82 protein-coding genes and 22 pseudogenes are annotated in these 115,343 nt (G+C 68.9%); 63 read left to right on the forward strand and 41 right to left on the reverse strand.

Annotated features, from left to right (window positions below):
• Positions 1-708: 708 nt before the first annotated feature.
• Entirely contained in the window at positions 709-1,458 is a 750-nt protein-coding gene (locus tag OHT61_RS31460; RefSeq protein WP_329042879.1) for a lysophospholipid acyltransferase family protein, read from the forward strand.
• 476 nt (positions 1,459-1,934) lie between these two features.
• Here the strand turns inward: OHT61_RS31460 and OHT61_RS31465 are convergent, their stop codons facing one another.
• The gene (locus OHT61_RS31465) at positions 1,935-2,804 is read right to left on the reverse strand and encodes an alpha/beta fold hydrolase (RefSeq protein ID WP_329042881.1); all 870 of its coding nucleotides are present in this window, start codon (positions 2,802-2,804) and stop codon (positions 1,935-1,937) included.
• An 82-nt stretch (positions 2,805-2,886) separates the two neighbouring features.
• On the reverse strand, positions 2,887-3,327 hold the full coding sequence (locus tag OHT61_RS31470; RefSeq protein ID WP_329042882.1) for an ATP-binding protein: 441 nt from the start codon (positions 3,325-3,327) through the stop codon (positions 2,887-2,889).
• Positions 3,328-3,713: 386 nt separating this feature from the next.
• Between OHT61_RS31470 and OHT61_RS31475 the strand changes: the two genes are divergently transcribed.
• From OHT61_RS31475 to OHT61_RS31485, 3 genes are all read left to right on the forward strand, one after another.
• Positions 3,714-4,358: a hypothetical protein gene (locus tag OHT61_RS31475; protein WP_329042883.1), complete on the forward strand. Its 645-nt coding sequence runs from the start codon at positions 3,714-3,716 to the stop codon at positions 4,356-4,358.
• Positions 4,359-4,675: 317 nt separating this feature from the next.
• Positions 4,676-6,778, forward strand: a complete 2,103-nt coding sequence (locus tag OHT61_RS31480; protein ID WP_329042884.1) for a PEP/pyruvate-binding domain-containing protein — start codon at positions 4,676-4,678, stop codon at positions 6,776-6,778.
• Complete coding sequence (locus OHT61_RS31485) at positions 6,775-7,659, forward strand: hypothetical protein (RefSeq protein ID WP_329042886.1); 885 nt, start codon at positions 6,775-6,777, stop codon at positions 7,657-7,659. Before OHT61_RS31480 ends, OHT61_RS31485 begins: the two co-directional genes overlap by 4 nt.
• Before the next feature lie 114 nt (positions 7,660-7,773).
• Here the strand turns inward: OHT61_RS31485 and OHT61_RS31490 are convergent, their stop codons facing one another.
• Positions 7,774-7,935, reverse strand: coding sequence for a hypothetical protein (locus tag OHT61_RS31490; protein WP_329042887.1), 162 nt, complete (start codon positions 7,933-7,935; stop codon positions 7,774-7,776).
• Positions 7,936-8,738: 803 nt separating this feature from the next.
• Between OHT61_RS31490 and OHT61_RS31495 the strand changes: the two genes are divergently transcribed.
• From OHT61_RS31495 to OHT61_RS31505, 3 genes are all read left to right on the forward strand, one after another.
• Positions 8,739-12,146, forward strand: coding sequence for a S8 family serine peptidase (locus OHT61_RS31495; RefSeq protein ID WP_329042888.1), 3,408 nt, complete (start codon positions 8,739-8,741; stop codon positions 12,144-12,146).
• Positions 12,147-12,281: 135 nt separating this feature from the next.
• Positions 12,282-12,701, forward strand: coding sequence for a cupin domain-containing protein (locus OHT61_RS31500; protein ID WP_329042889.1), 420 nt, complete (start codon positions 12,282-12,284; stop codon positions 12,699-12,701).
• A gap of 58 nt (positions 12,702-12,759) precedes the next feature.
• A complete protein-coding gene (locus tag OHT61_RS31505) occupies positions 12,760-13,860 on the forward strand; it encodes a mandelate racemase/muconate lactonizing enzyme family protein (RefSeq protein WP_329042890.1) in 1,101 nt (366 codons plus the stop codon).
• A gap of 69 nt (positions 13,861-13,929) precedes the next feature.
• Here OHT61_RS31505 and OHT61_RS31510 read toward each other — a convergent pair whose 3' ends face one another.
• The 4 genes from OHT61_RS31510 to OHT61_RS31525 form a co-directional block, all read right to left on the reverse strand.
• Complete coding sequence (locus OHT61_RS31510) at positions 13,930-14,652, reverse strand: dienelactone hydrolase family protein (protein WP_329042891.1); 723 nt, start codon at positions 14,650-14,652, stop codon at positions 13,930-13,932.
• Positions 14,653-15,196: 544 nt separating this feature from the next.
• Positions 15,197-15,721: an O-acetyl-ADP-ribose deacetylase gene (locus OHT61_RS31515; protein ID WP_329042892.1), complete on the reverse strand. Its 525-nt coding sequence runs from the start codon at positions 15,719-15,721 to the stop codon at positions 15,197-15,199.
• 239 nt (positions 15,722-15,960) lie between these two features.
• A complete protein-coding gene (locus OHT61_RS31520) occupies positions 15,961-18,375 on the reverse strand; it encodes a glycoside hydrolase family 32 protein (RefSeq protein WP_329042894.1) in 2,415 nt (804 codons plus the stop codon).
• A 135-nt stretch (positions 18,376-18,510) separates the two neighbouring features.
• Complete coding sequence (locus tag OHT61_RS31525; RefSeq protein WP_329042895.1) at positions 18,511-19,521, reverse strand: carbohydrate kinase family protein; 1,011 nt, start codon at positions 19,519-19,521, stop codon at positions 18,511-18,513.
• A gap of 267 nt (positions 19,522-19,788) precedes the next feature.
• Between OHT61_RS31525 and OHT61_RS31530 the strand changes: the two genes are divergently transcribed.
• The 10 genes from OHT61_RS31530 (at position 19,789) to folE (ending at position 30,106) form a co-directional block, all read left to right on the forward strand.
• A complete protein-coding gene (locus tag OHT61_RS31530) occupies positions 19,789-20,790 on the forward strand; it encodes a sugar ABC transporter substrate-binding protein (protein ID WP_329042896.1) in 1,002 nt (333 codons plus the stop codon).
• Between the two features lie 6 nt (positions 20,791-20,796).
• Positions 20,797-21,792 (forward strand): ABC transporter permease, encoded by a 996-nt coding sequence (locus OHT61_RS31535; protein ID WP_329042897.1) that lies wholly within the window; start codon positions 20,797-20,799, stop codon positions 21,790-21,792.
• The gene (locus tag OHT61_RS31540; RefSeq protein ID WP_329042898.1) at positions 21,789-22,691 is read left to right on the forward strand and encodes an ATP-binding cassette domain-containing protein; all 903 of its coding nucleotides are present in this window, start codon (positions 21,789-21,791) and stop codon (positions 22,689-22,691) included. Before OHT61_RS31535 ends, OHT61_RS31540 begins: the two co-directional genes overlap by 4 nt.
• A gap of 46 nt (positions 22,692-22,737) precedes the next feature.
• Positions 22,738-23,760: a LacI family DNA-binding transcriptional regulator gene (locus OHT61_RS31545; protein ID WP_329042899.1), complete on the forward strand. Its 1,023-nt coding sequence runs from the start codon at positions 22,738-22,740 to the stop codon at positions 23,758-23,760.
• Positions 23,761-25,302: 1,542 nt separating this feature from the next.
• Entirely contained in the window at positions 25,303-26,025 is a 723-nt protein-coding gene (locus OHT61_RS31550) for a 7-cyano-7-deazaguanine synthase (protein ID WP_329042901.1), read from the forward strand.
• 1 nt (position 26,026) lies between these two features.
• Positions 26,027-27,289 (forward strand): diaminobutyrate--2-oxoglutarate transaminase, encoded by a 1,263-nt coding sequence (ectB, locus tag OHT61_RS31555; protein WP_329042902.1) that lies wholly within the window; start codon positions 26,027-26,029, stop codon positions 27,287-27,289.
• A 27-nt stretch (positions 27,290-27,316) separates the two neighbouring features.
• Entirely contained in the window at positions 27,317-28,318 is a 1,002-nt protein-coding gene (locus OHT61_RS31560) for an isopenicillin N synthase family dioxygenase (protein ID WP_329042904.1), read from the forward strand.
• A 54-nt stretch (positions 28,319-28,372) separates the two neighbouring features.
• The gene (queD, locus tag OHT61_RS31565) at positions 28,373-28,735 is read left to right on the forward strand and encodes a 6-carboxytetrahydropterin synthase QueD (RefSeq protein ID WP_329042906.1); all 363 of its coding nucleotides are present in this window, start codon (positions 28,373-28,375) and stop codon (positions 28,733-28,735) included.
• Positions 28,736-28,842: 107 nt separating this feature from the next.
• On the forward strand, positions 28,843-29,520 hold the full coding sequence (locus OHT61_RS31570) for a 7-carboxy-7-deazaguanine synthase QueE (protein ID WP_329042907.1): 678 nt from the start codon (positions 28,843-28,845) through the stop codon (positions 29,518-29,520).
• A 7-nt stretch (positions 29,521-29,527) separates the two neighbouring features.
• Positions 29,528-30,106, forward strand: coding sequence for a GTP cyclohydrolase I (gene folE, locus OHT61_RS31575; RefSeq protein WP_329043448.1), 579 nt, complete (start codon positions 29,528-29,530; stop codon positions 30,104-30,106).
• A gap of 67 nt (positions 30,107-30,173) precedes the next feature.
• Here the strand turns inward: folE and OHT61_RS31580 are convergent, their stop codons facing one another.
• Positions 30,174-30,812 (reverse strand): helix-turn-helix transcriptional regulator, encoded by a 639-nt coding sequence (locus OHT61_RS31580; RefSeq protein WP_329042908.1) that lies wholly within the window; start codon positions 30,810-30,812, stop codon positions 30,174-30,176.
• 749 nt (positions 30,813-31,561) lie between these two features.
• Between OHT61_RS31580 and OHT61_RS31585 the strand changes: the two genes are divergently transcribed.
• From OHT61_RS31585 to OHT61_RS31610, 6 genes are all read left to right on the forward strand, one after another.
• Positions 31,562-32,836 carry an ATP-grasp domain-containing protein gene (locus OHT61_RS31585; RefSeq protein WP_329042910.1) on the forward strand — a complete coding sequence of 425 codons (1,275 nt, stop codon included), beginning with the start codon at positions 31,562-31,564 and terminating at the stop codon, positions 32,834-32,836.
• A gap of 1 nt (position 32,837) precedes the next feature.
• Entirely contained in the window at positions 32,838-34,079 is a 1,242-nt protein-coding gene (locus OHT61_RS31590) for an MFS transporter (protein ID WP_329042911.1), read from the forward strand.
• Between the two features lie 451 nt (positions 34,080-34,530).
• Positions 34,531-35,334, forward strand: a complete 804-nt coding sequence (locus tag OHT61_RS31595) for a S1 family peptidase (RefSeq protein WP_329042913.1) — start codon at positions 34,531-34,533, stop codon at positions 35,332-35,334.
• Between the two features lie 166 nt (positions 35,335-35,500).
• On the forward strand, positions 35,501-35,923 hold the full coding sequence (locus tag OHT61_RS31600; protein ID WP_329042914.1) for a GNAT family N-acetyltransferase: 423 nt from the start codon (positions 35,501-35,503) through the stop codon (positions 35,921-35,923).
• A gap of 371 nt (positions 35,924-36,294) precedes the next feature.
• Positions 36,295-36,774 (forward strand): hypothetical protein, encoded by a 480-nt coding sequence (locus OHT61_RS31605; protein WP_329042916.1) that lies wholly within the window; start codon positions 36,295-36,297, stop codon positions 36,772-36,774.
• 648 nt (positions 36,775-37,422) lie between these two features.
• Positions 37,423-38,106 (forward strand): peptide deformylase, encoded by a 684-nt coding sequence (locus tag OHT61_RS31610; RefSeq protein WP_329042917.1) that lies wholly within the window; start codon positions 37,423-37,425, stop codon positions 38,104-38,106.
• Between the two features lie 459 nt (positions 38,107-38,565).
• On the opposite strand, the gene OHT61_RS31615 is transcribed toward OHT61_RS31610, so the two are convergent.
• Positions 38,566-39,258: a DUF1062 domain-containing protein gene (locus tag OHT61_RS31615; RefSeq protein ID WP_329042918.1), complete on the reverse strand. Its 693-nt coding sequence runs from the start codon at positions 39,256-39,258 to the stop codon at positions 38,566-38,568.
• A 540-nt stretch (positions 39,259-39,798) separates the two neighbouring features.
• Here OHT61_RS31615 and OHT61_RS31620 point away from each other — a divergent pair.
• A complete protein-coding gene (locus OHT61_RS31620) occupies positions 39,799-40,599 on the forward strand; it encodes a maleylpyruvate isomerase family mycothiol-dependent enzyme (protein ID WP_329042920.1) in 801 nt (266 codons plus the stop codon).
• A gap of 562 nt (positions 40,600-41,161) precedes the next feature.
• Here the strand turns inward: OHT61_RS31620 and OHT61_RS31625 are convergent.
• Together OHT61_RS31625 and OHT61_RS31630 are read right to left on the reverse strand one after the other, a co-directional pair.
• Complete coding sequence (locus OHT61_RS31625) at positions 41,162-41,458, reverse strand: DUF5958 family protein (RefSeq protein WP_329042922.1); 297 nt, start codon at positions 41,456-41,458, stop codon at positions 41,162-41,164.
• 111 nt (positions 41,459-41,569) lie between these two features.
• Entirely contained in the window at positions 41,570-42,196 is a 627-nt protein-coding gene (locus OHT61_RS31630; RefSeq protein ID WP_329042923.1) for a DUF6000 family protein, read from the reverse strand.
• A 216-nt stretch (positions 42,197-42,412) separates the two neighbouring features.
• Between OHT61_RS31630 and OHT61_RS31635 the strand changes: the two genes are divergently transcribed.
• On the forward strand, positions 42,413-42,655 hold the full coding sequence (locus tag OHT61_RS31635; protein WP_329042924.1) for a hypothetical protein: 243 nt from the start codon (positions 42,413-42,415) through the stop codon (positions 42,653-42,655).
• Positions 42,656-43,201: a Clp protease N-terminal domain-containing protein gene (locus OHT61_RS31640; protein WP_329042925.1), complete on the forward strand. Its 546-nt coding sequence runs from the start codon at positions 42,656-42,658 to the stop codon at positions 43,199-43,201.
• Positions 43,202-43,968: 767 nt separating this feature from the next.
• On the opposite strand, the gene wrbA is transcribed toward OHT61_RS31640, so the two are convergent.
• Both wrbA and OHT61_RS31650 read right to left on the reverse strand, forming a co-directional pair.
• Positions 43,969-44,658 carry an NAD(P)H:quinone oxidoreductase gene (gene wrbA / locus OHT61_RS31645; RefSeq protein WP_329042927.1) on the reverse strand — a complete coding sequence of 230 codons (690 nt, stop codon included), beginning with the start codon at positions 44,656-44,658 and terminating at the stop codon, positions 43,969-43,971.
• A 334-nt stretch (positions 44,659-44,992) separates the two neighbouring features.
• Entirely contained in the window at positions 44,993-45,178 is a 186-nt protein-coding gene (locus OHT61_RS31650) for a DUF4265 domain-containing protein (RefSeq protein ID WP_329042928.1), read from the reverse strand.
• Positions 45,179-45,951: 773 nt separating this feature from the next.
• Between OHT61_RS31650 and OHT61_RS31655 the strand changes: the two genes are divergently transcribed.
• The 8 genes from OHT61_RS31655 (at position 45,952) to OHT61_RS31690 (ending at position 56,404) form a co-directional block, all read left to right on the forward strand.
• A complete protein-coding gene (locus OHT61_RS31655; protein ID WP_329042929.1) occupies positions 45,952-47,862 on the forward strand; it encodes a hypothetical protein in 1,911 nt (636 codons plus the stop codon).
• Positions 47,863-48,011: 149 nt separating this feature from the next.
• Positions 48,012-49,073, forward strand: a complete 1,062-nt coding sequence (locus OHT61_RS31660; protein WP_329042932.1) for a LacI family DNA-binding transcriptional regulator — start codon at positions 48,012-48,014, stop codon at positions 49,071-49,073.
• A 1,043-nt stretch (positions 49,074-50,116) separates the two neighbouring features.
• Positions 50,117-51,562, forward strand: a complete 1,446-nt coding sequence (locus OHT61_RS31665) for an L-fucose/L-arabinose isomerase family protein (RefSeq protein WP_329042934.1) — start codon at positions 50,117-50,119, stop codon at positions 51,560-51,562.
• Positions 51,563-51,646: 84 nt separating this feature from the next.
• Positions 51,647-53,794, forward strand: a complete 2,148-nt coding sequence (locus OHT61_RS31670; protein ID WP_329042936.1) for a family 43 glycosylhydrolase — start codon at positions 51,647-51,649, stop codon at positions 53,792-53,794.
• Positions 53,795-54,852: 1,058 nt separating this feature from the next.
• A complete protein-coding gene (locus tag OHT61_RS31675; protein ID WP_329042938.1) occupies positions 54,853-55,311 on the forward strand; it encodes a hypothetical protein in 459 nt (152 codons plus the stop codon).
• A 94-nt stretch (positions 55,312-55,405) separates the two neighbouring features.
• Positions 55,406-55,606 (forward strand): hypothetical protein, encoded by a 201-nt coding sequence (locus OHT61_RS31680; RefSeq protein ID WP_329042940.1) that lies wholly within the window; start codon positions 55,406-55,408, stop codon positions 55,604-55,606.
• An 89-nt stretch (positions 55,607-55,695) separates the two neighbouring features.
• Positions 55,696-56,007: a hypothetical protein gene (locus tag OHT61_RS31685; RefSeq protein ID WP_329042942.1), complete on the forward strand. Its 312-nt coding sequence runs from the start codon at positions 55,696-55,698 to the stop codon at positions 56,005-56,007.
• Positions 56,008-56,200: 193 nt separating this feature from the next.
• On the forward strand, positions 56,201-56,404 hold the full coding sequence (locus tag OHT61_RS31690) for a hypothetical protein (protein WP_329042944.1): 204 nt from the start codon (positions 56,201-56,203) through the stop codon (positions 56,402-56,404).
• A gap of 7 nt (positions 56,405-56,411) precedes the next feature.
• On the opposite strand, the gene OHT61_RS31695 is transcribed toward OHT61_RS31690, so the two are convergent.
• Together OHT61_RS31695 and OHT61_RS31700 are read right to left on the reverse strand one after the other, a co-directional pair.
• Entirely contained in the window at positions 56,412-57,587 is a 1,176-nt protein-coding gene (locus tag OHT61_RS31695) for an eCIS core domain-containing protein (RefSeq protein WP_329042946.1), read from the reverse strand.
• A 1,070-nt stretch (positions 57,588-58,657) separates the two neighbouring features.
• Positions 58,658-59,554 (reverse strand): helix-turn-helix transcriptional regulator, encoded by an 897-nt coding sequence (locus OHT61_RS31700; RefSeq protein WP_329042948.1) that lies wholly within the window; start codon positions 59,552-59,554, stop codon positions 58,658-58,660.
• A 215-nt stretch (positions 59,555-59,769) separates the two neighbouring features.
• Here OHT61_RS31700 and OHT61_RS31705 point away from each other — a divergent pair, with 215 nt between their 5' ends.
• From OHT61_RS31705 to OHT61_RS31735, 7 genes are all read left to right on the forward strand, one after another.
• Positions 59,770-60,747 carry an aldo/keto reductase gene (locus tag OHT61_RS31705; protein WP_329042949.1) on the forward strand — a complete coding sequence of 326 codons (978 nt, stop codon included), beginning with the start codon at positions 59,770-59,772 and terminating at the stop codon, positions 60,745-60,747.
• A gap of 42 nt (positions 60,748-60,789) precedes the next feature.
• Complete coding sequence (locus OHT61_RS31710) at positions 60,790-61,818, forward strand: zinc-binding dehydrogenase (protein ID WP_329042951.1); 1,029 nt, start codon at positions 60,790-60,792, stop codon at positions 61,816-61,818.
• A gap of 35 nt (positions 61,819-61,853) precedes the next feature.
• Entirely contained in the window at positions 61,854-62,705 is an 852-nt protein-coding gene (locus OHT61_RS31715) for an aldo/keto reductase (protein ID WP_329042953.1), read from the forward strand.
• Between the two features lie 98 nt (positions 62,706-62,803).
• The gene (locus OHT61_RS31720) at positions 62,804-63,502 is read left to right on the forward strand and encodes a flavodoxin (RefSeq protein WP_329042954.1); all 699 of its coding nucleotides are present in this window, start codon (positions 62,804-62,806) and stop codon (positions 63,500-63,502) included.
• Positions 63,503-63,568: 66 nt separating this feature from the next.
• The gene (locus tag OHT61_RS31725) at positions 63,569-64,927 is read left to right on the forward strand and encodes a hypothetical protein (RefSeq protein WP_329042956.1); all 1,359 of its coding nucleotides are present in this window, start codon (positions 63,569-63,571) and stop codon (positions 64,925-64,927) included.
• Positions 64,928-65,710: 783 nt separating this feature from the next.
• Positions 65,711-66,112 carry a hypothetical protein gene (locus tag OHT61_RS31730; protein WP_329042958.1) on the forward strand — a complete coding sequence of 134 codons (402 nt, stop codon included), beginning with the start codon at positions 65,711-65,713 and terminating at the stop codon, positions 66,110-66,112.
• Positions 66,113-66,153: 41 nt separating this feature from the next.
• Entirely contained in the window at positions 66,154-66,606 is a 453-nt protein-coding gene (locus tag OHT61_RS31735) for a hypothetical protein (protein WP_329042959.1), read from the forward strand.
• Between the two features lie 225 nt (positions 66,607-66,831).
• Here OHT61_RS31735 and OHT61_RS31740 read toward each other — a convergent pair whose 3' ends face one another.
• Entirely contained in the window at positions 66,832-67,380 is a 549-nt protein-coding gene (locus tag OHT61_RS31740) for a hypothetical protein (RefSeq protein WP_329042960.1), read from the reverse strand.
• Positions 67,381-67,664: 284 nt separating this feature from the next.
• Between OHT61_RS31740 and OHT61_RS31745 the strand changes: the two are divergent.
• A pseudogene (locus tag OHT61_RS31745) lies at positions 67,665-67,978 on the forward strand (transposase); the annotation flags it as partial.
• Positions 67,979-68,198: 220 nt separating this feature from the next.
• Here the strand turns inward: OHT61_RS31745 and OHT61_RS31750 are convergent.
• Positions 68,199-68,660: a GNAT family N-acetyltransferase gene (locus OHT61_RS31750; protein ID WP_329043449.1), complete on the reverse strand. Its 462-nt coding sequence runs from the start codon at positions 68,658-68,660 to the stop codon at positions 68,199-68,201.
• Positions 68,661-69,315: 655 nt separating this feature from the next.
• Here OHT61_RS31750 and OHT61_RS31755 point away from each other — a divergent pair.
• Positions 69,316-70,017 carry a pentapeptide repeat-containing protein gene (locus tag OHT61_RS31755; RefSeq protein ID WP_329042962.1) on the forward strand — a complete coding sequence of 234 codons (702 nt, stop codon included), beginning with the start codon at positions 69,316-69,318 and terminating at the stop codon, positions 70,015-70,017.
• Between the two features lie 975 nt (positions 70,018-70,992).
• Entirely contained in the window at positions 70,993-71,529 is a 537-nt protein-coding gene (locus OHT61_RS31760) for a hypothetical protein (RefSeq protein WP_329042963.1), read from the forward strand.
• 287 nt (positions 71,530-71,816) lie between these two features.
• Here OHT61_RS31760 and OHT61_RS31765 read toward each other — a convergent pair.
• Positions 71,817-72,136, reverse strand: a pseudogene (locus OHT61_RS31765) (helix-turn-helix domain-containing protein); the annotation flags it as partial.
• A gap of 163 nt (positions 72,137-72,299) precedes the next feature.
• Positions 72,300-72,899 carry a hypothetical protein gene (locus OHT61_RS31770; RefSeq protein ID WP_329042964.1) on the reverse strand — a complete coding sequence of 200 codons (600 nt, stop codon included), beginning with the start codon at positions 72,897-72,899 and terminating at the stop codon, positions 72,300-72,302.
• Between the two features lie 349 nt (positions 72,900-73,248).
• Between OHT61_RS31770 and OHT61_RS31775 the strand changes: the two genes are divergently transcribed.
• Positions 73,249-73,620, forward strand: coding sequence for a DUF6896 domain-containing protein (locus tag OHT61_RS31775; protein WP_329042965.1), 372 nt, complete (start codon positions 73,249-73,251; stop codon positions 73,618-73,620).
• 5 nt (positions 73,621-73,625) lie between these two features.
• Here OHT61_RS31775 and OHT61_RS31780 read toward each other — a convergent pair.
• Together OHT61_RS31780 and OHT61_RS31785 are read right to left on the reverse strand one after the other, a co-directional pair.
• Positions 73,626-74,421, reverse strand: a pseudogene (locus tag OHT61_RS31780) (IS5 family transposase).
• Between the two features lie 246 nt (positions 74,422-74,667).
• On the reverse strand, positions 74,668-75,273 hold the full coding sequence (locus OHT61_RS31785; protein ID WP_329042967.1) for a hypothetical protein: 606 nt from the start codon (positions 75,271-75,273) through the stop codon (positions 74,668-74,670).
• A gap of 167 nt (positions 75,274-75,440) precedes the next feature.
• Between OHT61_RS31785 and OHT61_RS31790 the strand changes: the two genes are divergently transcribed.
• Positions 75,441-76,658: a helix-turn-helix domain-containing protein gene (locus OHT61_RS31790; RefSeq protein ID WP_329042969.1), complete on the forward strand. Its 1,218-nt coding sequence runs from the start codon at positions 75,441-75,443 to the stop codon at positions 76,656-76,658.
• Positions 76,659-76,709: 51 nt separating this feature from the next.
• On the opposite strand, the pseudogene OHT61_RS31795 reads toward OHT61_RS31790, so the two are convergent.
• Positions 76,710-76,985 (reverse strand): annotated as a pseudogene (locus tag OHT61_RS31795) (transposase); the annotation flags it as partial.
• Positions 76,986-77,120: 135 nt separating this feature from the next.
• Between OHT61_RS31795 and OHT61_RS31800 the strand changes: the two are divergent.
• Positions 77,121-77,963 (forward strand): annotated as a pseudogene (locus OHT61_RS31800) (IS5 family transposase).
• A 45-nt stretch (positions 77,964-78,008) separates the two neighbouring features.
• Here OHT61_RS31800 and OHT61_RS31805 read toward each other — a convergent pair.
• A complete protein-coding gene (locus tag OHT61_RS31805) occupies positions 78,009-78,626 on the reverse strand; it encodes a hypothetical protein (protein WP_329042970.1) in 618 nt (205 codons plus the stop codon).
• Positions 78,627-79,012: 386 nt separating this feature from the next.
• On the opposite strand from OHT61_RS31805, the pseudogene OHT61_RS31810 reads away from it, so the two are divergent.
• Positions 79,013-79,243, forward strand: a pseudogene (locus OHT61_RS31810) (transposase); the annotation flags it as partial.
• A gap of 31 nt (positions 79,244-79,274) precedes the next feature.
• On the opposite strand, the gene OHT61_RS31815 reads toward OHT61_RS31810, so the two are convergent.
• Positions 79,275-79,994, reverse strand: coding sequence for a hypothetical protein (locus OHT61_RS31815; protein ID WP_329042971.1), 720 nt, complete (start codon positions 79,992-79,994; stop codon positions 79,275-79,277).
• A 641-nt stretch (positions 79,995-80,635) separates the two neighbouring features.
• Here OHT61_RS31815 and OHT61_RS31825 point away from each other — a divergent pair.
• A complete protein-coding gene (locus OHT61_RS31825; RefSeq protein ID WP_329042975.1) occupies positions 80,636-82,345 on the forward strand; it encodes a RecQ family ATP-dependent DNA helicase in 1,710 nt (569 codons plus the stop codon).
• A gap of 163 nt (positions 82,346-82,508) precedes the next feature.
• Here the strand turns inward: OHT61_RS31825 and OHT61_RS31830 are convergent.
• Positions 82,509-82,727: pseudogene (locus tag OHT61_RS31830) on the reverse strand (IS5/IS1182 family transposase); the annotation flags it as partial.
• A gap of 249 nt (positions 82,728-82,976) precedes the next feature.
• A complete protein-coding gene (locus OHT61_RS31835) occupies positions 82,977-83,741 on the reverse strand; it encodes an SDR family NAD(P)-dependent oxidoreductase (RefSeq protein WP_329042976.1) in 765 nt (254 codons plus the stop codon).
• Between the two features lie 225 nt (positions 83,742-83,966).
• Between OHT61_RS31835 and OHT61_RS31840 the strand changes: the two genes are divergently transcribed.
• Complete coding sequence (locus OHT61_RS31840) at positions 83,967-84,629, forward strand: TetR/AcrR family transcriptional regulator (RefSeq protein ID WP_329042977.1); 663 nt, start codon at positions 83,967-83,969, stop codon at positions 84,627-84,629.
• A gap of 193 nt (positions 84,630-84,822) precedes the next feature.
• Positions 84,823-85,098, forward strand: a complete 276-nt coding sequence (locus OHT61_RS31845; protein WP_329042978.1) for a helix-turn-helix domain-containing protein — start codon at positions 84,823-84,825, stop codon at positions 85,096-85,098.
• A 320-nt stretch (positions 85,099-85,418) separates the two neighbouring features.
• Here the strand turns inward: OHT61_RS31845 and OHT61_RS31850 are convergent.
• The 3 pseudogenes from OHT61_RS31850 to OHT61_RS31855 form a co-directional block, all read right to left on the reverse strand.
• Positions 85,419-85,624 (reverse strand): annotated as a pseudogene (locus OHT61_RS31850) (histidine kinase); the annotation flags it as partial.
• A 99-nt stretch (positions 85,625-85,723) separates the two neighbouring features.
• A pseudogene (locus OHT61_RS32610) lies at positions 85,724-86,141 on the reverse strand (Tn3 family transposase); the annotation flags it as partial.
• 129 nt (positions 86,142-86,270) lie between these two features.
• Positions 86,271-87,050: pseudogene (locus tag OHT61_RS31855) on the reverse strand (helix-turn-helix transcriptional regulator); the annotation flags it as partial.
• Positions 87,051-87,283: 233 nt separating this feature from the next.
• Here OHT61_RS31855 and OHT61_RS31860 point away from each other — a divergent pair.
• The 5 genes and pseudogenes from OHT61_RS31860 to OHT61_RS31880 form a co-directional block, all read left to right on the forward strand.
• A pseudogene (locus OHT61_RS31860) lies at positions 87,284-87,580 on the forward strand (SDR family NAD(P)-dependent oxidoreductase); the annotation flags it as partial.
• 49 nt (positions 87,581-87,629) lie between these two features.
• Positions 87,630-88,031, forward strand: a complete 402-nt coding sequence (locus OHT61_RS31865; RefSeq protein ID WP_329042980.1) for an SDR family oxidoreductase — start codon at positions 87,630-87,632, stop codon at positions 88,029-88,031.
• Positions 88,032-89,063: 1,032 nt separating this feature from the next.
• Entirely contained in the window at positions 89,064-89,393 is a 330-nt protein-coding gene (locus OHT61_RS31870) for a MerR family transcriptional regulator (RefSeq protein ID WP_329042981.1), read from the forward strand.
• 458 nt (positions 89,394-89,851) lie between these two features.
• Positions 89,852-90,118: a hypothetical protein gene (locus OHT61_RS31875; protein ID WP_329042982.1), complete on the forward strand. Its 267-nt coding sequence runs from the start codon at positions 89,852-89,854 to the stop codon at positions 90,116-90,118.
• Positions 90,119-90,166: 48 nt separating this feature from the next.
• Positions 90,167-91,294 (forward strand): annotated as a pseudogene (locus OHT61_RS31880) (IS630 family transposase).
• A gap of 472 nt (positions 91,295-91,766) precedes the next feature.
• Here the strand turns inward: OHT61_RS31880 and OHT61_RS31885 are convergent.
• Positions 91,767-92,513, reverse strand: a complete 747-nt coding sequence (locus tag OHT61_RS31885; RefSeq protein ID WP_329042983.1) for a hypothetical protein — start codon at positions 92,511-92,513, stop codon at positions 91,767-91,769.
• A gap of 320 nt (positions 92,514-92,833) precedes the next feature.
• Between OHT61_RS31885 and OHT61_RS31890 the strand changes: the two genes are divergently transcribed.
• Complete coding sequence (locus OHT61_RS31890) at positions 92,834-93,079, forward strand: hypothetical protein (RefSeq protein WP_329042985.1); 246 nt, start codon at positions 92,834-92,836, stop codon at positions 93,077-93,079.
• A 377-nt stretch (positions 93,080-93,456) separates the two neighbouring features.
• Here the strand turns inward: OHT61_RS31890 and OHT61_RS31895 are convergent.
• From OHT61_RS31895 to OHT61_RS31905, 3 genes and pseudogenes are all read right to left on the reverse strand, one after another.
• Positions 93,457-94,789: pseudogene (locus OHT61_RS31895) on the reverse strand (IS1380 family transposase).
• 569 nt (positions 94,790-95,358) lie between these two features.
• Positions 95,359-95,484, reverse strand: a pseudogene (locus OHT61_RS32615) (transposase); the annotation flags it as partial.
• Positions 95,485-95,534: 50 nt separating this feature from the next.
• A complete protein-coding gene (locus OHT61_RS31905) occupies positions 95,535-95,759 on the reverse strand; it encodes a hypothetical protein (protein ID WP_329042989.1) in 225 nt (74 codons plus the stop codon).
• A 43-nt stretch (positions 95,760-95,802) separates the two neighbouring features.
• Here OHT61_RS31905 and OHT61_RS32620 point away from each other — a divergent pair.
• Positions 95,803-95,997 (forward strand): annotated as a pseudogene (locus OHT61_RS32620) (IS256 family transposase); the annotation flags it as partial.
• 474 nt (positions 95,998-96,471) lie between these two features.
• Here OHT61_RS32620 and OHT61_RS31910 read toward each other — a convergent pair.
• From OHT61_RS31910 to OHT61_RS31915, 3 pseudogenes are all read right to left on the reverse strand, one after another.
• Positions 96,472-97,706 (reverse strand): annotated as a pseudogene (locus tag OHT61_RS31910) (RHS repeat-associated core domain-containing protein); the annotation flags it as partial.
• A pseudogene (locus OHT61_RS32625) lies at positions 97,697-97,848 on the reverse strand (IS630 family transposase); the annotation flags it as partial. The pseudogenes OHT61_RS31910 and OHT61_RS32625, both read right to left, overlap by 10 nt.
• Before the next feature lie 52 nt (positions 97,849-97,900).
• Positions 97,901-98,383 (reverse strand): annotated as a pseudogene (locus OHT61_RS31915) (IS110 family transposase); the annotation flags it as partial.
• Positions 98,384-99,680: 1,297 nt separating this feature from the next.
• Between OHT61_RS31915 and OHT61_RS31920 the strand changes: the two are divergent.
• Positions 99,681-99,806, forward strand: a complete 126-nt coding sequence (locus OHT61_RS31920) for a hypothetical protein (protein WP_329042991.1) — start codon at positions 99,681-99,683, stop codon at positions 99,804-99,806.
• A gap of 851 nt (positions 99,807-100,657) precedes the next feature.
• Here OHT61_RS31920 and OHT61_RS31925 read toward each other — a convergent pair.
• Positions 100,658-101,466 (reverse strand): IS5 family transposase gene (locus OHT61_RS31925; RefSeq protein ID WP_329042992.1). Its coding sequence is split into 2 segments (ribosomal slippage): positions 100,658-101,146 and positions 101,149-101,466, totalling 807 coding nucleotides; the frame shifts between segments, so codons are not numbered across the junction.
• 1,909 nt (positions 101,467-103,375) lie between these two features.
• Here OHT61_RS31925 and OHT61_RS31930 point away from each other — a divergent pair.
• Positions 103,376-103,967: pseudogene (locus OHT61_RS31930) on the forward strand (O-methyltransferase).
• 28 nt (positions 103,968-103,995) lie between these two features.
• On the opposite strand, the pseudogene OHT61_RS31935 reads toward OHT61_RS31930, so the two are convergent.
• Both OHT61_RS31935 and OHT61_RS31940 read right to left on the reverse strand, forming a co-directional pair.
• A pseudogene (locus OHT61_RS31935) lies at positions 103,996-105,112 on the reverse strand (IS630 family transposase); the annotation flags it as partial.
• An 83-nt stretch (positions 105,113-105,195) separates the two neighbouring features.
• Positions 105,196-106,986, reverse strand: coding sequence for an SMI1/KNR4 family protein (locus tag OHT61_RS31940; RefSeq protein WP_329042993.1), 1,791 nt, complete (start codon positions 106,984-106,986; stop codon positions 105,196-105,198).
• On the opposite strand from OHT61_RS31940, the gene OHT61_RS31945 reads away from it, so the two are divergent.
• Entirely contained in the window at positions 106,985-107,368 is a 384-nt protein-coding gene (locus OHT61_RS31945) for a hypothetical protein (RefSeq protein WP_329042994.1), read from the forward strand. The genes OHT61_RS31940 and OHT61_RS31945 overlap by 2 nt on opposite strands.
• A gap of 517 nt (positions 107,369-107,885) precedes the next feature.
• Positions 107,886-111,198 (forward strand): annotated as a pseudogene (gene dnaE / locus OHT61_RS31950) (DNA polymerase III subunit alpha); the annotation flags it as partial.
• Between the two features lie 44 nt (positions 111,199-111,242).
• On the opposite strand, the pseudogene OHT61_RS31955 reads toward dnaE, so the two are convergent.
• Positions 111,243-111,374: pseudogene (locus OHT61_RS31955) on the reverse strand (IS21-like element helper ATPase IstB); the annotation flags it as partial.
• A 630-nt stretch (positions 111,375-112,004) separates the two neighbouring features.
• On the opposite strand from OHT61_RS31955, the gene OHT61_RS31960 reads away from it, so the two are divergent.
• Positions 112,005-114,860 (forward strand): AfsR/SARP family transcriptional regulator, encoded by a 2,856-nt coding sequence (locus OHT61_RS31960; RefSeq protein WP_329042995.1) that lies wholly within the window; start codon positions 112,005-112,007, stop codon positions 114,858-114,860.
• A gap of 44 nt (positions 114,861-114,904) precedes the next feature.
• Here the strand turns inward: OHT61_RS31960 and OHT61_RS31965 are convergent, their stop codons facing one another.
• Entirely contained in the window at positions 114,905-115,216 is a 312-nt protein-coding gene (locus OHT61_RS31965; RefSeq protein ID WP_329042996.1) for a hypothetical protein, read from the reverse strand.
• Positions 115,217-115,343: the final 127 nt, after the last annotated feature.

Genomic DNA, 115,343 nt, shown 5'->3' on the forward strand with positions numbered 1-115,343 from the left:
GTGCGATGCGGACCTGAGGATGTGACGGTCCGACGGGAACCGGACCGGGCCGGCGTCACAGTGACCGACGAGCCATGAGGGCGATTCATCCCCGGACTCGGCCATATGTGAACCGCGGCCGCGCACCTCGCTGTAGCGAGGGGCCGCGATCCGCGGTCGTTCTCCGACTTCACACGTATCTTACGGGAGCCGCTTACTGCGGGTTGCACCCCCCTCGACGAGTTCTGCTGCGGGGGACGGTCGAAACCGGACGCAACGATGGCAGGTGTGACGTTCGGGACACCGGCGATCCAGTGGTGCAGCGAGGTCCGGGGAACGCCCGCTTTCCTGCGGGCCCCGCCATGGCCGACGGCTCCCACCGGTACTCGGCGGTCCGACCGGCCCCGACGGGGCCGGTGATGGTGCCGGCCCGCGGTGCGTGGCCGCCGTCCGGGGCGGGGCGACCGTTCTCCGGTACGCCGCCGGCCTCACCGTGAGACCTCGCCCGGGACCTCGCGTGACCGCCCGGCCGGCCGATCAATATACTTGATCGAGCAATATGAGTAGGCGTGACTGGACCAGCGCCCGGGCCGCGTGCGGCCGCCGTCGGACACCTCCAGGACGCCGCGGTCGCCCCGTGGTGTGACACACCGGGGACACCACCGCGGCGCCGGAGGTTCCGTCACGCCGGACCGGCCTGTCACGCCGCAAGGATCAAGGAGGGCCCGGGTGCCCCGCGACACCGACCACGCCTACACCATCTGGCTCCGACTGGCGGCGGCCATCGTGAAGCCTGTGCTGTTCCCCCTCGTGTCCCGCCGCTGGCGCGGGCTCGAACACATCCCCGCCACCGGCGGCTTCGTCACCGCCGTCAACCACATCTCGTACATCGACCCGCTCACCTACGGGCACTTCCAGTACAACACCGGCCGGCCGCCCCGGCTGCTCGCGAAGGCATCCCTCTTCACCATCCCCTTCGTCGGCATGATGCTGCGCAAGACCGGCCAGATCCCGGTGCACCGCGGGACCGCGGACGCGGCGACCGCGCTGCGGGACGCGGTGGAAGCGGTCAACAAGGGGGAGTGCGTGGCGATCTACCCCGAGGGGACCGTCACCCGTGATCCCGGGCTGTGGCCGATGACCGGGAAGTCCGGAGCCGCACGCATAGCCCTGACCACGGGTGCGCCCGTCATCCCGATCGCCCAGTGGGGCGCCCACCGCATCGCGCCGCCGTACGCGAGCGGAGGGCGCGGGAACCGGCGACTGAGCCTTGTCCCCCGCCGACGCGTCGACATCGTCGCAGGACCGCCCGTGGACCTCAGCAGGTACGCGGGCAAGCCGCTCACCCAGGAGGTGCTGCGAGAGGCGACCGAGGACATCATGGCCGCGATCACCGGGCTCCTCGCCGGAATCCGCGGCGAGGAGCCCCCTCAGGCACCACACCGCGCCCGTCGTTCCGTCTCCGAACAGGCGAGTTGAGCCCGCAGCCCGGCCCGGCCGCGGTCGGCCGGGCCGCGCCTCGAACGCGGCCGGGCCGACTGCGTCCGGCCTCGGCCCCGGTGTCCGCCCGGGCGGACACGGGTGGTCGGTGAAGCACCGATGCCCACCCGGCCCGCGCACCGCGATCAGCTGTCGTGCATGCGGTCCGCCGGCCCGCGGAGACGTCCCGGGGCGGACCGGCGAACCCAGGGCGCTGTGCGACTTGTCCACGTAGCGGTGCCCAGGACGGGAACCGGGCCGCGCGCGGTGCGCTGCGTGGCGCGCGACTGGCCCGTGCAGGCGGGGAGCCGGATCTTCGGGCCGTATCCGTCGGAGACGGTGTACGGCTCAAGTGGGTTGCCGGGCAACGGCGTTGGTTCGCCGGACCGGACCCGGCGGGCAGGGAGGGCGCCCCGGGTGCGAACTCCTCGGCCGACCGGTCGCGAGTCCACCTCGGTGGTGCGCCGTCGTCCGTCCTATGGGGCGTCCTCCAGCACCTCGCGCAGCCGCTGTGCGAATTCATCGGGCTTGCCCGGGTATCCGTGAGCTCCGTCGAGGAAACCGCCGTGATGACTCGGAAACGTCGTCACGCGCCGGCCGAGCAGCTCGGCCGTCGCGACGGAGGTGCGCCCCGTCTGCACGCCGGTGGACTCCTCGCCGACTGCGATCACCACGCGGGTCGACGCCGTGGCGACCGCGCCCGCGTCGGGCCGGTAGCCGCTGATCGCCCATGACCGGTCGGACAGCAGCGGATCATGGCGCGAGCCGTCGTCCTCGGCGGGCATACCGAACGCGGCGGGATCGGCATCGGGCTGTGCGAAGTACGCGTCGGTGAATTCGCCCTCCCATGAGGTCATGGCGATGAAGGCCGCCATTCCGGCCCCCCACCCCCGCTCCTCGTACGCGTCCCGCACCCGGGCCCGCGCCCGCACGGCTGCCGGGCCGTCTGGAGTCAGGGTGATGAGAGGCGGCTCGTGCGCGACCAGTGTGGTCACGTCCCCGGGGTGCCGGGCCACGAGGGCGAGCGCCGTGACCGCGCCGCCGCTGCTGGCGAACATCTCGACCGGCCCGGCACCAAGTGCCTCGATGACGGCGTGTACGTCCTCGGCCTGGACCTCGGGAGTGTGGTCGGTCCGCCCGTCCTTGCGGATGCTGCGACCGAGCCCGCGCGGATCGTAGGTGACGACGGTCCGGTCGGGGAAGCGCGCCGCGAGTGCGGCGAACCCCGAGGCGTCCATGGGCTGCCCGATCATGAGCAGCGGCGGCCGCCCGCCGTCGGCCGGCAGCGGCCCGCGCACGTCGTGGACGAGATCCGCGCCCGGTGTCTCCAGTGTGTAGGTCTTCATACCCGTGCAGACCCGGCCCGCACCGGGAACTCATCGGTGCGGCACCGCTTTCCCGCGACGCCGCTTGCCGCCGCCTGCTGTGTCAGCCGATGGTCCCGCTGTGCCGGGGTTCGGGGGCGCCCGGCGGGACGAAGCAGGCGGTGACGGTCTTGCCCGACGCCTGGGAGTGCGTGGACCATTCGTCCGCGAGTGCGTCGATGATGGCCATCCCGCGCCCGCCCGTCGTCGTGACGTCCTGGGGCCGCTGGGAGGGGGGCAGGGGATCGGCGTCGTGGACGCTCACGTGCAGACACCGGCTGTCCCAGGTGAGGACCAGCTGGGCGTCGCTGTGTGCGTGCACGTGGGCGTTGGTGATGAGCTCGGAGACGCTGAGCAGGATCGCGTCCACGGTCTCGGGGGCGTCCTTCGTCCACCCCAGGGACGCCAGGTGCTCCCGCGTCCAGTGGCGGCCAGCCCGCACCCCTTGCGAGATCGGGAACGACTGCGCCCATCCCACCGCCCGCAGTGACGTTTCCTTCGTCATCGGCCCCCTCCTCGTTCGGCTCTCCCTCCTCATGTACCCCCGCATTCGAAGCCCACCGCTCGCTCGCGCGAGGGGCGTCGAGGGCGGCCCGGCCGAGCTTCCGCGCGAGCGGAGCGGGCGTGCCGAGCCCGGGGACGTGACGGGCGTTCAGGCCGGGGGCCCGGGGCGGGCGGCCGGGCCGAGTCCGGGGGGGCCCGCCCCGCGAGTAGTTGCTTGACGCGTCAAGTACTGCTTATACTTGCGCAGTCAACAAAGTGAGGCGGTCACCCGTGGAAATCCAAGCTGTGATGACGTCGGGCGCCGCAGCTCAGACGTGCGTCCACCGGATCGGCGCCCGGCGCGGCACAGCCGTGCGCGAGGTGCGATTGCCCCGCATTCTGCGGCACTTGGCCACGGCGGCGGCGGTCACCGCCATGCTGCACGCGGCCGTCCTGGGAGTCTCCTCCCGCGGTGGGCCCCACCCCGAACTGTCATGGGTGGACCCGGCCGAGGTGGCGAAGTCCCTGTACATGCTCGGGCCCTGGCCGCTGACCGCGCTGGTCCTGCTCGCGCCGGCGAGCCGCCGGCCCGCCCTCTGCGTCCGCACGGCCCTCGCGCTGCTCCTGACCGGCGTCACCGGTCTCGCCTTCGCCTGCTGGGCGCCTCTCACGCACCTTCCTGCTCACGAGGGAAGCCTCTTCCGCGCGTACGGGGCACTTCCGGGGGCCCTCACCGGCTGGTACCTGCTGGCGATCCTCGCTACGGCGACCGCGGTCCTGTCGCACCGCGTGCGTGCGGTCCTCGTCACCGCGGGTCTGGGCATCGTGGTCATCTCGACCCTGATTTCCACCGACCCCGCACTCGCCGTCGTGTTCGCCGCCGGAGTGCCCCTGCTCGCCTGGTTCACCGCCGGCCGCATCGTGGTGGGGCGCGAGCGAGGGACGAAGGCCGCCGGCTCCCGGGCACCGCAGTCAGGAGAGGTGCCCGCCAGGACCCGCACCGGGCCCCGGACTCCCGTCCGGGGCCCGGTGCGGACGCGGCAGGCAGCCTGACGGCCACGATCGGCGCGCTTCTTCCGCACACCGCCCACCAGAGGGACGCTCCCGGCTGCACCTCTGCCGGACCGAACGCCACAGCGTGCGACCACGATCCGGGCCGCTCGGGTTCAGCGTGGACGCGCGCACAACCCGGTCGGTGTCGTCTCCCGCCCGCCATGCCCGCCCCGGCCCACGTGGTCGTGAGGGCCCGCGCCCGTCGCCGGGAGCGCGTCGTCCGGCCGGGTGCGCAGCCCCGGCCCCACGCTTCCCGCGGTATCCGCGACAGCGGAAACCCGTCCGACTCCACGCACACAGAGAGAGAAAGCGAAGCCATGCGATTCGAGACTGCGGAATGGGCCGTGGTGCCCCTGGGGACTCCCTCGGCCGTGGACGCGGCGATCACCGGGGCCAAGGCCGCCAACCTGGCCCGCGCCGCCGTAGCCGGTCTGCCGGTTCTGCCTGGATTCGTCCTGGTGCCTGCCGGGCGTGCACCCGACGCCCTGACCGGGGACGAGGCATTGCGCGGCGCCTGGCGGACCTTGGCCGGCGGGGATGGCCGACAGCCGCTGGTCGTACGGTCCTCGTCCCTCTACGAGGACACCGAGAACTCCTCCATGGCGGGACGCTTCGACTCCGTGCTGGACGTACAGGGCTGGGACTCCTTCGTCTCGGCCGTGAGGACGGTACTGGCCTCCGCCCGACGCGTCAGACCGCTGCGTCCGGCCGCACAGGACGTAACGGCCGACGGCATGGCGGTCCTGGTCCAGCCGATGCTCACGTCCGCCGTCGGCGGGGTGATGTTCGGCGCGGATCCCGTCGAGGGCCGTGCCGACCGCATCCTGGTGAGCGCCGTCCGGGGCGGCCCCGACCAGCTCGTCGACGGCAGCACACCCGGAGTGCGCTACCAACTGACGCGCCTGGCACGGCCGGTGGGCGGCGACCCCGCCGGCCGGCGCGGTGACCGCCTGCTTACGCGGGCACGGCGGCACCAGCTCGTCAACCTGGCCAAGTCGACCGAGCGCGTCTTCGGTGGTCCGCAGGACATGGAGTTCGGCTTCGACGGCGACGGGCGGCTCTGGCTCTTCCAGTCCCGCCCCATCACAGCCATGACCCCGCGGCCGCCGCGCGGCGCCCGTCTGTTCGGCGCCGGCCCTGTCGTGGAGACCCTGCCGGGCGTGCTCCAGCCGCTCGAGGAGGACCTGTGGGCGGTGCCCATGTCCCACGGCCTGACCGTGGCCCTCGACATCGCCGGGGCGGCCCCGCGGCGCCGCCTGCGCCGGCTCCCCGTGGTGACGACCGTACGCGGAAGAGCCGTCGCCGACCTGCGTCTGCTGGGCACTGTGCCTCCCGCCCATCCCTTCCTCGACCGGATCAACACCGCCAACGGCGCACGGCGAGCCGCGGCGGCGTGGCGGGTGGGCAGGCTGCGTTCCGCGCTGCCGCTGCTGGCCGTCGACCTGATGGCGGACGTGGACCGCGCCCTCGCCGGCTTCCCGCCCGCCGGTGACATGCTCAGCGGGCGGCTGCTCGACGCCGTCGCCTGGGGGCGGCAGGCGCTGTCCGCCCTCCATGCCCAGGAGTCCCTCGCAGGTGCGCTGCTCGGCACGGGAAGCGGTGCGACCGCCGCGGGCGAGGCGCTGGCGGAACTCGCCGAGGACCGCGACCGCGGGCTCGGCCACGAGGAGCTCATCGCCCTCCACCCCGTACTGCTCGCCCTGCTGCCACCCGCACTCTCCGGGCGGCGCTCGCTCCCCGACGCGGGCAACGTCACGTTCCTGCCCCGGGGTGTGGACTCCCTCCCCGTACGCGAAGGACTGCGGCTGCGCATCCGCTGGGTGCAGGAGATGCAGGTCAGGATGCTCGCGGAACTGGCCCGGCGGCTGTCGGCCGGGCAGGGGGCACTCTCCCTGTCCCGCCTGGCCCTGCTGCGCTGGGACGAACTCGTGCGGGCGGCCGGAGGTGAGGGACTGCCGGCCGACCTCGTCGAGCGGGTCCCACGTCCGGAATCCGGCGCTCTGCCCGCGGTGTTCCGTCTCGCCGACGGCGTGCCGGTGGCAGAGAAGCCGTCGGGCGCGTCGGTGCCGGGGCAGGGACAGGGCGCGGGCGGAGGCTTCGGCGTCGGCACGGCCTGGGACGGGCGGGGCGAGCGCCCCGAACGCCCGGTGCTGATCGTGGAGCACCTGGACCCCGCGCTGGCATCCCTGCTGCCCGGACTGGCCGGGCTCGTCGCGCAGACGGGAAGTCCGCTGTCGCACCTCGCCGTTCTCGCCCGTGAACACCAGGTGCCCACCGCCGTGGGCGTCGCGGAGGCGATCGAACGATTCCCCGTCGGCACGACCCTGGCCGTCGACGGCGGCACGGGAGCCGTGACCTCGCACGACCTGCCCGGGGCTCCCGCGGCACCGGCCGCTTCACGACAGGAGACCGCGGCATGAAGGCACTGAAGCTGTCCGCGTACGCCTTCGGCGGCCTGGCCGGTGTCTACGCCGGCTACTACACCGTCCTCTATCTGACCCGATGGGAATGGCAGCGGGCCCTGATCTCGGCCATGCTCTTCCTGATCACCGAGGTGCTCATGGCCACCCTCGTGCTCCTCACCCGGTTCGCCCGCCTGGAGAGCCGCATGGAGCAGTCCTTCGCGCGGATGGAGGACGTGCGCAGCCGGCTGGAGCAGACCAGGGCCCCGGCCCGGGGCCGATTCGCCTGGCTGGACACCGCCGACCTGGACGGAACGCAGCGCACCTTCGTCTTCGTGCCGGTGCTCATGGTCGCCGGCGCCGCCCTGTCCGGCCTCGCGACACTCCTCCAGAAGATCGCGGGCGCCAGCGCGGGGCGCGGTGCCGAGCGGCGGCTGGCCGGGCGGCTGACCGCCCTGACCGTCCCGGCGGTCGGGGACGCCGACTCCCTCGAAGACCATCCGGCCGTCACCCCGGTCCGTCCGGTGCGCAGGGCCCTCGCGGTGGCGTCGGTCGTGGGAGCGCTGCTCCTCGTCCCGCTCCTGTGGTCCGCCCTGGCCGATGCCACCCAGACCCGGCCGGAGCCGGCACCCCGAGCCGCGAGCACCAGCATGACCTTCGCGGTTGAGACACGCGGGAGCGGAGGTGCCGGCGAGGTCCGGCTGGCCGCGAACGACCTCTGGCAGACCTGCCGTCGTTCCACGGCGGCGTCCAACGGGGACGCCGGACTGAGGCAGCTGCACGACGGCGTCTACGTCGCCGTCATCCGGCCCGCCCTGCCCCCGCACGACGTGATGCGACTGCGAGGCTGCATCGAGGACGCCAACACCAACCGGACGAGCGCGGTCGTGCTGCGGTGAGTGCCGGACGACGGTGTGAATGCCGCCCCCACGCGGCGCCGTCCGACTCGAGGGGCGGAACGCCGGAGCCGCGGTCACGGCCGATCATGCGCGGATCCCGAGGAGTTCGAGCGCTCAGCGGCGCATGGCCCTCACCAGATCGTTGTGGGTGCGGCTGAGGAACTTCGCCGCAGGGCACATCCTCCCCTCGGCGCGGCAGGGCTTGCACACGGCGCGATGCGTCTCCAGCGACTCACGCGCTCGTGCGATGGGGTCGGACTCCGACTCCGCGTACATACAGGCACTTCTCCTTCTACGGTGACCCGCGGGTGTGAGCATGCGGCCCCGGACTCCGGGTGCGGACGGACACCTCACGGATGGCGACCATGAGGGGTGAGGTGTGTGAGCGCATCCGGGCGGCCACATCCTTGCCGTGCGCAGCACGAATGTGTTCCGTAGGCACACACATGATCAGTCATCGTGTGGGTTTCGTGCAACGTCGGTGCGCTCCTTCGACACCCTGTTCGCGGCGTCTCCACCTTCGCTCCCTCCTCCCGGCCCGACCTCATCCGCGGGCGCGGACCACGAGGAGGTGTGATCACCATCAGCGGCCCCGTGGTGCGCGCCGTTTCGCACCGCTCGACGAGCGCCACGACCGACTCCCGGGGTGTCGCCCCGTGCGGTCACGGTCCGGGTGCCGCGGCTGCCGTCGCTCTGCCGGACCGGGCCGGGCGTCGCTCGGTCCGGTGCCGCCCCCGACGGCGTGCCTGTACGTCGTGCCCCGTACGGACGTCGTGTCTGCGTACGGGGTGGACGACACCCCGCGGAAACACGCAGATCTCATGACATCTTTCCGCCAGGGAAACCGTTGAGTAGGCAAATGTCTTGCTGAAGTATGCCTACCTATGTTGTTTTCTGATCAAGTGTGATTTTCTCGCCCCTGTGACCAACGACCCGGCCGGCAGCCCGGGCTGACCGGGTATCCGACCGCATCCGCCACGCGGCTGCCCAAGCCGGCCCCCGGGTGTCCGGCAGCCGCCGGTACCTCACTTGTCCGCCGCCCGCTCACCGGTCTCCGGGCGGCCAGAAGGTACTCATACATGCGCATACGAGCGAGATGGGCCCTGCTGCCCGCAGTGGCCGGCCTGGTTGCGGGCGTGGTGCCCAACGCAGCCGGGGCTTCCCCCGGCTCCACCCCGGCCGTCGCCGCGCCGGCCCCCTCCGTCCCAGGTGCCCAGGGCGTCCGCACCCTCACCCTCATCACCGGCGACAAGGTCACCGTGACCCGCGGCTCCAGCGGCGCTCCCGCGGTGAGCGTGGAGCGCGGTCCCGGCCGCACCCACATCGGCTTCCAGACGTCGCACCAGTGGCACGGAACCGACCACCACATCTCGGTGGTCCCCTCCGACGCCCAGGCCCTGCTCGGCGCCGGCAGGCTGGACCCTCGGCTGTTCGATGTCACCGAGCAGCTCGACGCCGGCTACGACGATGCCGCGGACGGCTCACTGCCGCTGCTCTACTCCGGCCGCGACGGCGACTCCGTCGCCGCCCGCGCCGCGATCCAGCGGCACGGGGCACGAATCACCGGCACCCTGGACGTCCTGGGGGGCGGCAGCTTCGCCACCGCCAAGCGGGACGCCGCCTCGTTCTGGAAGTTCGTCACGGGCACGGAGGGACTCCGCGGCCCGCTGAACAAGCTGTGGCTCAACGGCCGCAGCCGTATCGCCCTCGCCGAGAGCACCGCCATCATCGGTGCGCCGAAGGTCTGGGACAGCGTCGACGCCGCCGGGGAGCACATCACCGGCAAGGGGGTCACCGTCGCGGACCTGGACACCGGCTACGACCCCACGCACCCGGATCTCGCGGGCAAGGCCGCCGGGGGCCGGGCCAAGGACTTCACCGGCTCCGGTTCCGCGGTGGACGGGCACGGCCACGGCACCCACACCGCCTCCGTCATCGCGGGCACCGGCGCCGCCTCGGGTGGCACGTACAAGGGAGTCGCCCCCGGCGCCCAGCTGCTCGTGGGCAAGGTCTGCGACGACGACGGGTTCTGCGCCGACGACGCCGTGATCAACGGAATGACCTGGGCGGCCGAGAGCGGCGCCACAGCGGTCAACCTCAGCCTCGGATCGCCTCCTTACGCCCAGTCGGACCCGCTCACCGAAGCGGTCGACCGGCTGACCGCCGATCACGGCACCCTGTTCGTGATCGCTGCCGGCAACGAAGGCGCACCGGCGGCCGACTACTTCGGCGGGACGGTCGGCAGCCCCGGGATCGCCGACTCCGCTCTCACCGTGGGCAGTTCCACGAAGCAGGACTCCCTCAGCGACTTCTCCAGCCGCGGCCCGCGGATCGGCGACTTCGCCGTCAAGCCGGACCTCCTCGCCCCCGGCCAGGACATCACCGCTGCCCGCGCCGCCGGCACCACCATGGGCGATCCGGCCGGCGCCTCGTACGTCACCGCCTCCGGCACCTCCATGGCGACCCCCCACGTGACCGGGGCCGTCGCGCTGCTCGCCCAGCAGCACCCGGCATGGAGGGCGGCCGACTTCAAGGCCGCCCTCACGAGCGCCGCGAAGGGACTCCCCGGCCTGACGTCCTACGACCAGGGCAGCGGCAGGCTCGACGTCGCCCGCGCCGCCACGCAGCATGTGCGCGCCACCTCCGGCAGCATCAGCCTCGGCAAGGCCGACTGGCCGCACCGGGACGTCACGAGAACCGGCACCGTCACCTACACCAACGACGGCGGCACCGACGTCGTACTCGACCTGTCCGTGGACGCGCACGGGCCGCGGGGCCAGGCCGCGCCCGTCCGGGCCTTCCGCCTGTCGGCCGACACCGTGACCGTCCCGGCCGGCGGCACCGCCTCCGTCGGTCTCACGGCCCTCGTCGACGACGCGATGGCGGGGGCCTACGGCGGATCCATCGTCGCCGCCACCAAGGACGGGACCACCACGGTCCGCGACGCCTTCGGCGTGTACGCCGAGCCGCTCACCCACGGTCTGTCGCTCACCGTCCTCGGCCTCGACGGCAAGCCCGTGGGCGCCGACACCTCCGTCTCTGCCTTCGACACCCGCACCGGCCTGCAGTACAGCGTGCCCACCGACGCCGACGGCAAGGTGTCGATGCAGCTGCCGGAGAGCGAGTACGACATCTCGGCGAACAAGTTCGACCCCGTGGCGCACACCTCGGTCCTGTTCTCGGAGCCGGGCCTGACCCTCACCGCCGACACCTCGCTCCTCCTCGACGGTACGACCGCCAAGGAGGTCAACCTCGTGGTGGACAAGGACCGGGCCACGAACGAGGGGATCTTCGCCACCACGACCTCCATCACCGCGGACGGGCGCTACGGCACCCAGAAGCTGGTGATGGGCTTCCCCGGTGACCGCATCTACGTCACGCCGACGGCGAAGGTCACCGGCCACCCGTACTGGTTCCTCGCCACCCAGCGCTGGAGCGGCACGGTCCCCAGCACCGCCACCGAATCCGCCCGGAGTTACACCTACAACCTCGCGCTCCACACCAAGGGCGGCGTCCCCGCCGATCTCACCCGCAGGATCCACGACGCGGAACTCGGCCGCGTCGAGGAGACCTACGCGGGCCAGGGCGGCAAACCGCTCGGCGTCCGCATCGACTCCGCGGTCCCGGCCTACGGCGCCGTCACCTTCGGCGACGGCAACGTGATCCCGGTCCCCGGCAGGCAGACCCGCTACTACAGTGACGACGCGGCGATCGTCTGGGACCGTTCGCTCGGCATGCGGGCCCAGGGCACCGCCGGCTTCGACGAGGTCCAGCTCGCGGGCGCCACGCGCTTCCGGCCCGGCGGAACCTACACCCGCCGCTGGAACCAGGCCCCCCTGCGCGCACGGTCCGTGCAGGCCACACGCGTCGAGGACACCCTCTTCCTCACGCCCGGACTGTTCTCCACGGCGTCCGAGAACACGGCCACCCACTCGGGAGAGGCCAGGGCCACCACGGGCTCGTCGACCCTGTACCGCGACGGGGTGAAGACGGCGTCCGTGAATTCCCTGGGCCGTCTCCAGACAGCCGTGCCCTACGAGAAGGGCACCTACACCCTGACGTCGACCGGCACCCGCAAGGTCGCCTGGTCCGCCCTGGGCAGCAGGGCTTCGGCGACCTGGACCTTCACCTCCGGGCGCCCTTCGGACTCCCGCCCCGCCGAGCTGCCGCTGATGAACGTGCGCCTCAACGGCCCCGTCGGCACCACCGGCGCCATCGACGGAGGACGCACGTACCGCTTCATCGTGGCGGCCGAGCGCGGAAACGCCAGGGCGGTCACCACCTCGCTGGGACTCAAGGTGTCGTTCGACGACGGCAGGACCTGGAAGACCGCCAAGGTCAGACGCTTGGGCGACCTCGGTTTCGTGGCCCTGCGGCTGCCTCCGGGCGGCGGATACGCCTCCATCCGTCTCACCGCGGCCGACGCGGCCGGTGACAAGGTCGACCAGACCGTCATCCGCTCCTTCCAGGTGATCCGGAAGCGCTGAGGCCCCGGCCTGAGCCGGCTCTCGGACAGCCCGCGTTCACACACCCGCCCGCCTGGCGTGGGCGGGTGTGTGAGAGCAATGTGGAATGTGCGAGCGAAATACGAACGGACTCCGCACGCCAGGAGGACGGCGAAGATGCGCACCCACCAGCCCGATCAGGACGTCTTCAGGTCCATCGCGTCGGAGGACATCGTCTGGAAACAGTTTCCGGCATTCCCGCCCGCGGCGCGTCTGGCCGTCGTCGTCGGTGATCCGGCGAAGCCCGGCCCGTACGTGGTCAGGGTCAAGCTGCCCGGCGGCCAGAAACTGATGCCGCACCGCCACGAGGAGGACCGGATCTACACGGTCATGTCCGGCGTCTTCTACATCGGTCACGGCGATACGTTCGACGAGGACAAACTGCAGGCGCACGCACCGGGGTCCGTCGTGGTGCTCCCGGGCGGAACGCCGCATTTCCACTGGGCGAAGTCGGGAGAGTACATCACGCAGGTGACCGCCCTCGGCCCGATCACCCTGGAATACCTCGATCCCCGGAACGACCCGCGCAACAGCTGACCCCCTGCCGGGCGGCCCGTGGGCCGCCCCGCGGGGAACGGCGAGGTCTGGAGCAGACGTGATCATCACCGACATCACCACGTTCCCGCTGCGCATCCCGTTCGCGCCGGGCACGGACTCCGCGGACGCCGCCTGGGGACCGAAGGGCCTCAAGGCCGTCGATTCGCTCCTGGTCCGCGTGACGACCGACGAGGGAGCGGTGGGCTGGGGCGAATCCTTCGGTTTCATCGGTGCTCCGATCACGGGCGAGGCCGTCGAAGCTGCCGTCGCACCGGCATGCGTGGGCCAGGATCCCCTCCGGATCGCACCCCTCATGCACGACGTGCAGCGCCAACTGCACGTCTTCGGACGAGCCGGACCGCTGATGCACGGTCTCTCGGCGGTGGACATCGCCCTCTGGGACATCGCGGGGAAGGCCGCCGGCATGCCCGTCCACCAGCTCCTGGGCGGCGGAAGATCCGCCGATCTGCCCTGTTACGCGAGTCTGGATGCCTACGCCGACCCCGACCTCGTGCGTGCCGCGGTCCGGCGGGCGATCGACAGCGGCTTCGTCGGGGTCAAGCTGCACGAGAAGGAGTTCCGGGAGATCAGCGCCGCACGCGACGAGGCCGGGCCCGAAGCGGCCCTCATGGTCGACGTGAACTGCGCCTGGACCCCGCACGAGGCGTCGGCGATCGCCGAGAAGGTGCGGCCCCTGGGGCTCACGTGGCTGGAGGAGCCGGTCTGGCCGCCCGAGAACTTCGCCGGCCTCGCACAGGTACGCAGCGCCGGCGTACCCGTCGCGGCGGGGGAGAACGTGTCGACCCAGCTCGGGTTCCAGCGCCTCCTGGAGTCCTCGGCCGTCGACTTCGTCCAGCCCAGCCCGGCCAAGGCGGGCGGTGTCACCGAGTTGAGCAAGGTCTTCACGCTGGCGGCCCTGCACAACACCCCCGTCATGCCCCACACCTTCTACGACGGGCCTGGCCTGCTGGCCGCCCTGCACGCCTCCGCCGTACTGGCCACACCCGAGACGATGATCGAGTGGCGGTACTTCGACCTCGAGGCGCAGATCTACGGAGACGCGCTGACCGTGCGGGACGGCCGGATCCGGGTGCCGCAGGGCCCCGGACTCGGCCTGGATCCCGACCCCGACGTGATCAGCGCCTACCTGATCCGATGAGCGGCCGTAGCGACGCCGGCCCTGCGTATCCCCAGGCGGGACGCCCGGCCGGGTGCCCCGACCGGCCGGTCACCTGAGGTGCCGTTCCAGGAACCGGCACCCGTCCTCGAGCTCGAACCACGGCGTGCCCGTGTGCCCTCCGAGATTGGCGTGCAGCGTCTTCTCCTTGCTGCCGAAAGCGTCGAACAGGTCCAGAGCCCGCTGCCGGGGGTTCCCCTCGTCGTCCCACTGCAGCAGGAACAGCAGCGGAATGGTGACCTGCCGGGCTTCCTCCCGCTGCGCACGGGGAACGTACCCTCCGGCGAAGAAGCCCGCGGCCGCGATACGCGGCTCGACGGCCGCGAGCCGGATTCCGAGCGCGGTCCACCCGCCGGAGTATCCGACCCGGCCGCTGACACCGGGCAGCCCGAGGAGGGCGTCCAGCGTTGCCCGCCACTCGGGAACCGCGTTCTCGACCAGTGGGCCGATGAAGGACTCGAAGATCTCGTCGACCGGCTCGCCGGCCTGCATCGCCTGCCGGAGGCGGGCGCGGGCCTGGTCGTCAGCGGCGGTGCGAGGACGGTCCCCGCACCCGGCGGCGTCGATGGTGGCCACCGCGAAGCCGCGCGCCGCGGTGTATCGGGCTCGGGCCACGAGCCGGGCATCCGCCTTGGGCAGGCCGTTGTTGTGGGCCATCAGAACCAGCGGAGCGGGTGCGGATCCGGGCGTCCACAGGGTGCCGGGGATCTCGCCGAGGGTGAACTCGCGTTCCAGGACGCCGTCGTCGAGGCGTCGTTCGGAGATGAAGTGCACGGTCGTGCCTTTCGGGAGAGCTGAAAGCGGCGCTCCCGGACGGCCTATCGTCCGACCATGACCCCGGAGGGGAGCACCCACGTCGATACTGCGTCCACGGGTACCACCTCCTTGTTCTCACGCACGGCCTCCGGGAGATTAGCAACGGTGCCGTCCCTGCGCCAACCGGATTACGCGCGCCTATGGTTCGGCGGGGGCGCGCCCCGGCGTGGGAGACGTTGCGCCCGGCGTGACCGTGCCCTTCCGCCCAGCACGGCCCGCTTCGTCTCACTGCCGCCCGTCCCCGCCCTCGTCGAAGGCCGCCCTCTCGACGGCCTGGCCGCCAACGGACTCGCCGCCGTGCTCGCCGAGACCGGTGACCGGAGGCAGCCGGTTGCGGGACGTGCTCCTCGACCCGCAGGAGCAGAGCCTCCTCCTCCCCGACCGGGAGGGGGGCCGTGGCGGCGCTGCTGGCCGGCTTTCGTGAGGCGGCGGGCACGGAGACGGGCGACGCGACGCCGTATGGGCGTCGTCGATGTGAACCGCCGTACGCGGGCCGAGCCCTCTACGCGCTGAGCGCCTCCTCGAAGCGTGCGTACGCCTCCTCGTCGAAGAGCACGAACCGGACCTCGGTGACCGGGGGAAGCGTGGTCTCGCGGACCGTACGCACGGCGATCCGGGCCCCGTCGTCGAGCGGCCAGCCGTAGACGCCCGTCGAGACAGCCGGAAAGGCGACGGTCCTGGCGCCCAGCTCCGACGCCACGCGCAGGGACTCCCGATAGCACGACGCCAGCAGCGCGGAACGGTCCTCCGCGGACGACCAGACCGGGCCCACCGTGTGGACGACGTGCGACGCGTCCAGTCGGCCGGCCGTGGTCGCCACCGCCTGACCGGTCGGCAGTCCCTTCCCGTAGTGCGAGGCCCGCAGACTGCGGCAGGCCGCCAGGATCTCGGGCCCACCACGCCGGTGGATCGCACCGTCCACCCCGCCACCGCCGAGGAGGGAGGAGTTGGCGGCGTTGACCAGGACGTCCGCGTGCTGCTCGGTGATGTCCCCGCGCACGAGGGTGATCGTCGGCTCTGTCTTCATGACGCCATCCTGCCCGTCGACGGCGCACGAGGGGGACACCGGCTGCCTGGGTTCGTCCATGACCCACGCCACGGACTTGAGTTTCCTCCGATGACGGATCCCGGCCCCTCACCCATACCTGGCACATCGAGGACGGGGAGTGCCGGCGCCAGGTCGCGGCTCGGCTCACGCCAGGGGGTGCGCGGCGGAGACCTCCGGGGAGCCGGCCCGCGCGGCCGGTCCCCGGAAGCCTCCGCGCATCAACTCACCGTCAGGTTCTGCGCAAGGGTGTGTGCCGCGAAGCCGTTCACCCCGAACAGCCCCTCGGTGTAGGCGGAATCGGTCGCGTCGATCACGGGATCGGCGCCGTCACCCAGCCAGACACGGATGCGTGAGCCATCGGTGCGCACCTTCAGGTGGTACGTGCGGCCCTCGACGACCGGGGTGGTGTGCGAAGCGATGTCCCGGCCCGGGCGCCACAGTTTGACGGTCCCGTTCGTGTCGATGTTCGCCGTGTAGCCGACTCCGTCGGCGCCCGCCCGGAAGGTCAGTCCCGCCGCGGTGCCGTTGGTCACCGACAGGTCGCCCTCGTAGGTGAAGTCGCCGCCCGAGCGGTCGCTGAGGTAGAAGCCGTCCTGCGCGGAGTTCCCCCGAAGGCCGGCAGGGGTGACCGTCCACGTACCCCCGCGTGGCGTCCACCGTCCCGCGGGGAAGGCGGTGAACCCGGCGCTGCCGGTGTTGAGGTTCTGCACCGTCGCCGTCCCGTCGTACGCGTTCACACCGAACAGGCCGCTCGTGTACGCGGTGTCGGTGGCGTCGATCACCGGCTCGCTGCCGTTGTCGAGCCACACCCGGATGCGGGGGCCGTCCGTCTGCACCTTGAGGTGGTAGGTGCGGCCGGCCGTGATGGGAGTGGAGTGCGCCGCGATGTCCTTGCCCGGGCGCCAGAGCTTGACCACACCACTGGTGTCGATGTTCGCCGTGTAGCCGGCGCCCGACGTACCGGCCCGGAACGTCAGGCCCGCGGCCCGTGCGGTGTCCAGGGTGATGTCCCCCTGGTAGACGGCGTCCGCCCCGCTGCTCGCGCTGATGTAGAAACCGTCACCGCCGGTCGACACTCGCTTGCCGCCGCTCACGTCGCTCCACGAACCGCCGGCGGCGTGCCACGGCCCCTTGAGGTTGCCGGCGAGGGTCGACTGGGACGTACCCCAGCTCGTGTTGAGCCGGGTGAAGGACGCACTGTCCAGCTTGACCTTGCCGCCGTCCGCGAAGAGCCGGATGCCCTGGCTGTCGGCGGCGGAGTCGAAGTCGGCGTTGTCCGAGAGCGAGTACTTCCCGCCGTCCGCGAAGACCTCCAACTGGCCCCGGTCGACGAGCATCCGCAGCTCGACCTTGCCGTTCTCCGGCTTGAGCGGCTTGCCCTGCAGGGTCTGCGCCGCGATGTCGTAGACCACGCTGCGGTCCGCTGAGCCGTCCGACCTGGCGTGCAGGTCGAAACCGAACCTGCCGGCGCTCGCGCCCTTGACGTCGAACTGCGCGGTGATCTCGTAGGTGTCGGCCTTGACACCCGCGAAGAGGTTGTCGCTCCTGGCGGCATTGACCGTCTGGTTCTTCCAGCTCCTGGTCTCCGAGGCCAGCGACGAGAGTTCGGCAACCGGGGTACGGGTGATCCGGGGGCCGTCCGGGGTGCTGACCAGGCCGAGCGCCGCCGGGAAGGTCGCGTTGCCCGTCCAGGTGCTGCCGCGGTTGCCGCCCTGCCAGGCCATCTGCACGGTGCGCCCGTCGGGGACGTCGTTGAAGGTCTGCGCGGCGTAGAAGCTGCCGCCCGCGTGCGTCGTGCCCAGGTCCATCTGCTGCGGGCCGGACCAGTCGGTGCGGAAGGTCGTGCCGTCGAAGGAGCCGACGACGTACTGGCTGGAGGCGGAGGTCAGGACCCACCGCTGCTGACCGGTCCTGCCGTCGAGCGGGAGCTGGAACATGTCCGGGCACTCGAAGAGCCAGGGGGCCGAGTACCGGCTGGCGAACGTCCAGTCCAGCAGGTTCTTCGAGGTGTAGATGTTCACCCCGTTGCCCCCCTGGTCGGACCAGACGACCATGGCCCAGCGCCGGTGCGCCGCGTCCCAGAAGACCTTCGGGTCACGGCTCTCGTTCGGGATCTCGATCTGCTTGCGGCCCTTGTCGTAGGCCTGGAAGGTCTGACCGTTGTCGTTGCTGTAGTAGACGCTGACGCCGTTGGTGTTGGCGAAGACCACGATCGGGTCGAGGGCGCCGGTCTTCAGGCCGGAGGTGTTGGCCTTGTCGACGACACCTCCGCCCGAGAACAGGGTGCCCGGGTGCACACCCGGTTCGAGGGCGATCGGCTTCTGCGTCCAGTGCACCAGATCGGGGCTGGTGGCATGGCCCCAGTGCATGGTGTCCCAGGCCAGGCCGTGCGGATTGTGCTGGTAGTAGAAGTGATACAGCCCGTTCGCGTACACCAGCCCGTTCGGATCGTTCATCCAGCCCGACTGCGAACTGAAGTGGAACTGGCCCCGGTACGGCTCACTGTAGGTGGTGGCCGGGTACGGGAACTCGGAGTAGTCGGACACGGTCCCGGCGACCGCGGGTGCGCCCGGGAGGACGGCGACCAGGCTGGAGACCAGGGCGACGAGCAGCGCCCTGACTTTTCGGCGCATGTGAACCCACTCTCTGCGCGCGTGTGGATGGGGTGTCATCGTTGACATATGTCATCGCTGACTTCAGGCCGATGTCAGATGATGGGCCTCCGCGAAGAGCCCGTCAACGTCTCGAGCGGGATCAGCTCCCGCCGTTCACGAGACGGTCGCGACGTCCGCGGCTCCGTGCGCAGCTCCCAACTGCCTTTCCCACGGGGGGTTCGGCCCCGCGACGGCGCAGGTCAGCGCGGCCACGCGTGCCGCGTAGCCGCAGGCCTGGGCCACGTCGGTCAACGCGAGCCGGTCGAGCCGGCCGCCCAGCATCCCGCGCGTACCGAGGTGGTGGAGCAGTCCCGCGGTGAAGGCGTCCCCCGCGCCCACGGTGTCGACGACCCGGGTGGGCACGCCGGGCACGGTGACCCGTTGCCCGTCCAGGGAGGCGACCGCGCCGTGTGCGCCACGGGTGACCACGACCAGCCGGGCGCCCGCTGCGTGGAACCCGTCGCAGGACGCCTCCAGTGTCGTGTCCGGTGCCACCACGCCGAGGTCGTCCTCGCTCAGCCGGAGGATGTCCGCCACCGCGCACCACCTCGGCAGCCGCTCACGATAGACCTGCGGGTCCACCAGGGCGGGCCTGATGTTCGGGTCCACGCTGACCGTGGAGTGCGGCCGCGCCCCGGCCAGCGTCTCCTCGACCAGGGAGCCGCCCGGCTCGCGCACCAGCGCGAGCGAACCCGAGTGCACACAGGCAGAGTTGAGCAGGTCCGCCCGGCCCAGCTCCTCGCGCGTCCACTGCCAGTCGGCGGTTCCCTCCGCGTGGAACGAGTACGAGGCCTGGCCTCCCGAGTCGACATCGGCGACGGCCAGTGTGCTGGGCTCGGCCGCTTCCGGGGCATCGGACAGGTCGACCCCGGACTCCAGCAGATGGGCGCGGAAGAGGCGGCCGAACACATCGCCCGACAAGCGCGCCAGGAGCCGGGTGGGGGTGCCGAGCCGGGCCAGGCCGACAGCGGTGTTGGCCGGGCCGCCGCCCGGCAGGACGCGCAGCGACAGACTGCGGCCGTCGGGGGACGGGCCGTGGGCGGTGCGGGCGAACTCGGTCCCGGGGCCGGTGAAGGCGTCGGCGACGCACTCTCCCAGCACGGTGACCTGACGTGGCGACTGCATGCGAAGGACCCTCCAGGTGGGGACGCGGAAGAAGGCCCGCCGGGCCCACCGCCCGGACTGGCGGAGGGGGCCTCGGAGACTGGCTCGTCGATCGGCCGACGGGCTTTCCGGGCAAGGGCATTGACGTTGACGGACGGGGAGTCCATCATCCTCCGCAAGCGGTGTCAACGATGACATGTGTCAACGATGGCATCGCCCGGCCACGGCACACGTCCGCGCCGCAGGTCTGCCCCACCGCCACCCTCACCGCTTCCGCAGGAGTCGCACATGTCCCGTAGAGCCCGCCCCGTCCTCGCCGTAGGCGCCCTCGCCCTCGCCCTGTCCCTGACCGCGTGCGGATCCGGCTCCGGCGGTGGCGCCCAGTCCGGCGGCAAGATCAAGGTCGGTCTGATCACCAAGACCGACACCAATCCGTACTTCGTCAAGGTGAGGCAGGGAGCCGAGCAGGCGGCCAAGACGTCGGGCGTGGAACTGACCACCGCAGCCGGGAAGTTCGACGGCGACAACACCAGCCAGGTCACGGCGCTGGAGAACATGGTCGCCTCCGGGGTCAAGGGCGTGCTGATCACCCCGAACGACTCCAAGGCCATCGTCCCCGCCATCGCGAAGGCCCGCGCCAAGGGCGTCATGGTCATCGCTCTCGACACCCCTCCCGAGCCGCAGTCCGCCGTGGACGCCCTGTTCGCGACCGACAACGTGAAGGCCGGCGAACTGATCGGCGCCTACGCGAAGGCCGCGATGGGCGGCAAACCGGCGAAGATCGCCACGCTCGACCTCGCACCCGGTGTGTCGGTCGGTGTCCAGCGGCACGAGGGCTTCACCAAGGGCTTCGGCGTAGCGGCATCCGATCCGTCGATCGTCTGCTCCCAGGACACCGGCGGAGACCAGGCCAAGGGCCAGACCGCCATGGAGAACTGCCTGCAGAAGGCCCCCGACATCAACCTGGTGTACGCGATCAACGAACCCGCCGCGCTCGGCGCGTACACCGCCATCAAGGCAAAGGGCCGCGAGAAGGACGTGATGATCGTCGCCATCGACGGCGGCTGCACCGGCGTGCAGGCGGTCAAGGACGGCAAGATCGCCGCGACCTCGCAGCAGTACCCCCTGAAGATGGCGCAGGACGGCGTGAAGGCGATCGTCTCCTTCGCGAAGTCCGGTGACAAGGCGTCCGGCTACACCGACACGGGCGTCCAGCTCATCACCGACAAGCCGCAGGCCGGCTCGGAGTCCAAGGACTCCGGCTTCGGCCGAGAGAACTGCTGGGGCTGAGACGCAGTGACCGCAACCACCTCCCTCGCCGTCCGCGCCAAGGACCCGGCAGCGCTGCGCCGGCTCCTCACCGCCCCCGCCGCCGGGCCGCTCGCGGCCCTGATCCTCGCCTCGGTCTTCTTCTCCCTCAGCACCGAACAGTTCCTGTCCGGCGGCAACTTCTCGCTGGTCCTCCAGCAGGTCATGGTCGTCGGAACGCTCGCCATCGGCCAGACACTGATCATCCTCACCGCCGGAATCGACCTCTCCTGCGGCGCGGTCATGGCGTTCGGCGGCATCCTCATCGCCAAGACGGCAGTAGAAGGGCCCCTGCCCCCGCTGCTCGCCATCGCCCTCGGGATCCTGGCCTGCGGTGCGTTCGGTCTGGCCAACGGGCTGCTCGTGCGGGCCGTTCCGCTGCCGCCGTTCATCGTGACGCTGGGCATGCTCAACGTGGCCTTCGCCCTGACCCACATCTACTCCGCCGAGGAGACGGTCACCGGCCTGCCGGAACCCCTCACCTTCCTGGGCCGCACCTTCCCCCTCGGCCGGACCGACGTCACCTACGGGTCGCTGGTCACCATCGCCCTCTTCCTCGGCTTCGCCTACGCCCTGAGCAGCACCGCCTGGGGCCGGCACGTCTACGCACTCGGCAACAGCTCCGAGAGCGCCCGCCTCAGCGGCATCCGCGTCAACCGGCTCACGGTCGGCGTCTACGCGATCGCCGGACTCGTCTACGGCATCGCGGCCCTGCTGCTGGTGTCACGGACCGGGGTCGGCGACCCGCAGGCGGGACAGACGGACAACCTCGACAGCATCACGGCCGTCGTCCTCGGCGGTACCAGCCTGTTCGGCGGGCGCGGGACCGTGCTCGGCACCTTCGTCGGCGTACTCATCGTGGGCATCTTCCGCAACGGCCTCCAGCTGATGGGGGTTTCGTCCGTCTACCAGACGCTGGTCACAGGCGTCCTCGTGATCCTGGCGGTCACCGTCGACCAGCTCTCACGAAAGGGGACCCGATGACCGGGCCCGCCTCCCCCCGGAACCCGAGTGCGGGCGAGCCCGGCGACGTACCCGCCGGCGTGGCAGAGCTCCCGCCGGCGCCCGTGCCCGTGCTCAGCGCCCGCGGCCTGGTCAAGCGCTACGGGCACGTCACCGCGATCGACGAGGCGGACTTCGAACTGCTGCCCGGTGAGGTGCTGGCCGTCATCGGCGACAACGGCGCCGGGAAGACGAGTCTGATCAAGGCGCTCACCGGCGCCTTGGTGCCGGACGCCGGGGAGATCCGGCTGCACGGCAGACCGATCCGGTTCGGCGGTCCGCAGGACGCGCGGGCGCACGGCATCGAGACGGTGTACCAGGACCTCGCCGTCGCCGCGTCCATGGACATCACCTCCAACATGTTCCTCGGCCGTGAGATCCGCCGGCCGGGTGCGCTCGGATCGGTCCTGCGCATGCTCGACAAGAAGGCGATGCGCAAGGAGGCGGCCGCGCACCTGGCCGAACTCAAGGTCGGGGTCGGACAGCTGAGCCAGTCCGTCGAGACCCTGTCCGGCGGCCAGCGCCAGGCGGTCGCGGTGGCCCGGGCGGCCGCCTGGGCACGCAGCGTCGTCGTGATGGACGAGCCCACGGCCGCCCTGGGCGTCAAGGAGTCGGGCCAGGTGCTCGACCTCATCCGCCGGGTACGGGACAAGGGCATCCCCGTGATCCTCATCAGCCACAACATGCCGCACGTCTTCGAGATCGCCGACCGCATCCACGTGCACCGGCTCGGCAGGCGCGAAGCCGTGATCAAGCCGTCCGACCACTCCATGGCCGAAGTGGTGGCCATCATGACCGGGGCACTCACCGTGCGTCCGGACGGGGGTACGGTCGTGGCGGACAGTGACGCGGCCTCGGCAGCCGGGGTGCGCGGGAGCTGAATCCGCCCCGGCAGCCGAGGGGACGACTCCGAGGAAAAGGTGGTTTATGGCATCGGCCCGCAGACCGACACTCGCCGACGTGGCCCGCGAGGTGGGTGTCAGTGCCAAAACGGTCTCCCGGGTCCTCAACGAGGACGGCCCCAGCTCCCCGGAGACCAGGAAGCGGGTGCTCGCCGCAGTTGCCAGACTCGGCTTCCAGCCCAACCTGATGGCCAGGAGCATCCGCGTCGGAGGGCCCGACACCACCGTCGGACTGGTGGTGCCGGACCTCGGCAACCCGTTCTTCGGCGCCGTCGCCGGGGGCATCGAGGAGGCGGTACGCGACCGCGGGCTGACGCTGCTGATGGGGTCCTCCGCCGACGACCCCGAGCGCGAGCACACGCTGATCCGTACGTTCCTGGCCCGCCGGGTCAGCGTCCTCATGGTGGCGCCCGCGGTGGGCGCCGACCACGCCCATCTCAAGGCGCACCGGTCGGCGGGCATGCCGGTCATCTTCCTGGACCGGCCGGGCAGCGGCCTGACGGCCGACACGGTCGTCAGTTCCAACCGCTCCGGCACGCGGGAGGGGACCGCCCACCTGATCTCCGGCGGACACCGGCGGATCGGATTCATCGGCGACCTCCCGGCCCGGCTCTACACCCGCCGCGAGCGCGTCGCCGGATACCGCGCGGCGCTCGCCGACTCGGGCCTGCCCTACGACCGGGCCCTGGTCGCCGACGCCCACGACCCGGAGGGTGCCGCGCGGGCGACAGCACGGCTGCTCGCCCTGCCGGAGCCACCGACGGCCCTGGTGTCCGGCAACAACGTCATGTCCACCGGCGTACTCACGGAACTCGCCCGCGGCCGGCGCAGGGACGTCGCGGTCGTCGCGTTCGACGACGTCCCCATGGCCGCCATTCTGGAACCCGGGCTCACCGTCGTGGCACAGAACCCCGCGGCAATGGGTGAGGTGGCGGGCGCCGTCGCGGTCGAACGCCTCGACGGCGACCGTTCGCGAGCCCGCACGATCATGGTCGAGACCCGCCTGGTCCACCGCGGCTCCGGCGAGCTCCCACCGCCACGGAGGTGAACGGGGCGCGCACCGATGCGGGCGGTGACGCGACGTGGGTCCGGAGCACTCGGTCCGACACACAGAACGCACCCTCCGAGAACCCGGGCGGCAGCGTGGAGGGGAGCGGAACGCGGACTTTCCCCGCCTGCGCCGCGCTTGCCCCGGTGCCGACCGGCACCCCGCTCACCCGCACACGCCCGCACCGCGATGTCACGCCCATCACGACTGCTCAGAGGGCGATTTCACCTGAGGAACGGCACAGCTGACCAGCGTCGTCCGGCCCCTGCGGGCCACCCGGAATCTCCCTCATGAATCACTCCGGAAGGCCGATCAGGAAGACGTCCTGCGAGCGCGGAACGCGCTCCTCGCGGTGGGCCGCCGCGTGAGGAAGTGGACGGGCCGAACCGTCCGGAAGCTCCGTGGTGCGAGGACTGGATGTCCAGGCGCCCGGACCCTCCGAGGAAGGCCGGTACTCCGAAACTGCCGACGCCGAGACCGAGCGTGTCGAAGCGATCCTGCCCGACGGGCCACGAGACGGGACTCCCGCCCGGTCGCTCCTGGAGTGGACAGCCGATCTCCGTGACGCCGGGACCGGCGAGGCACTCGCCGCGTTCGGAACGCTCGTCCGCAGCGAGGTGTCAGAGGCCGCGAACAACCGCAGGCCGATGGCCTGCCACCTCCAGCCGCTCATCGGGTACGCACAGATGCTCGACACCTTCGGCCGGGGCGAACCGGCTGCCCTCGCGCGGCATGAGGCACCGGCCGTGCTCGGGAGTGGGCCGACACGGGTGAGCGGACGTCCCGGGGCGGCTGTCAGCCGTCGTACCGGGCGGCTGCCGGCCCCTCTCCGCTGCCGGTACCGATCGGCCCCGGCCCGGTGAACCCCGCCCGTCTCGGGCGCGTTGCCCATGGAATGGTCGTCCGACACCAAGCGTCGCTACTTCGAGAGCCGTCACGCCCTCCGCGACGAGGCGGACACCCTTGCTTCACCGGCCACCGGCCACCGGAGACCCGGACCGCCACCTGGCCGAACTGGTCCGCCTGCAGCGCGTCCTCACCATCCGCTCCGCCGTGTACCGGGAGGACCGGACCCACATGTACGCGGAGCGGGTGCGTCCCCTGTCCGACGAGGCAGTCGGACCGGCCCGCCGGGGGGTTCCACCACGACCGGCACGGGGAACGCGTACGCCGGGCAGAAGCCTGATCGACCGGTCGGCCTTTCACATCGTCGCCCGTGGGCACGGGCCCGCAATCGATGACTTCCGCCGGGCCCTGAGGCACCTGGGGGAGGACGGCTGAGGCGCCGGCACGCAGGCGGCGGTGGGCGAGGGGCCGCGGGGGAGTCAGGGAGTCCCGCCCCTGTGTCCGGTCGTCGTGTCCGCCGGGCCGATGACACCGTCCGTCCGGCATGCCGCGCTGCACGTACGGACGGCAGGAGGACGTCGAGCGCCCGTACCGCCGGACATGGTCGCCGACCCCGTTCCACCTCAGGATGGATCACGGCGCCGACGAGACCGAGGCGCCGGCCCCTTGGGTGAACCGACTGAGCGAGGACGGCGAGTGTCGAAGATCATTGCGGTGGTGTCCGGCGGAATCGACTCCGTCACCATGGCCTATCACCTCCGGGCCCAAGGCCACGAGCTGCACTTGCTGGGGATCGACTACGGCCAGCGCCACCGGCGCGAACTCGCCTGCGCCCGACTCGCGGCCCGGCGTCTCGGCGCCCCGTACGAGGAGGCCGACCTCTCCGGGGCTCGTGGGGTCCTGCGCGGGTCCTCCCTCACCGACATGTCCGTCGAGGTCCCGGTCGAGGGCGGCGGCGCCGTCACGGGGACGGAAGGCGACGGCGTCGCCGTCCCGGGCCGCCCCAACATCGTCCCCAACCGCAATGCCCTGCTGCTCTCGGCGGCATTCGCGCTCGCCGTCGTGGAACGAGCCGAGGCCGTGGCCTTCGGGATCATGGCGGAGGACATCGGCCCCTCGGACACCTCGCTGGAGTTCCTGGACGCCTTCCTGGCCATGGAACGCATCGCGACACGCGGTCACGCGCACCCAGACCTGAACCTCCTCGCGCCCTTGGCCCACCTGCGCAAGCGCGAGGTCATCGCGCTCGGCGACCGGCTGTCCGTGCCGTTCGAGGACACCTGGACGTGCTTCCGCGGCGAGGAGCTCCACTGCGGGCGCTGCGCCTCCTGCACCGAGCGCCGCGGGGCATTCGTCACCGCCGGCGTTCCGGACCCCACCGTCTACGCCGCCGAGGCGGCGGCCGTCGAAGAGGTGTGATGTGAACGTGTTCGAGGAGCTGGAATCCGAGGTCCGCAGCTACAGCCGGGCGTGGCCCGTGGTCTTCGACCAGGCCCGGGGAAGCTGGCTCCACGACGAGGACGGCCGCCGCTATCTGGACTTCTTCACCGGCGCCGGAGCGCTGAACTACGGCCACAACCCGCCCGTCCTGAAGCGCGCGCTGATGGACTATCTCAGCCGGGACGGCGTCGCTCACTCCCTGGACATGTTCACCGTGGCCCGGAGGCACTTCCTGGAAGCGCTGCGGGAAACGGTTCTCGCTCCCCGCGACCTCGACTACCGCGTGGTCTTTCCCGGACCGGGCGGGGCGAACGCGGTCGAGGCCGCGCTGAAGCTCGCCCGTCGAGTCACCGGCCGCACCACCGTGGTCAGCTTCACGAACTCGTTCCACGGCATGACGCTCGGCGCCCTCGCCGTCAGTGGCAACGCGGCCAAGCGCGCCGCCGCCGGAGTCCCGCTCACGCACACGGTCGCGCTGCCGTACGACGGCTACGGGACCGACGCACCCGAGTTGCTGGACCGCATGATCGGCGATCCCGGCAGCGGCCTGGACAAACCCGCCGCCGTGATCGTGGAGACGGTCCAGGGCGAGGGCGGGGTGCGCGCGGCCTCGGACGAGTGGTTGCGCTCCCTCGCCGAGGTCTGCCGCCGGCACGCCGTGCTGCTCGTCGTGGACGACGTGCAGATGGGCTGCGGCCGCACGGGGCCGTTCTTCAGCTTCGAGGACGCCGGGATCGTCCCGGACATGGTGTGCCTGTCGAAGTCCATCGGCGGCTATGGCTTTCCCCTGGCGCTGACGCTGATCCGCCCCGAACTCGACGTCTGGAAGCCCGGCGAACACAACGGCACGTTCCGCGGCGTGGGCCCCGCTTTCGTCACCGGCGCCGCGGCCCTGCGGGCCTACTGGTCGGGCAACGACCTTGAGAAGGCCGTGCGCCGCTCAGGCGAACGCCTCGCATCCGCCCTGGGGGCGATCGCCGACAGCCACAGCGCCGCCCGGCTCACCGTCAGCGGCCGGGGTCTCGCCATGGGGCTCGGCTTCCGGGAAGCCCCCGGGGCCGACGGCGGTGATCTGGCCTCCCGGGTCTCCACAGGGGCGTTCCGCCGGGGACTCCTGGTCGAGACCTCCGGCGCGGACGGCTCCGTCGTCAAACTCCTGCCCCCGCTCACCGTCACCGAGAGCGAGCTGGACCAGGGCATCGACATCCTCGCCTCGGCCGTCGACGCGGTCCTGCATCCCTGAACACGCACCACACGAAAGGAACCTTCCATGGATGACGCCATCCCCACCATCGACCTCGGGGCCTGGCGAAGCGCCTCCCCCCAGGAGCGGCGGAGCACCGCGACGGCACTGGACCGGGTGCTCCGCGAGACGGGCATGTTCCTCCTGGAGGGCCACGGCGTGCCGAGGGCGGCGATGGACGATCTACGCGCGCGGGGAAAGGAGTTCTTCGCCCTGCCTCACGACGCCAAGAAGCCGTACGCCGTCGGCGCGTCGTACGAGAGCGGATGGCTGGAGAGACACCCCGGCGGCGGTGTCGGGGTGCCCCGCGAGGAAGGTGTGGAACCGCCCGCGGCACCCGACCTCCACGAATCCTTCTACGCCGGCCCCGCCCATCGGACGGGCGACGAGGCGGTCGACCGCTACTGCTACCCGTCCAACCGCTGGCCCGACCCGGTCCTCCCCGGGCTGCGCCCGGCCGTCGACACGTACACCGATCACATGCAGCGCGTGGCCCACTCCCTCAACGAACTGTTCGCCCAGGTGCTCGGCCTGCCCGACGACTTCTTCACCCGGCGGGCCACCCGCGCCACCTGGACCCAGAACGTCAGCTGGTACCCGTCGCTCAACACCGTGGGGACGGTGGCGAGCGGGCAGATGCGCAACGGCCCGCACACCGATCTCGGCACCTTCACGATCCTCAGCCGGCAGCAGGGTGTGGGCGGCCTGCAGGCGTGGAACGAAGCCGAGGGCTGGTTCGCGCCCCCCTACGGGCCCGACGCGCTGGTGGTGAACCTCGGGGACCTCATGGAGCGGTGGACCGACGGGCGCTGGCGGGCACTGCGCCACCGGGTACTGGCGCCCAGCCCCAGCGCTCCCGACGAGGAACTGCTGTCCCTCGTGTACTTCTTCGAGTCCGACCCGGACACGCTCGTCGAACCCCTGGCCCCGCCCGTCGGCGGGGGCGCGGGGATGAAACCCGTCCTCGCCCGCCGGTCGGTGCTGGAGAAGCTCGGCGTACACCTGGACGCCACCCAGTTCCCGGCCTGACCCACCCAGACCGACTCAGGTCCGTATCCGCCGTAGAGAGGCTTCAGCCGCGTCATGACCTTGCACATCACCAAGCGATTCGACTTCTCCGCCAGTCACCGGCTCGAGGGCCTGCCGGAGAGCCACCAGTGTGCACGTCTGCACGGACACAACTACGCGGTGGAACTCCAACTGAGCGCCGAGCGTTCCGCGCTGACGAGCACCGGCTTCGTCCGCGACTACGGCGACCTCTCGGTGTTCAAGAAGTGGCTCGACGACACCCTCGACCACCGTCACCTCAACGACGTCTTCGACGAGAACCCGACCGCAGAGAACCTCGCCGTCTGGATGTTCGGGCAGTGGGAGAAGGACTTCCCAGAACTGACGGCGGTCCGCGTCTCGGAGACCCCCAAGACCTGGGCGGAGTACCGGCCCTGACCTCGGCCCGCCCCCAGCACCCATCACAAACGGCTCATGCCCGACACGAAGAGGAGGTGGTGCCCTGTGGAACCGGAACTCGTCGTCAATGAGATCTTCGGCCCCACTTGACCGTCCAGGGAGAGGGACGGTCGCTCGGCCGCAGGTGCGGCTTCCTGCGGCTCGGCGGCTGCAACCTGTCCTGCCGCTGGTGCGACACGCCCTACACCTGGGACTGGCAGGGCACCAGCGACAGCGGCGTTCGCTACGACCCCAGGACCGAACTGCACCGGCGATCGGTCGCGTCGGTCGCCGAGGAACTCCTGGGACTCGGTGTCGACCTCATCGTGATCTCCGGAGGGGAACCCCTGAGCCAGCAGGTGCGCCTGCTGCCCCTGGTCGACATCCTCCTCGACGCCGGCATGGAGGTGGAGTTCGAGACCAACGGGACACGCGTCCCCCACGAGCGGCTGGTGCGGCCCGGCCTACGCTTCAACGTCTCGCCGAAGCTGTCGCACGCCGGCGACCCGGCCGAGCGGCGCATCGTCCCGCAGGCACTGCGACGGTTCGCCGTCACACCGGGGACCACCTTCAAGTTCGTCTGCCGCACCACCGCGGACCTGGACGAGGTGGCCGCGCTCGTGGCCGACCACGGCATCGACTCGGTGTGGATCATGCCCGAGGGGCAGAGCCCCGACGAAATCAACAGACATATGAAGGAAATCGTCTCCTCGGTCATCGACCGGGGATGGAACGTGACCACCCGGCTGCACACGCTGGTCTGGGGACATGAGAGAGGCGTCTGAAGTGACCATGAACACCGTCGTACCGCGGACCGGAGCCGAGGAGAGCGGCGCCGACCCGCTCGTGGACCTGGCGCAACGCCTGCTCAAGGAGATCGGGGAGGACCCCGACCGGGACGGGCTGCGACAGACGCCCGAACGGTTCGCGCGCTGGTGGCGTGAGTTCATCGACTACGATCCCGGAACCATCGACACCCTCTTCGAGACCACGACCACCAGCCAGATGGTGGTGGTCTCGGACATCCGGGTGTGGTCGCTGTGCGAACACCACCTCCTCCCGTTCAACTGCTCGGTCGACATCGCGTACCGGCCCACCCACCGGCTCCTCGGCCTGTCGAAGTTCGCCCGGGTGGCCCACCGCCACGCCCACCGCCTCCAGGTGCAGGAGCGGCTGGTCGCCGACATCGCCCAGGAGGTGGCGGACATCACGGAGACCCAGGACGTCGCGGTGATCGCCAAGGGGGAGCACCTCTGCATGACGATGCGCGGCATCAAGGCCAGCGCCGAGATGACCTCCACCGCGTTCCTCGGAGCGTTCGGCGACGACAGCACCCTGCGCAGCGAACTGTTCGCACTGCTGCGCTCGTGAGGCGGTAGCCGCCGCGGCGGCCTGCGACCACCCCTGTCGGGTGCGCCACGGGCCGCCGCTCCGGCCGTCACATGTAGCCCTCCCGGATGGCGTATGCGACCGCGTGCGCGCGATTGCGCAGGTGCAGGCGGGTCATCGTGTCGTGCAGGACGCCCTTGATGGTGCGCTCGGAGTAACCCAGCTGCTCCGCTATCTCCTTGGTCGCCAGTCCATGCGCCACCAGTTCCAGCACGTTCAGTTCGCGGCCGGTGGGGCGGCCGGTCGCCACCGTGCTCAGAGCCGTGCCCTGCGCCCGGCGCTCGAGGTGGGTGAGGAGCCGACGGAGCAGATCCCCCGGCATGTTCCCCTCGTTGCGGGCCGTGGCCTGAATGGCTTTCACCAGTCCGGCGGGCGTGGCCTGATGGCGCCAGACGACCGCTGAGATACCTGCCTCGACAACTATGTTCAAGCGGTTCTCATCGAGCTCGTCGACCACCAGCACCACGCGTTTCGCGTGGTCCGAGGTCACCTTGCGCAATCTGGTGACCGATGGGGCGTCCAGCCGGTCGTCCAGCACCAAGGCCACGCCGCGCGCGGGGCCGTCGGCAGCACGATTCCTGTCCAGGAGCAGGGATATCCCGCGTTGATGGCCTATGTGGGCCATCACACCCGCACGGGTGAGGAGGTCTCCGCCGTACAGCACGACGGGGATGGGAGATGACGACATGTGTGCCTCGAGATCGATCGGCTCCCGATGCTCAGTGTGAACGGACACATCGGTGCGCAGGGTGGGGTGAGACCGAGACATTTTCGTCCTTTGCTGGCAAGCATGCGGTGAAGCCCCCGTACTGACCGGAGATCGTAATTCCTGGAAGCCCTTCCACCGGAGAGTGAGACCTCGCCGCCACGCCATGTTGGCGCGAAATACGTGTGTGTGGCCGAAAGTAGCTGACGCTGCTTGCGTGCGATGGGGGAGTGCGTATTACTGCTTGAACCTGTGTAGTGAAGAACATGTGAAGGCGTCAGGTGTCAAGGAGTCGCACATCTTGCGAGCTTCGGGCGTACCAGGCATCAAATCCACGGCTGGTGCGCAAACGGGTGCAGTGAGCACGAGCAGTGCGACTCAGCTGACTGCTGGGCAGACAGCGTTGTCATGGCCGTCTCTTGCTCGTTCACCGTCGCAATCAAGACAGCTCGCGATGACACACTCGCCGGATCCGTGACCGCAGTGCAGTTACGTGACTGCGGGTATGGCCCTGCGGCAACGTGACCGCGGACTCGGACCCGCGGAAGAGGCGATCCAGTCCCAGCGTCGTACCGACCGGGCGGGCCATCTGCACCTTCGGCCGTCCAGCCGCCCGTCGGAACGGTCTGGACGTACATGTCCCCGCCGCCCGACCGGCCTGAACAATGACGGACAGCACGCCCCCGGCCCGCGGTACCCCCGGCAGGCCACACCTCAAGGAGAGACGGCACATGACCACCAGCCCACCCGCGGTAATCCTTGTGGATCCGGTGCGGCAGCACGGGAAGCCCTTCAAGACCGCTGTCCGTGAACTCGGTTACTCCGTCGTCTCCCTGTACACCAACGAATTCCTCGCCTCCCCGGACGGCCACGCCGACGGCGACGACCTGTCCTTCTACTCCGCTGACCCGCTGGAGGCCGAGCGACTCATCACCGCCTCGGGCGTCGACGCACGGGCGGTGGTTCCCTGCCTGGAACCCGCGGTGCACCTGACCGACGTGCTGGCTCACCGGCTCGGTCTGCCCGGCAACGACCACACCCTCGCCCGCGCGCGACGGGACAAGTCGGTGATGCGGGCACACGCCGCCGACGCCGGTGTCCGGATCCCGGAGTTCCGACTCGTCCACTCGGCCGACGACATAGCGGCGGCGGCCCGCGAGGTGGGATTCCCGGTCATCGTCAAACCCACGATGGGCGCCGGCTCCCAGGGTGTGTGTGTCTACTCCACCGCCGCCGACCTGGAGGGGCGGGAGCCACCGGCCGCCCACGACATCTACCACGAGCCCGTACGCGCCTGGCTCGTCGAACGCTACGTGCGAGGACGGGAGTTCGCAGTCAACTTCTTCAGTGCGGACGGTGAGCACCGGTTCGTCGACATGTGGGAGTACCGTCGTCCGGACGACTCAGACTACGACTTCCCCCTCTGGGACATCGTCCAGGCCGGACCCGACCACGCCGACCGCGCACGCGTGGAGGAGTACACCCGCAGCGTCCTGGACGCGTTCGGCATCCGGCGGGGCCCCAGCCACACGGAGGTCAAGTGCACCCCCGACGGCGTCTATCTGATCGAGGTAGGAGCCCGGCTCTCGGGCGGCCCGGCCGTCGACCTGTGGACCGCCCACGGCGGGCTGCGCCCCTTCCACGACACGATCGCCTGCTACCTCGGGCAGCGGCCGGCCCTGTTCGACCGGCCGGCCGGCTTCCCGGTCCGCCTCGGCTCGGTCGTCGTGCACAACGAGCAAGGCCCGGGCACCCTCGTCGCAGTTCACGGAGCCGAGCAGGCCGCCGCCCTCCCCGGGGTGGACAACGTCGAACTCGGCTATGCGCCCGGCGAGTACGTCCCGGCGACCAACGACAACGTCAGTATTCCCTTCAGCGCCACCGTCCACGGAGCCGACCCCGAAGCCGTCCTCGCCACCCTGGCCGCCATCAGGTCCCTGGTGCGGGTGGAGACGCGGCCGGACCTGCCCCAGCACGTCACCGACGTGACCACGGCAGCCCACTGACATGCCGGACCCGCAGTCTCCCGAGCAGCCGGCGACCGGAGACGCCCCTCCACGGCCCACCGACGGGCCCCTCGCCGCCTACCGGGACGTACTGGCCGTACCCGGCGCCAAGAGGCTGGCCACGGCCAGCCTCGTGGCCAAGTGGCCCATCAGCATGTTCCCCGTCAGCGTGCTCCTGCTCGTCCCGCCCCGCTACTCCTACGGCCAGGCCGGCGCCGTAGTCGCCGCCGTGCTCCTCGCCAACGCGATCAGCAGCCCGATCCGCGGTCGGCAGGCTGCGCGACACGGAGCACACCGGGTACTGCGGATCTGTCTGGCCGGCTACGTGACCGGCATCGCCGGGATCGGCGCCCTGGCCGCCTTCACCGCCCCGCTCCCGTTCGTCCTGGCCGCAGCGCTGCTGATGGGCTCGTTCTTTCCACCGGCAGGCATCCTTCTGCGGTCCCACTGGACCGTGGTGGACCGTGAGCGAGGACGGGCCTCGGCCAACGCCCTGGAATCAGCCCTGATGGATCTGTCGCTGATCACCGGTCCCGTACTGGCCGGCTGGCTCAGTACCTCCTTCGCGCCCGTGCTGCCTCTCGCGCTGAACGCCGTACTGATGACGCTCGCGGTCGTCCTGCTCACCAAGCTGCCAGACTGGGCGGCGGCGCCACCCGGTCCTGCCGAGGGACGGCACCGAAGTGTCCTGAACGCTCCGCTGTATCGCTTGTTCGGTGCTCAGTTCCTGTTCTGTGCAGCTCTGGCCGCCACCGAGGTGTCGTTGCCCGTCTACGCCCAGCAGCAGCACGCGGCCTCCGCCAGCGGCTGGTTCCTGGCCGGGCTCTCGGCCGGCAGCATCATCGGCACGCTGGCCCTCGGCAGGCTGCGCAGCGCCCGGGCCACCCGCCTCCCGACCCTGCTCGTACTGCTGGCCGCAGGGACGAGCGGGATCGGGGCGGCCATGTTGTTGGGCCCGTTCGCGGTGGCTCTCGTCTGCATCCCGGCGGGCCTCGCCATCGGTTCGGTCTTCGCGAGCTACTTCACCGTCCTCGGTTCGGTGACGCCCCCTGGCACGGACCATGAGGTCCAGGGCTGGGCCAACAGCATGAACACGGTCGGCTTCGCGACGGGATCCTTCGGAGGGGCTGCACTGGCAGAGGCGTTCGGCGCCTCCGCCCTCCTGCTCTCCGCCCCGGCCGCGGCCGTCGCGGCGTCGGCTCTCGCGGCCCGGTCGAGCAGGACCGGGCGAACCGACTCGTAGAACGGTCGCCGCGGTTGATCGGCGGGTGCCTGGTGCACCGGCCCATCAACCGCGCCTGCTGCGCGTCATACGACGAGTCGCGGCCTCGCCCCGTTGTCACCTCGTGCGCCGTTCCGTGCGGTGTCGCCCGGACGACCCAAGGCGGTGGTCGACGATCCGGAAGGCCGATCCGGAAGGCAGACGGCAGACCATGGTCTGCCGCCGACCGACTTTCTGATGATTCCGCAGGCGATCGCCGTGCCTAACGTCGAGGACACCCGGAAGCGGAAACGCCCGCCCGGCCGTCAAGCCGCCCTCGACCGGCGGCACCTGCACCGCCTGCCGCCCCCGGGTGGCACGCCCTGAGGGGGCGTCGGGACCCGGACGGCCGACGGAGCCCAGACCGGCCCCGTCGGGCGAGGAAGCGGGTCGGTGGGTTTCCGGGACACACACGACAAGAGGAGGACTCTCGATGCAGCAACAGCTCAAGCACGTCAAGCGGGCCGCTGTCCTTGGTGCGATCTCGATCGCCGCGCTCGGCTCGATGCCTGCTGGTGCCGTCGCCCAGACCAAGGGGCCCAGCCCCAGCGCCTCCATCATCGGTGGCACCCGTGCGGCCGAGGGAGAATTCCCCTTCATGGTGCGGCTGGACCCCGTGGGCTGCGGAGGCTCGCTCTACGCCGACGATCTTGTGCTCACCGCCGCCCACTGCGTGAAGGCGAGCGGACCCGACACCTCACTCACCATCACCGCCGGCTCCGTCGACCTGAAGAGCACCGCGGCCGTCAAGGTGAAGTCCGCCGCCGTGTACAAGGCTGCAGGGGTGCCCGCAGACTGGGCGCTCATCAAACTGGCCAAGCCCATCAACCTGCCGACCCTCAAGATCGCGGAGACGACGAAGTACAACCACGGCGACTTCACCATCTCCGGCTGGGGATCGACGTCGTTCGGAGGCGACCAGCAGCGGTACCTGCGCAAAGCCACCGTCCCCTTCCTCGACGACGCGGGGTGCGCGGCATCGTCGTGGGGCGACGAGGGCGACTTCTACCCCGGCAAGCAGATCTGTGCCGGTGGCGGCAGCGCCGGCGGTGTCGACATCTGCAACGGCGACTCAGGTGGCCCCCTGTTCCGCAAGAACGACGTGACGGACCGGTGGATCCAGATCGGAATCAATTCGGAGAGCGCCTGCGGACACCCCGGCGATCCCGGCCTCTACGTCAAGGTCAGCACCTATGCGGCGAAGATCAAGAAGGAGGCCGCCCGTCTGCACGGCTGAGTCGGAGGCCGCCCGGACCGTCGGCAGCGCACCACGGGGAGCGGACCGGAACGACGACCACCGGACCAGGACGGAGGCGGCGCCTCCCGTGCCCATCGGCTGACAAGGCTCCTTGGACGCAGGGGATCGCGAGGTGCCGCACCTGGCCCGGACCTACGATCGAGGAATGACGATCGAGTACGAGTGGCGGGGCGACGTCGACAACGCTGACCTCGACGCGCTGCACGCCGACGGCTTCGGCCACCCCGTCACTCGGACCGACTGGCGGGAACGGCTTGAGCGCCACAGCCTCGGCTGGGTCTGTGCGCGGGAAGACGGCCTGCTGATCGGCTTCGTCAACGTGATCTCGGACGGCGGAGTCCACGCCTTCGTCCTGGACACCGTGGTCGCCCGGCACCGCAGGCGGAGCGGCATCGGCGGGGCGCTGATCGCAGCTGCTGCTCATGAAGCCCGTGCCGCGGCGTGCGAGTGGTTGCACGTCGACTTCGAGGAACACCACAGTTCGTTCTACGTCGATGTCTGTGGCTTCGAGCGGACGGCGGCCGGACTGATCGCCCTGCAGCAGGGTGGACCAGGATCAAGGGGCTGAATTGCGCTGCGGCATGGGCGCTGTCAGCAAGCCCTCGCCGAGCCCTTCACCCGCTCCTGTACGTCAGTTGGGCGGGACCGCACCCTGGAAGCGAATCGGCCCCCCGGTGGTGAAATCGGCTGTCGACGAGCCGGGAGGCAGCAGCGCACCCGTCGGAACAGCACCCGCGCACGACCCGCCGATCCACTATTGAACGTGTTCAGTTGTGGGTAGGGTGGCGGTCGAGGGCCCGCAGCCTGTTTGTGGTGCGGCTTGTGTGAACCGGGGCAGGGGGCGAGATGGCACATGTGTGGGGCAGACGTGCGGCCGACCGGGTGGGGGCAGCACCTTCGTCCATCTCGATGGCTGTGCTTTGCGTGGTCCTTCCCGCGATGGCGGTGGCAGTGGCGTGGGCCGCCCGGCTCGTCGGTGCCCCGGAGGGTGTGCTGCTGCTGATTCTGTTCACGCTGGTGGTCGGGCCGCCGGTGCTGTTGGCTGTGAGCGCGCTTCTGACAGCCGTATACGTGCTGCCGACTGTGGCTCTGGGGCACCGGCTCGGGCGGCTCTCGGGGCACGGGAGAAGGTGGTGGTGGGTGGTGGCCGGCACGGCGCTCCCGCCTTTGCCCGTGATCGGCCTGCCCGTGGCGGCCCTGATGTTGCGAAACGGAACCCACGAGTGGCGGCAACTCGCCATGGCCGGGTCGCTGACTGCGGGTGCGCTGTGGGCCGCGTCGGTGCCGGCTTGCCTTGCCGTCCACATGGCCGTGCTGCGTGAGGACGAAGGCCGTCCGGTCCGTCCGGTCGGTGACATCCTCATCTGGGGGACCCTCGGGTTGTCCGTCGAACTCATGGCGTTGCCGGCGTTCCACTGAGCTGTCGCGGACGAGCCGCGATGGGCCGGCGTGCACCCCGGCGGTCGCACGTCCCATCTGAACCCGGCCGCTGCGTGGGCTCACGGAGACGAGGTGCACGGGACGCCCCAGCGGCGTGAGAACCTTGCTCCGGGGTCGGATGGATGTCGCCCCATGAAACCGCTGTCCAGTGAGCGGTTCGAGCGCAGGTTGGACAGCCCTTCGATCAGCTCACGAGGGTCGGCATCGTCGCACGACTACGACGACCGGGAACGGCGCCGGTGCCGACGGCTGAGCCGGGACGACGATGGCCGGGGGACGCCAGCAGACGGCACGAACGACGCCGGCACGAACGACGCCGGCACGAACGACGCGCAGGCTGGTTGCCAGGCGACCGCCCGGCGCATCGTTGCCCTGCGCGGATGCATGAGCCTTCGGCGGCATCATGCGGGCCCCTGGTCGAACTCGACGACGGCGGGTCGTTTCTCCAGTCCCTCGTTCGTCGTCTGTGACTCGTTGGTACGGGCTGCGAGTTGCTCGGCTTCGAGATCCGGCGCAGATGCTGTCCGGGCTGCGCTCAACGGCCGTAGCGAGGCAGTCCGCTCGTCGCGGACGGTCGCCGACTCGGCAGGTCCATAACCGAATCCGGTCTTTTGAGATGCTGTAGCGATGGAAACCAGGATGCTTGTCGATCTTGTTGAGGAACTTCTCTCCGGCCCCCGCCCCCTGCCTGTCGTCCGTACCGGGAATCCGGTCTTGCGGCAGCCGGCCATGTCCTACGAAGGACAGCTCGGTGCGGAGCTGCTGGCTCGCCTCGTCGAGGCGATGAAGGAGTCCATGCGTGCCGCGCCCGGAGTGGGTCTGGCGGCACCGCAGATCGGGGTCCCGCTGCGGCTCGCCGTGATCGAGGATCCGGTGGAGCTGCCGCCCGAGCTGCGCGGAACACGTCCGGAAATGCCCGCGGAAGTACGCCACATCCGTGGCCGAGTGCCTCTTCCCTTCCGGGTGCTGGTGAACCCGCTGTACGAACCCGTCGGCGAGCGCCGTGCCGCGTTCTTCGAAGGATGTCTGAGCGTCCCCGGTCTGCAGGCCGTCGTTGCACGGCCCGAGCGCGTGCGCCTGCGCGGGGAGGACGAGACCGGACGGAGCTTCGACGAGGAGTTCACAGGCTGGCCCGCACGAATCGTTCAGCACGAGACGGACCACCTTGATGGCACGCTCTATCTCGACCGCGCTGAACTGCGTTCCCTGGCAACGCACGAAGCGGTAGCCGAGCACTGGCAGCAACCTACTCCTGCAGACGCCGCTCTGGCCCTGGGTTTCCCGCTGCCCGAGCTGAGGCTCGAGCGGTGAGGCCGACTGGTCGGCGGGGGCTGCCGGCTTCCGGGAGTGCGGGATCGGCCGGCGCAACTCTCGAAGCTGCGGGCTGAGATACCGTCCGCCCCGTCACCAGACGGCTGTGCCGGTCGACAGGGCAGCCTGCCCTGTCGACCGCCGAGACGGGACCCACGTCGATGCTCCGTGCCCAGCCCTTCGCGAGCGGGGCGGTGCGCTGGAGCAGATACGCCGGTGCGTCGGCGGGCAGTGGTATGCACGACTGGGGGCGCGGCCCGCGTTCTGGCGCATGAGACAGGCTCAACCCGGCGCGTTGCAAAGTGACACGAGGCTGCGAGCCTTGAGCTACTGTTGCCGTCCCGGTCCTGGGGGAGTCTCGATCGGGTCGCTATGACTGGTGCCGAACAGCGCAGGGCCTCCTGGCAGCTTGAAGGTTGTCCAGCCAACGTCCCGTCCAGAAGGCCCTGCTGCCCGCTCCTACGCTCCCGCCGCCGATCGCCGCACGTGCTGCGGCGTGTCGAGCAGCCCGACGCGTGTCAGGTCGGTGCGCCCGTCGGTCGGAGTGCCGAGGAGCTTCGAGTGCTTCGCCGCATCGAGGGAACCGAGATCGTGGATGGTGAGCTCGAAGTCACGATGAGCCTTGGCGTCCAGGGCCAGCGGCAGGTGGATACGCCCGTCCCCGACCATGCGTCGTACCCCACTCCGGCTGAGACCGAGCCCGAGCATGAGCAGTCGTTCGACCCGGACCGGCGCAGGCAGCTCGAAGCTGACCAGGACCTTGAACGGTGCCGGGTCGTCGAGAGCGTAGAGGGGCGTGCGGGTCTCCACCTCCCACGTGCCGGTCCAGTCGAGGCGGTAGCCGTTCCTCGCGGCCAGCGACGCACTCATCGTCAGCTCCCGGACCACGGCTGGGTCATTGTTCTCGTAGGCCACCAGGCGAGCGGGCTCCAGCGACGAGACGTGGACGCGCTCGTGGACGGGCACCTTCGAGGTCCGGTCGCACCCTGCACAACTCAGGAGTAGCCAGACGTCGAGGAGTTTGCCGCTCGCGTTGACACGGATCCTGCCCGAGGGCCGGTGCCGGCTGCCGGAGCAGTCCGGGCAGGAGCGTATGACGGTGGGCAGCGCGGACTCACGCACGGCCCACAGGGCCTTGCGGTCAGTATTCATGGATGTGGTTGCTTTCAGGACTGACCAGGAGCCCTCGCAGGCGAGGCTGCGGCTCCTGGGACATGACGGATGCACACGAGGGCGCGAGTCATCGCCTCGGGGCCGAGTCGTCAGGCTCCGGGGTCGACCGCGCGACAGGTTGGCTTTGCTTCGTGGCAGCCGTTACAGGTCCATGCGGGGGATCATGATCGAGGCCCCGGCCCGCGAGCAACTCGTTTTCCGCGCCGCCGGCCGAGAGGCCGTGGCAGCGCCCCGACCTCGTTGAAGGCAAAGCCTGAATAGCTTGGCCTGCCACGAACGTGCTTGCGGTGCCTTGGGGTTGGCTCAGAGATGAGTGGCTGTTCTCTTTGTTCCGATGCCGAGGGGGTGTCCGAACGGGATCCCCGATCGAGCTGCTTCGACCGACGACCGATGCCGTGCCTGAGACCAGGGCACCGTGCCGTCCGAGGGTGCGCGGCCCGAGTCCCGAGTCCCGCGCCCGCCGCGCCGGTTGTGAAAATCCGCATGCGGTCGCACGGGGCGCAGTGATAGACATCCGGCGTGGAAAAGAACCTTGAGTTCCCTGACCTGCTGCGACTCATCGACGAACGGTCGACCGCATTCCGCGCCGCGGTCGTTGCCGCGCCCAGCCTCGATGTGCAGGTGCCGAGCTGCCCCGGGTGGACGCTGTTCGATCTGGTGAAGCACCTGGGTGGGGGAGACCGCTTCTGGGGCGCCATCGTCGGCGCGGGTCCTGCCGACGCTCCCCCGGCCGAGGCCGCTGCTGCGCGCGCCGCCCTGGAAGTGCCGCGGGAGCGTGAGGCACTGTCGGCCTGGCTGGCCGCGTCGACGGAGCTTCTGCTGAGCGCGCTGCGCGAGGCGGGACCGGAGAACGGTTGCTGGACGTGGTGGCCTGCGTCGCAGTCACCGCAGACGTCCGGTGGTGTTGCCCGGCACCGGGTCCAGGAGACCGCGGTGCACACGTACGACGCCCAGCTCGCCGGGGGCGCCCCGCAGCCGCTGCCGGTCGCGTTGGCACTCGACGGTGTGGAGGAGTTCCTGTTCACCGTCTGCGCAACGCCGAGTGCCTGGCCGCACAAGCCCACGGCCTTCGACTTCCACACCTCCGAGGGCCGCTCCTGGCGCCTCGCGGTCGACGCCGACGGCGCACGCGTCACCCGTATCCCTGCGCCGACGGCCGCGACCGGTGAGAGCTCGGATGCGGCCGGCGCCTCCGTCCATGGCACAGCCAGTGAGCTGGTCCTCTACTTGTACGACCGCATCCAGGCCGACTCCTTGCACGTTGACGGAGACGCGGGGCTGCTCGACCTGCTTCGCGTATGGGAGCCGGAGGAGAAGTAGGATTTGGCGGGGGCCCGGTCGGCAGCTGTTCGCATTCTTCGCCGCGATGGCCGGGACCGAGCGGGAGTGCATCCGGGCTTCCACCGTCGAAGTCTCGATCCCGCCCGCAAGGGAAAACACGCCGGGGCCGGCGCCCGGTCATCGCCGACGCCATGCCCCGTACCGTCACCGGCCCTGGACGGCGGGCGAGTCCGTCGAGGAGATCCAGCCCGGCCAGCGGTCGGCGACGCTCGCGCCCGCTAACTCCTGGGAATCGACTCCTGCTTGATATCGCGCCGCAGTACCGGGTGGCGATACCGCTGGAAAAGATGAAGGGCCGTCAGCGGACTGCAGTCGTTCAGTGCCAGATTCCGCAGGTGGGTGCTGACTGCTTCGATCTCGTCGTCGTGCGCGTTCACGATGATGTACTGCCCAGAGAGCCATCGCTCCCGCGATGGTGCCCGCAGGACGAGCGGCTTCGCGGTCACCCCGGGGAGCCACACGTTGTTCTGCCTTCGCATCGTCCAGCCCGGCTTCGGATCCGGCAATCCAGGGGCGGAGGCCAGCGGCGGGGTACTCGTCCTCACCCGCAGGCGACGGAAAGGTTGTGCCACCAGTGACCGCATCCGCCGGAGCAGAAGCGTTCGCGGCGCCGTTCGTCTGCGACCGCGAGGACCTCGACCAGTAGCCGGAACGCCTTGCGTCGTTCGTCGGTAAGGGTGAGGCCGGCGATCTTCCCCAGTTGCTGGTCGATCGGGCCGCGGTTGATCAAGACCGCCGGGGTGTGCGTCGGTCGCAGCCCGGCACGTCGGATGCTCTCCGGTCCGTCTTCGGTGACGGCGCGCGCCTGCATGCAGTAATGGCGCAGGAACAGGAGCATGTCGGCCTGTTCGTTCCTCCAGGCTGTGGGCGTCGAACCACTTGATGCCCTGTGACATCGGGCGCAGTCCCTGGGCGAGTTCGTTCAGGATGATGTCCCACTCGGTCATGATCAGATCCCGCGGGCCAGCGAGGCGAAGAGCTCAGCGGTCTCGTCGACGAAAGCGCACAGTTGCTGCACCGCCTGCATACGGTCATGCGGGTCGAGAGCCGCCACGGCCCGGACTTCGAGCCATCGGTCCCAGGGACCGGCCGGGGCAAGGAACCGTGTCGTGTACTCGGAGCCGAGAATCTCATCGAGGTACAGAAGCGTCCCAAGGACGACTGCCTGGTCGTAGTCGAGGTCGGGACGCGACAAGTAGTGGTCAAGGTATGCGCTGAGCAGTTCGGCATCCGCTGCCGTACCGAACTTCGCGAGGGCGACGCAGTATGCCGCGCCCGCATACGGCCCCTCGCTGGCCAGCAGGAGCCGGCCTATGAGCTTGCGGAACTCGGACCTGTGGGCCACAGCAACCAGCCAGGCGGCAGTCTTGCGCTCGCGCCATCCACCCTCGAAGAGGACGCCGAGCTCCGCCGGAGTGATTTCGTACGCAGCCTGAGCCAGATCCCGCGCAAACGCGGAGCGCTCGACCGGGCTCAACCGGAAAACGCTCCCGCCCAACCGAAGGTATCGCCGACCAGGCGTGACGAACCGCCGAACCAGATCCTGCAACTCGGGATCGCTCTGGACATCACGCATAGCCGCATCCTGGCCCGGGACGGTACTCATGTGCCACAGGTTTGCCGGCTGCCTCAACGCCCCGTAGCCGCTGGTTCAGAGAAACATGCGTCAGCTGCCCAATGCTCCACATCAACCCCGAGATGCCCGCCCGGCTCTCCGAGCTCGAAACCGATGCTCCGGGTCTCATGTCAGGGATTCTTGACAATGGTTACATGTCAGGGCAGCCTGACATGCATGGGAGCTGAGGAAACACCGGCCTCGCTGGTCGGCCAGGTAACCAGCAAGGACCCCGAAGTGGGACTACAGGCGGTTGTTGCGCTGCGTCGCCTCCTGGAAGAGCTCGAACGGGTCCACGTCGACAACGCCCGCGACCAGGACTGGTCGTGGCAGAGCATCGCCACGTCGCTGAGTGTCAGCCGGCAGTCGGTGCACGAGAAGCACGCGAGCAGGCGCAAGGCCGAAGGCAAGGAGAAGTAGATGTTCGAGTTCTTCACGGACCGGGCGAAGCACGCCCTTACGTTGTCCCAGGACGAGGCGATCGCCCTCGGGCACGACTTCATCGGTACGGAGCACCTGCTGCTCGGGCTGGTCGGCACCGACCAGTCCACGGCCGGGGATGTGCTGCGGGAGGAGGGTGTCGAGCTGGCGCAAGCCAGGGAGCAGACCGTACGCATCCTGGAGGCGGACGGAATCGTCGCCACCGGCGGACAACCTGCCAAGGATGCCCTGTCGGCACTCGGCATCGACGTCGAGGAGATCCAGCGTCAGGCCGACACCAACTTCGGCCCCGGAGCCTTCCAGTACCCCAGGCCCGCCTACGCGCCGGATGCCAGGAAGGCGCTCGAACACACCCTGAGCGAGGCCCGCGCGCTGGGCCAGGAGAAGTTCGGCACCGAGCACATCCTCCTCGGCATGCTGGCCGCAGGAGAGGGCCGCGGCCTGAAAGTACTGGGCGCCCTGAAGGTGACCCCCCGTAGCCTGCGCGCGGCGGTGCATGCCCGCGTGGCCGAGGACGCTTCGTAGCGACGCCGAGGGGGGCAGGCGCCGCCTGGCGGGAAAGGCTGGGCGGCGCGTTGCACGGTCCTGGCGTCCTGCCAGGTCACCGCAGGCCCAAGCCGTCGTCAACGTGGGTGGCGGGGGACGCAACTTGGGACCGGGTCACGCTCGCGGATGTCGGCGTCGGAGCCAACCGGCGGCGCAGCGGCCCGAGGTGGTCACGGCACTAGGGTGCCGCAATGAGGTTACGCGGAGTGTTCATCGCACTTTTCATGATCCCGCTGGCGTGGGGGGTGATCGCCCTGCTGAGGGCCGGGGCGGCCCATGGCGCCCCATACTGCCCGGGGCCACAGGAGGACAGGGACGGCGAGGCTCGCCCCGGCCCCATGCGGGCCCAGCTACACCTGCGCGCTCGGCTACAGCACCAGCAGCGGAAAATCGACCGGCACGGCCACGTACGATCAACTCACGTACGCCCAGAAGGTGAAGCGCAAAGACCTCTTAGGAGAGGGATTGCTGTTCACGTTGTACGGAACTGCGGGCACGGCCGCCACTCTGATCGCCACCCGGGCACGGCACTGACTGATCGTTTCGTTGCAGCAGGTCAGTGCCAGGAGACCGTGGTGGAGGTCGGGGCTGCGTTCGTGGTGGATTCGTAAGGGCATGGTGCACGGTCGGCCACGCTTCGGCCTCGGCCACGATCCCGCAGTCGGCGCGGACTGCGCATGCCGGAACAGCCCACCACCTGTACCGGAACGTCACACCAGGCGACGCCCCGGGAGGGTAGTGCGTCGTCACTTGCGCAGACGCTGCCACCAGCGCCGCGGGCGCTCCTCCTCGACGCGGGCGTCTTCCTCGACGCGGGACGCGGCCTCGGCCGCCGCCTTGAGCCTCGCGGCCATCGCGACGACGCGTTCGGCCTGGATGCGGGCAGCCGTGCGGGTGGTCTCGTCGACGGGGTTGGTTCCCTGGGCGTCCACGTGCGAGGTGCCGTAGGGGTTGCCGTCGACGAACTTGGCCGGCTTCGTGAAGCCCGGGGTGACGACGATGCCACCGAAGTGGTGGACGGAGTTGTAGAGGGCGAGCAGGGTCGACTCCTGGCCGGCGTGCGCTGTGGCGGAGGAGACGAAGCCGCTGTAGACCTTGTCGGCGAGGCGGCCCTCGGCCCAGAGTCCGCCGAGGGTGTCGATGAACTGCTTCAGCTGGGACGAGACGTTGCCGAAGCGGGTGGGGGTGCCGAATATGACTGCGTCCGCCCATTCGATGTCCGCAGGGGTGGCCTCGGGAACATGTGCGGTGGCGGCGTGGTTGGCGGCCCAGGCGGGGTTGGAGTCAATGGCGGCCTGGGGGGCCAGTTCGCCCACCTTGACCAGACGGACCTCGGCACCGGCCTTGACGCCGGCGTCGTGCAGTTCCTTGGCTATCTCCGTGATGGTGCCGGTGGAGGAGTAGTAGACGATTGCGAGCTTCACGGGGGTGGTCATGATCGGCGATTTCCGTTCGCTGTCGGCAGGTGAGGCGGGGGAGTGCGGCCATCACGCAAGACGACCGGTCGTCTATAAGGTAGGCGATCAGTGGGCACCTGTCAAAAAGTCGGTGAGGTGGGTAGTCCTGATGGGCATACTCGGGCGGCGGCCGAGCGTCGCCAAGCCAGCGCTCATCCTCGTGCGGCCCGGGTGGTGCGCGCGGGCGCGGTGGCTGTGACTACCGCGTGGCCCGGGGCGTACCTGTCTTCGGCTCACCGCAGACCGCGACGGGGCACGGCTGTCCTCACGATCGCGCAATGGCCTCCCAGGCCGCGGTGACACACTCCTCCTCCTAATGCCACCACTCCGCCGCCTCACCATGCTCCAACAGCTCGCGGATCTTCAGCAGGTCCGCCTGCGGGGGGATGCCCCAAAGCACCATTCCGATCCGCTCGATGCCTTCGCGTGTCGTGCCGAGGCGATGGAAGGCCTCCAGCACGCTCGCCCGGGCGGCAGCAGCGCCGTTATCCGTCAGCACGATCAGTCGGATGGTGCAGTTCTGCGAAGGCTGAACCGTCTCCCCGGCCAGAGAAGACCATCATCATCCGGTCGAACCCTGATCATGTCTCCGCTGGCGACCCAGCGGGCGAACCGGGGAGTGTTGTCCAGCCCACCGTGCCGTCGGCAAGGTCCAGAGGCCCACAGGGCGTCGACACTCGCCAGTGGCCGGCCTTCCTCGTCTGTCTCCAAGCGGAAATGGACCTTCACCTGGTCGTCACTGGTGTCAGTCACCGAGTCATCATCGACTTCGCACCCACCTGACCGGACTGCGGGCACGAAGGTGTGGGGCCGGACACCAGGTGAGGGGCCGGACACCGCTACCGCTTCGACGGCGTCCGTAACGGCAGCCACGTCACCGTCCGCCGAACCATCTCCGCAGGAGGAGGACGGGTGATCTTGCCGCGTACGCGTGCCGCTCCAGACCGCCTGCATGCCCGCCGGTCGGGCGTGAAGGCGCTCTTGACCCCGATCACCACGTGCCGGCCGTGCTGGTGCACGAGGCAGTCAGGCTCGTCCTGGCTGCCGCGTGCGCCTGCTGTCGCGCGGTGCCGGCTTGCCTCCGCGGGTGGCATGTTCTGGACGCGGTGGTCAGCGGCGACCACGCCTGCGTCGGGGTGGCTCTCCTGGTGCGCGCACAGAGCGCGGTGCAGCAGAAGAGCTCATACCGCCTCAACTCGGCGCCTGCGCAGGTAGATTTGCTCGATTGGCAGTGCGGGAGCCGCCCGCGCGGGCTTGGAGGGCGGGGTGGGCGTGGGGGGCACCGCAGGTATCTCGGACCGCGAGTTCGAGGTCCTCAAGACGGACTACGAGATGGCGCGGGAGGACGAGCGCACCTTCGCCACCATCCAGGCGGCAGTCGCCGGGATCGTCGTCGCGCTCCTGGCCGCCCTGGCCACTGTCCTGACTCAGACGTGTCAGCTCAACGACCGGGCGAAGAACTGCACCGAGGCGCCCATCCTATTCCTGGCAAGTGCGCCCGCCATCCCCTTCGCCGCCCTGGCGCTGCTGCAACTTCTCGGCCTGGTCGCCACCGTGCGCAGCTATTACCTGCGGGCCGTGGAGGCGGAGCTGCGCCGGGCGGCCGCCGTCCCACTGAGGGAGTTGACCGGTGCCGGCATCAGCTCCCCCTCGTACGCCGCACTGATCGCCGAGGCGTCCACGATGCGCCGCGGCCGCTCCCGGTACCGGATCCTCAGCTTTCTGATCCTGTTCATCACCCTGTTGGTCTTCTCCGGTCTGACGGCCTTTGTCGCGGTGAGCCTCGGTGGCCGCACCGGCGTCGTCATGGCGGTCGCCTACGGCTGGGCCTTCATGCTGCTCGTCGCCGACGTGGCCTCCGCCACTGTCGGAGGCCGCTCGACCTTCCTGCACCTGGCCCGGCAGCTCGCCGCCCGGCAGGGAACCGGTCTGCTCGGTGGTAGCCCACCGCGCGGCCCCCGCCGACGTGGCCTGGTCTCCTACCTGGTGTTGCCCCGCCCCGAGGACTGGGTCAAATGGCTCCTGGTGCCCTTGGCATTCACCATCGTCGTCCTCGCCCGCGATCTGACACCACAGTGGGAACGGCTGCTGCTGATGGTGCTCCTCGTCGAGTATCTGGTCTATGCCGCCCGATACCAGGTCAACGACATCCGCGGCTACGCCGAGGACGCCACCCACCCCGAAGCCGCCGCTCGCATGCGCCTGCCCCACCCCGCAGATCCGGCGGCGCGGCGTCTGGTCGTGGTGTGCAGCGCGCTGGTCGCCGCGCTGCGGCTCATCACCGCCCTCGGTATCGCCGCTGCCGCCGGAGTGACCCGCAGCCTCCTGGCTGCGACCGCGGTCATCGCAGTGGCCGGGGTGCTCTACGAGTACCTGCGCGCCGTCGAGGCGCGTCCGGGCGGCACACAGCGGGCCGCCGCCATCGGGCTGTGGGCCCTGGTGGGCACCGGATACGCCCTGCGCTACGCGGTGGGCGCGCACGCCGCCGGGCTGCTGGTCGGCGACTCACTCGTGTGGACGGGTGCCCTCTACGCCTACGGCCTGGGCACGATGTTCGTCCTGCTCACCTGGGTCCTGGAGGCGAGCGCGTACTGCCGTGCCCCGCACCCGCTCCGGTGGTACGCCTCGCCCGCGCTGCGGGCCAAGCCTCACCTGCTCCTGCTCCTGAGGTATGTGCGGGGCGTCACCCTCATACCCGGGCCGCCGCCCACCGGGGCCCCGGCGGGCTCCTGCGGGGAGGTCCCTGTACTACGCGGCCGGTGCGCCCTGGGCGCACCGTGGAACCTGGCGTACTGGGCCACCGTGGCAGCCGCCGCCCCGCTCGCCCTGCGCCTGGCCGGCCTCGCCCCGGACAGTGCCGCCGGAACGTGGGTTCTGGCCGCCTCCGCACCGGCCGCAGCGCTGCTGCCGCTGGCGGGCGGCACGACTGCCAGGACGCTGCTCCTGGCGGCGGGCACCGTGCTGCCCGCCTTCGGCGTGGCGCTGTCTGCCGATCCCAAGGCGGCCCTGTTCACGGCGCTGCCCTTCGCGGTGTGCGGCGGCCTGTACACCTCCTTCCGGCAACAGTCCTACCGTGACCTGAAGCACTTCCTGCCCGACCTGGCTGCTGCCGCCCGCCAGGCCGCAGTCCGCGCGTTCCGCGTCCTGGTCGGCCGCGCCACCTGGGACGACCTGACCCGCTGAACGCCTCCCATGACCCACGAGCGCGGCCAGGCTCGGCGGATTGACCGCAAGCTCCCGAGTCGGCGCGGCGGTGAAGTGGACCACGCTCGAGTACTGGATGTCGCGGTTGGCTAGGGTGTGCAGCTGTGGGACGGGGAGAGGGCGGTGACATGGTGAAGAGGGTCGGGGGATCGGTCCCTGTAGGGCGGACTGCCCGGATCCAGGACGTTGCGGCCCTGGCCGGGGTGTCGGTGGCCACGGTGTCGAACGTGCTCAACCGTCCCGGGCGGGTGACCGCGCAGACGTCGGAGCGCGTGATGCGTGCGGTGCGGGAGCTGGACTACGTCGCGCACCCGGGGGCGGTCGGGCTGCGCAGTGGCCGGGTCCGTGCGCTGGGGCTGGTGGTACCCGACATCGTCAACTCCTTCTACGCGCGGATCGCGGGCAGCGCGGCCGACGCGGCCTATGAGCGCGGCTACTCACTGACGTTGTGCCACAGCGGCGACGACCCCGAGCGTGAGCAGGGGTACTTCGACATGCTCGCCGATCAGCGGTCCGCAGGCGTGATCGTGGTTCCGGTGGCCGCCGACCCCGACCGTCTTGCCCGGCTGCGTCGACGCGGGATCCCGCTGGTCACCACCGACCGTGCGGGCTCCACGACAGATGGCTGCTCGGTTGCCGTGGACGACGAACGAGGCGGCCGGATTGCAGTCGAGCAACTCCTCGCCGACCGCGCGGGGCACCCGGGCGGAACCGACGGCGAGGTGACCGTCGTGGTGGTCAACGGCAGCAGGGACATCCAGCAGTGCGCCGACCGCTACCGGGGCGCCGAAGAAGTGGTCCGGGACCGGCCGGATGTCCGGCTGGTGGAGGTCACCGTGCGGGAGATGACGCTGGACACCGGGGTGGCTGTGGCCCGCTCGCTCGCAGAGGCAGCGCACCTGCCCGTCGGCGTGTTCTGCACCAACGACTTCCTGGCGGCTGGGCTGGTCCGCGGGCTGCTGGAGTGTGGCGTACGGGTGCCGACGGACGTCCGGGTGGCCGGGTTCGGTGATCTGGATGTGGCGATGTTGTCGGGGATGCCGCTCACCAGCGTCCGTCAGTCCGTCGAAGACCTGGGCCGAACCGCCGTGGAGTTGCTGCTCGACGAGGTGGAGGCGGCGGAGGGTGCACACACGCATTCCTCGCACGTGTTCGCCCCCACTCTCGTCGTCCGCGATTCCGCACCCTGACCATGCCGTGCGGGCGGGGCCCTGTCCGGCTCACGTCGTTGTCCGCGTCGGCGCGGAAGCGGGCACTGCGACGCTCACATTAATGAGTCGACGTCAGCAGGGCCCGTCGAAACGGTAGTTGACCGGAGCCTGCGTCCGGAGCCCGGGACGGTGCATTGTCGAGCGCCGCCGCGTGGACGGGCCTGGCGACGGCAGCTCGACCGCAGGCGTCCGCGGTGAGCTGGCGCAATGGCTGGTCATGGGGGCCGACGCCGAGGACTCGTTCCGCATCGGGCCGGCGGCCGGGGAGCCGCCCCACCGGGTGTCGCGTGAGACCACATCCCGGGACCACTGCACGCGACACGCCAACACCGCCTGCTGGCAGCCGGGTTTCGTGTCGCGCACTCCTGGGGACCTGCCGGATGCGCGCGAGCGTATTACCCGGCGGCAGGGAACTCGGCGGTCGACGACGGGACCGCCGGTGGCAGCGCACTGACAGCGGCCGGCGTTTTCGATTACCGCGGTGCGTTGATCGTGACTCCTCCAGCGTGCATAAATCCATGACGTGTGCGCAGGTGGCGCACCGTCCTGTCGATGCCCAGTTCGTTGGTGAGCCGGGAGCTCCCGGCCACCTCGGTGCACACCGGCCGGTCGAGCTCACCGGCCTCCAACCGACCGCAGGGCGCCAGGAGATGTACCCGAGGTGCCCGCCCATCCCTCGGAAGACCGTGCCCGCCCTTCCTCGGGATGCCATGAAGCCGTGTGATCAGAGGCAGGCTTGCCGGACTTCTCGCGCCCGTGACATACGCACGGTGGCGCCGACAGGCCTGATGTCCACCGACCGGCGGGTGAAGCGTTCCCCGGGCCCTGGCCGGTCGCGGTCGGCGGTGCTGAGACCACGACGGGGACCGTCAACCCGCAGTACGACAGGGAACTCAGTCTCCTGCACGGACTCTTGACGCCTCGCCGCGGGCGCCCTACGGTCCCTCTCAGCTCGCGTTTGAAACGTTTTACAAATTGGCGTCCGCCGCTGCGGCACGTTCCGAAGGAGCCGAACCGTCACCATGGAGACACCCGCACCCGCTGATGCGGGGCTACCCCGCACGACCCCGCGCAAGACCCGGATCGGCCTCGTCGCCGGGGGACTTGGCGCGTACTGGCCTCAGTTCCCGGGCCTGCTGGAACAACTGCAGCACTCGGCCCGCTCGGTCAGCGACCGGTTCTCCGGCATGGGATGCGAGGTTGTCGATGTCGGCTTCGTGTCCGACCCGCAGGAGGCCGCCGCGGCGGCCGAGAAGCTGCGATCCGCAGACTGCGACCTGATCGTCACCTTCCTCACGACCTATCTGACCGCCTCGATGGTCCTGCCGGTCGCCCAGCGCAGCCAGGCCCCCGTGCTGCTCATCGACCTGCAACCGACCGCGTCCATGGACCACGCCACGTTCGGCACGGGCGAGTGGCTCGCCTACTGCGGTCAGTGCCCGCTGCCGGAGATCGCCAACGTCTTCCGCCGGGCTCGCATCCCCTTCCGGTCGGTCTCAGGCCATCTGCACGACGAGAACGCCTGGACCCGAATCGAACGCTGGATCCGCGCCGCAGGCGTGCGCGCCGCGATGCGGCACGCACGGCACGGGCTGATGGGACACCTCTACCCCGGCATGCTCGACGTGTCCACCGACCTCACGCTCGTCTCCGCCCAGTTCGGCTCGCATGTAGAGGTCCTCGAAGTCGACGACCTGCGGATCCGCGTCGCCGAGGTCACCGAACGGCAGGTCGACGCGCGCGTGGCCCTGGCCCGTGAAGTGTTCACCCTCGACACCTCCGTCGTCGAAGAGGACCTGCGCTGGGGTGCGAAGGTCTCGGTCGGCCTGGACCGCCTGGTCGACGACTTCGCCCTGGACTCCCTGGCGTACTACCACCGCGGCCTCGACGGCGAGCTCCACGAACGCCTGGGAGCCGGGATGATCCTCGGGGCCTCACTGCTCACCGCGCGCGGCATACCTGTGGCCGGTGAGTACGAGCTGCGCACCAGTCTGGCCATGCTCATGGCCGACCGTCTCGGCGCGGGCGGGTCGTTCACCGAACTTCAGGCACTGAACTTCGACGACGACGTCGTCGAGATGGGCCACGACGGCCCTGCCCACCTCGCCAGCAGCAGCGCCGACCCGCTGCTGCGCGGCCTCGGCGTCTACCACGGCAAGCGCGGCTGGGGCGTGAGCGTGGAGTTCGACGTACGGCACGGCCCCGTCACCACGTTCGGGCTCGGCCAGGACGCGGACGGCACCTACATGGTGATCGCCTCGCAGGGCCAGGTGGTCCCCGGCCCCCTGCTGGAGATCGGCAACACCACCTCTCGCGTGGACTTCGGCTGCGATCCGGGCGAGTGGACAGACGCATGGAGCGCCTCCGGCATAGGCCATCACTGGGCCCTGTGCGTCGGGCACCGCGCCAAGGACCTTCAGGCGGTCGCCGACCTGCTCGGACTGCCGTTCGTCCACGTCACCGTCTGACGGCCGAGCGAGTCGAGGCGGCCCACGCCTTCCAGCGCAACGGGCCAAGCCTGTTGCTTCTGATCCGACCCATGGAGGAACGACATGAGGAACACCGCGCGGTTTCGCCGGCAGCTGGCCGGGATCGGGCTGCCCCTGATCCTGGCGCTCTCCGCGGCGCAGACGACGTATGCGGCTCCGGCCGGTGAAGGCAAACCCCATGCGGGACCCGGCGAGAAGACGGTCACCCTGGTGAACCAGGACACCGACGGGAACCCCACCATACGATTCGACGTCAACGGCAACGCCATCGACGCCCACGACGGCCAGATCCAGCGCTTCGGCGACACCTACTACCTCTACGGCACCAGCTACGGCTGCGGCTACGAGTGGAACACCCCCGGGGCTCCCTTCTGCGGGTTCGTCTCCTACAGCTCGCCGGACCTGGTGCACTGGACACCGCGCGGACCACTGTTCGACGCCTCCTCGAAGACCTGGCAGAAGCGGTGTGACGGCGGCACGTACGGCTGCTACCGGCCTCACGTCGTGTTCAACAAGAAGACCCGGAAGTACGTGCTGTGGATCAATTCCTACGACACCGGCGTCGGCTACCACGTCTTCACCTCCGACCACCCCACTCGTGGGTTCGAGGAGGTGGCCGTGCCGGACCTCGCGGCCCCCGAAGGCGCGCCCGGTGGTGTGAACTACGGCGATCACCAGGTCTTCGTCGACCACGACGGGGTCGCCTACCTCGCGTTCACCGACTGGATCCGGGGCGGCGACATCATCATCGAGCGCCTTGACGATACCTATACGACAGGCACCGGCCACTGGACCCGGACGAATCTGCGCTCGACCGAGGCGCCGACGATCTTCGAGCGGGGAGGCACCTACTACCTCACCTACTCCGACCCCAACCGTGGGTACATGACCACCGGCACCGGATACGTCACCGCGCCGACCCCGCTCGGGCCCTGGTCGGGGAGCAGTGCCAGCCGCGACGCCTGGTCGGTCTCCGACGGGATGATGAACATCGAGGGTGGTGGTGTCGGTCTCAGCCGAGAAGGCGAGGAATGGCGGGACTACTCCTTCGAAGCCAAGGTCACGCCCAGGCGAGCCGTGGGAGGCGACTACGCGCAGGTCGGCCTCGCCGTACGCGGATCGGCTGCGGGCAGCTACCAGTGGCTCATCGGCAACTACCCGCACCAGGGGGCGGTCGGCGGCAACCTCACCAAGTTGGTGCCGGGCAAGCCGGCCGCGATCGTGAAGCTGCCGATGGCGATCACCACCGGGCAGTCCTACGATGTGAAGATCACGGTCGAGGGCTCACGCATCGAAACCCGGATCGACGGCCAACTGGTGGACACCACGGTGGACACCACGAGCGACCACGGTCGCGTCGGATTCCGCGAGAGCCAGAGCGATGGCGAGAGGGCAAGCATCGACGACGTCACAGTCACCGGTGCCGACGGAACGGTACTGCTGTCCGACGACTTCTCCGGCGGCCTGACGAAGTGGGACCGCCCGGAGTCGACCATCACCGGCACCAACATCACCACAACCTCGTGCGGTGGTCAGCCGGCAGACGTCCTGCCGCTCAAGACCAGCTCCGGCACTGTCTACCTCTACCAGTCGGACGTGTGGATGAACGCGAAGGCGAACGAGGCCCTCGCCAAACACTACTGGCAGCCCCTGGAGTTCAACGGTGACGGCTCCATCCGGCCCATCGAGTGCGGCCGCTCCTACGGCCTGACCGTGCCGGTCCGCCCTGGCAACCCGCAGAAGCGAAGTAGCCAGCTGGAAACCGGGGACGCCGGATATCGCACCCACTGGGACGTCGCCGGCGGACTCGCACGTGCGCAGGAGATCACGATGCCGGACGCCGGCCGACTGCGAGCGGTGCGCTTCACGACCTTCCAGTCCGGACACCCGAACGCGCCGCTCGTCCTCGACCTGCGTCGTACCCGGACAGACGGCACAGGCACCACTGTTGCCTCCGTGGAAATCCCCGCCGACAAGGTGTCATGGGCCGCGCGATGGGCCGAGCTGAAGCTCGATCGGCCGCTGCAGGTTCGCGCCGGCGACCGCTTCGCGCTGGTGGTCCGGTCCGCGACCACACAGGGCGCCTTCGGCATCGCCTACAGCGACACCACCCCCTACGGTGGGGGCCGGGCCCTGATCAGTCGCGATGGTGGCGAGAAGTGGACCGAGGAACCCGGCCGCGTCCTGCACGTCGAGGCCGACGTCTCATGATTCCGCGTCACTGAGTGGGGGCGCCGCTGAGGGCGGCAGAGACCGGAGCGCTGATGCCGACCTACCAACGGGCCGCACAGCCGACGTACTGCCCACACGGGCGGACCCCGGTGCGTTCACCGCCAGGCTGGGCCGGTGCCGGTGCCGGTGCCGGTGCCGGTGAGCGGGGTGGCTGGTTCGCCCGCCCGCCGACAGTGAGGGCGCCCTCGCCGCATGCCCGGTCGACGTGCCGGATCCGGGCAGGGCAACATCCGGCTGCTCCGGCCTCCGCAGGGCGTCGGATTCGTATCCGCGCCGCCCGTGTCCCACCGAGCGGAGGCGGCACCGACCCCAGCACGAGGGGCAGCGCACAGACCCAGGGCGCGGCGTCACAGGAATGCACCGGCAGGTCTGGAAGGCAGAGCCACGCCGTACCGGCCAGAGGCGCAGTCCGCTGCGGTGCATGGGGCTGCGGCGGCACCGGCAGGCCAGGGAGATCCCGACGGGTTCCCCGGCCTGCCGGACCCACGTAACCCATGACAGTCGGACGTGGCCACCACGGGTGGTGATGTCCGCCCAGCCCTCGTGAAATGTGCAGTCATCCGAGCGCCCCGCTCGGGTCGTCACCGCCGATGCGGGCCATCGCCTCGACGGCCCGGTTCGGCGGCAGTGACCTGCCGCTCACTTCGTCTCGGTCCTTCATCTGCGTAAGCGCACGATCAACTGGCGTAGGTGTGGATGCAGTCCCGCGGGCTGCCTTCCGACGCGGCATGTCTCCGCTCACTCGCGTTCGGGTGTGCCGGGGGCCGGTCCCGCGTGTCCCGGCCTCCTTCTGTATCAGCCTTCACAGTTGGCCAATGGCGAGCCCGCCCTGGTGCAGGAACGGCCGCCCCCGCGTACGGTCGTCCCGCCGTACGGACTCGGCGGGCGCCGTACCCGCAGGTCAGTGGCTGGGACGTCCCGCGCGGAGGCCACTTCGACGTCAACTGTGGCCGGACATCGCGCTGTGCCCGCAGTCTCATTGCGGAGCCGGCCGGTTCGGTCGACTCCACCCGTGCGATCCCACCAGGAGCGTTCCCGTGAAACTGACCAAGAAGCTGACGGCGACCCTGCTCACGTCCGCAGGCCTGGCCTCGGCCCTCGTCCCGCTGGCAGCCTCGTCCGCCTCGGCCGCCAGCCAGTACGGCTGCTCATACCCGCGCGTGTGCGTGTACGGCGGCTCCTACGCCGACGGAAGCATCATCGGCTGGTTCCAGGACAACGGCTACCAGAACATGCCGCTGTCGATCCAGAATGAGCCGGACGCGGTCGTCAACACGCGTAACGACGACTCCGTATGGCTGATCGATACGGGCGCCACACCGGACCGGTACATCTGCATCCCGGCGAAGACCGCCGCGAACCTCGGCAAGTACGACCACCCCAACGGCACCACGTGGGCGAACGACGTCGACACCATCAACATCTTCAACGACAACGGGCTGTGCAGCGGCACCAACCGCGTGCAGCAGGGCACCGTCCCCGCCAACTGGCCGTAACAAACGCGGCCGTCCCCGGGCCCAGGCCGGGGACGGCCGTTTGCGTCGCGGCGAGAGGTGTCGGCCAGGACAGCAGGACCGCATCGACGACGCCGTGCGCAAACTGATTGAGGTCCGCAGACAGGTGGGGACGCCCGACGTGGTCACCGTCCTCGCCGGCCAAGTTGCCTCGCTGCCGGCTGCGAGCGCCGGACCCGACGGCGATCCGGAGGCACTGTTCGACACGATGATCCGCGCGCAGATCGCCCTGGTCCGCAGGATCAATGCGCTCGAGAAGGAACGAGCCGACGGCTGACCGGCCGGTCAACACTGGTGTAGTGCCTCCTGCCGGTGCAGTACCAACCTGCACGCTGGCGGTGTCCCGTTCGAGCGAAGGGATCAGCTGTGCCCGACCGACCTGAAATCGTCTGCATTTGCGGCTCTACCCGGTTCGTAGACGAGATGCGTGCGGTGAATCGTGATCTGACCCTCGCCGGGGTCATTGTTGTCGCGCCAGGCGAAGCTGACGAGTTGATCACCGACAAGCAGAAGGCGGCACTGAACGCCCTCCACCTGCGCAAGATCGACCTGGCAGACCGGATTCTGGTGGTCAACCCTGGCGGGTACGTCGGCGAGTCCACAAGGGGGGAAATCGACTATGCCCGCGCCATTGGCAAGCCGATTTCGTTCACGGATCCCGACCCCGCTGCAACGTAGTTGGCCGGGGGAGGACAGGGCCAACACACACCAGCCCGATGCCACCGCCTCCGCCCCGGAGGCGGTGGCATCGGGGGAGCGAGAGGCCCCTTGGCCCGCTCCAGTACCAGCGCGCCGTCTTTGCCGGTGCGGTGGCGGGGGAGGAGCTGCGCACCCCGCGCCCACGGCCGTGCGGGGGCGCGCGTACGACGTCGTGGCGCACCAGCAGACGGCGATGCCCGGGCAACTGCTCGCGCTCGCGGACGCCTACCCCGACGATCAAGAGCCGGGGAGCGGGACCTCAGGGAGCGTTGACCTGACGGCGCCGGGAGCCTTACGGGGCGTCTCGAAGGCGAAGGCGAAGGCGAAGGCGAAGGCGAAGGCCCCGCCCGCTCCTCAAGAGGAGTGGGCGGGGTGAGGGGTGGTCAGCGGCGGTCGCGCGGCGAGACATCCACGATGACCGGGGAGGCCGACCTGCTGGAGGAAGCGCGGGAGCGCTCTTCCTCGTCCTCGAAGCGCCGGTACTCCTCCGGCACTTCGGAATCCGGCAGTGAGTCCATCGTCATCCGCGCGAACTCCAGCTCCGCGTCGCGGTGGATGTCATGCCGCGTGGGCAGGTCACCGGCCTGCTCGCGCGCGGCGACGGGGCGTTGGTCGTACGGGTCGAGTCTCGTGCCGAACCGCCTGCTGAGCGGGTCGTAGGGCGGCCTGATGTTGTACTCGGCCTCGCGGTACTGGTTCGGCCCGATGTACCCGTTCGAGCCCATCTGCGTGATCGGCACGCCGAGCATGGCGGTACCGATCTCCGACGCGGCGGACTCGTAGCGGAGGTGGTGCATGTTCGTCTGCTGCGTGCCGACGAGCATGTTGTCGCGCCGCTGAGGCGTGCCGTGCACAGGGTCGCCGTGCGACCAGGCGGCCTCGCGGTGCAGCCAGCTGTACTGGGCGGGCCGGCTGCCCGACCGCCGCGCCGCGTCCCGCGCGGACCCGCCCATCAGCGTGTTCTGGTCGGGGACCCGGCGGCGCGGCACGTTCGCCATGGAATCGCTGGTCACGTAGCTGACGCCGTTGTTCTCGTAACTGCGGTTGCGGGAGTGGGTGTCCTCGATGGTGTCGTCGTCTTCCCAGGAAGGGCTGCGGGTGACAGTGAAGATCCGCGGGCCCGCGCGCTGCACCGCCGGCACCGCCGGTGTCGCGGACGGCGCCGCCGCCTGCGCGTCCTGGGCGGGGACGTCCGCCGGGTGCTGCGTGGGCGCGTTGCGCATCCTCGACGCCCACGCCTCCGCGTCCTTCTCGTCCGCGTCTTCGGCGTGGGAGACGGAGAGCCCGCCGCCGTTGTTCGTGCCCGCCACGGGCCCCCGCTGCTGCTGCCAGGTGTGCCGCAGCTCGTGCAGGATGGTGTGCTCGTCGCGACCGCCGTCGCCCACCACGATGTGCCGCCCCGTGGTGTAGGCGCGGGCCCCGAGCTCGGCCGCCGAGCGCCGCGCCTCCGCGCCGGTGTGTACCTCGACGTCGGCGAGGGAAGAGCCCAGGGCCCGCTCGGCCTTGAGCCGGATCGCCGGGTCGACCGGCCGGCCCCTGGACTGAATGACCTGAAGCACGGACGAACTCTGCACCGGCTGGTCGTGGCCACACCTCGAGCCGTGGTCGTGCTCCTCTCCGGCCCGTTCGCGCCGCTGCGTGGCGATCAGGTGTGTCACGGCGGCGTTGCCCGCAGAACGCTGCAGTTCCAGGAGGGGGATGACCGGTGCGGCGGGTCGCGCCGCCCGGCGCGTCGCGTCTGGTGGCGCGGACACGGCGCCCCTGTGGTGTGTGAACATGAACTTCCTCTGTTGCGATAGTGCGCGTTGGTACCGCCTCAGCAAACCGCCGCGCCGGAGCGACGGCAAGGCATCGGAAGGGCACATCCCGAGGACCCTACGGCCATCGCCAGCCGGATGGCGGCGCCCGAGGCGACCGGACCGACAGGCACCACCGGTGTGCCATCACCTGGGTGGGCCGCGTGCTTGCCGGCCCGGCCGGACAGAGGCCGCGCCGGCCGGGTCGGGACGGCTGACTGCGGCGTCGCTCGCGGACAAACCGTTGAGCGGACACGTACTCAAGGCGGAAACGGACACCTGTGGTGCCTTGCAGGCAACGCAGGGCCAACGGCCAAGGCTGTCCGGCCGCGCTAGCGCTGAGTACCTGGACGGGAACGCCGCATGTCCGGCCAGTTGTTCCTGGACACCGAGCCAGATCACGAAGGCGTGCATGAGCGCGTTGCCGAGGTGAAGCCCCGCGCTGTGGGCGACCCTGTCGGAGGCCGCGCCCTACTGGACCGCCATGCGCTCCGCCGGCCGTGTTCCGGGCGCTGGGCTGCTCGTCGCGGGCAGGCGGGATGGAGATCGCGGTGTCGTCCCTGGGGGACATGGCGATGCTCCTTCGGCGTTGGGCAGCCAGTCGGACTTCGGTGACCGCGCCCGGTTGTTCCAGCAGCATCGTTCGGGCTTCTTGACCCAGGTGGTCTGCTCGCACCTGTACGGGCAGACGCATCGCTGCTCTCAGCCTTCACCAGGAGGTTCGCCCCACTTCTGAGTGAGAGGAGGTTCTGCGAACGAATCCGGGCGTGATGGGAGTCCGGTGACCCGTGATTGATCTTGCCCGCGCAAAGGACCGTTTGAGCGAAGAGCGGTCAGGGGGATGTGTGCGGAACTTCCCGGTGGGGCGCGGCTGCGGGCGCGGTCATGTCGAGCAGGAGCAGGGCGTCGTGGTCGGGGGTGCCGGGTTCGGCGGTGTAGACACCGATGCGCTGGCCGGGGGTGCCTTCCAGCTGCATGGACTGGGAGGTGAGCGTGAGGGTGCCGACGCGGGGATGGTGGAAGGTCTTCTGTGCGGGTTTGCGGCCGGTGACCTCGTAGCGTTCCCACAGCCGGGCGAAGTCGGGGCTTTTGAGGAGGAGCTCGCCGACGAGGTTGGTCAGGTCCGGGGCGTCGGGTGCGGTCCCGGCGACGGCGCGCAGGCGGGCGACGCAGGCGGTGATCTGGCGGTCCCAGTCGGTGAACAGGGAGCGCGAGGCCGGGTGGAGGAAGAGGTAGCGGGCCAGGTTGCGGTGTTTGGCGGGCCAGTCCTCGAGTCCCGCGTACAGGGCGAGGCCGCCGGGGTTCCAGGCCAGCATGTCCATGCTGCGGCTGATGACGTAGGCCGGGTTCGGCCGCAGCGACTCCAGCAGCAGCTTGAGGTGGGGTCGCACGGTGCGGCCCGGGGCCGGGGGTGGCTCGGGGGCGTAGCGGGCGGCGCGGGCAGCGAGCTCACGCAGGTGCTGGTGCTCCTGGTCGTCCATGTGCAGGGCGCGGGCCAGGGAGTCGAGGACGGCGGGGCTGGGGCGGGTCTCCTTGCCGCGCTCCAGGCGCACGTAGTAGTCGATGCTGATGCCGGCGAGGGTGGCCAGCTCCTCGCGGCGCAGGCCGGGGGTGCGGCGGACGCCGGCGCCGACGGAGAGACCGACGTGTTCGGGACTGGTCTGGGTGCGGCGGGCGCGCAGGAAGCGGCCCAGCTCGACGCCCTCGCTGTTCGCGCTCTGGGATGCCATGACTCCAGTCTCACCTGCCCGGCACCTGCCCCGCAGACGGGAGGGGGGCCCTGTCATTACCCCCGAAGAGCCCGCCCTGCCACACCCGAGCAATCCGGGCGAAGGTGAATGAGGAAGACGCCGGATCCTCGCGCTGCCGGGGCTCCAACCGGCACGACCTGCCGGGCCGGGCGACAGTGAGAGACCAGGCCACACCATGATCGGAAGAGGGCGAGATGCAGTACATCAAGCTGCGTGACCTGGAGGTTTCCAGGATTGGGCTGGGTGCGATGGGCATGTCCCACGGCTATACCGGCTCCGGTACCGATGACGCGGAGTCGATCCGGACCGTGCACCGAGCCCTGGAGCTGGGCGTCACGCTGATCGACACCGCCGAGATCTACGGCCCCTACACCAATGAGGATCTCCTCGGGCGGGCACTGAAAGGCCGCCGGGACCAGGTGGTGCTGGCCACCAAGTTCGGCCTGGTCTCGCACGCCGGCGACGGCGCGTGGAACCAGGATTCCAGCCCGGCCAACATCCGCACCGCCGTCGAGGGCTCCCTCAAGCGGCTGGGCACCGACCACATCGACCTGTACTACCAGCACCGAGTCGATCCGAACACGCCGATCGAGGAGACCGCCGGCGCCGTGGGCGAACTGATCGCCGAGGGCAAGGTGCGCGCCTTCGGGCTCTCCGAGGCCGGACCGGACACCATCCGCCGGGCCCACGCCGTCCAGCCCGTCACCGCGGTTCAGTCCGAGTACTCCCTGTTCACCCGCGGCATCGAGGAGCGCGTGCTGCCCGTCCTGCGGGAGCTGAACATCGGCCTCGTGCCGTTCTCCCCGCTGGGCCGCGGTTTCCTGACCGGCACCGTGCGCTCCACCGACCAGTTCGACGAGAACGACTTCCGCCGTGACAACCCACGCTTCACGGGCGAGAACTTCCAGCGCAACCTGGCGCTGGCCGACGAGGTCAAGGTCCTTGCCGACGAGGCCGGTGCCACGCCCGGTCAGGTGGCACTGGCCTGGCTGCTTGCCCAGGGCGACGACATCGCCCCGATCCCCGGCACCAAGCGTGTGGCCCGGGTCGAGGAGAACACCGCCGCGGACACTGTCACGCTGACTGCCGAGCAGCTGGAGAGGCTCTCCAGCCTGCCGCCCGCCGCCGGCGACACCCACACCGAGGCTCAGGCCCGGATGCTCGAACGCTGACCCCCGGCCCCTGAACGCCCCCCGTTTGGAGCAGTACCTCTGATGCGTGCAGCAGTGATGTACGGAGCCGGTGACGTCCGCGTCCAGGACCGGCCCGACCCGAAGATCGTCCATCCAGCCGACGCCGTGGTCCGCGTCGTCGCCTCCTGTGTGTGCGGCAGCGACCTGTGGCCCTTCGCCTCGATGCCCGCTACCGGCACCGGCCGCCCCATGGGCCACGAGTTCCTCGGCATCGTGGAGGAGGCCGGCACGGACGTGACCGGTCTGAAGGCCGGTGATCTGGTCGTCGCCCCTTTCACCTACAGCGACAACACCTGCGACTACTGCGCCATGGGCCTGCACATCTCCTGCCGCAACGGCGGCCGGTACGGCTTCGACGGCGTCGACGGCGGCCAGGGCGAAGCCGTCCGCGTCCCGTACGCCGAGGGCACCTTGGTGAAGCTACCGGTGGCCGCCGACTCCGCGCTGCTGCCGTCGCTGCTCGCGCTGTCGGACGTGATGACCACCGGCCACCACGGCACGGTCACCGCCGGCGTCGGCCGCGGCGACACCGTGCTGGTGGTCGGGGACGGCGCGGTCGGCCTGTGCGCGGTGATCGCCGCGAAGCGGCTGGGTGCCGAGCGGATCCTGCTCGCCGGCCGCCACGAGGCCCGCACCGGCCTGGGCCGTGAGCTCGGCGCGACCGACGTGGTCGCGGAGCGTGGTGAGGAAGGCATCGCCCGTATCCGGGAGCTGACCGGTGGCGCGGACAAGGTCATCGAGGCCGTCGGCACCCGCCAGGCTTTCGACACCGCGCTGGGCGCGGTCCGGGACGGCGGCACCGTCAGCCGCCTGGGCGTTCCCCAGTACGAGCAGGGCCCGATCGGCCCGGCCGCGTTCATGCGCAACATCACCCTGACCGGCGGCGCCAGTCCCGCCCGCGCCTACATCGAGCAGCTGCTGCCCGACGTACTGGACGGCACCATCACCCCCGGCCGCGTCTTCGACCAGATTTTCCCCCTCGGCCGGGCACCGGACGCCTACCGGGCCATGGCCGACCGCCAGGTCCTCAAGGCCCTCCTCCGCCCCTGACCACCCGCCCCGCGCAGCGAAGGAACATCCCGCTCATGCAGACCGTCACTTTCAACAACGGCGTCAAGATGCCGCTCCTCGGCTTCGGCGTCTACCAGATCCCCGCCGAGGACACCGAGCGCGCCGTCTCCGAGGCACTGGCCTCCGGCTACCGCCTGCTGGACACCGCCGCCGCCTACGGCAACGAAGAAGCCGTCGGCCGCGCCATCAAGTCCAGCAGCCTCCCGCGCGAGGAGCTGTTCGTCACCACCAAGCTGTGGGTCCAGGACGCCCCCGCCCAGGACAACACCCGCCGCGCGTTCGAGACGTCCCTGAACAAGCTGGGTCTGGACCACCTCGACCTGTACCTGATGCACCAGCCCTTCGGCGACGTCTACGGCCAGTGGCGCGCCATGGAAGCCCTCAACCACGAGGGCCTTACGAAGGCGATCGGCGTCGCCAACTTCTACCCCGACCGGCTGATCGACCTGATCATCAACAACGAGATCACCCCGCAGGTCAACCAGATCGAGGCCCACCCCTTCTTCCAGCGCGCCGACTACCAGGACCTCATGCGCGAGCACGGCGTGCAGATCCAGTCCTGGGGCGGCTTCGCCGAAGGCAGGAACGGCCTGTTCGCCAACCCGCTCCTCGCCGAGATCGGCAAGCAGTACGGCAAGTCCGTCGCCCAGGTCGTGCTCCGCTGGCTCACCCAGCGCGGCGTCGTCGCCATCCCCAAGTCCGTCCGCGCCGAGCGCATGGCCGAGAACATCGACGTCTTCGACTTCGAGCTCACCGACGAGCAGATCGCGCGGATCGCCACCCTCGACACCGGCAGCTCCCTGTTCTTCGACCACCACGACCCCGAGATGGTCAAGTGGCTTGCGGGGCGCCGTCTGGACAGCTGAACGCCTCACCCACCTCCCCTCGCCGGCCGCGGGTGCCCCCAAGGCGAATGCCCAAGGGCGCCCGCCCGGCTTGCACGGTTCACCAGGAGCCGCCCACCATGATCACGCCACAGCACCACGGCGCCCTGCCGGGCCGGCGCACCGTTCTGAGCGGCGCGCTGCTGACCGCAACCGCCGCCTTGAGCGCGACCCTGGCAGGCTGCTCACCGTCCTCACCGAGGTCCGGCACCCCCACTGCCTCCCAGTCCGACGCCACGAGCGGAGGCAACGTGAAACGAGTCCTGCTGGCCTACTTCTCCCGCCCGGGCGAGAACTACTACTACGGCGGCCGCACCGACCTGAAGGTCGGCAACACCGAGGTGCTCGCCGACAAGATCGCCGACCGCATCACCTGCGACACCTACCGCATCCGGGCCGCCGACCCCTACCCGCACGACTACGACGCCACCGTCCAGCGCAACGTCCGCGAGCAGGACACCGACGCCCGCCCGGCCATCGAAGGCCGCCTGCCCTCCCTCGACAGCTACGACACCATCCTCCTGGCCAGCCCCATCTGGAACGTCCGAGCGCCCATGATCATGACGACGTTCACCGAAGCCCTCGACTTCCGGGGCAAGTCCGTCCACCCGGTCACCACCTACGCCATGAGCGCCCTGGGCACCACCGAACGCGACTACGCAGCCACCTGCCCCGGAGCGACCATCGCCGAAGGCCTCGCGGTACGCGGCGAAGAAGCCAAAGACGCCGACACCGAAGTCGCGGCATGGCTACGACGCATCGAGCTGCCCACCCGGTGACCGGTCCTGCCGGGTACGTCACGGCTGTGCCCCGTCCTCGCCACCGTCCGGCTAAGGTGCGCTGTCGTGGACGCTGATGATCTTGACTACCGGGCCCGAACGCTGACGGGCTGCATTCCTCCGCGGCTGGTGGCGCGACTTCTTGAACTCGGTCATGAGAGGGAAGTGGAGTTCCAGGCCGGCCGCGGGGAGTGGTTCTGCGCGCTGGAGTGGGCCCGGCTGCTCAAAAATCGGGGCCGGCAAGAGCAGGCATTGCAGGTGCTCGCGCCGTACGTCGCCACGAACTGGTGGCCGGCGACCCAAGCCGGGGCGGAGTTGCTGGAGGGCTCGGGCCGGGCGGAGGAGGCGATCGCGCTGTCCCGTCCGTACGCGGAGGCCGGTGACCGGCTGGCGCTGGCCTTCTTCGCACGCCTGCTGGCCCGCCACGGCCGCAGCGGTGAGGCGTTCATGCTGCTGCGCGCTGGGATCCAGGACTGGTTCCTCGCCCAGTGCCTGGTCGATGTCGCCGAAACGGCGGGCCTGGACGAGGAAGCGGCGGCCCTTTTGGAGGCCCGGGCGAAAGCGGCGGCCCCTGCCTGTGCCGACCCGGACTGCGACAACCTCCGGATGGAACCGTCCAATGCCGTCGGCCTGCTCGCCTCGATCAGGGAACGCCAGGGCCGGATCGAGGAGGCGATCGCCCTGCTGCACACCCGCGAGGTCACCTCCGTCAACGGCCGTGACCAGCTGGCCGACCTGCTGGCCAGACACGACCGGAGCACGGAACTACGGGCGTACGCAGCGTCCGAGTACCACGGGCACGCCGTGCAACGCCTTGCCGAAGTGCTGGAGGAACGCGGCGACGTGGAAGGTGCGATCGCCGCCTACCGCACCTTCGGTGCCACGCCGTCCGGCATGTGGCATGTGGCTGTGCCGCTGTCCGAGCTCCTGGTCCGGCACGGGCGGAGCGACGAGGCGATCGAGCTGCTGCGCGTGCTCACCGAACACGACGCGGAGGACTGGCTCGTCCATACTCTTTGCACCCTGTACGCCGACCACGGTCGGTCCCAAGAGGCCCTGGCCCACCTCGATGCCATCAAGGCGCGAGGCGATGGCAAGGAGTACTGGGACCTCTTCCGGATGCGGCTTCCGCTCATGGCCGACTGCGGTCTGCTCGACGAAGCGATCGAGCAGACGCGGGCGCACCCCGAGGGTGACACCTGGTACGCGGCCTGGGCCTTGTCCGACATGCTTGACAAAGCCGGCCGCGCCGAAGAAGCCGACGCAGTCCTCGCGCAACACCCGGAAGTCAACAGCTCTCTTCGGGCCGAGCGCCTTATCGACCTCGGCCGCATCCAAGACGCTGTACGACTCCTCCAGCAGCCGATAAGCAAACCGGCCACACCAGCCTGGGACGGCGCCTACTCCACCGAACCACCGTTCTGACAGCTTGGGCTGGTACGCGCTACGTCTCCACCGGACGTCGCGCGCGCCGGTTCAATACACCCCCGTCTGGACGGAACGCTCTTCAACGGCCGATGCGCCCGGTGCCGCCTTGCTCTCAGCCGTCGTCTTCCTGCCCGCCTGCCGTCAGCATGCTCCTCGGTGTCCCGGGGGACACTGTCGCTGGGGCCGCTGCCTTGCTCGGCGGCGGAAGTTCGACAGACCCGGCGGACGGCATTTCGAGGTTCAGGCTGTTGACGTCCGTTGCGGCGGGTCGCTGACCCGTGGGCGTGAACCTCAGGGGGAGTGTCCGTACATGTGGAGAGAGGGCCGGCGCTGTGGTGAGTTCCCGACCGCTGACTGGGGGCGAGGCTCAAATTGCGCTCAGGTGATGATGATCGCTCTGTCCACGCGGAGGGTTGTGTGACAGAAATGTGCGCAGACCACTTCATCAGGGGGCGGCGCGGGGGAAAGGGTAGGTGCCTTGTGGGCATCGTCAAAAGCGGAGCTATAGGATCCGTTGTTGTATTCACGGTTGTGGCCGGGATGGTGACTTCACCGGCTTTCGCGGACGAAACGCCTGCCGCTTCTGTGCCCGAGGAGCCGGCGACCGTCAACACTGCTCCGCCGGAACAGCCGGAGGGAACCGACCTCGTCGACCGCTCGGAAATCGAGCCTGAGCCCGTGGTCACGGCACTAGATCCGCAGCCCGGGGCCACGACCAGGCCGCCGAAGCCGCCGATCGATACACCGGATGCCGAGCACTGCTCCGAGCGGAATGTCTACGTGCCCAAGACCAGGGGCGGGACGTACCACAAGGGGGTTGGGCCCACGCACTCCAACGACAACGGCACATCCCGTGTAACACGCTCGACCTTCATCTCCGATGCCACCGACGAGGTCGGGGTGAGCGTCACCGCGGGGTTGGCGAGCAGCGTCTCCGTGATGATCGCGGAGATCGAGGGGAAGTACGAGGTCAACCTGACGGCCAAGCTGACCGCGAGGCTCGGGAACTCCATCGCCGTCGATACACCGCCGAAGAGGACGACGAACGGCAAGTACGGCGCCTACCGCCTGAAGAACACGGGCACCAGCTACAAGATCTACAGCAACTGCAAGACCTCGACGAAGAAGACCATCACCAGCTACACCCCGCTGAAGGTGGGCTGGTACCTGTGGGAGAGCTGACCCCTTCGCTTCCTCGAGGCTCCCAGCGCAGTCTCATCCTGGTGACGCTCGCTACCGCCCTGTGCGTGGCCGGCTGCACCGAAGAACAGACGGCACCGTCGAAACAACGGTCTGCCTCATCATCCGCTGAGCCCACCGCGACCGAGAGCCAGGACGGGGCCCAACACCTCAAGGGAGAGAGCGTCACCGCAGCTCCGAAGCAGGTCAACGACGGAGCGGTGCTGCTGTCCGTCGCCTCCATGCGGGGCAACGCGCAGCTTCCCCTGACCAGGAAGATAGGCGCCGGGCTGCTTGCCGTTCAGGTCAACTGCCAAGGAAAGGGAACCCTCGAAGTCGCCGTCGAACCGGTAGGCATCTCCTTCCCGCTGAAGTGCACGGACAGCGAAGTAAGCAGCATCTACAACGAAATCCGGCTCAAGAGAGCTCGGGCTGAAGGAAGCATCCAAGTGACGGCCCCCTCGGGTGTCCACTGGGCTCTGACTGCCGAGCAGTAACGTCCCCAGGCGCCAGTCGAGGCCTCCCCTCCCGGGCCCGCCGCTGCCCTTTGCGTGCTCGTCGGCCTTCGTGCTGCGGTCTGGGTAGGCCGGGTTGCTCAGGCTGCGTTGATCTCTGCTGTCTCCACGCGGGCGCGCTGTGCTGATCGCGGCTGCCTGAGTGGGGTCTGCCCATGCGGGCAGGCCGTTGTGGGCCCGTACGGTCGTCGTGGGATGCGGGGCCTGTCACCTATGTCGTGCAGGAGTGTCAGTTGTCGCCGCGGGAATCGGTGGGCTGCCCGTCGAGGCTTCCGCGAGCAGGCCGGGTGTCCAATCGGGGCCGCGATGCTGCTGCCACCATTGGTCGATGGTGCTGAACTTCTCGTCGAACTTGGGGTCCCAACTGAGGAATCCGGTCGTCGGTGTCCGCAGACGAGTTCGGCGGCCATCCGCTTCGTAGATCACCACAATGTGGTTTCCCTGGAAGTTCTCGACACGGATGGCCTGGACGTCCGGCCACTGAATCGTGCGGTGGCGCACGTTGTGTACGACGGCCTTCGACGCCGTCAGAGTCACACCGAAGTAGTGCCAGGCGATCAGCATCACGAGCACCAGGGCGAACCACGTGCTCAAGGACGTGGTCATCTCAGAGCCGGATGCGTTCGAGGTGATCCAATCCCATGCCTCCGTGCTCCAGACGAGGAGCAGAGGTAGAACGGCCAGTAGGTGCTGGAGGCTCGTGTACCGGTATCGGATGCGCTCCGTGGGCATAGCCCTGACCTGCGGTTTCTCCACGATTACCTACCTCTTGTACAGCACGGCGCCACCATTGGGTCATGATCGAAAAGCAGCATGACGGACTGGCGGTGAGCTGTCCATCTTCACTGGAGTACTGCAGGCTTCGGGCGAACCGGAAACAACTCACCGGTGGCTGTCAGGTGGCCGTTCTGTCGGTCCGGGTGGCCGCTGTGGGGGCTGCGTTCCCAACTGCGTGCCGGCTGCCTCGCCAACTTGCGGTGTTCAGCGTTATAGGCCCTGGCAGAAGTCACGGATGATGTGACTGTCGGCTTGGGTGCTCGTTGGGATGTTCGTGGGGAAGAGAGTCGCGTCCGTGGGTCGTCTCGGATGAACTGTGGTCGCTGATCGAGCCGTTGTTACCGGAGCCGGGGCCGAAACTGGTGGCCGGCCGGCCGAGGGTACCGGATCGCAGGCGCTGTGCGGAATCCTGTCTGTGCTGCATACCGGGATCCAGTGGGAGTACCTGCCGCAGGAGCCGGGGTTCGGTTCGGGCATGACGTGCTGTCGTCGGCTTGCGGCTTGGAACGAGACCGGCGTCTGGGACCGTCTCCACCTCGCGCTGCCGGCAAAACTACGAGCGGCGAAACAGCTCGACTGGCGACCACGTCGGTGGCCGCCGGCCGCGACGGGGCCGGTTTCCTGGTCCTGGACGGTGTCCACAGGGCCCGCCCGTAATCGCTCAGTCGTGGGGGGTGCGGGTGCGCCCGTCGCCCAGGCTGCGAAGGATCACCGAGGTCCAGGAGGCTGGCAGGGACATGGCGCGCCATGCGCTCTGCATCGCGATGCGCTCTCCCTTGAGCTGGCCCCAGCGGAACTCACAGTGCTGCCGCGTAGCAGTGGATGGCGACCAGCTGGGACGGGCTCCATCGTTGCTCGACGGTGGCGATTCGTTCCCAGCCGAGCTTCTCGTACAGGGTCGCCGCGGCGGTATCGGAGGCCACTACGTCGAGCAGCGGGTGTAATCCCTGCCGTCGTGCTTCCTCGGCAGCTCGGCCGACCAGTAGCGCACCGATCCCATGCCCTCTCGCCTGTGGTGCGACGAACAGCCGGCTGACCATTGCGGTCAGCTCCTTGCTCGCCCCGTTCCGTGCGCTCCACAGATCAGGGGCAAGATCTCCTCTTCCACAACTGGACAAGCTGACATGGCCGACGAGATGGCCGCCCATTTCAGCGACCCAGGCCCCTAGCAGCGAGGCCCCCGACAACCACTCATCCGGCTGGTCAGGCCAGTTCAGCGGGTAGCGGTCACTCTGATGGACATCTGAGAGAACCCGCACGCACTCTGCGAGGTCGTCATCAGTCCTCCGCCGGACCCATCGGCCTGGTCTCCTTGCAGCAGCTCCGAAGCTTTCGATGTTCACACGGCATGGAATCACGGGCCACAGGGTTGCAACCAGCCACTTCGCAGTCACTTCGGGTGCGCGCCGGTCGTGCAGCTGCTTACCAGGTCCGTGCGCCAACTGCGTTGGGCCCTACTCGTACGTACCTCGATCCGGCTTCCGACTTCACGCCGCTCGGACATGGGTGCGGTCAACAGAGTCAACTGCGCCCCGGGCCGGGGAGCACCGGGTGGATCGCGAACGGTCAAGCGTCGGATACCACGCCCGCTATCGATCCGGAGGACTTGGTCCGGCGGGTGATATCCCAGATGTGGCTGGACGGCCCGAAGGCCGCCAGCCTGTGTGTATCTCTGGCTGCCGGACTTCGTGACGTGCGCCGTGGCGGAGGTCTGGTACTGGGTGAGGAGGGCACGCAACTTGTCGGCTGGGCTCTCTCGTCTACTACTGGGCGTGACACAACGAGTTCCTGAACCCATCACCGACCCCGCCCTCCTGGCCGCACTGCGGTCAGGGCGCCACTGACCGGGATCCAGTCGGCTGTCGGGGAGTTCACGTCCCCGGACGCACGACGTGCTGCTTCGCACACCCGGCGGTGGCTGAGCGCAAGGTTTACCCGGCCAGGCTGGCCGCCGGGGCGGACATCGACCTTCGAGGCACCCCCCTTTCCGATCGCTTGTTCCACTCCCTTTTGGACGCCCTGCGCGACTCCTCCGCAACGGGGCATCCCCAGCTCGGAACGGCCCGTTTCGAGTCGGCGGTCTTCGAAAGCACCGCCTGGTTCGAGCAGGCGATTTTCACCGGCCCCGCTCTGTTCACGTCAGCGACCTTCCGACACGAAGCGTGGTTCCAGGCGGCTGCGTTCGAGGACACTGCGTCATTCGAGAACGCCCTCTTCGAGCACCATGCTGGATTCCAGGAGGCGGTCTTCGAGAGCACTGCGCACTTCGCGTCCGCGACCGTCGACGGCAAGGCCCAATTCGTCAAGACGACCTTCGAGGGCACCGCCGAACTGACGTCGATGACCCTCAACGACACCGCCTGCTTCGAGGAGGCAGCCTTCCGCATCAGCGCCCGTTTCGATGAAACCACGTTCAGCGGCACGGCCTCGTTCGCGGCGGCCGTCTTCGAGTGCGACATCCGATTGGGAGCTGTGGCCTTCCAGGGCCCCGCCTGGTTCGACGGAGCGACCCTCAAGGGCGCACCCGTCACCGTGGCGGCTTTCGAGGGCTACCCCGGTTTCGAGGGCTACCCCGGTTTCGAGGCCCCCAACTTTCAGCCTACCGCTCACTTCTGAACGACAAGCACGGATTCGGAGCGCGTAGTGCCGGCCGAGGAGCTGCCCGCGGAAGGCGCGTTCGTAGCGGTGGCGTGGCGATGTGTCTGCTGGCATGTTGCGGGCGGCTCAGATTGGACGGCTGGACCCTGCGCAACGCCGACGGCCACCCCTACCGCTTCGTCAGCGCCGCCTCGCCGGCCGCACCACCTTTCGGATCCACATCGACATCGGCCGCGACACCCGCACCGACCTACGGCGGGCACGGACGGACCAGTCAGCCGCCTCTTCGCCTGTGCACGAGACCGGCCGCATCAGGCGTTGGCTGCGGAGAGACGGAGAGACGGAGAGACGGAGAGACGGAGAGTTACAGAGTTACATCGCGATTGGCCGTATGTGGGGAATCCGGACTGGCCGCTGACATACGCCTGTCCCGCACATCCGGGTCCGGCCGAAGCAGGCATCGAGGTCACCCGCCTGTTTCCCGACGCACGCTCCCAAGCTGCCTGACCGGCACTCGATCCGACTGCCACGTGGGCCACGGGATGGGGCTTTGCTGATGCCTTCCGTCCGCTGGAAACACACCACGAGAACCTGCGACTTTCGGTCAGACTGAGCTGCCCGTTGCGGCGGGTCAGGCGGAGCACCGTGGTCAAGGTGCTTCTTGACCCACCGCCAGTTCAGTCCGGTCTCGCGGGCGATTTCTCGAGAGGCTCGCACCAGCCTCGTGCGGCGCGCCAATCCGCCGCAACTGCAGCCACCAGTCAGCATCCAGAACCGTCGCCGGCCGCCCTCCACCTCGGTCACCCGTCAGTCAGAAGGATCCTCAACGCGGCACAGAGACATGCCACGTTCCACCGCACGTTCACCCGCACGTGATTCCGCACTTCCGCTCGTACGCGGACAGCCAGGGCCGGGGCTTGTCTGCTACCGGCGTTCGGAGCTCGGTCCGGGTTACTGCCCGGGGGCGGGGTGGTGCCTGTATGCTCCGCGCCCGTGGACGACATACGGAAGACGACCATCTCCTTCAGCGGAGTTCTGACGCGGGAGGAGTTCGACGAGGCGCTCGCGGCGATCGGTTGGTTCCGACGCCTGCGGTGGCTCTTCTTCGTTGCCTCGGCCCTGATGATGACACTGAGCTTGAGGCTCGCCGTTGAGGGCGGCCCCATCAACGCCGGCCAACTGATGCTCGCTCTCGTCTACGGCGTACTCGGCCTGTGCCTGCCTCCGCTGCTTGCCGGTCGCATGTTCCGGGCCGACCAGGCCACGGGAGAGAAACAGGCCCTCATCGACGATGCCGGCTTCGTTGTCTCCCGCGGATCCGAGGAACTCGTGCGGGGACCGTGGAAGGCCATGTACCGCTACTACGAGAGGGAACGGGTCTACGTCGCAACAGGCCGCCTCGGCTGGAAAGCCGTCCTGATGATCGTGCCCAAGCGGCTGCTCACGCCCACCAGCGAGACTGAGCTGGTGGGCGTGCTCACCAAGGCCCCGTTCCGCCGCTCAAAGAACCGCCACGAACCCGCGCGCTAGCCTCCTCGCCAGACCGCGACGCTGCGAGCCCTCTTGTCGCGCCACGCGTGTGCGGGTGCCCGGGGGCGGGAGCGACATCCGAACCCTGCAGCTGGACTCGTACGCAATCGCAGAGCGACTGCGATCTCTGCAGACAGAGTGAACAGCCCGAGCCGCATTCCGTACTCCTACTGACAGCGCCACTTGCCGCGCTATGCCCAGGACCAGAGCGCGGGCCTGGTGATGGCCGGGACGGCTGCCCTAGCGCCCAATTGGGTGAGCCCGAGGCGGTCCGACTCGCTCCGCCACAGGTTGCCGTCCAGGATCACGAACGCCTTGGTCCGCACGAGGCACATCGCTTCGGCCAGGGTGGGCGCGAGGGGCGGCCAGTACGTCCACGGCCTCGCGTAGATAGCGGTATGCGGTCGCGATGCCGATACCCGAACCCGGCGGCGAGTTGGCTGTAGGTGTCACCACAGCGCAGATGGGCCAGGTCGAGCAGAGCCTGACGGCCGGCGGTCAGACGCTGCCACCGGGTCCCGCTCTCCCCTCGCCGGGCAGCGAGTCGCTCGGTTGGGTACAGCAGGGGGCGACTGGACAGGTTGATCGACGACGGGTAGACAAGCACACGAAGTTCCTGGTGGCTGCGGGCGATCTTGGTCGAGAATCCGTCTACCAGGAGCCTCGTTGTTCCGCAGTTCCGTCCAACACGTGTGGCAGAGCTTTTCAGTTGGCCGGTTGAGCGTTGACCGGGCAGGTGCGTCGTATCCCGTGCGGGCGCCGTCCCCGTTCTACTCCACCGGCTCGCACCAGGCGGCGACGAGATCCTGGAAGCCCGAGAAACGGGTGCCAGGAACAGTCTCACCACTGAGCGTCTCGCCGTTGAGCCAGCAGATGTCGAAGATGTCGGTCTCGGTATCGAGGAGGCAGCACACACCACCGGTGGTGGCGGTGAGGTCGGTGAACACCTTCCTGACGCTCGCGGACTGCATGAACATCCGGCTCATACTCGAGGTAGCGGCTGTGAATTGCAGTGACGCAAAGTTCGGGTGCCATGCGGGGGAGAACCTGACCGTCAGGTAGATGTACCCGACCGACACCCGTCCCTGCTCGTCGACCCTGTCGGAATCCCGGAGGAAGAAATCGTGCACCGCGTCGTCGACGCCGACGACAATTGAGGTGTCCAGTTCGAGCGAGCCGCCCGCCGAACAGTCGACCGGTTCGCTCTTGAACTTGGAGGTGAACGGCACGATCAACTGCTCTCCGCCAGGCAGGATCACCGGAAGCGGCGGCGTCTCGCGGCCTTGGGGGGCGAGCTCGGCCAGCCGGGTCAGCGCTCTCGTAACGTTCCGAGGGGGCATGAAGATCTCATAGCTGTAGTCCAACCCCATACCGCCCCGCCTCCCCTGTCCTGGACCGTCATCCTGTCATGATGGGGGTAGATCGCCCAGTTGATTCCAACGTGGCTGGCTTCGTCCGGACGCAGTGGGCAACGAAGCGCTCAGTCACAACACGCTTCCACCGCAGCCAGGTTGGAAGTGGCTTACTGTTCATCAGAAAGATCCCCACGCCCCACACGGTGATCATCACCGTACGAGGCGGGGATCGGAACTCCGGCCTAACTGATCGTTTCAGAATGCCGCCCTGCGGAGACGCTTGCGGCCCATGGAACAATCCCCTTCAGCCACGGGCTCGGGGGGATGACACCGTATGGAACGGGTTGGGGATGCACGAGGGCTCGTGCTTGGTTTCGTCGGCGCTCTGAACGCGGTTGACGAGGCCATGAGGGCGGCGATCCCCTCGCTCGAGCGACTCGCAGATGTCCTCGGCCTGGCCCGTTCGCGCCGGATCAGCCGGAGTGGGCAGGTCGGCACCTACTCATACGCGGTTCATGGGGCAGGGTGCCGCTTCGTCAGCGACAACGGCACCGAGGTCGATGTCGACTTCGCAGCCGAGGGGAGCGAAATCTTCGACCTCTGGCGCCTGCGCTGGTACGGGCTGAGCTTGCCCGAGCCTCTTGATGTCACGGATCAGGACCTGCGGACCGCTGTGCGGTCTCTGCAGCCGCTTCTGACCGAGGTGCGACCGGGGTGGTTCGGCGTCGCCAGCTGATCGCTTCAGGATGAGGTGCGCAGGCGGCGCAGGCATATGAGGCTGCAGGCCAGTTGGAGCAGCCCCTGGTGGAGATCGGCGCGTCGTTCGTAGCGGGTGCGGAGCCGTTTGAACTGGTGCAGCCAGGCGAAGTCACGCTCGACTACCCAGCGCACCTTGCCCAGTCCGGAACCGTGGGCGACGCCGCGTCGCGCGATCAACGGCTTGATGCCCCGCTTCCACAGCATGCGGCGGTACTTGTCGCAATCGTAGCCCCGGTCGGGACACAGGCTCCGGGGCTTGCAGCAGGGACGTCCCCGCCGACCCCGGATCGGCGGGACGGCGTCCAGCAGCGGCAAGAGCTGGGTGACGTGCGCCGGTGAGCGTGACCGCGAGCGGGGTTCCGTGACGGTCGACGACCAGGTGGTGCTTGGAGCCGGGAGGGCGCGGTCGACGGGCGAGGGGCCGACGTGATCCCCCCTTTGAGAGCCCGGACGTGCGACCCGTCCACGGAGCAGTCATCCAGGTCCAGCAGACCGGCACGGCGAAGCTCGGCCAGCAGGGCGGTATGCAGGCGCGGCCACACGCCGGCCTCGGTCCAGTCCCGCAGCCGGCGCCAGGCCGTCACCCCGGAGCAGCCCACGGTCTCGGCGGGGACGTCACGCCACGCGACACCCGTTCGCAGCACGAACAGGATGCCGGTGAGTGCCGCTCGGTCAGGAACATGCAGCCGCCCGGGTGGCGACCGCGCCTCTCAGGCGCGGGCGGCAGAAGCGGGGCCACCCGCTCCCACAGGCCGTCAGGAACAAGATCAGCACGCACGCAGGACACCCTGCCGACCGAGATCGTCGAGCGCAGCGCAAGACCCACAACTCAACTCATTCTAAAACGATCAGTTGGAGACCATCTCATTCGGCGAGTCTGCGGTAGCAGATGAGGGTGCAGGCGATGCTGGTGAAGACCAGGAAGTGGTCGCCGTCGGCGGAGCAGGTGGGCACGACAGCGGCGCGCCCGGGTTCCGGCCGCGCCGCTGACGAGCTGTGATCAGCCCTCGGGGGAGCCCTCGGGTCAGTGGAGCTTGTTGACGGCGGTCTTCGTCGTGGTGCGGAAGGCGGTCAGCGGGGCGTCTTCGAAGTCGCCCATCTGGCCCCAGCGGACGAGGGTGACGGTGCGGCCGTCGCGGCCGACGGAGAACAGGTGGATGTCGGAGATGCCGATCTGCGGGTCGGCGGTGTCCAGGCTGTAGACCCAGGCGCCCTCCTCGACGGCGAGCTTGCCGTGGGAGGCACTGACGGCCTGCAGGCCCGGGTTCTGCTGCTCCAGCAGAGGGCCGCAGCCGGCGAGGGCCCCGCGGAGGGTGTCGACCAGCTTCACGGCGTCGGCCTCGGTACGGGCGACGGTGGTGACCTGGACGCCGTTGGTGTCGAGCTCGGTGCTGAACTCGCGGTAGCGGGTGTTCTGCGCCGGGATCTTGTACGGGGCGCAGAGGACGCCGCCGTTCTCCGGGACGCCGGTGAAGACCTGGGTAGCGGTCCACGGCGTCGACGACGGCGGCATCTGGGAGGCGGCGAGGAAGGCGGGCTGGGCAGCGGCCTGCACCGGGGCTGAGGCGAGGGCCGCGAGGCCCAGTGCGGCAGCGGCTGCGGTGGCGAGTGCGGTGCGAAGCTTGTTCATGGTGGTTGATCCCCCGTCGGGTTGTTCGTTCGGTCAGTGCTCAACCAGCGTGGGGCCGGCGCGCGCCGACTGCAACGATCACGCGCCCACCAGCCGTCCCGGAACCATTCCACCCCCGCTGACGTGCAAGGGCGTGAAGGATGGGACGCAGGGTCGAGGGGGATGGAATGCCGAAGGACGCCGCCGTCGAGGAGTTCGCGGGGCTCGTGCGCGCGCTGAAGGCCCGGGACGGGAGGAGTTACGAGGCGCTGGGCCGGCGGCTGCGCGTCAGCGCGTCCACCCTCCACCGCTACTGCTCGGGCGCGACCGTCCCGGAGGAGTTCGCCGTGGTCGACCGCCTCGCCCTGCTGTGCGGGGCGGACGGGGAGGAACGGCGGGCCCTGGAGGCGGCCTGGGCGGAGGCGGACCGCGCACGCCGCCGAGCGGCCTTGCCCGCGCCCACGCCCGTGCCGGCCGTGTCGGCCGCGCCGGAATCGAACCCGGAACCGTCCGCGCCGGAACCGGGCCCCGGCCACGCCCCGGACCCGACCACGGCGGACCCGTCCGTCCCGGACCCGATCGCGCCGGAGACGCCCGGGCGTGCCCGCCCCCGTCGTGGCGCCCACGCTCCCCTCCTCGTCGCCGCTGCCGTCGCCCTCGTCGTGCTCGCCCTCGCCGCCATCCTGCTCGGCCACCCCACCCGTACGGCTTCCGCCCCCGCTCCCGCTTCCACCGCTCCGGGGCGGACCGCGGCCCCCCTCCCCTTCACCTGGAGCATCGGTTCCCAGCTCTGGGAGGGCGGCTGCGGGCACACCTACCTCGTGGACCGGGCCCCCCGCGCGGTCGCCCCGCCGCCGGTCGCGGCCGACTCCGGGGCGTGGGCCGGGAAGCATGGTGCCGTGCACGGCGGGGAGGCGCTGGTGCGGATCACGGTGCAGGGCCGGTCACCGTCCGACGCCGTCGTCCTTCATGCTCTGCACGTGCGCGTGGTCGACCGCGCCGCGCCGCTGCCGTGGAACACGTACCGGATGGACAACGGCTGTGGCGGCGCCGTCACCCCGCGCCACTTCGCCGTGGACCTCGACCGGCCGCGCCCGCTCGCCAGGCCCGTCGACGGCCTTGACGCCTCCGGCGCCGAGGTCCGGAAGATCCCGGCCGTCTCCTTCCCGTACAAGGTCACCTCCTCCGACCCGGAGGAGCTGCTGGTCTCCGCGCGGACGGCGGGATGCGACTGCCGCTGGTACCTGGAGCTGGAGTGGAGCGCCGGGAGCCGTAAGGGGACGGTGCGGATCGCGGACGACGGGAAGCCGTTCCGCACGAGCGGGACCAGGGGGAGGCCGGCGTACGTGCACGACTCCGCCGAAGGGCGCTGGATCACAGACTCGGACCCCGGACAGACCGGGTGACCGACGAGTAACTTGAACTGACATAGGCCGAGCAAGCGCTGAGAGACCGTCTCATTTGGCGGGTCTGCGATAGCAGATGAGGGTGCGGGCGATGCTGGTGAAGGCCAGGAAGTGGTCGGCTTTGCGCTCGTAGCGGCGGGGGAGGCGGCGGCATCCAGCGAGCCATGCCATCGTGCGTTCCACGGTACAGCGGTGGCGGCCCAGGCGTTGTGAGGACTCAACTCCCTTGCGGGAGACGCGGTGGGTCATGCCTCGCCCGCGTAACCATCGTCGCAGATGGGCGTAGTCGTAGCTCTTGTCAGCGTGGAGCGTGCCAGGCTTGCGCCGCCGAGTTTGCCCTGTCGACGGTCATAGCCACGCTTGGCTCGGCCAGGGCCCGCCCGGTACGGAACGCCGGGCGCCCGTGTTCGCCAAGCCCGGTCCAGGCTGTTTCCTTCGGATCATCTGGTCGTTGGTTGATGTGTGTCGTTGACTGATGCCCAGTGGTCGAGGATCGAGCCGTTGCTGCCGGACCGGACGCCGAAGCGGGGTGGGCGGTGGCGTGATCACCGGCAGGTGATCGACGCGATCGCGTTCAAGTACCGCACCGGGACGCCGTGGATGGACCTGCCCGAGCACTTCGGGTCATGGAAGGGCGCCCACAACCGGCTGCGGAAATGGGCGGCCGACGGCACCTGGGAGAGCGTCTTCACCGCGCTGCTCGCCCAGGCCGACGCCGAAGGCGATCTCGACTGGGTCGTCGCGGTCGACTCCACGATCGTCCGGGCTCATCAGCACGCCGCAGGGGCCCGTCAAAAGGGGCTCCGGCCGGCGAGCCGGACGACCATGCTCCTGGACGCTCCCGCGGGGGACTGACCACCAGATCCACCTCCCCGCCGACAGCCGCTGCCGCCCCGCGGCGTTCGTGCTCACGCCCGGCCAGGCCGGGGACGCACCCGCGTTCCGTGAGGTCATGGCCCGGTTACGGGTACCACGGCCGATCGGCCGACCTCGGATCACACCGGACGTGGTCCTGGCCGACAAGGCTTACTCGTCCCGCGCGATCCGGGCCTACCTCCGTCGGCGCGGGATCCGGGCCGTGATCCCGCAGCCCGCCGATCAGGCCGCGAACCGCAACGGCGGGGCCGGCCCGGTGGCCGTCCGCCGGCCTTCGATCGTAGCGCCCACAAACAGCGCAACACGGTCGAGCGGTGCATCAATAAGCTCAAGCAGTGGCGCGGTCTGGCCACTCGCTACGACAAGACCGCTGCCATCTACTTCGCCGGACTGCACCTCGCCGCCATTTTCATCTGGTCAGCGAGATGATCCGGAAGGGGCGCCCAGCGGCGATGCGCGATGACAGTGTCCTGCTCAGTCGTCGAACCACACGACGAGGCGCACGTTGTCGTCACCGTGCTGTTCGGCGTGTTCCTTCATTGCTTCCCATACAGGTTGCCACTCGCCGGTTTCGGTGACGGCGTCTCTGCGGCGAATGGTGACGGATCTGTAGAGCGTGTCCCCAACGAGCCACTCACTTCCTTCGGGCCACTCCCGCGCCTCGCCCGCTTTGAGACCGACAGCCTCGGGGAATGCGCGACTCCAGGAGGACTTGCCCGTCATCCTGAGCCCGTTCGGCGTCTGGCGGTATTGGTGAAGCCGGCTGTCGGGCTTCTCTGCGAGCTCGTTCCAGTCGACGGCCTTCACCTCGGCCCACGTGATCCACGTGGTGCCGTGGAAGCCGTCTTCGCCGTACCACTCGGTCAGCTGGGCGAACCGTGCACTCACGGTGGCCGAGGCGTCTGCGGGAAACCCCCTGCCTGCGGCCAAGGGGCGGAAGTTCGCGTAGTTGCGGACCCCGAAAAGACAACCGAACGCGTCGTAGTCACGGACATCGTTGAGGGAGCTGAGGGCGTGTGCGCTGTACCAGATCGGCTCCTGATCCTCTTGCGGCGCCCGATACTCGAGGAAGCCGCTTATGTCTGTACCCATGCCAGGCATTCTCCCGACGCCGTCAAATGATTTCGTCTGCACTGGATCGACGACCTGCGCATACCTGAGCTGCCTGCGGTAGGTGATCCGAAGGAAACGGCCTAGAACCGTGCCGCCGGCCTCAAGAAGGGCTCCGGGCCCGCCGACAGGAGACGGATCGGGTCCGCGAAGCCGTAGCGCCCGCAGCTGGTGTGATGGCTCCCGTACTACTGGCCATCGCGGACGCCTGGGCCAACCTGCTGGAGGCCACGACGAGCCGTCGTGCGACGTCACTCGTCGTCGGTGGCGTCCGGGTTGCGCAGCGGGCGGGCGTATACGCCGGGCAGGTCGGGCAGGCCCTCGCCGGGCACGTCCGCGGGTTCGGGAAGATGCTCACCCAGCTCCAGGGCGACCAGCTCCCGCAATGGATCAAGGCGGTCCGCGCCGACGACCTGCCCAGCCTCCACACCTTCGTCAACGGCCTCGAACGCGATCTCGCTGCCGTCACGGCCGGCCTAACACTGCCGTGGAGCTCCGGCGTCGTTGAAGGGCACGTCAACCGGATCAAAATGATCAAGCGCCAGATGTACGGCCGGGCTGGCTTTGGCCTGCTGCGGAGGCGAGTGCTCCCTGCCTGAGTACAGCCCTGTCGCACGACGAGCGGTCCGTTCAGCTGATCGCGAGCGGCACAGGATCCAGGCCCAGCTTGCTCCGGCATGACTCGACGGTCCGCGAGACCCAGGCGGTCATGGCTTCGCGATCTGCTGCGATCGCGTGAAGCTCACGCGTCTTCTCCTGGGCTTCGACCATCCACGGGGCCAGCGCGCTCTCTCGAAGGACTCGTTGGAAGTGATCGCGGGCCGCGTCCGGGTCCCCGGTCCGAGCGGCCGCGATCCCGGAGTCGAAGCTGTCCCAGAAGTATCCCCTCCGCACCGGCCTCGACGTCAGGTATCGGGCGACGTCCGGCAGTGCCGGGAACTTCTCCCTCAGCGCGGTCACGTTCGCAGCCGCCTGCCGACTGAGTTCGAGCGCCAGCGGCGTGAACTGCTCCTCGGTGCGAAACAGCTCGGAGCCGATCCGGACTGCGTCTACATGGAAGGCCAGGTGGTCCACGTCGTGCCATAGCCACATTGCACCGACGTACAGACCGCTGCCGGCAATCCGTGGCGGGGTGAACTCCACAACCCCGAACCACCACTCGTGATCATCAATCCACAGCCTCGACCGCCCACGCTGGGTCACGGCGAGCGACTTCAGGGACTCCCGCGCCGCGAGGTGATGATCCGGAGCGCCGGACTGCGATCTGCCACGACCGACATTATCGACTGTCCCACCGGCACAGCGTAGGTCGCAGTGGCACATCACCGTCGCAGAGCCGTCCAACAGCACTGAGCGTCACCGTTGCACAGGAGTTGGACCAGAACCCGTTCTCATCGACAACGCCACTGCGTACCTTTGGTCGCATGCCTCGCTGTTCGAAGAAGCCCCGTCGACTGGTCGCCAACGGGCGCGTGTACCTGTGGACGATGCGCCACAGCCACCGAAGGGACGCCGAGGGCCGGTCCGTGGACTGCCGTCAAACCCTGACCCTGTACCCGCAACCGGTCGGCACCGGCGGCCCGCTGCGCATTGTGTTTGCTGCCGGTCCCGGTCGATACGTCCCGGGCGGGGCCCCATTCGGGTCCGGGGACGTGGGCTTCATCAGGGGTGCAGCGCTGAACCTGCACGAGCCAGGCGCTGCCCGGGCTTTGCTCGACGTGGTGTTGGCCGGTGGGTGGCAGCCAGGGGAGCGGCGGGCGGTGGAGGTCGACGGCTGGTTTCTGCTGGAGCCGGCGGTCGCCGGGCGAGCGGAGAACACCAGCCCCCGAGGGCCCGCAGGGGGTGCCTCCTCTTCGCCTGACTTCATTTGAAGGCCGGCCGACGGGATCGGCTGCATTCGGTGCCGTGAGGTGGCGGGCGCGGGGTAGTCGGTGGTCACCCGGACGGCGCTTTTGCCGCTCGGCCCGATCCCTCAGCCCCCGAGGAGCACCATGTTCACCTTCAGCGCGTTGTCCCGGCGACTGCAGCGCAGTGCGCGCAAGGTGTTCGGATGGGAGCGGCTGCGCCCGGAGCAGTTGCGGGCGATGAAGTCGGTCATGGAAGGGCGCGACACTCTCGTGGTGATGCCGACCGGCGCAGGGAAGTCCGCCGTCTACCAGGTGCCCGGGGTACTGCTGTCCGGTCCCACCGTCGTCGTCTCTCCTCTGATCGCCCTGCAACGGGACCAGGTGTACGGCCTGTTGAGACGGGCCGGTGCGGGCGCCGCAGCCGTGAACTCCACCCAGAGCCGTGGCGAGAACGACGCGGTGTGGGACCGGATCAGCGAAGGAGACGTCGACTTCGTCTTCCTCGCCCCGGAGCAGCTGGCCAAGGACGAGGTGGTCGAGCAGCTCGCGGCGGCACGGCCCGCGCTGTTCGTCGTGGACGAGGCGCAGTGCGTGTCGACCTGGGGGCACGACTTCCGGCCCGAGTACCTGCGGCTGGGCCAGGTGATCGACCGGATCGGCCGCCCGCCGGTGCTCGCCCTCACGGCGAGTGCCGCCGCCCCGGTGCGTGCGGACATCGTCCAGCGGCTCGGCATGCGCGACGTGCGAGAGGTGGTCACCGGCTTCGACCGGCCCGGAATCCACCTGGAGGTCATTGCCTTCCGGAGCGCCGCCGACAAGCGCCGGGCGGTGGTCGAACGCGCCGCCGCTGAACCCAAGCCCGGGCTGGTCTACGCGGCAACCCGCAAGGAGTCCGAGGAGTACGCCCGCGAGCTGGGCGACCTGGGGCTGGGCGTGGCGGCGTACCACGCCGGCCTGCCCGCCAGGGAACGCGGCGCGGTGCACGACCGTTTTCTCGCAGGGGAGCTGGACGTGGTGGTGGCCACCTCCGCCTTCGGGATGGGCATCGACAAGCCGGACGTCCGGTTCGTGCTGCACGCCTCGGTGCCCGGCTCCCTGGACGCCTACTACCAGGAGATAGGCCGCGCCGGACGGGACGGGAAGCCGGCCCGGGCGATCCTCGCCTACCGGTCGCAGGACCTCGGCATGCAGCGGTTCTTCGCCTCCGGACGTCCCGACCCGGACATCGTCTCCCGGGTGGCCGGCACACTGCAGGAACACGCCGGCCCGGTCCGGCCGAGCGACCTGCGCAGCGAGACGGGCCTGACGGCCAGCCGGCTGACGGCTGTCGTCAATCTGCTGGAACAGGTCGAAGCGGTACGCACCAACGAATCGGGAGACCTGGAGACCACCGGCGCCGTCGATCCGGCGGAGGCCGCCCGCAAGGCCGTCGAACTCGGTGACGCACACCAGCAGCTGGAGCGATCGCGGGTCGACATGATGCGGGGCTACGCGGAGCACACGGGCTGTCGGCGGCGGTTCCTGCTCGGCTACTTCGGGCAGGAACCGGAAGCCGGGGGGTCCTGCGGCTCCTGCGACCGCTGCGAGGCCGCGGCACTCTCCCAGGACGCTCCGAAGGCGGCCGCGGGGTTGCTGGCCGGCACCGGTGGACCGGTGGCCCCGCAGGAGGTGAGCCGCGCCGACGACGCCCCGCACCCCTTCAGGCTCGGCGCCCGGGTCCGGCACGGTCAGTGGGGGGACGGCTCGGTGATGAGCCAGGACGGCCGTCGGCTGACCGTGCTGTTCGAGACGGCCGGTTACCGCACGCTCTCCTTGGACGTGGTCGAACAGAACGGCTTGCTGACGTTGCGCTGAAGGTACGCGGCCGGCGCGGACCACAGGCCGGGCCGCGGGCACTCGTCCCGCCGCCGTGGGATCGCGGGCCCGCTCCGGCTGGGCCTGATCCGAACGAAAGACCCTGGTAGTGCTTCGTTACCTTGGGTGATCTTGGCTGGTGGTGGCTCTTGGGGGTGTGAAGCTTGCGCGCTCGGCGGATCAGCGCGCGGACGGTGACGAACGCGGCGGCGAGGTGGAGGTGGAAATCGACGACCTCGCCGTCGCGTTCGAAGCACCTGTGGATCTTGCCGTAGCCGTTCGTCCATGACTGCGTACGTTCGACCACCCAACGCTTGCCAACTCGGATCGGGGCCGGGAAGCCCTTCACGGCTGTCTCACCGATCAGCCTGTGATCGCCCAGTGTGGTATTGCCGAACTACCGGCGAGGACCTCGTGTCGCACAGGCCGACCGGGTGCAGATGTCTCGAGTCGAGCGCCGGGTGCAGATTTCTCGAGTCGAGCGCGGTGATGTGCCGCTTGAACACGGCTGAGGGGTGAGACCGATATGTCGGTCTCACCCCTCCAGCCTTGCTTTGTGGCGCGCTGTGGGCGGGCCCATCATCCTCCTGTGTTCGGGTGGACGTGTGCTTGGTGGTGCGTGTGGGTGGGTTTACCAGGCGCTTGCGCCGCCGTCGACGGGGTAGTTGGCGCCGGTGATGAAGGACGCCCGGTCGGAGGCGAGGAACGCGGCGAGTTCGACGATCTCCTCGGGCTGCGCGAAGCGCTTGAGGAGGACCTTGCTGGTGACGGCGTCCCTCATAGCCTGGTTGTCGCCGAGGTCCCGGTCACTTGCAGGGGTCAGGACCGGGCCCGGGCTGATGGCCACGGCCCGGATTCCGTGGGGTGCGCCCTCGAGTGCGAGCTGTCGTGTCATTCCGATGACGCCCGCGTTGGCCGCGGTGTGGGCGACCATGGGGGGAGTGGAGCCCGCGATCAGCCCGGCCTCCGATGCGACGTTGATGATGACCCCGCCACCGCGCTGGACGAGGTGGGGCCAGGTGTACTTCGATACGAAGAAGGGGATGTCGAGTTCCCCGGCTTCCGTCGCGCGCCAGTCCTCGATGGAGAAGTCGGGCATTGCGCCGAAGCGCATCATGGCCGCGTTGTTGTAGACGGCATCGAGCCCGCCGTAGGCAGCTGCGGCCTCGTCGGCCATCCGGTGCACCTGGTCCGCGTCGGTGAGGTCGACCGGCGCGATGCTCGTCATCTCGCCGCCGGCCTCGCGTACGAGGTCGGCCGTTTCCGCGTTCTCGGCGGCGTGGATGTCGACGCCGACGATCTTCGCCCCCTCTCGGGCGAAGATCAGAGCGGCGACGCGACCCATACCTCCGCCGGTGCCCGTGACGAGTACTACCTTGCCGTCGAGTATTCCCATGACCTTGTCTCCTGCTTCTGGATCTGTCAGCCGAAATTTGCTTGACGAGGCAAGCATGCTCCTGCCTCTGACAAACGTCAAGCGCCGATCTGACAAGCGTCAAGTGCGTCGCTTATGCTTCTCACAGGCGCGGGCGATCGGCGGGGAAGGCTGCGGCACCGTGGCAGCGGTGATCCGGGGGAGTGGCGACGGCAGGCATATGGCTGTGAACGGATTGGTGGAGAAGTGGTCGACGGGAATCGCAGGGCCGCGAAGTCGCCGGCGCGAGGCAAGTACGCCCCTGCGCAGCTGGACGAGGGTGAGATCCTCCGGCGCGGGCTCGACACTTTCGCCGAGCTCGGCTACGCCGCGACCACGGTGCGGGAGCTTGCTCGGCGCCTTGAGGTCAGCCACAACTTCATCAATGACCGCTATGGGTCAAAAGACAACTTCTGGCGCACTGTCGTGGACTTCGCGATGCGGGACGATCAGGACGATTTCGATCATCAGTTGGCCAAGTCAGGCGACGACGACGAGCACCTGACCGGAGTGATCGTTCAGCTCTACCGCCGATCAGCGAACGCCTCGGCAAAAAACCGGCTGCTGGCCGACGAATCCACACGCGACTCCGACCGCTTGGACTACCTGCATCAGCGGTTCATCCAACCGTTCTGGGACAGCATCGAGCCCGCCATCAACAACCTCATAGCCGTAGGCCGCATCCCGCGAGTCCCGCCGCACGTCCTGTACACCGCCATCACCGGACCCGCGCTGGCCCTCGCCCAGGCCCCCGTCGCCGACCGCCTCAACCCCACTGCCGCACCGGTGGCGCAGCAGGATCGCAACGACATGGCCGATACACTCTCCAGCCTCGTTTTGCACGGCCTGCTCCGCCCGTGCGGGCAGTGAACGGCGTGTGCCGCAGCAGGGCCGGGTCTTGACGGTCGGCGACTCGACCGACACCACAACTGCCAGCCCCTGTTCCGCTTGACCTGCCGCGCGCAGGGAGCAGGCACGGGTTGCGCTTCGGATCTCGGGCCCGGCGGGCGGGGTCGTATCCTCGGTCGCAAGGTACGACGACCTGAGCGCACTCGCAGCGCTCGTGGAGCGGTTCACGCCCGCGGAAGCAGCCGAACTCGAAGACGTGCGCCGCCTCGACGACCTGTTCAGCGGCCACCCACGGGTTATCGAGACCATCCAGACAGTGCTCCAGAACGACGACAGCCTGCGCCAGGCAGCGACGGCCCTGGATGTCCACCACTCGACATTGCAGGAGCGCCTGACCTTGCTGAGCGCCCAACTCGGCTATTCGCCGACGAAGGGCCGCAGACGCCAGTGCGCCATGGTCGCGTCGCTGCTGTGGCGCGTCGCTCACTGATCGCGCCCGCGATCGCCGAACCTCACCGAGACAGTGGATGTCCCGCGGATGAAAGAGACGCCCCCTACCACCCTCAGGCCGCCCGCGACCAAGCGCTGGAGCAGCGGCGCCGTGCCGCTGAACCGAAGGCGAAAGCCTGCCGGAGAGGGCCTGGCTGAGCTTCCGGGAACAGCGGGCGGTCTGCCGGGCGCCGCCCCCCCCATCAGCTATTTGCCAGTCATCCTGAGCGTGGTGGTGGAGATCGAGGCGGCCAGGAGCGACCGCAGGAGATCGGTCGGTTCCGTCACCGGCCCCGCGTCCTGCGGGGATGACGATGGACCACCTTTCATCTGCAACAGCGGCGCGAAATGCGTCTCGTGATACAGCTTGCCGCCCACCGTCAGCAGATCGGCGACCGCATCCGCCCCACCCGGGACCGCTCCAGGCCCAGCCACTCCAGCAGGGTGGTGTTGATCTACGCGCTGGTGCCGTCCATCAGCGTCGACAGATACCCGCACGGAGCCTGCTCGTACAACTCCTCAGCACTGCCCACCGGATGGTGAGGCAGTCCGGTGGCGCCCAGAACTCGAACAGGCGTGGCATTGGAGCGTGCCAGCCTACGCCTTCCCCCAGGACTTCCTCGGCCCTTCCCACCGAGTCCGGCGGCCTGGTCGTTGAGCATGTCGTGGCATGTCGTGGCGGGTCGTGTCGCCTCGGCACCCGAAGTACTTCGGGTGCGGCCGCGCGTACAGCGATGGTACGGGGACGATGTACCGCTTCCTGTCCACCGAGGCGGCCTAGTCCCCGCCCCGGGTCTTGGCGGGCGGGATGGGCGCCTGGTGCTCAGTGAGGGTGGCGTTCGCGGCCCGGTACGTCGCCAGTCGCGGGTATGTCTGGTCGACGTGGGACAGCCTGCCGTACTTCAGCGGGTCCGTGTCGCCCATGAGCGGGGTGTAGCCGATGTTGTAGCCGTGGGCGACCAGTTGCGCGGCGATCGTGACGTTCGGGTCCTTCGGGCGGGCCTCGTTTCGCAGCGGCGGACTGTGAGGGGGCGGTGTACCGGTCTGCGCGGTCCGGCTGCCCGGGCCGGGACCCATGATCGCTGGCGTACCGGCTTGGTGGTAACCGCCATGCCCCGAGGCCGGGTTCCGGGCAGCGGCCCACCTGGTGAGTATGGGGAACTTCTCCGTCGTGGGGCTGCCGTCCTCGGCTGTGTATGTGGTGATGGAGGTCCCGGGCTCGCCAGGCATCTCGAGCACGCCGTAGGAGACGTCGAGGGTGCCGGCCTCGGGGTGGCAGTAGGCTTTTTTGGCCGGTGCGGTGCTCGTGGACGTCCTGAGCGGCCCAGTCCTGTCGAAACTGCGGGCTACGGGTCGACAGCTCGCCGACGAGCGCTGTGAGGCCGGTGTCGGGGGGTCGCGTCCGACCTGGAAGCGGAGCATCGCCGCGGTCAGGCTGCACGCCAGCGGCCAGTGGGCGAAGAACTGCTCCGCGCGGGAGTCCAGGAAGGTGAACCGGGCGAGGCTGTCGCTGTCGAAGAGCTGGGCGAACATCGCCCGCCCGGGCAGGTTCGTGGCGATGACGTCCTGGTGGGTGTTGTAGGCCGGGGGTACCGCCAGGCTGTCGAGCACCCGGTGCATCGATTCCCGCAGGCCCTTCTGAACCGGCGTGGCCAGACGCGGCGCGGCAGTGCCTCGGGCCGGCGTGTTGAGGTGCTCGCGTTCGACATCGGTGAGCTGCAGCACGCGGGCGATGGAGTCGAGCACACCGTCGGAAGCGGTGCGCAGCTTCGTGCTGCCGCGTTCGAGCTTGGTGTAGTAGTCCGGGCTCATACCGGCGAGGACCGCGGCTTCCTCCCGCCGCGGGCCCGGCACGCGTCGTTCGGAGTCACCGGCTGCGAGCCCGGCCTGCTCGGGGGTGATGCTAGCCCGCTTCGCGATGAGGAACTCACGGATGCCGTCCTTCGTACCCATGGCCCGTACCCATGGCCGCCTCTCGAAATGCGCAGGCAGTCAGCCGCCCGCACGATCAACGGTACGGCAGGGAGTGCGTCTCCTGGGGGGCCTGACGGACCCTCCCGGTATCGCTTTTACGGCCGGCGGACTCGACGGTGTCGCGCCGCACGTGCGTCTGATCGTGAACACCCCCTGCCCCTGGCTCGCCGAAGAGCCGGCCCGGCGGGGAAGCGAAGAAGAGGGCAAATGTAATGGGCATCAAACATTCCGGGGAAAGTCGTCGTCATCACCGGTGCGGATCGGTGAGGCGACCGCGAAGCTGCTGGCTGCCAAGGGGAGCCAAGGTCGTCCTCGGCGCTCGACGCCACGACCGGCTGGAGCGGATCGTCGAGGAGATCGCTGCCGCCAGCGGCGAGGCAGTCAGCCGGGTGATCGACGTCACCCGGCAGGCGGACGACGAAGCGCTCGTGCAGCTGGCCAAGGAGACCTACGGGCGCCTCGACGCGATCTTCCTCAACGCCGGCCTCATGCCCAACAGCCCGCTTTCGGCACTCAAGACCGAGCAGTGGCACCAGATGGTCGACATGAACATCACCGGTGTACTCAAACGGCGTCGCCGCGGTGCTGCCGACGTTCATCGGGCAGAAGGCCGGCCACGTCCTGACCACCTCCTCGGTCGCGGGCCTGAAGGCATACCCGGGCGGGGCCGTGTACGGCGGAACCAAGTGGTTCGTGCGCGACTTCATGGAGGTGCTGCGGATGGAGTCCGCAGCCGAGGGCACCAACATCCGCACCGCCACGATCTACCCCGCGGCCATCAACACCGAGCTGCTGGGCGTGATCAGCGACAGGGACACGGCCGAGGGCGCGCAGGCGGTGTACGACCGGTACGGCATCGCGCCGGAGCGGGTGGCCGACGTCGTGGCCTACGCGCTCGACCTGCCTGCCGACACCACCGTCGACGAGTTCACGATCGGGCCGGCCGCCCAGCCCTGGTGAATGACGCGCGGGGTGACGACGCCGCGCGATTTCCCCGCGCCTCGGCACCTGCCCCGCCCTGCCGGGGGGCCGGGTGTGGTGTGGGGGCGCGCTGTGAACGGAGGGGAAGGCCGGGGTTGCGAGCCCCGGCTCCTGGGCCGCGAGCCTGACTGGCCCGAGGGAGGTTGAGTGGTCTGGGGCATCTGCCGCCCGGCAGCGAGCAACCCTGGGTCCTGTTCGCCGGGAGGACGACTACCTCGCTGACCGAAGGGCGAAAATCTATCCTGACCAGAGTAGACATCAGGTGGTGGTGCGGTTATGGTTTCTCTCGTAGCCAGAAGGACAGCAGGGCCGGGCAGAGACGAACTGCCCGGCAGCAATACCCGCAGTACAGGTAGGTGCAGTTCGCAGGACGGTGCGGTGGTGGAGTTTCGAAGCCAGGGTTGTTGCAGGACGGCGACGGGACTGACGACCGGACCGGGCGGCCCGCAGTGATCAGGGGCCACCATGAGCAGGACCGCAGTTGACGCGGTAGCAGTACCGGCTTGTGCAGTTCGCAGTACCAGCAGTGCAGTGAGTAAGCGGTACCTCGGTGAAGGCGTCGGCTGCGGGCGCGCGCATCGGGAGGTTCGGCAGTGGGGTTCCAAGCCAGAGCAGTGGCAGGACGGGCGACGGGGCTGGCTGCCGAAAGGGTGGCGCTGTCACAGGCCACCCAGTAGTACGCATCACAGTTCGCGTACCAGCAGTACGCAGAAAAGCAGGACCAGCAGGTGAGCAAGTCAGTGATCCCAGAGGGATGAACGGAGGATTGAGGCACCATCAGGATCGCCCGGACACCACGCGAGTCCGGGTACCGCAGGACATCGATAGTGAGGTGGTCTCCGGTCAAGCAACCCCGATCCCCGCACCCCCGACCCCAGCATTCAGGTCGGGTACGCGGAAACAACAGGCCGGCACACGTTCAGGGCCGGCAGATGGTGTAGCAGTTCCTTTGGGGTCCCGGTGCAACATGGCACCGGGGCCCCTCCACGCGTTCCCGCAGAAGAGGTGCAAGTGACAGCAGACGACTCGTTCAACCGTCTCGACGACGACGACTACCCCGCCTACACCATGGGCCGCGCCGCAGCCATGCTGGGCACCACCCAGGGCTTCCTCCGCGCCATCGGCGAAGCCAAACTCATCACCCCCCTGCGCTCACAGGGCGGCCACCGCCGCTACTCCCGCTACCAGCTGCGCATCGCCGCTCGCGCCCGTGAACTCGTCGACGGCGGTACCCCGATCGAGGCGGCCTGCCGCATCGTCATCCTCGAGGACCAGCTCGAAGAAGCACAGCGCATCAACGCCGAATACCGCCGCACCGCCAAAGGGGCCACCACGGACTGAACGGCCGCACCCAACACCCCTGTCCTGCCCTCCACCACCCTGCCCCCGCGCTCCGGGCAGGGCGTGGGGTGGGATCCTGGAAGGGTGCATTCCGCCCGTCCAGCACCTGAAGAACTGATGGTGATCAGTACCCGCTATCCCTCCCCCCCGGGCGCTCGTCATAGCCCCATGGGGGAGCGCCGGCCCGGATACGAACGAGCGGCTGGCAGCCGTCTTCGGCGAAGCCATGGCCTCAAGGAATCCGGTGACAGCCGACCTGGCCGGTCTGGCCTTTTGCGACGCTCATCTGCTCGAGCACCTGCTCGCCATCCGCCTCAGAAGGACACTGACACTCGTCGGCCCGTTAAGCGACCAAGTCCAACGACGCTTCGCTGTCACCGGCACCACGAAGGTCTCCGACGTCGAGCCGTGCCTAGTGCCGCATCAGGCAACGTTTGCCCTGCCGGTACGGTCAGGGCATGGATGTCAACGGCCAGCCAACTCTTGATGAGATCGAAGATCGCTTCGTTGAGCTTGTCGCGGGTCGGTTGCCTCGGGACGAGGCTGACCGCTGGGCGGCGAGGTGGGTGGTGGAGGACGGGATCGTCTGGGACGACCTGTCCTGGTGGGCACTGAACTGCCTCTACGGAATCGATCTCCCCGCGGGAGAGAGCGGCGACTACCTGCACGACGACGAACAGGTACGGGCATGGCTCGCTGAGCTGAGGAAACGCCGAGCGATGTGAAGCAACCGCAGCGCCGTCCCAGGTCCCGGTCACTGCCAGGATGTGCGCATGGCCGAACGGATGCGTGTCCGAGAGATCGATGACGATGAGGGGCGGCGACTGCTGCGGATTATCCGCAGAGGCACCGGGTCGGTAGTGACCTGGCGGCGCGCCCAGATGGTGCTGCTGTCCGCGCAGGGCATGCCGGTCGCGAAGATCGCCGAGGTGTCGTTCACCAGCGATGACAGGGTCCGGGATGTGATCCACAACTTCAACGCCGACGGCTTCAACTCTCTGTATCAGAAGTACTCCGGTGGCCGGCCGAAGACGTTCACACTGCCGGAGCGCCGTGAGATCAAGAAGATCGCGAAGTCCAAGCCGACCGAGCACGACCTGCCGTTCTCGACCTGGAGCCTGTCCAAGCTGGCGGACTTCCTGGTCGCCGAGGGGGTGGTCGACGACATCAGCCACGAGGGCCTGCGCATCCTGCTCCGCGAGGAGGGCGTCTCTTTTCAACGCCTGAAGACCTGGAAGACCTCACGCGATCCGGACTACGCGGCCAAGAAAGCGCGGGTCGAGCACCTGTACGCGATCGCCGACGGCGAGGTCATACCTGAGGAAGACGAACCCGAAGTCATCTTCTGCATGGACGAGTTCGGGTCGCTCAACCTGATGCCCCGCCCGGGCGGCAGTGGGCCGAGGGCGGCGGCAAGCACAAGGATCCCGATCGCGAACCGCGCCGGCGGCGGCGAGCGACACAACCGTTACGGCGGGGTACGGCACCTGTTCGCCGCTCCGGATCTGTCCAAGGACAAGCTCTACGGCCACATCAACCGGTCAAGCCTCGCACCCAGTTCCTGGAGTTCTGCCGCTACCTGCGCAGCCTCTACCCGGCCGACGTCAGGATCGCGATCGTGGCCGACAACTTCTCCCCGCACCTGACCACGAAGAGGTGTCAACGGGTCGGCATCTGGGCTGCCGCGAACAACGTCGAGATCGCCTACACACCGACCAAGCTCCTGGCTCAACCGCATCGAGGCCCAGTTCACGGCCCTGCGCTACTTCACCCTGGACGGCACGGACCGCGCCGACCACAAGGAACAGGGCAGCATGATCCGCCGCTACATCATCTGGCGAAACCGCCATGCCGACGACCAGCACCTACAAGCCGTCGTCGACAGGGCAAACGTTGCCTGACGCGGCACTAGCTGAGCCATCCATATAGGCGTTGCCTGCAGTCACGAGTGGCGCGACCTTCCGGCTCCCCCTCCCGAGCCACGGCGTCTTCACCACCGTTGGCCTACGCCCCCACCAACCGTGACCTGGCGTTCTGACACCAGGGAAGGCCCGAACCCCAGGAGCTCCTGGGGTTCGGGCCTTCCCTGCGTTCCGGGTTCGTAGTGCTTCCTGCCACTGGGGCGTGGAACAAATGCGGTTCGGATTGTGACTGAGCGGCTCGTTGGCCTGTCTGGCCAACGACGTGTACGCACGGGACGCAGCTTCGGGCAGCTTCGGGCGTGGCGGATTGCATGCTGGTCAGACTTCGCAGTCCGCCGAGCGAAGGTGTCTTACGGGCGAGCAATCCAGCTTCGGGGCAGCTGGAGCCGGACTGCTGCAACAATGCGGATGCGTGCCACGAGTTGGGGCATGCGGCGAGCCGTGCTTGAGTTCAGGTTCTCTGGGCTTTGGTGACGTTCGCGATGAGGGTGGCGATGACCGCCTCGTCGGGGCCCGGGTCCGGCTTGAACGCGGCGAGTTTCTCGGGCGGCATAGGCCCGGTGGTGTCCAGGACGTTCATCGTAGCGATGACGCCTCCGACCCGTACCGCGGTCACCAGCTTCCAGGCGAAGCCTCCGTTGTCCAACCGGGACAGGGTCCGGTACCGCAGTGCGTTCTCCCCTAGGTCCGGGGCATCTAGCGCCTCGGTCGTGACGGACGCCTTTCCGAACGTGTTGCTGAAGCTGAACCGGCCGCATGTCCCGAGGGCCTCGCGCAACTGCTTCATGCGGGCCCGAGCAGCCCCTTCCGAATAGCTCATCAGGTTGGTGCTCCTAGGAGCCATGGAGGTCCCCGCCCGGTACATGATCGACGAGGCCGCGGCGGCCTCCCCACCGTCACCCCCGGTTGCCTCCTTCACGAGCTGGCAGCCCTCCGGGGAGACGGTCTCCTTAGCGTCGAAAGAGGAGTCCGGTTCAGCCCCGTCGCGCGAACTGCTTTCCGTGATTTCGAAACCGACGGTCTGGTCTGCGGTGAGCAGTGCCGCCTTCAGCTCGGCAGCAGTCAGCGGTTCGGAGTGCTCCCCCGCCTTGCCGGCTGCCGTGCTCGTCGCCAGCCCCGGCTTTCTCCCGGCGTCGACGGGCTTGGCACTGTCCCCGCACCCTGCGGTCAGTCCTATCGCCGACAGCAGCGCCACCACCGACACCAGTCTTCGCCCACTCTTTCGCACCATCAGGTCCCCACCCTCGAACAGACACTGTTCACTTACTTACTGGCGAACGATATCCGGGCATGCCTAAGGGTTGTCCCGTAAATGATCTTCACTGGGCGAGACTCGGGTCAGGCTCGTAGCCTCGTCCACTCGGTCTCGCGCAAGAAGTCCGACCCGGGAAGTGAGCAGGCTCGCGACCGAGGCCCGCGCGCCCTCTACCGGGTGACATGGAGGCGGTTCCGCGTCGGTGATCAGTGGTGCGGCTTTACCTTGCGTCCGCACCCTGCACTTCGCACAGAGGAATCGTCATGACGACAGCTCCGGATCAGCAGCCTTCCCAGGTCCCCCAGCCCGGGATGCCTCCGATCATCATCAACAACAACGTGGCGGCTTCGTCATCTGCCTCGGCGACGGCGATCGCCGGCGGCTTCGGTAGCCGGCGGCGGCGTCAATCGTTCTGGGTCCACTTCTGGCTGTTCATGTTCACGATGGGGATCGGGAACGTCGTGTACGCGATGAGCGTGAGCCGGTGGAACAGGGATCGGGGCCTGTAGCGCTGGCCTGGAAACCGCAAGACCCTTCCTGCACTGGGTGCGGGAGGGGCCTTGCGGCTGTTTGCGGGGCGCGTCCGTACTTCGTGTGGCCGGGCGGAGTGGTCGTCCGCCGGCCCGAGCTCACGCACTGGACAGACGCGACGACATTCACGAAGCATTTCTCGGCCTCGCCACCTGCCTCATCACCCACCGACACGCCCAACGCCTTTGCTAGCCTCGATCTTTCTTGACGGTCCGCCGACGGAGTCGGCGGACCGTTTCGCTTTCGGTGGCTGAGGGTGGGCAGGCCAACAGCCCGAGTGTCGCGTCGGGTGAGCGCCGGGGTTCCACTGCTCCGGTGTGGTGGTGCGGATTGTTGGGGTGGTCGGTGTGGCTGGTCAGCCGGGGCTCGGCAGGGCCTTGAGCCGATCGATTGCCCGGGTAATCTCGTCGGTCCAGGGCCATCGCGTAGTGAAGCGGAGCCAGCGGCGTCGGCCGGCGCTCACGAGCTGGGCGGCGGCGGAGAACAGCCTCAGACGGAGCTTCTTGGGTTCCCAGCGGCGGGTGGCGCCGGTCAGAGCGAGCATCGGCATCCAGGCGAGAAGGTCGAGTGCGAGGGAGACGATCTCCAGCCAGATCCGGTTCTGGGCGGTGTCGTGCAGGGGCAGATTCCGCAGGCCGGTGTCGCGGGCGCCTCGGATGCGGTCCTCACAGCGGGCCCGGCGGCGGTGACGCAGTTCGAGGTCGGCGAGCTGGCCGCCTTTTGTATTGGCCGCGAAGCAGGTCAGCCGAAGCCCGTCAAGGTCAGTGAAGCGCAACTGGGCGCCGGGGTGAGGCCGTTCCTTGCGGACGACCAGCCGCATCCCCATCGGCCACGTGCTCAGGTCGGGCATGTCGGTGATCTCCGCGACCCAGGCCTTCTTCGGAATCTTCAGGACAGCCTGGTGGATGGCGTCGGTGATGGTCATTCCGACGGAATACGACAGCCACCGGCCGGGCCGGGAGAGACAGTCGAGGAAGGCATGGGTACCGCCGGCGGAATCGGTGCGGATCAACGTCTGCCGGCCCCGCCGCAGGTGTCGGGGCAGTTGGGCCAGGGCGAGCCGGGTGGTTTCGATGTGATCGGTGGCGGTGTTGGAGCCTGCGTTGCCGGGCCGCAGCAGGGCAGCCACCGGCTCTCCGGAACCGGCCTGGCCGTGGTCGACGAACGCGACGAGCGGGTGATGGCCGAAGGTCTTCTTCCAGGTCGCGGTGGCGTCCTGCTTCTCGGAGTGCGCCAGGACCAGCACGCCGTCGATGTCCACGATCACGGTGCCGTCGGCGGCCGGACCGTCCGCACCGGCCAACTCCCAGACCCGCGACCGTACTCCTGCCCGCGCCGACCGGATCGCGGTGAGCGCCTTCGGCCCGGCTGCGGCGAGAGCGTCGACGAGACGGGAGACCGTCGGATCGGAGGCCACCGGGCCGAACATCTCGGGCTCGGCCCGCAGCATGCCGATGTCGGCCAGGCAGTCTCCGCCCAGCGCGACGGCCAGGGCCACATCCAGAAGGATCCTGCCCGGATCGTGCACCGTTCGCGGCTTGCGCCACGGCGCCATTGCCGCCGATATCGCGGTGTCCAGGCCGGACGTACGGACCGTCTCGACCAGCAGCACCGCCCCGGCGCGAGACCGCCCCGCGGCCACCACCCTCGACGCGGACACGCGGGTACAACCCGATACGCTTACTCACCTGGAAAGTGCCTCCGACGGGCGCGGGAACGAGGGCCCAGACAATCCTCATTCTCGCTGGGCAGGGGCATTTTTCGCTCTTCTGACCACCCGTCGGACAACCTACTCGGGTGACTCCGCGAGGTTGGCTACGCGGATTCCATCACGCGATGGTGATGAGGCAAACGACCCTGACCGCACCCCGGGTCCCGTTCTTTACCGTGCGGGCGACCTCATCACTGCGAGCATAGACGGACACGCGACGGCGACCAGGGAGTGCTCGGGGCAAGATCGTACGCTCGCTTCACCTGAGGGGTGCTCCTCCCCTCGCACCCAACCGGACCCTCGACAAGTCCCGATGCCGCTGGGCAGGAGTACTTCTCCCAGCTGTGATCAACTCGCAGACCGCCCAGTTCGTGAAAGCCCGAGGTTAGGGCGGGGCTTGGGCGCGGGACTTCTCGACTGGACGCAGGCGCGGGCGCGGGAGGCCGGCAGCGAAGGCATCGTGCAGACCGTGCCCGATGCGGATACCGCTGCCGTGGCGCTGCTGGGCTCACGCGGGTACAAACCGCTGGTGACGGCCTGGAAGTGCGCCAGCACATAGGACAAACCCCGTTCCTCCAGGCCATGGCGGAAGGGGGTGCTGACGCCGTAACCCGCATCCGCGACCACGACCGGGGCTTTCAGCCCCCACCCGGTCACGTTGTCCAGCAGCCCGACCACCGTCATCAACAACGTGATGGGCCACCGACTCTGTCGGTGGCCCATCACGAAGGATCGCGGTCAGGGTTGCCCGCCCTGCCTCTTTGAACAAAGAAGTAACCGACGAGGCAAATGCAAGCGATAAGCGCCAGCAAGGCCCATCCTCCAGAGTTTCCCGAAATGATCAGAAATGCTGAGAACAGCACTCCGACGACGGCGAAGAACGTGGCGAACTGCACATACCGCTTTACAGCAGCTCGCTGCTCCACCGACCATCCCACATGAGGCATGCTTTCTCCTTCCGAAAGTCGGGTCGGGATAGCGAAAACGCCCTCCGCGCGGATCCAGCGGGCGGTCCGCCTGCGGCCACTTCCTCCTCGAGCAGGCCACCCTGAAGTGCGTCTGCATGGCGATCATGCCCCTGGACCCCGTCGGCACGGGCCAGGCACTCTGACCATGCGCTGAAAAACCACACTGAACGCCTTTGACGTCACTTTCGATGGCCGACCCTCCGCAGCCCGACAGTAACTCTCAACAACCCGAGCTACACCGGCGTATTTGACAGACCCCCCACACGGGCGGACCGGAGCGCCATGGAAATCGTCAGCACTGTGCCGTGACTTTGCCGTCGCCACGACCCCTACCGGGCCTATTTTCTCCGGCGACGTGTGAGAACGAAGATAACAGCGATAAGGAAAAATAAGATTATGAGAGCTATTCCCCAGACCGGAAGCCCAGCAGTGGAGGGAGGCATTAGCGCGGAAAGAGTCATGACTTAGTCCTCTTGAATATGAAAAAGAGTCCACCAATGAAGATCGCGGCTCCGATGATTATGGGGAGCGCTGGGCGGGAGTTTCCGTCGCCCGCATCTTGTATATCCAGGAAGAGTAAAGAGGCGCCGCAGCATAATGCTAAGAATGCTGATCCGACTCTTACGGCTTGACGCATTGATAACTCCTGCCCTATGGGGGCGGGAAAGGGATCCCGCCCCCATTCTGTCGATTAGCTGTACGCGGCTGTAGTCGCCCCGGCGGCAGCCCCAGCCACGACCGAGCATCCGGTCAGTCTCGCGCCCACCGAGACCCCCAGAGTCGCAAAGGACCCGGCGGCAGCGCCCGCCATGCAAAGGCTCTCCACGCCAATTCCGGCAAGGATGCCCATCTTGGTCGCGTTGGCGCCCTCTGTGTCACCCGTCAGCGTGTCGTAGGTGAGGCTCGCCCAGTCCCCAATGCCGGTGACATCCCCGAAGCTGAGCAAACCGTTGGGGTCGATGCGATTGACGGGGTCGCCTTCGGCGTAGAGGTATGGGTTCTCTTCCTGGCCGGAGGGATCGGGGCTGGTGAAGCGGCCGATGTTGGGGTCGTAGTAGCGGGCGGCGAAGTGGTAGAGGCCGGTGGGATCCTGGTAGCCGCCGGCGAACCGGTAGGGCTGGGGCACCGTCTCGCTGGTGGTGCTTCGGGTGACGCCTCGGGGGCTGTAGTCGTAGCTGTTGGCCTTCGCGCCGGTCTCGTCGGCCATGGCGACCACCGAACCGAGTGCGTCGGTCAGGTAGTAGTAGCTTTTCCCCCGCGGGTCATGGAGTTCAGAGTGCCCCCCGGTTCACGGTTGAATCCTGTGTCCACTCCGGCGGTCGACGTGCCGGCCAGGCCGATCGGGCCGTTGTGGAAGAACGTGTCACCGAGCTTGATCCGCTCGGACTGGTCCGTGGAGCCGTACTGCCCGGCGTATGTCTTCCCGGCGACGGTGACCGAGGTCATCTGGGAGTAGTCGGACCATTTCTCGCCGGTCCTGGTGCCCTCGGGGGTCGAGGCGCCGGCGGTTTCGTTGCCGATCTTGTCGTAGGACCAGTTCGCCGTCGAGCCGTTCTTCGCGGTGACCTGCTGGGCGTCGTTGATCGTGTACGTGGTGCCGCGCGGGCAGCCGGGGTCGACGCCCTGGGAGGTGAGGTTGCCGGCCAAGTCGTAGCAGTACTGCCACGAGCTGTTCAGCGTGGTGCCCTTCTCCTCCTTGGCGTAGGAGAAGCGGCCTGCGCTGTCGTAGCTGTAGGAGGTCTTGAAGCCGCTCACCGCGTCGGTGCTGGTGCGGATCTTGCGGCCGTCCTTGGTCCCGTTGAGGTAGGAGTACGCGAGGTCGACCATGGTGCCCTTGGGTGAGGTGGCCTTGATCTTCTCGGGGCGGCCTGACTTGTCCGGGGTGACCGTCTGGACGGTGCTGCCCGGGTAGAGGGTCTTTTCACGGAAGCGCGGACGCTCACCCGCAGGCCCTGGCGATCACCGAGCTCGCCTCGCCCTGGGCGAACCTCTCGGCCGCCTTGAGCCGTAACTCCTCGCGAAACTGCTGACGTTCGGCAGTCAGCCCGCCCCCTTGTGGATACCGCATACCCCGGTGATACCGCAGGAGCGAGGACCAGTCAGCCCCTACGACCCCACGAGTTCAACCTCAGTAGCAGGCCGCGTATCCGGTTGGAGGTGCGGGTGGCTTCTGCGGCGAGGTCGTGGTCGAAGCCGGTCAGGACGGTGAGCTTGGCAGTGATCTCATCGGTGACTTCGAGCGAGCGCAGGGTGCGGGAAGCGTCCGCGATCACCGCCGCGTCCTTGGCGTCGGTCTTCGCCTCACCGGGATACAGGTCGGCGATCCGGCGCATCGCGAGCCCTGACAGGTAGGCGACCTTGCAGCCGGTGTCCCGGGCGACGGCCAGGGGCAGGGCGCCGACGGAGGCGGGCTGGTCCACGACCACCAAAACGGTGCCGAACTTCGCGGCCAGCTTCCCCAAGACGGCCCGCAACTTCGGCTCGCTGTTGGGCAGCTGCTTGTCGAAGACCATCTTTCCGGCCGGAGTCAGCCCGTGTCCGTGATGGGCGCTTTTGCCGACGTCCAGACCCAGGAAGACGCCCACCTCGGTGGTGTCGAACATCGTTGCTCTCCCTCTCCCCGAAGGATGTTCAGGGTGCCGGCCTCGGCCCGGGTGTCGTGCTCGCGCATCCACGTTATGACGACCTGCTGCCCGCGAACTGTCCGGCATTGCGCCGGACCGGATGGTGGCCGGACCTCTGATCAGCGTCTCCGACGAACACCCCCGGGCCCGGTGACACCACCCCCCAGGCCATGCGTTCGACAGAGGGACACAGCCATGCCGCGCCCGGAGGCCAGCGGCTCCGTTGCGGAACCGCGGAAAACATAACGAGGGCTGCCGCACGATCGGGTGACATCTTAACTGGCCATATAGCTGGCTTGAAAGACACTTCTAGCCAGTTCGGAGAGTCCGGCAACATCCTCTTTCAATGCGGCGAGGGGCTTCCCTTGCCGGGACGCACACCGGTGGTGGATTGTCAGGAGACCACGGACCGGACGCTTTACCGACTTCTGATTGGGGACCGATGAAGAGTGCTCGTTTGGTGATCGCCCGGCTTGCTGCCGTGTTCGCAGGCGCCAGCCTGTTCGTTATCGCTTCCACCCTCCCGGTTCAGGCAGCGAGCTACTGGCGAATGTCCGTTTTTGCGAACTACGTCGGCGTCGGGGCGGACCGACACTGGGTTGAGGTCTGCGACAAGGAGGCGGACGGGGTCGGAGTATCCGGCACCTTCTACTTCAGTAGCGGATCTCCGGTCAAGGTCGGTGACGGAAACGGATCAGCTGCCGGGTGTGGAAACCGAACCTTCTCCGGCACTGTAGTCGGCGTTGAAGCGTGCTGGAACGGGGCGGATATCGTTTGCGACTACAGGTCGGTGCCCTCCTAGCACTGGTCGTGCCCGCGGAACGGGTCACCATAGCGGTGGTGCACTGTTTCGCGAGCGAATGCCGACAACAGGCCGACCTGGGTCAGCTCTCTACCCTGCCAGGTCCAGAATTCTCATTCCTGTGCAAACTCGTCGGCACCGTTATTGCAGCAGCAGTACCTGCATCGAACGAATCACATGCACGATGCAGTCAGTCATTCTCTGCGCGCAGGGTTGTAGCGGCGCGCACTCCCGCAACCATGTGTCGCTCGTATCCGAATGAAAGTGACGGTAAAACTTATGCGCAGAAGCCGGATGGCCTCCTACGGTGCTGCTGCACTGACAGTCATTGGAGCCCTGCTGTTCTCGGCTCCGGCCGCGTCCGCGGCTGGAGTATCCGTGACGGCAACCACGGCCCCTTCGTGTATAGGCCGGTATGTCACCGAGACCCCCGCCGGCTTCGATGTCCTGCTCTCGAACAACTGCGGAAAAACTATGAGCGTGAAGGTTCTGGTGGACTACGCCGGCGACAGCAACTGCTACGTGATGTCGGCCGGGACGCAGAAGCTGTACATATACGAGGGCGTCCTCGGCCAGTACGACAAGACCGTTCTCTGCTGAACTGCATCGCACCACAGGAATCCGCTGGTGCCCTCGTAACAGCGGCGACGGAGCCTCGATGAGTAGGCTGAATCGCCCGAGGATTCTGGGGCCTTGCTGAGTGCTGTGGGGGTTGAGGTTGATTTGGGTGCTGATCTACGGTGCCGGCCTTGACCGCGCCGTCGTGGCCACCTCCTTCGTCTCGGCCGCGCTAATGGGGCTTCTGCGAGTTGGCCACCGAACGGGTGGCGGCTGCGAAGCGCGCAGTGAACGGGACTCCCGTGCTGTTGACCGAGATATCTGTCTCAACGACGACTCGGGGGTCCCGTTGTTCATCTATTCTGCCGCACTCGACCTGCCGTAGAGCTCGTAACGCGAGCATGGTGAGACGCGGTCTACCCTTTTTGGGGTGTCGTCCCTCGCTGTTATTGCTTCTTCGCACTCATCGGCGCCCCCCGCCGTCGCCTACGCGGCGCTCCTGGATGCAGAATCCTGGCCGTTGTGGTCCGCCTACGCCGACGTCGAGTGGGATGTACCTGCCGGAGTCGACCGGCCGGCACGCGTGGATGACCAGCGCACCATCCGTTCCCTTACTGGGCGTGTGTGCTACCGCGAGCGCGTCGTCGAGATGGTTTCCCGACCAGCGGTTCAGCTACGAACAGGCCGCAGGACTGTTCACCTCTCATCGAGGGTCTGTGGACCTGGCCCGAGCCCTCCATGGCGGCACCGACATCACCTGGTCAGCGACCTACCGACACACCCTCCCTCTCCTGGACATGCTCAGGAGGCGGCGTCTGCAGGTTTGGGTCCAGGATCTTGCGTCATACGCCAACTCGATCGTGATCCGTAACTCCTAGAACTGCAGCGCCAATTCATGATCCGAACTTCTTCAGACGTCTCCAGCAGATGAGGCTGCAGCCCAACGAGACCACGGCGTCGTGGAGTTCGATGCGTTGTTCCCATCGGACGGCGAGACGTTTGAACTGGTGGAGCAGGGCGAACGTCTGCTCGACGACGTAGCGGAGCTTGCCCAGGCCCTCCATGTTCGGGGCACCCTTGAGGGAGATGACCGGCAGGATCCTGCGGCGCCGCAGTTCCAGGCGTACGGCCTTCGAGTCGTATGCCTTGTCGCCCAGGACAGCCTCGGGGCGCCGTCGCGGTCGGCCGGGCCGGTCAGCGACGGGCGGGATGCCGTCGACCAGATTGAGGGTCTGGGTGATGTCGTTGACGTTCGCCGCGGTGGTGATGACTTTGAGCGAGGTGCCGCGTCCGTCGCAGATCAGGTGGTGTTTGCTGCCCGTCTTCCGCCGGTCGACCGGCGACGGACCGGTGCCGGCGCCCCCTTTTTCGCGCGGATGTGGGAACCGTCCACGCAAGCCCGCGACCAGTCGAGCTCGCCGGCCGCGTTCAGCTCCCCGAGCAGGACCCGGTGCAGCCGGTCGAAAACCCCCGCCTTCTGCCACCGGTCCAGGCGGCGCCAGCACGTCTGTCCCGAGCCGAACCCAAGCTCCATGGGCAGGAGTTGCCGCGCTATGTCGTTGTAGAGGACGAACAGGATGCCCTGGAGACAGAGCCGGTCCGACACCGGCCGAGGCCCCGGTGACCGCTCCGGCCACGGAGGCAACAACGGCTCGATCAGCGCCCACAACTCATCGTCCACGACCCACGGTCGAGTACTCACGCCATCACGAACGGTCGAATCTTCACACTGATCACGGTCAGCCAGCACGTTTCACCAAGATTGTGTTACGAGCTCTTTGTGTGCCTTGTCGGCGGTTTGTGGTATTTCACCGCAGCGGGGCTGCTGTTGATCCGCGATAGTGGAAGCCTGATCGCGGTCTTCTTCGGTCTCGCGGGTGTACTCCTCGTCCTCGGGGTCCTGCGCATGGTGTTCGGTAGTCCCGCAGGTCCTCGTACTGCTGTCAGCGGGGCCTGGACGGCTCTGCTGACTGTGCTGTTTCCGCTCGGTGTATGGCTTACACCGACTGTGACTTCGGGCAGCGCCATCGAGTTCTCTCAGCTGGCAACACGGCAGGGACTACCGCTCCAGGGCGTGATGGGAGCAGTACCGCCCCTCGTAATCCTGGCCATCGCCAAGCGACACACCACCACCTGACCCTCGCACTGGCAGGCGCCGCTATGCGTGGGCCCCCCGGTTGAGTGAACTGGGTGTGGGCGGCACCAATGAGTTGAGCCGGAGCCACGACTCGTGAGCAATCCAGGTGAGTAGACCCTTGGGGTCGTGGTGAGTTTCCGGCCGGCGACTCACCACGGCAGGTCAGGGGCGGGTGCGGCTCCTCACCACGTCGATGCCGCGGCACCCTGCGTCACTGGAAGCTTTTCTTGTCGAACCCTCATTACGGCGCACACCCGGTCGACGCGACATGACCCGGACGGCGGCGGCACGAAGGGCATCCGCTGCGCGGATGCCCGGGGCGGGAGCTCGGTCACTGGTACCAGACACCAGCCTCCCGCCTCCGGCACCCTGGCACACGGGGGAGCGCCGGCACTCAGCGGGCCCGAACCGCGGACACGCCTGGTCCTCGAGTTCCTGCCGCCCGGAGCGCGGCACGGTCGCCAGAGGCTCTGGCGCCGGTAGTGGCACCCAGGGCAGTAGCCACTCTGGTGAGTGGGTGGCGCGGGTGCCCGACACGGGAGTACGACCGACGCTATGACTGACAAGTGTCGAGGGCCGACCTGTGCCCAACCGCGGGTCAGACATCAGTTTTCGCGTGGTGAGTGCTCGGACTTCCCCTCTTGCCCTGGCTGCCTTGCTCTGGGGGGCTGGTGTTGGGCGTGGTCTCGGGGAAGCGAGGGCGCTGCGCCGGCCTTCTTCTCCGACCCGTCGCGGAGATGTGGACCGGCGACCAGGCTGTGACCTGACGGTAGGCCTCCGCACTCCGGCTGCGAGGCTGGCGGCTACGCCTCGTGCTCGTCCCGGTCGAGTTCGGCGGCGTGCAGGGTGTGGGCCTCGGTGACGGCCCGCGTCCATGTCCACTCGTTCCCAGGTCGTCCTCGTGAAGCTGCGCCGGGCGGGGGACCAGAATGGGCTTTCGCCGCTACATCCCATAGGCCGGCGCGACCGAGGCACTGCGCGCCCCCAAGGAGGGCCCGCCGTGACGAGACGCAACGGGAGCACTGCTTCACTACGTGGCGGGCCGATCCGCGTCGTAGTCGTCACGGCCGGGTTCGGCGGTGTACTTCGCCCGGGCGTCGGTGACGGCCTGCTCCCAGATCCACGCGCAGTCCCCCTTGCGTCCGGGCCGGCCGCGCGGCCAGGACCCGCTCGTAGCCTCTGGCCCGGCGTAGCTCGCCGAGGGCGATCTCGACGGCCTTTAGCGCGCTCCTGGGACATCGCACGCCCACCACGGGCCCTTCCGATGCTCCGCACCGCTCTTAACGGCACCATCATCGAAACCGGCACCGGCTCCTACCGCCTCGCCAGCACCCGAGCATGCACCGAAGAGCCGTGCAAGGCCGGCTGAACCCTGGTGCTTTGTCCGGGAAGGTTCGCCGGGTGTGGGCAGGCGAAACTCCGTACGGACGTCTCTGCCGGCGGATTGCGTCATGCCCAGGATGAAGGGGGTTTCGTGATCATGGCAGAGCGTGCGGTTCCGTCTCGCGTGGTGGCCGCGGAGCGTGTCGCCTCCGAGGCGGCTTTCAAGAAGAGTTGCATCCCTGAGGTGGGCAGGTTGCTCAGGCTGGCCGCTGCTGCGAAACCGCACGGAATCATTGCGGAGAGCGGCGCCGGCTCGGGCGTGGGTACCGCCTGGCTGCACGGTGGGCTCGGCGGTGGTGGCCGCCTGGTCACCGTGGAGCGTGACGAGGAGCTTGCGCGTCGAGCGGCTGGTGTCTTCGCGGACGACGACCGCGTCAGCGTCCTCACGGGTGACTGGCGGCTGCTTGCTGCTGCTTGAGCAGCACGCCCCCGCACGCCCCCTTCGATGTTTTCTTCTGCGACGGCGGAGGCAAGCGTGACGACCCCGAGAAGGTCGTCGAGCTGCTGGCTCGCGGTGGCTTTCTCGTCCTGGACGACTTCACCCTGTCGCCTCGTTGGCCTCCTCGTTGGAGGGCGAAGTGGATGAGCTCCGTCTGTTCTACCTCACTCATCCGGCCCTGGACGCCACTGAACTGCTCACAACGCCCGCCAGTTCAGCGTTTGTTGCGGCACGCCGCCTCTAGCGAGGAAGGCGTGGAGCGTTCTTGATCGCGCCGCGAGGGCTGGTCTGCCGCCCCAGCGGATGCCCTTCTCGCTGCGGATGCGGGCGCGTTCCTCGCGTCGTGCGGCGAGGACGTCGGGGTGGCGGGCGTTGGCGTTGCGCCAGCGCAGGTAGCGGTGCAGGGCCCGGGTCTGCGCGGGATGGCTGCGGTGGTTCGAATTCGCCAGGGTGAACTGCCGCAGCGGGCCGAAGTGCGCCTCGATCGGGTTGGCCCGGGACGCATAGGTCGGGGTGAAGCACAGCTCACTCTTGTTCTTCTTCGCCCAGCGGCGGATGTCCGTGCCGGTGTGGGCGGAGAGGTTGTCCAGAATGATGTAGATCGGTGCGTCGTCAGGCCGGGCGGCGCGGATCGCTTTCAGCGCGGCCAGCGTGTTGGCGGCGCCGTTTGCGTCGACGGTTGACGCCCCACAACCGGTCGTCGCCGACGGCGTAGCAGCCGTGGAAGTAGGTCAGGCCGTGGGTGCGGTGGTAGGTCGCCGGCAGACGGTCGGGCTTGCCCTGCTTCGCCCAGCAGGACCCTGCGGTGGGCCGGATCCCCAGGGGCCCGAACTCATCGAAGGCGAAGATACGGTCCGGGAAGTGCTCCAGGACGTGCTCGCTGCGGTCGAGCTTGGCGTCGCGCTCAAGGTCGGGCGACTCCTTTCAGGTCTTGGTGCGCTGGAAGGTGATGCCGCGGCGCTGGAGCAGGCACCGTGAGGCTTCACGGCCGATGCGGATGACGCGTCCGTGAACGCGGCGCAGGTAGGCGCCGGGTTCGCGGAGCGACCAGCGGGTGAAGTGCTGGCCGAGCTTAACGGGTCGGGTGGTGGCCGTCTGAACGACGAAGTCCTCGTCGTCACAGGTGAGTAGGCGGGACGGTCTCCTGCCCATCGAGGGTCCAGACAGGCCAGGCCGATCTCGTTGGACCGGTGGATCACGTCCCGCACCGTGTCCTCGTCGGCCTGGACCAGCTGGGCGATCATCGGGACACGGTTGCCGCCGGCGGACGCGAGCAGCATCATCGCCCGCCGATAGCGCACCGAACTTGTACTCCCCCCGGCGCACGCTCTGCTGCAGCTTCCGCCCCTCCTGGTCGGTCAGTCTGCGCGCCCGCACAGGCTCAGCCAGCACACCTCCAGCAGTCGGAACGGACGTCACCGCCCATCCAACCGCTCCAATCGCCAACCCCGGCGACCTTCCCGGTCAGAGCACTAATCGGCCAGGTCCGCCGCCAGCTCGTCGCGCCAGTGCACGGACATGCGCAGGCTCAGGATCGTCTCCGCCGCCGCGGGCGGGGGGAGCAGCAGGAACCGGCGCAGGGCCCCGGCCGCCGCGTCCCGTCCGTGCCACGCCGCGAGGTCGGTTTCGGTGACGGGCGCCGGGTCCTGCTGGTGGCGGGCCGAGTCGAGCAGTCCGCGGACGGCCCGGGTCTCCGCCCGGATGGTCCGCATCCGCAGATCGAGGGCCTCGTCGGCCGGGAGGTCCACCAGCGCGCCCCTGCCGGTCTGCTCCAGCGCCCGGGCGATCTCCGGGTAGCCGTCGATGCCGGTCTCCGACGCCAGCCGGGCGAGCTGCGCGGCCACCGCGGAGCGCAACCGCTCCGGCGGGGTCCGCTCCGCGAGGGCGCCGAGGTCGAAGTCGCGTACGACGGTGACCGGGTGCCGCGCCTCCGGCACCTCGTCGAGGACCGGCAGCAGCAGCGCGCTTGCCAGCGGCGCCGCTGCGTCGTCCGCCGGGTCCCAGCTGATGCCGTGCTCCGCCGTCAGGCCTGCCAGCAGCCGCGCGTAGGCGGCCGTCGAGCCGGGCCAGGGATCAACGCCGATCCGCTGCCACTGCTGTCCGCCGCGTCCGAGCGCGGGCTGCCCGTCGGGGCCGGTCACGTAGTCCTCGCGCGGCGATTCGACCCGGTGGCCTGCCTCAGTCCGCTCCGTGCCGTCCTCCACGACGCTCACGCGCACCTCGGGTCCCTGCTTCGTCAGCCGCACCACCCGGGTTCCGCTGGACAGCCGTCCCAGCACCTCGAGACGGCCGAACTGGGCGTCACCGCCCTCCTGCGTGGCGTACGACCACCCATCGCCGCAGGACCCGGCCCGGACCATCGGGCGGTGCGCGGCCCAGGGCGCGCCGGCGGACAGCTGTGCCTGTTCCCGGCTGCGCGGCCTGGCGGTCGCGGGCACGGAGCCCAGCCGGTCCAGGAGCTCCCCGGGGTCGATGCCCGCCACGAACACGACGTCCGGCTGCACGGGCGGTGCGGGTTCGGGTCCGAAGAATCCGCCGCTCCCGAGGGTGAAGACGCCGTATACCCCGTCGGGCTGCGGGGCGGGCGGGGCCGGCTCGGCTGCGGGGACCTGCGGCTCGGGGGACGCGGCGGCCAGGCTCAGGGCGGAGGCCGGGTCGGTGACGACCGTCCCGTCCCCGTCCCAGATCAGCCGGCCCTCGTGGGCCAGGGGTATCCGCCCGTCGAAGGACAGGCCGTTCTCCAGGGCCGTGGCGAGGTCGGAGAGGACGTGTTGCAGTCCCGACCACGGGGTGAAGGACGAGCCCGTCTCGTCGAAGTACCGGCCGACCCGCCCGTGGTTGGGGCCGGGGCGGGTGGCCAGGAAGAGTCCGTCGGAGGACTGCCAGCCGACGCCCAGGGTGATCAGCAGCCGTTCGTGCGGCCAGTAGGCGTGCTCGTCGCGCTCCTCCTCGTCGAGGTCGTCCTCCTCGGCAGCGTCCTCCCCGACCTCACGCAGGAATTCGGCGCTCCAGACGATCGCCTCGACTGAGGATGGTGGTCCGTAGTAGTCGAGCGTGAGCGTTCCGTCCTGGAGCTCCACACCGTCGTGCCGCAGCAGCGACTCCCTCAGGTCGGGCGGGAAGGCCACCCCCAGCCGAAGTTCGGCCGCCTCTATGGCAGCTGGTCGGGCCGGCGGCCGCAGCAGCCCGTGGGTGAGGGGGGCGTGCCGCGCGAGCCAGCTCTCGATGCGGTCCCAGGACTCTTCGACGGTGAACGTGATCATGCCCGGCACCCTAGGCACGCGCACTGACACCCGGACGGCCTGGGCTGTCCGTAGTCCCCTCAAAGGTGTCCCCGTCCGCGACATCGCGAAGAAGCTGACCATCGAGGTCGGCAAGAACACCCTCGCGTCCCGCCCCACGATCCGCCACCACTCCAGATCACCCCCGGCATCACCGCCCGCGACCCGATGCAGCCGCCGCGGCCAGATCCTCTCCCGCTCCCAGTGCAGGGCCTGCTCCCACCACCGGGCCACCACCGCCTGCGCCAACGCGAACACCCTCTCCGGCTCGGCCCCCGTCCGCACCGCCCGCCGCGCCACCCCCACCCACCGCCGCTGCGCCGCGACCACCTCCGGCAGACGCCGCACGTCCAGATGCTCGTGAGGCTGGTCGGCATCCGCATCAAGGAGCCACCGCCCGTGCCGGACAGACACACGGGCCCACCGCGGGGCGTACAGCACCGCCCGCCCAGCCGCTCCCGTACGCCGGGCCGTGCACAGACGACAGCCGAACGCCACCGGCCCGGCAACCGCACCACCGATCCGCCACGCCGCCACCGGCTCCCCGGCATCCCCGGCCGGCAGCCTGGCATCCTCCCGCCCCCAGGACGGCAACGCCCGCCCCAGCACACCCTCCTCCACGCCGCACAGGCCTGCCAGAAGCTGCCGCCCCGCCGTGTTCAACAACACCTCGGCGTCTGCCCGCGCACCCCCTCCGTCGTGCCGAGGCTGGTGGCTGCGCCACTTCCAGCAGGACCGCAACACCTCGGCATGATCGGCCAGGCGTCGACGGGCCGGGGGTTCTCGGATCTGGCCCTGTCGGGGCTGGAGTTGGGGCATGGCGGGCTGGCCTCGGAGTTCGAGACGTTCTGCGACCGCTGGGAGTGGGGTGTGCGGGCCCTGACGCAGAAGGGGGATCCAAGGACGTCTCGGGCGGGGGCCGTTTTACCCACATGACAATGTGGGCGCAGAACGTGCAGGGCCTGCGGAACCTGTTCTACCTCTCGACCGAGGCCAGCTACACGGGACAGTTCCCAGCCGGCAAGCCCCGTATGGACATGGAGCTGATCTCTGAGCACTCCGAGGGGATCATCGGCACGACCGGATGCCCCTCGGTTGGGTGTCATCCAGACCCGGCTGAGGCTGAACCAGTACGACGAAGCCCGAGAGGTAGCGGCCGCCTACCAGGACATCCTGGGCAAGGAAAACTACTACCTCGAACTGATGGATCATGGCCTGGATCTGGAGCGCAATGTCCGCGGGGACCTGCTGCGGCTGGCAAAGGACCTGAGCATTCCGCTGCTCGCCACAAACGATGCTCACTACGTCCTCGAGGAGCACGCGGACGCGCACGACAACCTGCTGTGCATCGGCGTCGGCAAAGACAAGAACGATCCTGGGCGCTTCCGGTTCAACGGCACCGGCTACTACCTCAAAACGGCCGCCGGGATGCGGGAACTCTTCTCGGAGCTCCCTGAAGCATGTGACAACACCCTCCTGATCGCCGAGCGCATCGAATCCTACGAGCAGGTGTTCGCTCCTGAGGACGAAATGCCGCAGTACCCGGATGTCCCGGTGGGGGAGACGCAGGAGTCGTGGCTGCGCCGGGAGTGCATCAAGGGCCTGGAGATGCGCTACGGCTCGCCGATCGCGGATCCGGTCATGGAGCGCTTCGAGACCGAGATGACGGTCATCGGCCCGATGGGCTTCTCCTCGTACTTCCTCGTCGTCGCCGACATCTGTCAGTATGCCCGGAACCAGAGGATTCCCGTCGGGCCGGGCCGTGGCTCGGCGACCGGATCGATCGTGGCATACGCGACCCGCATCACTGAACTGTGCCCGCTCGAGCACGGCCTGCTCTTCGAGCGGTTCCTGAACCCTGAGCGCATCAACCCGCCGGACGTCGACCTCGACTTCGACGACCGCCACCGCGACCGCATGGTGCGCTACGTCGTCGAGAAGTACGGCGACGAGTTCACCGCCATGGTGAACACCTTCGGAAAGCTCAAGGCCAAAAACGCGATCAAGGACACCTCGCGTCTCCTCGGGTACCCGTACTCCCACGGCGAGCGGATCACCAAGGCCCTGCCGGCCGACGTGATGGGCAAGTCCATCCCCCTGCCCGGCATTTTCGACAAGGACCACCCCCGCTACGGAGAGGCCGGAGAGATCCGGGCCCTGTACGACAACGAACCGGACGTGCGTAAGGTCATCGACGGAGCGATGGGCGTCGAGGGCCTGATCCGTAACACCGGTGTCCACGCTGCCGCGGTGATCCTTTCCAAGACCAGGCTGACCGACCGCATCCCGCTGCACATGCGGGCCAAGGACGGCGTCAAGATCACCGGCTTCGACTACCCGTCCTGCGAGGACATGGGCCTGGTCAAGATGGACTTCCTGGGACTGCGGAACCTGGGAGTCATCGACCACGCCATCCAGAACATCCGCGAGAACCGCGGCGTCCGCATCACCACGGACACCGTCCCCCAAGACGGCGACGAGGCAATTCCCCTGGACGACTCCGTCACCTTCCAGCTCCTGGCCCGCGGCGATACCTTCGGCGTGTTCCAGCTCGACGGCGGCGGCATGCGCACGCTCCTCAAGGCCATGGAGCCCTCCCGATTCGAAGACATCGCCGCAGCACTCGCCCTGTACCGGCCCGGGCCCATGGCGGCCAACGCGCTCATGAACTACGCACACCGCAAGACAGGCCGGCAGGAGATCGCCCCGATCCACCCCGAGCTGGAAGGCGCCCTGAAACCCATCCTCGGCAACACCTTCCACCTCCTGGTCTACCAGGAGCAGATCATGGCGATCGCCCGGCAGCTCGCCGGGTACACCCTGGGAGGCGCCGACCTACTGCGACGCGCCATGGGCAAGAAGAAGCCCGAGGTCCTGGCCGCCGAATGGGAAAAATTCCACGCCGGCATGAGGGCCAACGGCTACTCCGAAGAAGCCATCAAGGCCCTGTGGGACGTCATGCTCCCCTTCTCCGGGTACGCGTTCAACAAATCCCACACCGCCGGATACGGGCTCGTCTCCTACTGGACCGCGTACCTCAAAGCCAACTACCCGGCCGAGTACATGGCCGCCCTCCTCACCTCCGTGGGCGACGACAAGGACAAGGCCGGCATCTACCTGGCCGACGCCCGCAAGCTCGGCGTACAGGTACTCCAACCGGACATCAATGAGTCCGTGGCGAACTTCACCGCCATCGGCGACGACGTCCGCTTCGGCCTCCGCTCGATCCGCAACGTCGGCGACAACGTCATCGAGTCCCTCGTTAGCACCCGCAAGACCAAGGGAAAATACGCCTCCTTCTCCGACTTCCTCGACAAGGCTGAGATCAGTGCGCTCAACAAAAGGGCCGTCGAGTCACTGATCAAAGCCGGGGCCTTCGACTCCCTCCAGCACTCCCGCAAAGGCCTCTCGGCGGTCCACGAAGACGCCATCGACTCCGTCATCCCGGTGAAGAAGCAGGCAGCCATCGGACAGGACGACCTGTTCGGAGACCTCGCAGCCCAAGACCCGGACGCGACCGCACTCGGCCTCGCCTTCCCCATCGACGATTCCGAATGGCCAAGAAAGCAACTCCTCGCCACCGAAAGAGCGATGCTCGGCATGTATGTCTCCGCGCACCCGCTGGACGGCACGGAACACATCCTCTCCCGCAACCGGGACACCACGATCAGCGAGCTCCTCGGATCCGGCCGCAGCGAAGGAATGGTGCAGCTCGCAGGACTGATCACGGGCGTCACATTGAAGATGACCAAACAAGGCAACGCCTGGGCCATCATCAACCTCGCCGACCGCGACGGCGAGATGGAAGTGCTGTTCTTCCCCGCCTCCTACACGCTGGTGCAGCCCGCCCTCATCCCCGACAGCATCGTGTCCGTGACCGGCCGACTGAACGACCGGGACGGAACGATCAGCATCTTCGGGCAGGAACTCCAGGTACTGGACGTATCGTCCGCAGAGAACGGCGGCCGCCCACCGGTACAACTCCAACTACGGTCCCACCAGGTCAATGAGCACAACGTCAAGGAACTCCAGCGGATCCTCGGCGCGCACCGGGGCACCAGCCCCGTACGCCTCCAGGTGCGCGGCCTGGAAAAGACAACGGTGTACGCACTCGGCTACGAGGTCGACCCGACATCCGTGGCCTCGGATGTGAAAGGCACCCTGGGCCCCGACGTCTGGGTTGGTGTCCTATGACCGGTGCCACAGCAAACGGCCCGCACAGTTCGACAACGTGCCAGCCTGATCGCCCGACCGGCGATCTCGTTGAACTCGTCACGGATCGACGGAAGCCGCAGCGGCAGGCGGCAGGCGCTGTCGATCGCGGCGTTGGCGGCCTGCTCAGTCAAGCCTCGTTGGCGGGGCAGGGGCACTGGGCTTCTCCCTCATGGTGACCGCCGCCGCTGGTGCGGCGACGTAGCAGTTGGTCGTAGGGGTCACCGACGGCAGCGGCCAGGTGTCCGCCTGGGCGGCCTTGCGAGCCTCCAATGCGACGGCATCGGCGGTCAGAGCGCCGGCCAGCAGGGCGGTGGCCAGCCTCGCGACGGTGTGCTCGTGGGCAGCTGCTGACGTTTTACGAGGCGCTTGAGGAGGTCGTCTTGCCGGACGTGGGAAACGGCTCCTGCATCCACTCAGGCGACGACGTCCTGCGCCGGCTCGCGGAGGAAGGCCCGGCCTGCGTCCCGGAAGCGGACGACCCTCACGGGATCGTGATCGCTTCGAATGGGGGAGGCATCCTCTATGTTGCTGACCCGAGTGGTGCGATCCACCGGTCTCGGACCGCGTCTATCGATGATGTAGACCTTGAGAAGGTCGCCGACGACCTGCCGCAGCTCACCGCGCCCGCGGGGATGGTCCCCGCGACGCCAGGGAAGGCAAGCCCTCGGCGGGGAGCCCTGGGTTCTGAAGGGGTTGTAGCCCCGTCCTGGCCTGATTGTGGATTGGCCGGACGTCCGGGAGAGATAAGGCTTGTGAGTAGGCGATTAGGAGGAAGCGGGGATGTTGTGACGATCGAGTTCGGCATGCTGGGGGAGGTCCAGGCGCGCGTGGGCGCGACGGTCGTGGATCTCGGGCCGGCTCGCCAGCGCTGGGTGCTGGCAGCGCTGTTGGTGGACGTCAATAGTGCGGTGCCTGTGCACAGCCTCGTCAGCCGGGTGTGGGGCGTCCAGCCGCCATCGGCGGCCAAGTCGACGTTGTACAGCTATCTGTCCCGGCTGCGGCAGGCTCTCGGCGCCGTGGCGGAGGCATCGGCTTCCGGCGCCGGCATCGAACGGCGTCCAGGCGGATACGTGATACTCACTGATCCGGACCGGGTAGACCTCCACCGATTCCGCGCCCTGGTACGCCAGGCGAGGGCCGGTGAGGACGAGCGTTCGACAGCCCAGTTTGAGCAGGCATTGCAGTTGTGGCGTGGCGAACCCTTCGCCACGCTGGACACGCCATGGTGCAACTCCATACGGGAATCGTTGCTGGAGGAGCGGCACGCCTGTCTGCTGGACCGGAACGACGTGCTGCTGCGCCACGGTGAGCATGCGGCTCTGCTGTCCGAGCTGGCCTCCTGTTTCGACGGTCACGCTCTGGACGAGCGCCTGGCTGCCCAGTACATGCTCGCGCTCTATCGGAGTGGCCGGCCTGCGGACGCCTTGCGTTGCTTCGACCGCATTCGCTGCGCCCTTGCCGACGAGCTGGGCACCAACCCGAGTCCCGAGTTGATGCGCAGGCACCAGCAGGTCCTCACGAATGACCCGGCGATCGCCACTCCGGCCGACGCTTTAGCCTCGTCTCCGGCAGCCGATGATGTTCTCGTCTCTGGCGTCGGCTCGTCACGCGACCGCATCGTGCCGCGCCAGCTGCCTTCCTCGGGGCTGTTCGTCGGGCGCGGCGCTGAAATGGCTGAGCTGGACAAGGTGCTGGGAGAGGTGGGTCGGTCCGGTGGGCCTGCGGTGGTGTGTGCCATCAGCGGCAGCGGCGGCGTGGGTAAGACCTCGTTGGCGGTGCACTGGGCCCGCCAGGCCATGGACCGGTTTCCTGACGGTCAGCTCTATGTGGACCTCCATGGATTCACCCCCTCTGGAGAACCTTTGGCGCCTGCCAGCGTGGTACGGGGGTTCCTGGACGCGCTTGGTGTCGAGTCCGGCTCGATTCCGGCGGACCAGCAGTCCTTGGGCGGGCTGTATCGCACCCTTGTCGCGGACCGCCGCATGCTGGTCGTCCTCGATAATGCGAGAGATGTTGACCAGGTTAAGGCCCTGGTGCCGGGCGGAGCCGGTTGTATGGTGCTGGTTACTAGTCGCCGTCGGCTGACCGGGCTCGCTGTTACCCACGGTGCGCACCTTCTGCCCCTGGACGTGCTCACGCCTGGTGAGTCGAGGGAGCTGCTCGGCCGTCACCTGGGAGAAGGGCGCATGGCCGCCGCCGATCCTGCGGCCGTCACTGCGGTACTGGATCACTGTGCGGGTCTGCCGCTGGCGGTCAGCGTCGCAGGAGCCCGCGCCGCCGCCGGTAACGGTCCGGCGCTCGCCGCGTTAGCCGAGGAACTCCAGGACCAATCTGCGCGGCTGGATGCCCTGGACGCGGGCGATCTATCGAGTAACGTCCGCGCGGTGTGCCACGTGTCGTACCGGAGCCTGACCGAGCGCGCCGCGAAGGCCTTCCGGCTTCTGGGTGCTGCAGGGCCAGCCCCAGACATCGGCTTGGCGGCCGTCGCCGCGTTGCTGGGCCAGCCACTGTCTGTGGTCGGGGTGACGCTGCGGGAACTGGAGACGGTCCATCTGGTGCAGCAGCCGACACCCGGCCGGTACGGCGTGCACGATCTGATCCGTCTGTACGCCGCTGAGATGGCCGTGGAGGAACAGACACAGGAGTCGTGCGAACGTGCGCTGCGGCGTCTGATGGACTTCTACCTGCACACCGGGTACGCCTGCGACCTGATCCTCAGTCCGTTCGAGCACCACGTCCTGAAACTTGAACCGGCGCTGGACGGCGTCACGGTTGAACCTCCAGCCGATCAAATGGCCGTCATGTCCTGGTTCCGCATCGAGCACGCCGGTCTGGTCGCGGCGCAGCGGGCGGCCAGCCTCCGCGGGTGGGATCGCCTGGCCTGGCAGATGGCTCGGGTCGTGGACGGCTTCTTGTGGCGGCAGGGGCGGCTCCACGACCACCTGGCTCTGTGGCACACGGGACTCGCTGCAGCCGAGCGTCTGGGGGAGGGCACTGCCCGTGCTTGGGCTCACCGCCGACTGGCCCACGCTTCCGCTCGCGCTGGTCGCCACGATCGCGCGGTTCACCACGCGGATCTGGCCCTGGCCGCGGCGGAGGAGGCTGCGGACACCGCCGAGCAGGCGCGTATTCACGATGTCATCGCCTGGTCGTGGGCCAGGCAGGGCGATGACCAAAAGGCCCTGGGCCATGTCCAGCACACTTTGCGGCTCCAGCGCCAGAGCGGTGACCCGTTGGCGCAGGCGAACGCACTTAACGCTGTCGGCTGGTACGAGGCCCGTCTGGGCGACTACGGCAGGGCCCTCACCCATTGCGAGGAGGGACTGGAGATCCACCGCCGTCACGGCTTCCGTGACGGCGAGGCGTGCACTCTGGACAGTCTCGGCTTCATCGCGCACGCCGCAGGCCGGCACGAAGAAGCTCTTGCCCACTACGAGCATGCCCGGGTCCTCTTTCACGACCTCGGCAACTTCTACGAGGAAGCGAACACCCTTGCCAACCTCGGCGACGTCCACATGGTGCTCCGCCAGCCCGGCCATGCCCGGGACCAGTGGCGCCAGGCGGCCGACCTCTTCCGCGTACAGCACCGCGCTGAGGAGGCCGGCCGCATGGATGACAAGTCAGCCGCAGTGACCGACTGATGGCAACCCGGCCAAACGCGGTCGATGCCGGCCGGGCGCCCAGATCACACCACCCAACCGCCATAGCCGGTGAATCCGCCCTTGCCCGCGCAGTAGGCGTACGACTGCGACCCGTTGGCGTACTTGCTCGTCCCGAAGACGATCTCGCCGTTGTTGCACTCGGCCCAGGCGTAGAACTTCGTACTCGGGGCGCCAGAGCACTGCGCCGCGTAGGTGTTGCTGTCGGACCAAGACTTGCGGCAGCTGGCGGCTGCCGCCCCGGACTCGCGGGCCGGCGCTGCTTGGGCGGCCGGGACCGCTCCGAGGACGGCTGCTGCCGCGAGGACGCTGCCCGCGATGGTGTGACGAAGACGCATAGTGACTCCCAAGTGACGGAGGCTCGTTCGTCGGGTTCCGGATGTGTCCGGCCCGTCACGTGCCACCTTGCATGGGTCGGTTTGAAGAAACCTTGGACGAATCTTGGCGCGGCCGCGCGCCCCGCGG

This window comes from Streptomyces sp. NBC_00178 (assembly GCF_036206005.1).
GTDB lineage: Bacteria > Actinomycetota > Actinomycetes > Streptomycetales > Streptomycetaceae > Streptomyces.

Bases quoted from the DNA above. Each gene is read 5' to 3' on its own strand.
- OHT61_RS31600 (WP_329042914.1), top strand. From the start codon at position 35,501: ATGACGATCGAGTACGAGTGGCGGGGCGACGTCGACAACGCTGACCTC.
- OHT61_RS31790 (WP_329042969.1), top strand. From the start codon at position 75,441: ATGCCGAAGGACGCCGCCGTCGAGGAGTTCGCGGGGCTCGTGCGCGCG.
- OHT61_RS31920 (WP_329042991.1), top strand. From the start codon at position 99,681: ATGAGCGTGAAGGTTCTGGTGGACTACGCCGGCGACAGCAACTGCTAC.
- OHT61_RS31710 (WP_329042951.1), top strand. From the start codon at position 60,790: ATGCGTGCAGCAGTGATGTACGGAGCCGGTGACGTCCGCGTCCAGGAC.
- OHT61_RS31615 (WP_329042918.1), bottom strand. From the start codon at position 39,258: ATGAATACTGACCGCAAGGCCCTGTGGGCCGTGCGTGAGTCCGCGCTG.
- OHT61_RS31705 (WP_329042949.1), top strand. From the start codon at position 59,770: ATGCAGTACATCAAGCTGCGTGACCTGGAGGTTTCCAGGATTGGGCTG.
- OHT61_RS31465 (WP_329042881.1), bottom strand. From the start codon at position 2,804: ATGAAGACCTACACACTGGAGACACCGGGCGCGGATCTCGTCCACGAC.
- OHT61_RS31605 (WP_329042916.1), top strand. From the start codon at position 36,295: ATGGCGGTGGCAGTGGCGTGGGCCGCCCGGCTCGTCGGTGCCCCGGAG.
- queD (WP_329042906.1), top strand. From the start codon at position 28,373: ATGACCTTGCACATCACCAAGCGATTCGACTTCTCCGCCAGTCACCGG.
- OHT61_RS31490 (WP_329042887.1), bottom strand. From the start codon at position 7,935: ATGTACGCGGAGTCGGAGTCCGACCCCATCGCACGAGCGCGTGAGTCG.
- OHT61_RS31785 (WP_329042967.1), bottom strand. From the start codon at position 75,273: ATGAACAAGCTTCGCACCGCACTCGCCACCGCAGCCGCTGCCGCACTG.
- OHT61_RS31480 (WP_329042884.1), top strand. From the start codon at position 4,676: ATGCGATTCGAGACTGCGGAATGGGCCGTGGTGCCCCTGGGGACTCCC.
- OHT61_RS31495 (WP_329042888.1), top strand. From the start codon at position 8,739: ATGCGCATACGAGCGAGATGGGCCCTGCTGCCCGCAGTGGCCGGCCTG.
- OHT61_RS31515 (WP_329042892.1), bottom strand. From the start codon at position 15,721: ATGAAGACAGAGCCGACGATCACCCTCGTGCGCGGGGACATCACCGAG.
- OHT61_RS31520 (WP_329042894.1), bottom strand. From the start codon at position 18,375: ATGCGCCGAAAAGTCAGGGCGCTGCTCGTCGCCCTGGTCTCCAGCCTG.
- OHT61_RS31770 (WP_329042964.1), bottom strand. From the start codon at position 72,899: ATGGGGTTGGACTACAGCTATGAGATCTTCATGCCCCCTCGGAACGTT.
- OHT61_RS31660 (WP_329042932.1), top strand. From the start codon at position 48,012: ATGGTGAAGAGGGTCGGGGGATCGGTCCCTGTAGGGCGGACTGCCCGG.
- OHT61_RS31720 (WP_329042954.1), top strand. From the start codon at position 62,804: ATGATCACGCCACAGCACCACGGCGCCCTGCCGGGCCGGCGCACCGTT.
- OHT61_RS31875 (WP_329042982.1), top strand. From the start codon at position 89,852: ATGGATGTCAACGGCCAGCCAACTCTTGATGAGATCGAAGATCGCTTC.
- OHT61_RS31545 (WP_329042899.1), top strand. From the start codon at position 22,738: ATGGCATCGGCCCGCAGACCGACACTCGCCGACGTGGCCCGCGAGGTG.
- OHT61_RS31610 (WP_329042917.1), top strand. From the start codon at position 37,423: ATGGAAACCAGGATGCTTGTCGATCTTGTTGAGGAACTTCTCTCCGGC.
- OHT61_RS31890 (WP_329042985.1), top strand. From the start codon at position 92,834: ATGACGACAGCTCCGGATCAGCAGCCTTCCCAGGTCCCCCAGCCCGGG.
- wrbA (WP_329042927.1), bottom strand. From the start codon at position 44,658: ATGACCACCCCCGTGAAGCTCGCAATCGTCTACTACTCCTCCACCGGC.
- OHT61_RS31825 (WP_329042975.1), top strand. From the start codon at position 80,636: ATGTTCACCTTCAGCGCGTTGTCCCGGCGACTGCAGCGCAGTGCGCGC.
- OHT61_RS31625 (WP_329042922.1), bottom strand. From the start codon at position 41,458: ATGCTCCTGTTCCTGCGCCATTACTGCATGCAGGCGCGCGCCGTCACC.
- OHT61_RS31580 (WP_329042908.1), bottom strand. From the start codon at position 30,812: ATGTCGTCATCTCCCATCCCCGTCGTGCTGTACGGCGGAGACCTCCTC.
- OHT61_RS31640 (WP_329042925.1), top strand. From the start codon at position 42,656: ATGTTCGAGTTCTTCACGGACCGGGCGAAGCACGCCCTTACGTTGTCC.
- OHT61_RS31700 (WP_329042948.1), bottom strand. From the start codon at position 59,554: ATGGCATCCCAGAGCGCGAACAGCGAGGGCGTCGAGCTGGGCCGCTTC.
- OHT61_RS31940 (WP_329042993.1), bottom strand. From the start codon at position 106,986: ATGATCACGTTCACCGTCGAAGAGTCCTGGGACCGCATCGAGAGCTGG.
- OHT61_RS31945 (WP_329042994.1), top strand. From the start codon at position 106,985: ATGCCCGGCACCCTAGGCACGCGCACTGACACCCGGACGGCCTGGGCT.
- OHT61_RS31595 (WP_329042913.1), top strand. From the start codon at position 34,531: ATGCAGCAACAGCTCAAGCACGTCAAGCGGGCCGCTGTCCTTGGTGCG.
- OHT61_RS31715 (WP_329042953.1), top strand. From the start codon at position 61,854: ATGCAGACCGTCACTTTCAACAACGGCGTCAAGATGCCGCTCCTCGGC.
- OHT61_RS31585 (WP_329042910.1), top strand. From the start codon at position 31,562: ATGACCACCAGCCCACCCGCGGTAATCCTTGTGGATCCGGTGCGGCAG.
- folE (WP_329043448.1), top strand. From the start codon at position 29,528: ATGAACACCGTCGTACCGCGGACCGGAGCCGAGGAGAGCGGCGCCGAC.
- OHT61_RS31835 (WP_329042976.1), bottom strand. From the start codon at position 83,741: ATGGGAATACTCGACGGCAAGGTAGTACTCGTCACGGGCACCGGCGGA.
- OHT61_RS31540 (WP_329042898.1), top strand. From the start codon at position 21,789: ATGACCGGGCCCGCCTCCCCCCGGAACCCGAGTGCGGGCGAGCCCGGC.
- OHT61_RS31590 (WP_329042911.1), top strand. From the start codon at position 32,838: ATGCCGGACCCGCAGTCTCCCGAGCAGCCGGCGACCGGAGACGCCCCT.
- OHT61_RS31470 (WP_329042882.1), bottom strand. From the start codon at position 3,327: ATGACGAAGGAAACGTCACTGCGGGCGGTGGGATGGGCGCAGTCGTTC.
- OHT61_RS31805 (WP_329042970.1), bottom strand. From the start codon at position 78,626: ATGGGTACAGACATAAGCGGCTTCCTCGAGTATCGGGCGCCGCAAGAG.
- OHT61_RS31630 (WP_329042923.1), bottom strand. From the start codon at position 42,196: ATGCGTGATGTCCAGAGCGATCCCGAGTTGCAGGATCTGGTTCGGCGG.
- OHT61_RS31670 (WP_329042936.1), top strand. From the start codon at position 51,647: ATGAGGAACACCGCGCGGTTTCGCCGGCAGCTGGCCGGGATCGGGCTG.
- OHT61_RS31965 (WP_329042996.1), bottom strand. From the start codon at position 115,216: ATGCGTCTTCGTCACACCATCGCGGGCAGCGTCCTCGCGGCAGCAGCC.
- OHT61_RS31500 (WP_329042889.1), top strand. From the start codon at position 12,282: ATGCGCACCCACCAGCCCGATCAGGACGTCTTCAGGTCCATCGCGTCG.
- OHT61_RS31635 (WP_329042924.1), top strand. From the start codon at position 42,413: ATGGGAGCTGAGGAAACACCGGCCTCGCTGGTCGGCCAGGTAACCAGC.
- OHT61_RS31665 (WP_329042934.1), top strand. From the start codon at position 50,117: ATGGAGACACCCGCACCCGCTGATGCGGGGCTACCCCGCACGACCCCG.
- OHT61_RS31905 (WP_329042989.1), bottom strand. From the start codon at position 95,759: ATGCCTCATGTGGGATGGTCGGTGGAGCAGCGAGCTGCTGTAAAGCGG.
- OHT61_RS31485 (WP_329042886.1), top strand. From the start codon at position 6,775: ATGAAGGCACTGAAGCTGTCCGCGTACGCCTTCGGCGGCCTGGCCGGT.
- OHT61_RS31530 (WP_329042896.1), top strand. From the start codon at position 19,789: ATGTCCCGTAGAGCCCGCCCCGTCCTCGCCGTAGGCGCCCTCGCCCTC.
- OHT61_RS31525 (WP_329042895.1), bottom strand. From the start codon at position 19,521: ATGCAGTCGCCACGTCAGGTCACCGTGCTGGGAGAGTGCGTCGCCGAC.
- OHT61_RS31560 (WP_329042904.1), top strand. From the start codon at position 27,317: ATGGATGACGCCATCCCCACCATCGACCTCGGGGCCTGGCGAAGCGCC.